General features: G+C 45.8%; 97 protein-coding genes and 3 pseudogenes (1 of these 100 running past the window's edge). 58 read left to right on the top strand and 42 right to left on the bottom strand.

Annotation, left to right across the window (positions count from 1 at the left end; all coding sequences use genetic code 11):
- Both clsB and nadA read right to left on the bottom strand, forming a co-directional pair.
- On the bottom strand, positions 1 to 336 hold the beginning of the coding sequence (clsB, locus tag K2P83_RS03815) for a cardiolipin synthase ClsB (protein WP_292926552.1). It extends 837 nt beyond the left edge of the window; 336 of the gene's 1,173 nt are visible here — the first part of the coding sequence; it begins with the start codon at positions 334 to 336; its stop codon lies beyond the left edge, outside the window.
- A gap of 124 nt (positions 337 to 460) precedes the next feature.
- Positions 461 to 1,558: a quinolinate synthase NadA gene (gene nadA, locus K2P83_RS03810; RefSeq protein WP_292926551.1), complete on the bottom strand. Its 1,098-nt coding sequence runs from the start codon at positions 1,556 to 1,558 to the stop codon at positions 461 to 463.
- A gap of 226 nt (positions 1,559 to 1,784) precedes the next feature.
- Between nadA and lptC the strand changes: the two genes are divergently transcribed.
- The 9 genes from lptC (at position 1,785) to K2P83_RS03765 (ending at position 8,519) form a co-directional block, all read left to right on the top strand.
- Positions 1,785 to 2,351 carry an LPS export ABC transporter periplasmic protein LptC gene (gene lptC / locus K2P83_RS03805; protein ID WP_292926550.1) on the top strand — a complete coding sequence of 189 codons (567 nt, stop codon included), beginning with the start codon at positions 1,785 to 1,787 and terminating at the stop codon, positions 2,349 to 2,351.
- Entirely contained in the window at positions 2,348 to 2,878 is a 531-nt protein-coding gene (gene lptA, locus K2P83_RS03800) for a lipopolysaccharide transport periplasmic protein LptA (protein ID WP_292926549.1), read from the top strand. Before lptC ends, lptA begins: the two co-directional genes overlap by 4 nt.
- A gap of 44 nt (positions 2,879 to 2,922) precedes the next feature.
- On the top strand, positions 2,923 to 3,645 hold the full coding sequence (gene lptB / locus K2P83_RS03795) for an LPS export ABC transporter ATP-binding protein (protein WP_292926548.1): 723 nt from the start codon (positions 2,923 to 2,925) through the stop codon (positions 3,643 to 3,645).
- Positions 3,646 to 3,699: 54 nt separating this feature from the next.
- The gene (locus K2P83_RS03790) at positions 3,700 to 5,145 is read left to right on the top strand and encodes an RNA polymerase factor sigma-54 (RefSeq protein WP_292926547.1); all 1,446 of its coding nucleotides are present in this window, start codon (positions 3,700 to 3,702) and stop codon (positions 5,143 to 5,145) included.
- 19 nt (positions 5,146 to 5,164) lie between these two features.
- A complete protein-coding gene (raiA, locus tag K2P83_RS03785; protein WP_292926546.1) occupies positions 5,165 to 5,494 on the top strand; it encodes a ribosome-associated translation inhibitor RaiA in 330 nt (109 codons plus the stop codon).
- A 122-nt stretch (positions 5,495 to 5,616) separates the two neighbouring features.
- Entirely contained in the window at positions 5,617 to 6,084 is a 468-nt protein-coding gene (locus K2P83_RS03780; protein WP_292926545.1) for a PTS sugar transporter subunit IIA, read from the top strand.
- A complete protein-coding gene (gene hprK / locus K2P83_RS03775; protein WP_292926544.1) occupies positions 6,071 to 7,015 on the top strand; it encodes an HPr(Ser) kinase/phosphatase in 945 nt (314 codons plus the stop codon). The genes K2P83_RS03780 and hprK overlap by 14 nt, the downstream gene beginning before the upstream one ends.
- 82 nt (positions 7,016 to 7,097) lie before the next feature.
- Positions 7,098 to 7,712: a flavin prenyltransferase UbiX gene (locus K2P83_RS03770; protein ID WP_292926543.1), complete on the top strand. Its 615-nt coding sequence runs from the start codon at positions 7,098 to 7,100 to the stop codon at positions 7,710 to 7,712.
- Positions 7,713 to 7,907: 195 nt separating this feature from the next.
- On the top strand, positions 7,908 to 8,519 hold the full coding sequence (locus K2P83_RS03765; protein WP_292926542.1) for a PEP-CTERM sorting domain-containing protein: 612 nt from the start codon (positions 7,908 to 7,910) through the stop codon (positions 8,517 to 8,519).
- 121 nt (positions 8,520 to 8,640) lie between these two features.
- On the opposite strand, the gene K2P83_RS03760 is transcribed toward K2P83_RS03765, so the two are convergent.
- The 3 genes from K2P83_RS03760 to K2P83_RS03750 form a co-directional block, all read right to left on the bottom strand.
- Positions 8,641 to 9,255: a 5-formyltetrahydrofolate cyclo-ligase gene (locus tag K2P83_RS03760; RefSeq protein WP_292926541.1), complete on the bottom strand. Its 615-nt coding sequence runs from the start codon at positions 9,253 to 9,255 to the stop codon at positions 8,641 to 8,643.
- 16 nt (positions 9,256 to 9,271) lie between these two features.
- Positions 9,272 to 10,345 (bottom strand): A/G-specific adenine glycosylase, encoded by a 1,074-nt coding sequence (gene mutY / locus K2P83_RS03755; RefSeq protein ID WP_292926540.1) that lies wholly within the window; start codon positions 10,343 to 10,345, stop codon positions 9,272 to 9,274.
- A gap of 90 nt (positions 10,346 to 10,435) precedes the next feature.
- Entirely contained in the window at positions 10,436 to 10,690 is a 255-nt protein-coding gene (locus tag K2P83_RS03750) for a Rho-binding antiterminator (protein WP_292926539.1), read from the bottom strand.
- A gap of 241 nt (positions 10,691 to 10,931) precedes the next feature.
- Between K2P83_RS03750 and K2P83_RS03745 the strand changes: the two are divergent.
- Positions 10,932 to 12,008 (top strand): annotated as a pseudogene (locus K2P83_RS03745) (IS4 family transposase); the annotation flags it as partial.
- 181 nt (positions 12,009 to 12,189) lie between these two features.
- Here K2P83_RS03745 and K2P83_RS03740 read toward each other — a convergent pair.
- The 7 genes from K2P83_RS03740 to K2P83_RS03705 form a co-directional block, all read right to left on the bottom strand.
- On the bottom strand, positions 12,190 to 12,480 hold the full coding sequence (locus K2P83_RS03740) for an Lpp/OprI family alanine-zipper lipoprotein (protein ID WP_292926538.1): 291 nt from the start codon (positions 12,478 to 12,480) through the stop codon (positions 12,190 to 12,192).
- 292 nt (positions 12,481 to 12,772) lie between these two features.
- A complete protein-coding gene (locus K2P83_RS03735) occupies positions 12,773 to 13,348 on the bottom strand; it encodes a L,D-transpeptidase (RefSeq protein WP_292926537.1) in 576 nt (191 codons plus the stop codon).
- A gap of 491 nt (positions 13,349 to 13,839) precedes the next feature.
- A complete protein-coding gene (locus K2P83_RS03725) occupies positions 13,840 to 14,283 on the bottom strand; it encodes a hypothetical protein (protein WP_292926536.1) in 444 nt (147 codons plus the stop codon).
- An 83-nt stretch (positions 14,284 to 14,366) separates the two neighbouring features.
- Positions 14,367 to 14,558 (bottom strand): hypothetical protein, encoded by a 192-nt coding sequence (locus K2P83_RS03720; RefSeq protein ID WP_292926535.1) that lies wholly within the window; start codon positions 14,556 to 14,558, stop codon positions 14,367 to 14,369.
- Between the two features lie 84 nt (positions 14,559 to 14,642).
- Positions 14,643 to 15,302, bottom strand: coding sequence for an SCO family protein (locus tag K2P83_RS03715; RefSeq protein WP_292926534.1), 660 nt, complete (start codon positions 15,300 to 15,302; stop codon positions 14,643 to 14,645).
- 30 nt (positions 15,303 to 15,332) lie between these two features.
- Positions 15,333 to 17,186 (bottom strand): multicopper oxidase domain-containing protein, encoded by a 1,854-nt coding sequence (locus tag K2P83_RS03710; RefSeq protein WP_292926533.1) that lies wholly within the window; start codon positions 17,184 to 17,186, stop codon positions 15,333 to 15,335.
- 154 nt (positions 17,187 to 17,340) lie between these two features.
- Complete coding sequence (locus tag K2P83_RS03705) at positions 17,341 to 22,362, bottom strand: peroxidase family protein (RefSeq protein WP_292926532.1); 5,022 nt, start codon at positions 22,360 to 22,362, stop codon at positions 17,341 to 17,343.
- 1,053 nt (positions 22,363 to 23,415) lie between these two features.
- On the opposite strand from K2P83_RS03705, the gene K2P83_RS03700 reads away from it, so the two are divergent.
- The 14 genes from K2P83_RS03700 to K2P83_RS03635 all read left to right on the top strand — a co-directional run bounded on the left by K2P83_RS03700 (position 23,416) and on the right by K2P83_RS03635 (position 45,879).
- Complete coding sequence (locus K2P83_RS03700; RefSeq protein WP_292926531.1) at positions 23,416 to 24,657, top strand: TraB/GumN family protein; 1,242 nt, start codon at positions 23,416 to 23,418, stop codon at positions 24,655 to 24,657.
- Between the two features lie 6 nt (positions 24,658 to 24,663).
- Positions 24,664 to 26,514: an ABC transporter ATP-binding protein gene (locus K2P83_RS03695; protein WP_292926530.1), complete on the top strand. Its 1,851-nt coding sequence runs from the start codon at positions 24,664 to 24,666 to the stop codon at positions 26,512 to 26,514.
- Between the two features lie 424 nt (positions 26,515 to 26,938).
- Positions 26,939 to 27,421, top strand: a complete 483-nt coding sequence (locus tag K2P83_RS03690; protein ID WP_292926529.1) for a YfiR family protein — start codon at positions 26,939 to 26,941, stop codon at positions 27,419 to 27,421.
- A 188-nt stretch (positions 27,422 to 27,609) separates the two neighbouring features.
- Positions 27,610 to 29,622 (top strand): TonB-dependent receptor, encoded by a 2,013-nt coding sequence (locus K2P83_RS03685; protein WP_292926528.1) that lies wholly within the window; start codon positions 27,610 to 27,612, stop codon positions 29,620 to 29,622.
- 73 nt (positions 29,623 to 29,695) lie between these two features.
- Positions 29,696 to 30,280, top strand: a complete 585-nt coding sequence (locus K2P83_RS03680) for a YfiR family protein (protein WP_292926527.1) — start codon at positions 29,696 to 29,698, stop codon at positions 30,278 to 30,280.
- 12 nt (positions 30,281 to 30,292) lie between these two features.
- Positions 30,293 to 33,061, top strand: coding sequence for a response regulator (locus tag K2P83_RS03675; RefSeq protein WP_292926526.1), 2,769 nt, complete (start codon positions 30,293 to 30,295; stop codon positions 33,059 to 33,061).
- Entirely contained in the window at positions 33,058 to 35,178 is a 2,121-nt protein-coding gene (locus tag K2P83_RS03670; protein ID WP_292926525.1) for an EAL domain-containing protein, read from the top strand. Before K2P83_RS03675 ends, K2P83_RS03670 begins: the two co-directional genes overlap by 4 nt.
- Entirely contained in the window at positions 35,165 to 37,108 is a 1,944-nt protein-coding gene (locus K2P83_RS03665; RefSeq protein ID WP_292926524.1) for a diguanylate cyclase, read from the top strand. The genes K2P83_RS03670 and K2P83_RS03665 overlap by 14 nt, the downstream gene beginning before the upstream one ends.
- 262 nt (positions 37,109 to 37,370) lie before the next feature.
- The gene (locus tag K2P83_RS03660) at positions 37,371 to 39,341 is read left to right on the top strand and encodes a TonB-dependent receptor (protein WP_292926523.1); all 1,971 of its coding nucleotides are present in this window, start codon (positions 37,371 to 37,373) and stop codon (positions 39,339 to 39,341) included.
- Positions 39,342 to 39,932, top strand: coding sequence for a YfiR family protein (locus K2P83_RS03655; protein ID WP_292926522.1), 591 nt, complete (start codon positions 39,342 to 39,344; stop codon positions 39,930 to 39,932).
- A 176-nt stretch (positions 39,933 to 40,108) separates the two neighbouring features.
- Positions 40,109 to 42,016 (top strand): TonB-dependent receptor, encoded by a 1,908-nt coding sequence (locus K2P83_RS03650; RefSeq protein ID WP_292926521.1) that lies wholly within the window; start codon positions 40,109 to 40,111, stop codon positions 42,014 to 42,016.
- On the top strand, positions 42,004 to 44,121 hold the full coding sequence (locus K2P83_RS03645) for a TonB-dependent receptor (RefSeq protein ID WP_292926520.1): 2,118 nt from the start codon (positions 42,004 to 42,006) through the stop codon (positions 44,119 to 44,121). The genes K2P83_RS03650 and K2P83_RS03645 overlap by 13 nt, the downstream gene beginning before the upstream one ends.
- Positions 44,122 to 44,178: 57 nt before the next feature.
- Positions 44,179 to 44,712, top strand: a complete 534-nt coding sequence (locus K2P83_RS03640; RefSeq protein WP_292926519.1) for a YfiR family protein — start codon at positions 44,179 to 44,181, stop codon at positions 44,710 to 44,712.
- 285 nt (positions 44,713 to 44,997) lie between these two features.
- On the top strand, positions 44,998 to 45,879 hold the full coding sequence (locus K2P83_RS03635; protein WP_292926518.1) for a hypothetical protein: 882 nt from the start codon (positions 44,998 to 45,000) through the stop codon (positions 45,877 to 45,879).
- A 50-nt stretch (positions 45,880 to 45,929) separates the two neighbouring features.
- On the opposite strand, the gene K2P83_RS03630 is transcribed toward K2P83_RS03635, so the two are convergent.
- The 5 genes from K2P83_RS03630 to K2P83_RS03610 all read right to left on the bottom strand — a co-directional run bounded on the left by K2P83_RS03630 (position 45,930) and on the right by K2P83_RS03610 (position 50,382).
- Positions 45,930 to 47,576: a tetratricopeptide repeat protein gene (locus K2P83_RS03630; RefSeq protein ID WP_292926517.1), complete on the bottom strand. Its 1,647-nt coding sequence runs from the start codon at positions 47,574 to 47,576 to the stop codon at positions 45,930 to 45,932.
- Positions 47,577 to 47,598: 22 nt separating this feature from the next.
- Entirely contained in the window at positions 47,599 to 48,324 is a 726-nt protein-coding gene (locus K2P83_RS03625) for a HAMP domain-containing sensor histidine kinase (protein WP_292926516.1), read from the bottom strand.
- 92 nt (positions 48,325 to 48,416) lie between these two features.
- Positions 48,417 to 49,196, bottom strand: a complete 780-nt coding sequence (locus tag K2P83_RS03620; protein WP_292926515.1) for a putative DNA-binding domain-containing protein — start codon at positions 49,194 to 49,196, stop codon at positions 48,417 to 48,419.
- Positions 49,174 to 50,031 carry a DUF692 domain-containing protein gene (locus K2P83_RS03615; protein WP_292926514.1) on the bottom strand — a complete coding sequence of 286 codons (858 nt, stop codon included), beginning with the start codon at positions 50,029 to 50,031 and terminating at the stop codon, positions 49,174 to 49,176. Before K2P83_RS03615 ends, K2P83_RS03620 begins: the two co-directional genes overlap by 23 nt.
- Positions 50,032 to 50,043: 12 nt before the next feature.
- The gene (locus K2P83_RS03610) at positions 50,044 to 50,382 is read right to left on the bottom strand and encodes a hypothetical protein (protein ID WP_292926513.1); all 339 of its coding nucleotides are present in this window, start codon (positions 50,380 to 50,382) and stop codon (positions 50,044 to 50,046) included.
- A 272-nt stretch (positions 50,383 to 50,654) separates the two neighbouring features.
- On the opposite strand from K2P83_RS03610, the gene K2P83_RS03605 reads away from it, so the two are divergent.
- From K2P83_RS03605 to K2P83_RS03590, 4 genes are all read left to right on the top strand, one after another.
- Positions 50,655 to 51,377: a hypothetical protein gene (locus K2P83_RS03605; protein WP_292926512.1), complete on the top strand. Its 723-nt coding sequence runs from the start codon at positions 50,655 to 50,657 to the stop codon at positions 51,375 to 51,377.
- A 145-nt stretch (positions 51,378 to 51,522) separates the two neighbouring features.
- Positions 51,523 to 53,061, top strand: coding sequence for a murein biosynthesis integral membrane protein MurJ (gene murJ, locus K2P83_RS03600; protein WP_292926511.1), 1,539 nt, complete (start codon positions 51,523 to 51,525; stop codon positions 53,059 to 53,061).
- A 138-nt stretch (positions 53,062 to 53,199) separates the two neighbouring features.
- Positions 53,200 to 53,778 carry an SRPBCC family protein gene (locus K2P83_RS03595; RefSeq protein WP_363279345.1) on the top strand — a complete coding sequence of 193 codons (579 nt, stop codon included), beginning with the start codon at positions 53,200 to 53,202 and terminating at the stop codon, positions 53,776 to 53,778.
- Between the two features lie 83 nt (positions 53,779 to 53,861).
- Entirely contained in the window at positions 53,862 to 54,896 is a 1,035-nt protein-coding gene (locus tag K2P83_RS03590; RefSeq protein ID WP_292926510.1) for a methyltransferase, read from the top strand.
- Positions 54,897 to 54,954: 58 nt separating this feature from the next.
- Here the strand turns inward: K2P83_RS03590 and K2P83_RS03585 are convergent, their stop codons facing one another.
- The 7 genes and pseudogenes from K2P83_RS03585 to K2P83_RS03555 all read right to left on the bottom strand — a co-directional run bounded on the left by K2P83_RS03585 (position 54,955) and on the right by K2P83_RS03555 (position 59,789).
- A complete protein-coding gene (locus K2P83_RS03585; protein WP_292926509.1) occupies positions 54,955 to 55,266 on the bottom strand; it encodes a hypothetical protein in 312 nt (103 codons plus the stop codon).
- A gap of 94 nt (positions 55,267 to 55,360) precedes the next feature.
- Positions 55,361 to 55,510, bottom strand: coding sequence for a hypothetical protein (locus K2P83_RS03580; RefSeq protein WP_292926573.1), 150 nt, complete (start codon positions 55,508 to 55,510; stop codon positions 55,361 to 55,363).
- Between the two features lie 64 nt (positions 55,511 to 55,574).
- Positions 55,575 to 55,745, bottom strand: a pseudogene (locus K2P83_RS03575) (ADP-ribosylglycohydrolase family protein); the annotation flags it as partial.
- Between the two features lie 115 nt (positions 55,746 to 55,860).
- A complete protein-coding gene (gene folE2 / locus K2P83_RS03570) occupies positions 55,861 to 56,667 on the bottom strand; it encodes a GTP cyclohydrolase FolE2 (protein ID WP_292926508.1) in 807 nt (268 codons plus the stop codon).
- Between the two features lie 103 nt (positions 56,668 to 56,770).
- On the bottom strand, positions 56,771 to 58,615 hold the full coding sequence (dxs, locus tag K2P83_RS03565; protein ID WP_292926507.1) for a 1-deoxy-D-xylulose-5-phosphate synthase: 1,845 nt from the start codon (positions 58,613 to 58,615) through the stop codon (positions 56,771 to 56,773).
- 36 nt (positions 58,616 to 58,651) lie between these two features.
- Positions 58,652 to 59,545, bottom strand: a complete 894-nt coding sequence (locus K2P83_RS03560; protein WP_292926506.1) for a polyprenyl synthetase family protein — start codon at positions 59,543 to 59,545, stop codon at positions 58,652 to 58,654.
- A complete protein-coding gene (locus K2P83_RS03555; protein ID WP_292926505.1) occupies positions 59,535 to 59,789 on the bottom strand; it encodes an exodeoxyribonuclease VII small subunit in 255 nt (84 codons plus the stop codon). The genes K2P83_RS03560 and K2P83_RS03555 overlap by 11 nt, the downstream gene beginning before the upstream one ends.
- A gap of 469 nt (positions 59,790 to 60,258) precedes the next feature.
- On the opposite strand from K2P83_RS03555, the gene K2P83_RS03550 reads away from it, so the two are divergent.
- The 12 genes from K2P83_RS03550 to K2P83_RS03495 all read left to right on the top strand — a co-directional run bounded on the left by K2P83_RS03550 (position 60,259) and on the right by K2P83_RS03495 (position 71,916).
- On the top strand, positions 60,259 to 60,744 hold the full coding sequence (locus K2P83_RS03550) for a hypothetical protein (RefSeq protein ID WP_292926504.1): 486 nt from the start codon (positions 60,259 to 60,261) through the stop codon (positions 60,742 to 60,744).
- A 150-nt stretch (positions 60,745 to 60,894) separates the two neighbouring features.
- Positions 60,895 to 62,046 (top strand): N-acetyltransferase, encoded by a 1,152-nt coding sequence (locus tag K2P83_RS03545; protein WP_292926503.1) that lies wholly within the window; start codon positions 60,895 to 60,897, stop codon positions 62,044 to 62,046.
- Entirely contained in the window at positions 62,043 to 62,888 is an 846-nt protein-coding gene (locus K2P83_RS03540) for a nucleotidyltransferase family protein (RefSeq protein WP_292926502.1), read from the top strand. The genes K2P83_RS03545 and K2P83_RS03540 overlap by 4 nt, the downstream gene beginning before the upstream one ends.
- A 63-nt stretch (positions 62,889 to 62,951) precedes the next feature.
- Positions 62,952 to 64,031, top strand: a complete 1,080-nt coding sequence (gene lptF, locus K2P83_RS03535; protein WP_292926501.1) for an LPS export ABC transporter permease LptF — start codon at positions 62,952 to 62,954, stop codon at positions 64,029 to 64,031.
- Positions 64,028 to 65,089 (top strand): LPS export ABC transporter permease LptG, encoded by a 1,062-nt coding sequence (gene lptG, locus K2P83_RS03530; RefSeq protein WP_292926500.1) that lies wholly within the window; start codon positions 64,028 to 64,030, stop codon positions 65,087 to 65,089. Before lptF ends, lptG begins: the two co-directional genes overlap by 4 nt.
- Before the next feature lie 68 nt (positions 65,090 to 65,157).
- Positions 65,158 to 65,370, top strand: a complete 213-nt coding sequence (locus K2P83_RS03525) for an NAD-binding protein (RefSeq protein WP_292926499.1) — start codon at positions 65,158 to 65,160, stop codon at positions 65,368 to 65,370.
- Positions 65,364 to 65,810, top strand: coding sequence for an NAD-binding protein (locus K2P83_RS03520; protein WP_292926498.1), 447 nt, complete (start codon positions 65,364 to 65,366; stop codon positions 65,808 to 65,810). Before K2P83_RS03525 ends, K2P83_RS03520 begins: the two co-directional genes overlap by 7 nt.
- Positions 65,811 to 65,812: 2 nt before the next feature.
- Complete coding sequence (locus K2P83_RS03515; protein ID WP_292926497.1) at positions 65,813 to 67,177, top strand: TrkH family potassium uptake protein; 1,365 nt, start codon at positions 65,813 to 65,815, stop codon at positions 67,175 to 67,177.
- A gap of 101 nt (positions 67,178 to 67,278) precedes the next feature.
- Positions 67,279 to 68,517: a CDP-alcohol phosphatidyltransferase family protein gene (locus K2P83_RS03510; RefSeq protein WP_292926496.1), complete on the top strand. Its 1,239-nt coding sequence runs from the start codon at positions 67,279 to 67,281 to the stop codon at positions 68,515 to 68,517.
- Between the two features lie 20 nt (positions 68,518 to 68,537).
- Positions 68,538 to 70,532 carry an acylglycerol kinase family protein gene (locus K2P83_RS03505; protein ID WP_292926495.1) on the top strand — a complete coding sequence of 665 codons (1,995 nt, stop codon included), beginning with the start codon at positions 68,538 to 68,540 and terminating at the stop codon, positions 70,530 to 70,532.
- Between the two features lie 64 nt (positions 70,533 to 70,596).
- Positions 70,597 to 71,241, top strand: coding sequence for a DUF2959 domain-containing protein (locus K2P83_RS03500; protein ID WP_292926494.1), 645 nt, complete (start codon positions 70,597 to 70,599; stop codon positions 71,239 to 71,241).
- Positions 71,242 to 71,379: 138 nt separating this feature from the next.
- The gene (locus K2P83_RS03495; RefSeq protein WP_292926493.1) at positions 71,380 to 71,916 is read left to right on the top strand and encodes a YaeQ family protein; all 537 of its coding nucleotides are present in this window, start codon (positions 71,380 to 71,382) and stop codon (positions 71,914 to 71,916) included.
- A gap of 111 nt (positions 71,917 to 72,027) precedes the next feature.
- On the opposite strand, the gene K2P83_RS03490 is transcribed toward K2P83_RS03495, so the two are convergent.
- Positions 72,028 to 72,561 (bottom strand): hypothetical protein, encoded by a 534-nt coding sequence (locus K2P83_RS03490; RefSeq protein ID WP_292926492.1) that lies wholly within the window; start codon positions 72,559 to 72,561, stop codon positions 72,028 to 72,030.
- Positions 72,562 to 72,632: 71 nt separating this feature from the next.
- Positions 72,633 to 73,016 carry a surface-adhesin E family protein gene (locus tag K2P83_RS03485; protein WP_292926491.1) on the bottom strand — a complete coding sequence of 128 codons (384 nt, stop codon included), beginning with the start codon at positions 73,014 to 73,016 and terminating at the stop codon, positions 72,633 to 72,635.
- Positions 73,017 to 73,373: 357 nt separating this feature from the next.
- Here K2P83_RS03485 and K2P83_RS03480 point away from each other — a divergent pair, with 357 nt between their 5' ends.
- The 8 genes from K2P83_RS03480 to K2P83_RS03445 all read left to right on the top strand — a co-directional run bounded on the left by K2P83_RS03480 (position 73,374) and on the right by K2P83_RS03445 (position 86,932).
- Entirely contained in the window at positions 73,374 to 74,021 is a 648-nt protein-coding gene (locus tag K2P83_RS03480) for a MotA/TolQ/ExbB proton channel family protein (RefSeq protein WP_292926490.1), read from the top strand.
- A complete protein-coding gene (locus tag K2P83_RS03475; protein WP_292926489.1) occupies positions 74,008 to 74,409 on the top strand; it encodes a biopolymer transporter ExbD in 402 nt (133 codons plus the stop codon). The genes K2P83_RS03480 and K2P83_RS03475 overlap by 14 nt, the downstream gene beginning before the upstream one ends.
- Positions 74,410 to 74,420: 11 nt before the next feature.
- The gene (locus tag K2P83_RS03470; protein WP_292926488.1) at positions 74,421 to 75,296 is read left to right on the top strand and encodes a hypothetical protein; all 876 of its coding nucleotides are present in this window, start codon (positions 74,421 to 74,423) and stop codon (positions 75,294 to 75,296) included.
- Positions 75,297 to 75,433: 137 nt separating this feature from the next.
- On the top strand, positions 75,434 to 76,714 hold the full coding sequence (locus tag K2P83_RS03465; RefSeq protein WP_292926487.1) for an HD-GYP domain-containing protein: 1,281 nt from the start codon (positions 75,434 to 75,436) through the stop codon (positions 76,712 to 76,714).
- Positions 76,715 to 76,744: 30 nt separating this feature from the next.
- A complete protein-coding gene (locus tag K2P83_RS03460; RefSeq protein ID WP_292926486.1) occupies positions 76,745 to 78,040 on the top strand; it encodes a GGDEF domain-containing phosphodiesterase in 1,296 nt (431 codons plus the stop codon).
- 237 nt (positions 78,041 to 78,277) lie between these two features.
- Positions 78,278 to 79,789 carry a threonine ammonia-lyase, biosynthetic gene (ilvA, locus tag K2P83_RS03455; RefSeq protein ID WP_292926485.1) on the top strand — a complete coding sequence of 504 codons (1,512 nt, stop codon included), beginning with the start codon at positions 78,278 to 78,280 and terminating at the stop codon, positions 79,787 to 79,789.
- Between the two features lie 272 nt (positions 79,790 to 80,061).
- Positions 80,062 to 82,170 (top strand): methyl-accepting chemotaxis protein, encoded by a 2,109-nt coding sequence (locus K2P83_RS03450; protein WP_292926484.1) that lies wholly within the window; start codon positions 80,062 to 80,064, stop codon positions 82,168 to 82,170.
- 184 nt (positions 82,171 to 82,354) lie between these two features.
- Positions 82,355 to 86,932: an Hpt domain-containing protein gene (locus tag K2P83_RS03445; protein WP_292926483.1), complete on the top strand. Its 4,578-nt coding sequence runs from the start codon at positions 82,355 to 82,357 to the stop codon at positions 86,930 to 86,932.
- Between the two features lie 351 nt (positions 86,933 to 87,283).
- Here K2P83_RS03445 and K2P83_RS03440 read toward each other — a convergent pair whose 3' ends face one another.
- The gene (locus tag K2P83_RS03440) at positions 87,284 to 88,684 is read right to left on the bottom strand and encodes a calcium-binding protein (RefSeq protein ID WP_292926482.1); all 1,401 of its coding nucleotides are present in this window, start codon (positions 88,682 to 88,684) and stop codon (positions 87,284 to 87,286) included.
- A gap of 32 nt (positions 88,685 to 88,716) precedes the next feature.
- Positions 88,717 to 91,359 (bottom strand): choice-of-anchor L domain-containing protein, encoded by a 2,643-nt coding sequence (locus K2P83_RS03435; protein WP_292926481.1) that lies wholly within the window; start codon positions 91,357 to 91,359, stop codon positions 88,717 to 88,719.
- 216 nt (positions 91,360 to 91,575) lie between these two features.
- Between K2P83_RS03435 and K2P83_RS03430 the strand changes: the two genes are divergently transcribed.
- Complete coding sequence (locus K2P83_RS03430; protein WP_292926480.1) at positions 91,576 to 91,740, top strand: PEP/pyruvate-binding domain-containing protein; 165 nt, start codon at positions 91,576 to 91,578, stop codon at positions 91,738 to 91,740.
- 181 nt (positions 91,741 to 91,921) lie between these two features.
- On the opposite strand, the gene K2P83_RS03425 is transcribed toward K2P83_RS03430, so the two are convergent.
- The 5 genes from K2P83_RS03425 to K2P83_RS03405 form a co-directional block, all read right to left on the bottom strand.
- Complete coding sequence (locus tag K2P83_RS03425; protein WP_292926479.1) at positions 91,922 to 93,142, bottom strand: class II fructose-bisphosphate aldolase; 1,221 nt, start codon at positions 93,140 to 93,142, stop codon at positions 91,922 to 91,924.
- A 38-nt stretch (positions 93,143 to 93,180) separates the two neighbouring features.
- Positions 93,181 to 93,525 (bottom strand): hypothetical protein, encoded by a 345-nt coding sequence (locus tag K2P83_RS03420; RefSeq protein WP_292926478.1) that lies wholly within the window; start codon positions 93,523 to 93,525, stop codon positions 93,181 to 93,183.
- Between the two features lie 22 nt (positions 93,526 to 93,547).
- Positions 93,548 to 94,489 (bottom strand): CbbX protein, encoded by a 942-nt coding sequence (gene cbbX, locus K2P83_RS03415; RefSeq protein WP_292926477.1) that lies wholly within the window; start codon positions 94,487 to 94,489, stop codon positions 93,548 to 93,550.
- 183 nt (positions 94,490 to 94,672) lie between these two features.
- On the bottom strand, positions 94,673 to 95,107 hold the full coding sequence (locus K2P83_RS03410) for a ribulose bisphosphate carboxylase small subunit (RefSeq protein WP_292926476.1): 435 nt from the start codon (positions 95,105 to 95,107) through the stop codon (positions 94,673 to 94,675).
- 20 nt (positions 95,108 to 95,127) lie between these two features.
- A complete protein-coding gene (locus K2P83_RS03405; RefSeq protein ID WP_305261862.1) occupies positions 95,128 to 96,588 on the bottom strand; it encodes a ribulose-bisphosphate carboxylase large subunit in 1,461 nt (486 codons plus the stop codon).
- Positions 96,589 to 96,781: 193 nt separating this feature from the next.
- Here K2P83_RS03405 and K2P83_RS03400 point away from each other — a divergent pair, with 193 nt between their 5' ends.
- The 3 genes from K2P83_RS03400 (at position 96,782) to K2P83_RS03390 (ending at position 101,015) form a co-directional block, all read left to right on the top strand.
- Positions 96,782 to 97,741, top strand: coding sequence for a LysR family transcriptional regulator (locus tag K2P83_RS03400; RefSeq protein WP_292926474.1), 960 nt, complete (start codon positions 96,782 to 96,784; stop codon positions 97,739 to 97,741).
- 62 nt (positions 97,742 to 97,803) lie between these two features.
- Complete coding sequence (gene ppsA / locus K2P83_RS03395; RefSeq protein ID WP_292926473.1) at positions 97,804 to 100,188, top strand: phosphoenolpyruvate synthase; 2,385 nt, start codon at positions 97,804 to 97,806, stop codon at positions 100,186 to 100,188.
- Positions 100,185 to 101,015: a pyruvate, water dikinase regulatory protein gene (locus K2P83_RS03390; protein WP_292926472.1), complete on the top strand. Its 831-nt coding sequence runs from the start codon at positions 100,185 to 100,187 to the stop codon at positions 101,013 to 101,015. The genes ppsA and K2P83_RS03390 overlap by 4 nt, the downstream gene beginning before the upstream one ends.
- A 103-nt stretch (positions 101,016 to 101,118) precedes the next feature.
- On the opposite strand, the gene K2P83_RS03385 is transcribed toward K2P83_RS03390, so the two are convergent.
- The 3 genes from K2P83_RS03385 to K2P83_RS03375 form a co-directional block, all read right to left on the bottom strand.
- Positions 101,119 to 102,285, bottom strand: a complete 1,167-nt coding sequence (locus tag K2P83_RS03385) for an ATP-binding protein (RefSeq protein WP_292926471.1) — start codon at positions 102,283 to 102,285, stop codon at positions 101,119 to 101,121.
- A gap of 17 nt (positions 102,286 to 102,302) precedes the next feature.
- Complete coding sequence (locus K2P83_RS03380) at positions 102,303 to 102,713, bottom strand: PAS domain S-box protein (RefSeq protein ID WP_292926470.1); 411 nt, start codon at positions 102,711 to 102,713, stop codon at positions 102,303 to 102,305.
- A gap of 288 nt (positions 102,714 to 103,001) precedes the next feature.
- Positions 103,002 to 104,348: a hypothetical protein gene (locus tag K2P83_RS03375; protein WP_292926469.1), complete on the bottom strand. Its 1,347-nt coding sequence runs from the start codon at positions 104,346 to 104,348 to the stop codon at positions 103,002 to 103,004.
- 288 nt (positions 104,349 to 104,636) lie between these two features.
- Between K2P83_RS03375 and K2P83_RS03370 the strand changes: the two genes are divergently transcribed.
- Entirely contained in the window at positions 104,637 to 105,416 is a 780-nt protein-coding gene (locus tag K2P83_RS03370; RefSeq protein WP_292926468.1) for a hypothetical protein, read from the top strand.
- Between the two features lie 133 nt (positions 105,417 to 105,549).
- Here the strand turns inward: K2P83_RS03370 and mutL are convergent, their stop codons facing one another.
- Entirely contained in the window at positions 105,550 to 107,343 is a 1,794-nt protein-coding gene (gene mutL, locus K2P83_RS03365; RefSeq protein WP_292926467.1) for a DNA mismatch repair endonuclease MutL, read from the bottom strand.
- 103 nt (positions 107,344 to 107,446) lie between these two features.
- Between mutL and K2P83_RS03360 the strand changes: the two genes are divergently transcribed.
- Genes K2P83_RS03360 through K2P83_RS03350 form a run of 3 tightly spaced genes read left to right on the top strand, consistent with a single transcriptional unit; the run spans position 107,447 to position 108,573 of the window.
- A complete protein-coding gene (locus K2P83_RS03360) occupies positions 107,447 to 107,632 on the top strand; it encodes a hypothetical protein (RefSeq protein WP_292926466.1) in 186 nt (61 codons plus the stop codon).
- Positions 107,633 to 107,665: 33 nt separating this feature from the next.
- Positions 107,666 to 108,046, top strand: coding sequence for a glycoside hydrolase family 19 protein (locus K2P83_RS03355; protein WP_292926465.1), 381 nt, complete (start codon positions 107,666 to 107,668; stop codon positions 108,044 to 108,046).
- Between the two features lie 11 nt (positions 108,047 to 108,057).
- The gene (locus K2P83_RS03350; protein WP_292926464.1) at positions 108,058 to 108,573 is read left to right on the top strand and encodes a hypothetical protein; all 516 of its coding nucleotides are present in this window, start codon (positions 108,058 to 108,060) and stop codon (positions 108,571 to 108,573) included.
- 333 nt (positions 108,574 to 108,906) lie between these two features.
- Here K2P83_RS03350 and K2P83_RS03345 read toward each other — a convergent pair whose 3' ends face one another.
- The 4 genes and pseudogenes from K2P83_RS03345 to K2P83_RS03330 form a co-directional block, all read right to left on the bottom strand.
- The gene (locus K2P83_RS03345) at positions 108,907 to 109,230 is read right to left on the bottom strand and encodes a hypothetical protein (protein ID WP_292926463.1); all 324 of its coding nucleotides are present in this window, start codon (positions 109,228 to 109,230) and stop codon (positions 108,907 to 108,909) included.
- Positions 109,227 to 110,228 carry a HipA domain-containing protein gene (locus tag K2P83_RS03340; protein WP_292926462.1) on the bottom strand — a complete coding sequence of 334 codons (1,002 nt, stop codon included), beginning with the start codon at positions 110,226 to 110,228 and terminating at the stop codon, positions 109,227 to 109,229. The genes K2P83_RS03345 and K2P83_RS03340 overlap by 4 nt, the downstream gene beginning before the upstream one ends.
- Complete coding sequence (locus tag K2P83_RS03335; protein WP_292926461.1) at positions 110,218 to 110,559, bottom strand: helix-turn-helix transcriptional regulator; 342 nt, start codon at positions 110,557 to 110,559, stop codon at positions 110,218 to 110,220. The genes K2P83_RS03340 and K2P83_RS03335 overlap by 11 nt, the downstream gene beginning before the upstream one ends.
- A gap of 100 nt (positions 110,560 to 110,659) precedes the next feature.
- A pseudogene (locus K2P83_RS03330) lies at positions 110,660 to 110,767 on the bottom strand (peptidase S24); the annotation flags it as partial.
- A 418-nt stretch (positions 110,768 to 111,185) separates the two neighbouring features.
- Between K2P83_RS03330 and K2P83_RS03325 the strand changes: the two are divergent.
- On the top strand, positions 111,186 to 112,664 hold the full coding sequence (locus tag K2P83_RS03325; protein ID WP_292926460.1) for a heme peroxidase family protein: 1,479 nt from the start codon (positions 111,186 to 111,188) through the stop codon (positions 112,662 to 112,664).
- A gap of 415 nt (positions 112,665 to 113,079) precedes the next feature.
- Here the strand turns inward: K2P83_RS03325 and sbcB are convergent, their stop codons facing one another.
- Complete coding sequence (gene sbcB / locus K2P83_RS03320; RefSeq protein ID WP_292926459.1) at positions 113,080 to 114,513, bottom strand: exodeoxyribonuclease I; 1,434 nt, start codon at positions 114,511 to 114,513, stop codon at positions 113,080 to 113,082.
- A 117-nt stretch (positions 114,514 to 114,630) separates the two neighbouring features.
- Here sbcB and K2P83_RS03315 point away from each other — a divergent pair, with 117 nt between their 5' ends.
- A complete protein-coding gene (locus K2P83_RS03315) occupies positions 114,631 to 115,020 on the top strand; it encodes a RidA family protein (protein WP_292926458.1) in 390 nt (129 codons plus the stop codon).
- Positions 115,021 to 115,343: the final 323 nt, after the last annotated feature.

Raw genomic sequence — 115,343 nt, 5'->3', positions numbered from 1 at the left:
CCGGCGTAAGCGATAACGACGTGGCATTGAAAAAATAAATTCAGGCCTGAATATCAGTACCTTCATGCCGGCCTGAAGCATGTCGTCAATTTCTTCTCGCGGAAAATCCTGCGAACCGAAGCCATCAAACAGAAGGTGAACGGATACACCGCGTTGTGCTGCACGTTTTAAAGCCGATGAGATTTTGCTGCCAATGGCATCGTATTCAAAAATATACGTTTCAATGTGTATTTCTGTTTGAGCTTTCTCTATTGCCGCTTCTAATTCCGGAAAATATTCGTCGCCATTGTGCAGCAGGGTTATGTGGTTACTATCAACAAAAGTAAGATCTCTCATTTGCGGATTAAATTTGCTGACAGTGCCACATCATGCGTCATTATGTGCTGATTAGTTCCGGGATAATCACTGGGAGCGTGTCGCTGGCGATTTGCAGGTTCTTAGGCACTGGCTATATCTGAAACTATGAAATCTTCAACATTCTATCCAACGCCAATTTTGCAAGTTTGGCTTCATCCTGAGGGACTTTGATCTGATTTACGACATTGCCATTGACCAGATTTTCCAGTGCCCAAGCCAGATGCTGTGGATCAATTCGTGCCATCGTCGAACACATACATACCATGGGTGACATGAATTGAACAATTTTTTCTTGGGATTTAAATTCTTCAGTGATCCGGCTGACCAGATTAAGCTCAGTGCCAACTAACCAGCGTGTCCCGCCTTTTGCTTCCGCAATGGTTCTAATGATGTATTCGGTCGAGCCGACATAATCGGATGCTTTGCAGACCTCAAAACTACATTCCGGGTGAGAAATGACGATACCATCGGGATATTGATTACGGAAACGAAGAATATGCTGTGGCTGAAACATTTGATGAACTGAGCAATGGCCTTTCCAGAGTAAAACTTTAGCTTTCTTAATTTGTTCAACGGTCAGTCCACCCATTGGCTCATCGAAATTCCATACTGGCATTTCATCGAGTGGAATGCCAAGTTGATGTCCACTCCAACGACCAAGATGCTGATCAGGGAAAAACAAAACCTTTTCCCTCTGATTAAAGGACCACTGCAGAACTTTCCCGGCATTGCTGGATGTGCAGACAATGCCTTCGTGCTCACCACAGAAAGCTTTAAGGTCTGCTGCAGAGTTAATGTAAGTGACCGGAGTGATTGATTCATCGGGATCCAATATTTCCGAAAGTTCACGCCATGCGCGCTCAACATTGGAAAGATTGGCCATATCTGCCATGGAACAACCAGCTGCCATATCGGGTAAAATTGCAATCTGTTCCGGACTGGAAAGAATATCCGCCACTTCAGCCATGAAATGAACCCCGCAGAAAACCAGGAAATCAGCGTCAGTTTGTGCCGCAAGGTAAGAAAGTTTTAAAGAATCACCCGTCAGATCGGCATGCCGATATACATCTGCACGCTGATAATGGTGTGCCAGAATAACAGTGCGTTTTCCCAGAATATTTTTGGCCGCAACAATGCGTTGCGCGCATGTTTCATCCTGCAACTGATCATATTTCTCAAATTTAAAGGCTTCTTGATGCATTGCGATTCTTTTTTTCCCAATGGTTTATCAAATAATGCACATTACTCTATCCTAAGATATGGATTCATGCATGACATTTAAAGATCTATTGAAAGAAAGGAGCAAGAATCGATTCGTTAAATGGAGATTAGTGTTCTGTTATAATTTAAAAAAGTGCATTCCTTAATCAATAGGGTTGGATTGATACCCAGTATTCTGGGATTAATGAAACGAGTAATATTTGTAAATGGTTAATCGCCTACATATCAGCTTTCCTTTGGCTCTACTAATCTTTTTGGCATTTTTGACATTCTGGCTGGATCGGATAACACGGCCGGCAGAACAGATTGGGGAGGATAACTTGTACGTCAATCCAGATTATATTGTAGAAGAACTCTCCGGTATTCGCATGGATCACGAGCGGGAGATTCAGCGTAAATTCACAGCTAAGAAGCTATTTCACTATCTCAACGAGGAAGTGACGCAGATGGAGCAAATAAGTTTTATTAATATCGAACCAGAAAAGCAGCTGATGCAATTGCATGCAGATAAAGCTGAAGTAAAAAACAAAGGAAGAAATATCTATTTAACAGGAAATGTGACTGTAGCCAGAGGAGCAGATGATGACAAGACTAAGATTACCTTGATGACTGATTTCTTGCATCTTATTCCGGACGAGGATTTGGTTAAGACAGATCAGGCGGTGACTATCTCAAGATTGAATACCACGATCCATTCAACCGGTCTGGAATTCAATAATCGTATTGGAGTGATACAGCTCCTATCCAAAGTAAAAGCTGTGAATATAAAATGAAACGAATTATCGCTTTAGGCTTGTGTGGTTTGTGCTTTACTCAGTCTGTCTGGGCTGAGCGGGCTGATCGTGAAAAACCTATTTATCTGGAAGCTGACCGTGCGACCGTTGAAGATGTGAGTCGCAAGGAATCTAATCGGGTCAGTGTATTTACTGGAAATGTGATCTTGACGCAGGGAACCTTGCGGATTACTGCTGACAAAGTGACTATGAAAGAAGATTTGCATGGATTCCGGTATGCAACAGCCACTGGAGATCTTGTTAGTTTTCGGCAGAAACGCGATGGCCTAAATGAGTATGTTGAAGGATGGAGTCAACGAGCTGAATACGATAGTAAAACAGATAAAATTGAATTATTCCGGCAGGCGCGATTGAAACGTGGTTCCGATGAAGTAAAGGGCGATTATATCTCCTATGATATGAAGACAGAGTTTTTCAAAGTGATTGGCAGCAAGGAGCGTGGAGATGAAACAGGTCCTGACAAACGAGTGCGGATAACTATTCAGCCTAAAAATAATTCTGAGTAACACAAATAGCAACGCCAGATTAGAAATGGATATGATTTCAGAGAATGAGTGAATTAAAAGCCAGCAATTTAAAAAAACGCTATAAGTCACGCACTGTAGTGCAGGATGTTTCTTTTTCAATCAGTAGTGGTGAGGTGATTGGATTACTCGGCCCCAATGGTGCCGGAAAAACAACTTGTTTTTATATGATCGTTGGTTTGGTGCCCCTTGATGGCGGCGGGATATATTTGGATGAGCAAGACTTAACCCAATTGCCGATTCATCAAAGGGCGAAGCTTGGACTGAGCTATTTGCCACAAGAAGCATCCATTTTTCGACGTTTGACTGTTGAGGAAAATATTCTTGCAGTATTAGAGCTACAAAATTTGGATGAAGATACGAAACAGCGGTATTTAGATGACTTATTACACGATTTGCATATCGGTCATTTGCGTAATAATTCTGCAATCAGTTTGTCGGGAGGTGAACGTCGCCGTGTTGAAATTGCTCGTGCACTGGCGTCGCAGCCACGTTTTATTTTGCTGGATGAGCCCTTTGCAGGCGTTGATCCGATCGCTGTGGTAGATATACAGAAAGTCATTTCTTTTCTGAGAGAACGGGAAATTGGCGTACTGATCACGGATCATAATGTTCGAGAGACATTAGGAATTTGTGATCGAGCTTATATCATCAGTGAGGGTCATGTGCTGGCTAAAGGTAAGCCTGAAGAGATCATAGACAATGAAAAGGTCAGAGAAGTTTATTTGGGAGAACACTTCCGATTGTAAAATCACGAATGCATTGAGATTGATTTATTTAGCAATTGCTGTTTTTCCTGGATCATGAAGCCAACACTCCAACTAAGGTTATCACAGCAACTTAGACTTACCCCCCAATTGCAGCAATCCATCCGGCTGCTGCAATTATCAACGCTTGAATTAAATCAGGAGATTGAACGGATCGTGCAGGAGAATCCGTTGTTAGAGCTGGGTGAGGAGTGGGATGCCCCTGTGGCTAAAAATTCATTCGAGTATTCAGAATCAGAAGATTCCTCGGTTTTTGATAGTGCGCCGCCAGAAGCGGCAGCATCTGAAGTTAAAAATGAGCCGGAGGAAAACTTTGAATCGGATGCTGAATGGTCGCAGGAAAATATTTTTTCTCAGGGCACTTATGAAGATGATGATCATGAGGCGCCGCAAATACCTGCCAGACCATTAAGTTTGCGTGAATATTTAAATTTCCAGATTTGCCTGAGCCAAATTTCTGAGCGTGAAAAAAGTATTATTAGCCTGTTGATTGACAGTCTGAATGAAGATGGCTATCTGTTACAGGATCTGGATGAATTGATGGAAATACTTCCTGCAGAACTGGGCATCAGTCTGGATGACTTGCAAGATGCGCTCAAGTATTTGCAATGTCTTGATCCATTGGGTGTGGGGGCGCGTAATCTACAAGAATGTCTGGTGCTGCAGTTGCAAGCATTGCCTTCTGATGGCTATCGTGACCAGGCAATAAAAGTTGTACGAGAATATTTGGAAATTCTGGCGTCGCACGATTTTGGTCAGATTAAGAGATTATTGGCGTGTGATGACCAAAGTTTACGAATTATACAGAAACTGATTGTTAATCTGAATCCTAAACCAGGTGCCCCGTTTAATTCTCAAAGCGAACGCTATATTGTGCCGGATATTACGGTCACTAAAAAAAATGGGGTCTGGGGTGCAAATCTAAATATGGCCGCAATCCCACGCCTCAATATTAATCATCTCTATGCTAACATACTGAGACAGGAGCATCATTCTTCGCGTGGGCTAGTAAGCCAATTGAATGAAGCTAAGTGGCTGATTAAGAATATACAGCAGCGCTCAAGTACTATTCTGAGAGTGGCCAGTGTAATTGTGGAGCGTCAGCAGCAATTTTTTGAACATGGAGAAATTGCTATGCGCCCGCTTGTGTTACGGGATATTGCGGAAATTTTGAATCTACATGAATCAACAGTATCACGGGTAACTACACAAAAATTTATGTATACTCCGCGAGGTATTTTTGAACTTAAATATTTTTTTGGTAGTCATGTCTCCACGGATTCAGGGGGGGCTTGTTCAGCGACGGCGATCCGTGCATTGATCAAGCAACTGATACAGGAAGAAAACCCAAAGAAACCACTCAGCGATAACAGAATTTCAACTATTCTTGAACAACAAGGTATTGTTGTTGCTCGTCGAACCATTGCGAAGTACCGGGAATCGATACAGATTCCTGCAGCAAATCTTCGTAAATCATTTTAATCAAAAGAAAAGGAAGGATATGAACCTTAAACTTACCGGCAACCATGTGGAAATTACCGATGCCATGCGTGAATATGTCATTTCAAAAGTCGGTAAAATTACACGCCATTTTGATCATGTCATTGATGTCAGTGTCATTCTGTCGGTAGAGAAACTTAAACAAAAGGCGGAAGCGAACGTTCATGTGCGTGGTAAAGATATTTTTGTTGAAACTGACAGTGAAGATATGTATGCATCAATTGATAGTCTCGTGGACAAGCTGGATCGGCAGATACTCAAACACAAGGAAAAGAATCTTGAACGCCGGAACCATGGCGCATTGAAAAATCAAGAACTTGATGAGCAATAGCAGATAATTAGGCATGTTTCTATTTCCAAGCAAGAAATGTTGTTTCTTCTGGGATACTGCATTAATTGTAATTAAGAAATTGTACGCTTCATTATCATTTGAACGAAATAATCCTATTTTCCATGAATCAAATCTCGCAATTATTACCGCTGTCCAATGTTATTGTCGATCTGGATGTCACCAGCAAGAAACGTGTTTTTGAACAGGCTGGATTATTATTTGAAAATACCAATCAGATTGCGCGCAGTCAGGTTTTTGATAGTTTGTTTGCGCGGGAAAAGCTGGGTTCAACAGGTTTAGGACAGGGTGTGGCTATTCCGCACGGCCGTATAAAGGGGTTGCGCGAAGCGGTTGCTGCCTTGGTAACAATGAAGGAGGCGATACCCTTTGATGCGCCTGACGGTCAGCCAGTCAATATTGCCTGTATTTTACTGGTTCCGGAGAAAGCTACTGACAAGCACTTGCAGATCCTCAGTGAGCTGGCACAGATGTTTAGCGATAAGCAGTTTCGTGAAGGAATTTTGCAGTGTAAAGATGCTGCGAAGATCCATAAACTCATTGTTGATTGGAAACCGAATGTCGAAGATTAGTATTGCTCAGCTATTTGAAGATAAGAAGGAAAAACTTAAACTAAACTGGATCGCGGGTCAGCGTGGCGGCGATACTGAGCTCAGTGATGAGGCTGTTGCACAGTCTGGGCAAGGCATGATTGGTCATTTGAATTTTATCCACCCGGACTGGATCCAGGTGATTAGTAGTGATGAGATTCATTATCTAAACAAGCTGGATGCTGCTTCACTTGAGAAAAAAATAAACCAGCTGACGCAAAGCAACCTGGCATGTATTATCGTGGCTGATAATGCTGAGATACCTGCGTCTATCCTTAGTATGGCCAGTATATTTGATATCCCCTTGCTGCATTCACCTTACCCTGGTTTGGAAGTTATCTGGCTAATTCGCTCTTACCTTGGAAGCGTGCTGGCTCCATCTTGTAGTTTGCATGGGGTGCTTCTGGATGTATTGGGTATGGGGGTCATGATAACTGGTGAAAGCGGTGTCGGTAAAAGCGAGTTGGCGCTAGAGCTAATAAGCCGCGGTCATGGTTTGGTGGCGGACGATGTCGTGGAATTACGACGTGTTGCTCCGGAAACATTGGAAGGTCGCTGTCCTCCAGTGCTCAGGGATTATCTTGAAGTACGGGGCCTAGGCATGTTGAATATCCGTACAATTTTTGGAGAAACCGCAGTGCGGCGTCGTAAAAATATGAAACTGATCGTTCATTTGCAGAATAGTGGAGGAGCAAATTCTGGTTTATTGGAACGACTGCCCATCAGTGATCTTAACGAAAGCATTATGAATGTTGACATCCGTAAGGTCATTATTCCTGTGGCAGCTGGCCGGAATTTGGCTGTTCTCGTAGAAGCAGCAGTACGAAATTATGTTCTGCAATTACGTGGGATTGATGGCACGAAGGAGTTTATTGAACGTCATGAGCGGGAAATGAATAACGAAGGCAGATAAACTAGTGCTAACCCAAACGATTCGTTTACTACTTTTAATAACGTTAACTTCGGAGTAATCTCCCGAATCAACATGGATTAAGATGAAAAATTCTCAGACGATTACCTTGGCATTGACCGGCGCATCTGGGATGCCTTATGGGATTCGTCTGCTTGAAATGTTGTTGCAGGAAGGAAAACAAGTTTATCTCCTGTATTCAAAAGTAGCGCAAATTGTTGCACAGCAGGAAATGAACCTGGCACTGCCTTCCAGTGCTAAGGAAGCGGAAGTTTTTTTCAACCGTCAGTATCATGTTCCGGATGGACAGTTGCGTGTATTCGGTCGTGAGGAATGGTTTGCACCAGTTGCTTCCGGCTCTAATCCGGCTGATTCGATGGTGATTTGTCCCTGTACGATGGGGACCTTGGCAGCGATTGCTGCTGGGCTGAATCAGAAATTAATCGAACGGGCAGCGGACGTCATGTTGAAGGAAAATCGGCAACTTATTCTAGTGCCAAGGGAGACACCATTTTCTTCCATTCATCTGGAAAACATGCTCAAGCTGGTGCGTAGCGGTGCCGTTATTCTACCTGCGAATCCTGGTTTTTATCATCACCCGCGGACGGTGCAGGATATGATTGATTTTGTTGTTGCTCGCATACTGGATCATCTGGGGATCATACATACCTTAATTCCACGCTGGGGAATAGGAAATTAACCGATACGCTACATTGGTGAATTTTAACTAGAATCCGGAAATTCATTCATGCAACAGATAGCGCCGTTCTGAATATGAATGTATGACAACATCAGGATAAATAGCCCATTTTTCTATGCTTATTTGTCAGATAGAATGTCTCCATGTTGATGTAATTTCTTTACATCTTATTTTAACTGAGATGGGAAATAGAAAATGACGCGAATACTAGTGGTTACACTATTGTTGATCAGCTCGCATGTATCAGCCTTATCCATACAATGGATACCTTTAGAGGCAGCAACACGTCAAGGAAATCCAGAGGCTATCAATGGGAATGCAGTTATTGAATATAGAAATGCTGGGCGAGGTGGCGTCGACTGGGATGTCTCAGGCATTGGCCCCAGAGGAGGTATGGGTGCGCGGGAATTATGGTTGTTTGATGATTCAGCAGCTGGTATACCTGGGGTGAGCGAAGCGACCACAGCATTTTCCGTAATTAGTAATAGTGTTGGTTTTATCATGGCAGGGGATCATAACGATGGCTTCGCTCAGTTTTTTGTCGATAATATCGATGTTGGTACATACGATATGTATCGAACAGGGGATAGAATTTTAGTAGTGACAGGATTGGATTCTGTAGCGCATTCATTAAGAATTGTACAACTTGGCCGGCATAATCCAAATTCAACCAAAGGCGATGTCGCGATTTTTGGTGGCGCAGCATTTAATACCCCTGCAATTCCAGAACCAGAAACATATGCGATGTTGTTGGCCGGATTGGCTCTGATAGGGTTTTTGGCACGCTACAGAAAGCAAAAAACTTAGCTGGATTTATCTCTATCTTCTAGTTAACACCACATCTTTCTGGAAGAGTTATCTTTTGTTGTAACAACTTTCGATTCTCCATGGTTTTGCCGCAGGGTGAGCGGGGGAGCTATTATACTATTTATTCATCAGCACACTGAAATGTTGGGATAAATTTGAGTTCATGATCTTCAGTCCGGAAAATACCTGTCTCTGTCACAATATAATGCATCGCAATATCATGTGCTTGAGCGTAAATATTTTCTAATCGTTGTATTTCAAAAGCTATTCCAATAGTTAAGGGATGTGGTTGGTATGTAGCTAAAGTACGATCAAAAAAACCACTGCCATAGCCCAAACGATAGCCATGTTGATCAAAGCCAACCATGGGAATAATAATCGCATTAACCCTAACAGCCTTGGCCTCTACAGGGACAGGGATACCATAAGCACCTTCTTTCATGGGTATTCCAGGCAACCATTTACGAAAACAAAGTGGTTCATCCTTACTGACTACTTCTGGTAGTGCGATCGTTGCTCCATGTCGCAGAAAATACTGGGCAATTGACCGCGGGTCGTATTCACCCCGGAACGGCCAATAAATTCCAATATTCATTTTCTGAAGTTTTGGAAAACCTTGTTTGAGAGAATCTGAAATTGCTTGGCTCCATTGCTGATGAATCGTTTCAGATAAAGTTTCCCTGGCTGCAATTAGTTGTTTGCGTTTATGTTTCCTCCATTCCAATAAATTATCCATTATTCCTAATCTGTTGTTAGAGGGTTAGAAGCATCATATTATCCAATAAGAAATTTTGTTTTAACAGTTTTCTTACAGGTGTGGGAATAGCTTGTTCAAGCGCATCGGATGGTTTAATCCAAATAAATTTATTGTGTGAATTGAGGGTACTTGAGACAACCTGTAGTAGCTGCGGATGGATACGCAATTTAAAGTGGGTGAGTTGATGGTTTAAAATTGGTAACTCAACTGGCGATTGAACTGTTATGCCTAATTGATGCTGGCAATAACTAGCGACATCTATCCCGGTTTTTATCTCAGGTGGACACCATAACTCTCCCCAGATACCGGAAGCAGGTCTTTTTTCCATAAGTAACTTCTGATTTTGCATGAGTAGTAAAAAGACCGTTTCTTTTTTTGGTAGCGATTTGCGAAGTCTGGCAGTTGGGAATTGATTTACGCGCTTTTCTTTAAATGCGACACAGTGATATTGAAGTGGACAGACTTTACAAATTGGAGTGTGGCGTATACAAACAGTAGCTCCCAGATCCATTAGAGCTTGCGTATATGTTTCAATCTGGTTCTCACGATAGGAGACAGGTAATGCTTCTTCAGCTTTTTCCCAAAGCAGGTTCATTATCCTGCTTTCTCCCGGGTAACCTGCAATTCCAAAATAACGCGTAAAGATTCGCTTAACATTGCCATCCATAATGGCTTCACGTTTGCTAAAAGCAAAAACTGCGATGGCAGCGGCGGTAGAACGTCCAATTCCCGGCAGTTTCTGAATCACTGCTCGGGTGTCAGGAAATTGCCCCTGATAATCCTGCATAATCATACGCGCCGTTTGGTGTAAATTGCGGGCGCGCGAATAATAACCAAGGCCGCTCCAGATGACCAGCACAGCATCAAGTGGTGCTTGTGCCAAACTGCTAATGGTAGGGAATTCTCGCATGAATCGCGCATAATAAGGGATGACCGTATTGACCTGTGTCTGTTGTAACATGACTTCAGATAACCAGATAGCATAGGGATCACGATTCCCTTGCCACGGAAGGTGATGACGGCCATGATCTTTATGCCAGTGGATTAACTGGGTTGCGATGGGTGACATATTTAAGCCGGAAGTAGTTCCCTGGTGTGTCTACGAATGTCTGAGTACTTGCTGTGAATGGATGCAGTACGCTGGTCTTCTTGCAAGATTTTACTGGAAAACGACTTCACTAAATTTAGCATTAGGTGTCAGAACTTCCATTTTTGCAAGCTGGATTAATTCGATATGCTGCCTCGAATCATTATCAATTACCAGATATTCCTGTTTCTCGGGAGAGCTGACAATTTCAACAGCTTTACCTTCTATGATTTGGTTGTTTTTTAAGATGAGTTTAAGCCGATAGCCGTACATGCAAGCAACCTCCACAAAGTCATGGAGCTCACACGAAATTGTATCTTGCGTCATGATTATAGATTCTTTAAGAGGTGTAAATAAGCATAATATATACGATCCAGAACTAAGATAGTAATAATGGGCATGAATTCTTTGAGGCGTTGTTTCAAAACTTAATACTGGTTATCAGCAGTGTCTAGAGATTTGAGAATTATCGCATGATAACTCATTGAACGACCATTACTAAATGACATATTATTTGTAATCAATTTCAATTTTCACCAATCTTCTGACTTTTGTCAGGAGATTGCATATGCACGAAGGGAAATTGGTGTTTGCCCAATTAATGGAGCACTTGCCTTTGCGCACGTTTCATCAGTGCGTAGCCAGATATTCTGGTCGATATCCAACGCTCAAGTTCTCGCATCTCGATCAGTTTCTGTGCATGGCTTTCGCGCAACTGACTTACCGCGAAAGTCTGCGCGACATCGAAACCTGTCTGCGCGCCCATCAAGCCAAACTCTACCACTTGGGCATACGAGGCAACATCGCCAAGAGTATGCCGGCTGATGCCAACGAGCAGCGCGACTGCCGCATCTATATGGATTTCGCGATGAGCCTGATCCAGACAGCCAGGAAGCTTTATGCCAGCGACAGCTTTGCTGTCGAGCTGGAACAAACGGTCTACGCACTCGATACCACGACCATTGACTTGTGCTTGAGCGTCTTTCCGTGGGCACGCTTCCGTTCATCCAAGGCTGCCGTTAAGATGCATACGTTGTTTGACCTGTGCGGTAATATTCCATCCTTCATCCATATCAGCGACGGCAAGATGCACGCGGTCAATGTGCTCGACATCCTGATACCCGAATCTGGCTGTTTTTATATCATGGATCAAGGCTTCAGCGATTTTGCTCGCTCGTAAACCATGCACCAAGCCAAGGCGTTTTTTGTAACACGAGCCAAATCCAATCTGCTCTTTCGCCACATCTGTTCTCGCTCAGTGGAGAAATCCATAGGACTGCGCTGTGATCAAACCATTGCCCTAACGGCTCCCAAGACCAGCAAGGATTACTCGCAGCACCTGCGACGTATCAAGCTCTACGATGCAGAGCACGACAAACATCCGGTATTTCTAACCAACGACTTCGACTTACCTGCGCTGACCATCGCTCAGCTTTACCGTTGTCGCTGGCAGGTCGAACTATTCTTTAAGTGGATCAAGCAACATCTTCGTATCCAGCGTTTCTACGGAACTACTGAGAATGCAGTCAAAACGCAGATATGGATTGCCATATCGGTTTATGTCTTGGTTGCCATCGTGAAAAAGCAGCTCAATAACGAAGCTTCGCTTTACACAATTCTACAGATTTTAAGCCTAGCTATTTTCTAGAAAACACCTATCGATCAATTGGTTAAAAATGGAGAGGTGAAAATGAATACCTCAGAGAATTATAATCAACTGAATTTATTCAACTAAATTTCCAGACACTAATGGGTATTCATAAAAAAACCCCTCAGTTGAGGGGTTTTTTTATGAATACCCTACTACATCATCACTTACATCGTCATTACTTATGCATAGCTTTCTTGAACATACGATCAATCTTTGATTCTGTATCCATTGAACGTCTGTTTGCTTCCTCTGCAATACGTACTGCATCATTTGCTTTGGCGTTAGCAGCATCTGCTGCTGCCTTAGCGGCGGCGGCATCGGCTTTAGCTGCAGCTATATCTGCGCTAATTTTATTCTGATGTTCTTCTAGTTGACCTGTGGTTGCACAACCTGTTAGTCCAATAAAAGCACCTGCTATCACTGCCAGCGTTAACATACGAACTGGATGCTGGATTTTCTCTCTCATTCCGATATCTCCTCAGTAGTTTATCTATTCAAAACGCACAATCATCCACCACTTTACTAGCCACTGATACCTGAATATCAGTAACGCACAAGGATCTTATCTGATTTTTTCTGCAAAATAAATGGATTGCATGACAAATTTACGATGGGCTCAGCAATAAAAACCAATATCAGTCTGTTAAGTGACTAATAAAAAGACATATTTCTTCCACAAATTCAATTCAAGTAATTAACAACAAACAGCTCATATAACAAACAACTCATAGCTCGATACAGCTGCGAATCATCAGCGGCTAGCGAATATTCACCAATATGCCGGGCTTGATCCATTTACCCAGCTGGTCAATCTGTTCGTTCGTTAGTGCAATACAACCATTGGTCCAGTTGTATTCATGATGAATCTCCTGATCCCCCCTCCCAATTCCATGTATGCCTATGTGACCTCCTAACGGTGTATTCTGAGGCGGCGTCTTGCCCATACTTTTTGCTTCCAATATCGAAAGCCAGGTTTCTTCATTGATCCTATTTTCATCCAGCGCACGTTTTGCTGTATCAAGATTTGGATAGTTCAGACCAAAAAAACGATAATAGCGGCTTTTCTCATTGATCCACCCCACCCTGAATCTCCCCAACGGGGTTTTGTCGTCTTTTGTCATCTTGGACCAAGTTGTGCCATAGCGTCCAATAGCTACATTCTTAAACACCGTTTGAATGGAATCACCCTGCATCACCGACAAAGTATGTGTAGATGTATCCACATCAATCCATATTCCATTATCTGCCCGAACAGAATTTGGTATCACCGACAAGCCCAGCAATCCAATCAGCAAGATCACTAAGTAAAGGATAAAAGAATTTTGTTTGATCACTTTCTAGACTATCAATAATTGAGATAGTTAATTATGTCATAATTTAAGCATTAAGAAACTTGCATAAAATGCTTATGTGCCTTGCTATTCAGCTTGTGTCAAACAATTGGCTAATGAAAATTATGCAATCGTCAATCTTGGTGGTATGCGCAAGGAAATTTCGTTGACATTAGCTGAGGAGATGCTGTCCCTGGGGATAATGCCATCGTACACGTTAGTTTCGCGCAACAGAAACTGGATCCAACGGAAGCAGAACGCACACTGGCGATGTTTGCAGAAATTCTACTCTCACCGAAAAATAGGCTCTGTAGCAATTAAGGAAACTCTGATTTCTCGCACTACTTTTCAGTGAAAGTGCAGAAACACGTCAAGTAAACGAACAGCAAAATCCTTGAAAAGTTATTGAAACGAAAACTCCGTCACGTGCAACTTAATCTGTAGGGTTTTGATCCCACTGACCATGCTGCACTACCATATCGTACATCGTTTCATTACCGCTGCCCTGCCACTGCATCCCCCTTCAATGTTTCTACCAGGTTTGGATCAAATTCAGGAGGTTTCTCGGCTGGTGGAATTACACCCGGACATTGTTTGATAATTGCCCATTGTTGTATCGCATCATACTCATTTTTTAATTGCTCATACTCAGCTTCTTGTTCTTTTGTTCCCCCCAATGCAAATAATGCCGGCCATGAAAGCGATAAATCCGCACCGAGCACCCATTTGTCTTTGGTCGGGTTTTTGTCCTCCAAATTGCCTGTTAATTGACTGACTCTGGTTTGAATTCGTTCAATCTCAGCCAATAATTCATTGCAATTATAAGTTTGAAATTGCCCTGGGGAAATATAAGGCACATGATTATTTTCTGGTGATGCCGCGCAACCCGATATTAAAATTGTAGCAGCAAAAAAAACAGTAGCCATTGATCTTTTCATAACACCAACTTCCTTCTTGGGGTCTTACACAGACACACGATGTTTACACACACCTATTTTAGTGAATTAATTGTACACCGATATTAGCACTTCCAGTCCCACATCATGAAATTGACTAAAGAAAGAGATTCCTGAGAATCATGCACGCTGATCTTTCGCGGCAACTGACCTAGCATATTGGATGCAACCTGCTGCCCCTCTGGTTTGCCGGGTTGGCCATAGACGATCCGGTATAGAATCACAACACTTTTACCATAAAAAACCACTGGAACCAAATTGCATTCCAGTGGTGTTAATCTGCAAGATTACATTTTTTGCAGCAACAAATTACACTGACTTGTCATGCGAAATAGTAGCTGCTAGGTAGGCTGTCCCTCATAAGTATGGATAGCTTTAGGATCGAGATGGTTGATGGTAGCCATGATCTGATGCGGTTCGGCCAGAGCAGGTGCCATACTCCATCGTTTCAGTGCATCGTTACCGATGCGTACCATACCGGTGTGATTTTCTTTCACTTTATCAAGATCGATTTCACGATCAAAAAAACCCAGTCGGAAGCGGAGTAATTCGATATCTTCCGGCGCGCCGGTCAGAAACTTCCAATTATCCTTGATGCCATAGCGATCGGCATACTGTTTGAGCCCTTTGGGAGTATCCTGTTCCGGCTGCAAGGTGATTGAGTACATAAAGACATCGCGTCCCGCACGTTCTCCCAGCATGTTTTGCACCTGGAGCAGATTGGCCGTCGCCAACGGACAAATGCCAGCACATTGGGCATACATCATATTGATGGCGACCACTTTGTCGCGAATCAGGTCGTCGTAAAATCTGACTGTTTCTCCCTCATGCGTATAGAGCGTTACGTTTGGAAACGGCGTGCCGCTCAATGTATCCCGATTGTCCCAATTAGCAGAGGTGCTCGGCATTCTGCCGCTAAGCCCTTGCCAAGCGGCATTCAGACCGATTAGTCCCAATGCGGCGACCCCCATGCCAGCTAAAATTTCTCTGCGTGTATTCATGATAGTTTCCTCTTTGTTCATGGTATGTTCCTATTGTGGCTCGATATCCCAACGTACCATCATGGCATGGTCTTCGTGGATCATATTATGGCAATGCATCACATATTTTCCTGGGAAATCCCGGAAACGCATGAATAGTCTGATGCGTTCGTTTGGCCCTAGCACGTAGACATCCTTACGGCCTCTCTCGTGTGCAGGCACGGCCACTTGAACACCATTCCTAAATCGTTGAAGAATATGTCCTTCTTCGAAGTGGATATGAATCGGATGAGACCAACCGCCGTTTGGATTGCTCAAATCCCATATTTCTGCGCTGCCCGCCTCAATGTGAGCCCCGGCAGATTTGACGTTGACTAACTTACCATTGATACTCCACAAGCCGCGCGTACGATTGAAGGCCCACGTTCTAACTGGCGCTTCTGCGATTTCGTCCGCTGTGGGTCTACGTATCGGGCGTAAGGCATTCGGTACGCGACTGTTATCCACCGCAGCACGATTGATAATCATCTTGAGCACGCGCTCACCGGGAGCCACAACAGCACCTGGCCCACGCGTGGTTGTTTGTACCAACCGATTGACAAGATACAGTTCCGTGTTTAGTGGATAGCGGGAGAAATCCACTACAATGTCCCCGCGCTCAGCGACACCCAATCTGACTCGGGTTTGATTGCGCAACGGCGCAGGCAAGAGATTACCGTCATTGGAAATGTAGTCGAATGTCTGCACGACACCTGCGGCGTTCACCAGATAAAACTCGTAAAAGCGGGATGGCCCTGCATTAAGCAAGCGTAGACGATATTTGCGTCTGGCGACATTCAGTAGCGGCTCGATCTTGCCATTCACCGTAATCTTGTCGCCAAATGTACCTTCCGGATCGATTTGATCGAATATTTGGATACCCGATGCGTCAAAGCGCTTGTCCTGGAAAGCCAGCGGATAGTCGTAGGGATAGCTCGGCAGCCTTAAAGCGGCCGGATTGGGGTCATTCTCGTCGCCTGAGTCGAGGGCGTCGTACAACAGGTAGAAACCTGCCAGACCACGACTCGCATTGGCGGCAGTGAAATCCAGGGTATGATCGTGGTACCACAACGTGCCCAGCGCTTCACGGCTGTCTCCGCCGACAGGATTGCCGGGGCCTTTAGGAAACTCATCAAAACCGGCATAGATATTGGGGTAGAACTGATCTTTGAATTTTCCCGGTTTGTTAAGCGTAGGGCCGGCCTTGACCGGGCTGAAATAATCGCCGGGGAAACCATCGCTCTCAGACGGTGTATGCAAATTGTGCAAATGCATACTGATCTCAGGCGTTCCGAAGCCGACATGATTTTGTGGCAATTCATTATGCAAACGCACAATGATTGGACGCCCGTAGCGCGCCACAAATGTCGGATTATAATAATCCTGGCCATTTACATTCTTGCCTACGTAGTTCCAAACCGGCTGCGCAGGATAGGCTGGATTGAATACGTGACTAACCGCTTTGACCTTTAATTCATAAAGATCTACTTGGTCGACCGGCCCCGCCAGCGGATCATTATTCAGAACCGGGCCGTAGAAAAATTCATTCCAGCGTTGGTGATCATTGCGTCCACATTCGTCGTAATCGTCATTCGCTTCTCCCTGCGGTATCCGATTCGGATCTGTAAAAAGATCCGCCTTTTGCATGAGCTCAAACGCATCCGGTAAAGTTTCTGCCCAAGGCGTGGTCGCTGGGCTAGGCCCAATCGGCGGCGGCACGACTTGCGCCTCACTTTTGCTGGAAGTTAACATTACCGGTGCCGCAATCACTGCAGCGCCCGCTGTCTTAAAGAATGTGCGTCTCGATCCGCTGGGTGGGCCATCAGCTAGGCTATCTTGGCTCACATCGCGTTCATTGTCCTTCATGATATTCTCCTCTATAAATACTTATTTCTAGATGATAATCACTGATAACATCTAGTCATCGCGTGATTGATTCTTATGGATAATCTTTCCAATGCTTACTACTGACTCCTATCACTCACAATCAAGTGGATAGAAGTCAGTATTCCTGGTCGTTTTATAAAATAATATCCGTCACGACAAGTACCGGAGCTGCCGTTAATTGGATCTCAAAGTCAGCGCCAAGGCCCGCATTCACATTGGCTTGCAATATGCCCGTCGCAGAATCGTAACGCACCTGCGCTGAGCCACTGAAAGGGCTATTGCCGATAAAGACAAAATTCTGATTGCCACCGGCACCCGTGTTAGCATCAATGGCATTCAGATTGATTTTGTCGGTTCCGCTTAAGAAATCGGTAATGGTGTCTCGAACCGCGGCAGTTGATTCGCCGGTAAGGTTGTAAGTAAACGTATCGGCGCCGTTGCCTCCCGTCAACGTATCGGCCTGGGTTCCGCCGATCAATGTATCATCCCCATCATCGCCAATCAGTGTATCCCCACCCCCCAAACCTGACAGGATGTTATTGTTACTGTTACCCGTTAGTACATTGATTTGCGAATTACCGGTGCCATTAATAGCATCCCCCCCGGTGAGGCTAAGTCTCTCCACGTTGGCAAGTAGCGTAAATGTCACCGAACTTTGCACCGTGTCGGTGCCTTGACCTGCGGCTTCGGTAATAGTATCGGTAATAGTATCTACCACATACGTGTCGTCACCCGTGCCCCCGATCAATGTATCCACACCTCCTAGACCGTTCAGCGTGTCGTTACCGCCCAGGCCAGTGAGCGTATTGTTGTTACCGTTACCTGTGATGATATTGTTGCCAGCATTACCGGTACCATTCAGTGCAGCACCCAGGAGGGTGAGATTCTCCACGTTGTTCGCCAATGTGAGTGTGATGGTACTTTCCACCTTGTCGGCGGCACCGCCACTGGCCAATTCAGTAATCGTGACCGCATTATTCACGACATAGGTATCGTTGCCGGTGCCGCCAATCAGATTATCCGCACCTCCTGCGCCATTCAGCGTGTCGTCGCCAGCAAAACCGTAAAGTGTATCGACTGCGGCTGTGCCCACTAAATTGTCGACACCGGAGGTTCCGAGAAACGCAACCCTATCCAGAAACTGCAAACGTTCGATATTACGCAGTGTATCGCTGCCATCGTCGCCCCCTGCACCGCCACCTCCGCCACCGCCACCAGGATTAGGGTTAACATGATCGACAAACACCGTGCCGTTAGGACCGCCAGCGCTACTGCCCGAAACGATATAATCGACCCAATTACCTTGATACAGGGCGACGTCACCCACACTGGCTGTGGTCTTAATTTCTCGGACGATACTGAGCTGATCCGGGGAATAGACACCATTCTGCATCGCGGTCCTCAGCACGCTGGTCATGTTTTCGTAGAATACCGGTGGATTGACCCCATTGTCGGCTTTAATCCGAATATCCAGCCAGGCATCGCCATCGAGGATATCATCGCCAGCACGTCCTTCGAAAGTATCGCTGCCACCACCGCCCAACAAAATATTACCGGCGCTGAATGCGTTAGCGCCACCCAGCAAAGCCTGTAGCCCGGTGATCTGGGCAATTCTATCGGCGGCACTGTGGCCCACTTGTCCAATGCCATTGGCTTCATCCAGTGCGTTGTTCTGCCCTGTAATGGGGTCAATCAATTCCAGCTCAAGGAAAGTCTTGTCGTCGCCACGAATGATGTCGTTGAAATTCCACCCCGATGCCGCTTCGACAAAATTATAACGATCCACAATCGGTACGAAAGGACCCGGCAAAACAAGCCTTGCCAAATCGATGTCGTTAGCACTGGTGCGGCCATCGCTAATGGTCCAATCAAACCCGCTGTCCCCATCGCTTCTGTTCTGTCCACCCAATCCGCTCATGATGTCATCACCGCCTTCACCGGTGAAATCATCAATATTATTGCCCCCGTAAAAAACATCATTGCCGCGAATGGAGTCATTCCCCAAGGGGTCGGCATTATCACCTGTAGCACCGCCGGCACCATTCTGAATCCAGTCATTACCGGCGTTCCCCAGCATGGCTAAATTGGCGTTATTGCCGAAAATGAAGTCGTTACCCGCACCCGCAAACACTTCTGAGGAATCATTACCAGTGGTCACGAAATCGCTGCCCGCGCCGGCAAGAATCAGATTGAGACCCGGACCGCCGTTGATCGTGTCATGACCGTCACCACCCTTGATGTTGTCATCGCCAAAAGAATCGCTAATGATGTCATTGCCAGCACCACCATTCAGCGAATCATTGCCAGCGCCTCCTTCCAGACGATCATTGCCGCCATCCCCCCACAGCGTATCGTCACCGTCACCGGCACGCATTCTGTCGACACCTCCGGTGCCGCCCATCACTATGTGGTCTTCACCGTTGTAACGCACCGTATGGGCACCGATTGAAGTGTCACGAATGAGCAGCGTTGTTTCATCGTAAGGCGTAGCTTGATCATCGATGATCGGACCACTCGGATTCTGAGCACTCATCTCAAAGGTATGCGTCGGTGTCGAGAAGCTGTCAAAAGGCAAATGCTTCACATCCGGCAAATTAAGCATGATCAGTTCGGAAAACGAATTCGCTTCCAGTTCGGTAAGGAAATCGAGCCCGGCTGTACGGGATAGATAGTAGAGACGATCAGCGTCTTGCAAGCTCTCCATCTGTGTTTCGAACACAAAATTAAAAGTGGAGCCTAATAATCCGCCAAACGGCGCTTGATTCTCAGCCAAACCGCCAATCCAGAAGTCGACATCGTCCAACCCGGTAATGACTTCTCCCAACGGTGTGTTCGCCCAATCGCCAGTACTGTTCATAAAATCAGCGCGGTCGGCAGATGCTCCCGGCCCGCCGTTTACCAGCAATTCTGCTGCTGCGCGCTTATCAGCCAGCGTCGTTTCGGCAAGGATACTGGGGTGTGTGCCGTAGGCAGCAACAAAATTGGTCAGCGACTCGGGATGTCTGATGTTCGCCCCAAAGTCGGCCCAGCTCTCATAAGGCTGTAATGCACTGTTTTGTCCGGTATCTTCGTAGAACATGCGGCGCGCATCATTCAATCCAGGAATGCCGGTATCACGGCCACGGACGATGTTGATCGAAGCCAGATCCAGTGGCAAGCCCACTAGATTATTGCGCAAGGCTCCCGTGACAAACTCGTCAAGCTCGTTGCCGACTTGTGCCGTCATACCGTTCACCACTGCAGCAGCAGCTTCGGTATTGTTGTTATAGGCATCAATGCCTTCACCTCGGAATGCCACCGGATTCAGAAATGCTTCAATCAAACCGATGTCATTGGCTGAGCCATCTGCATTGGTTCTGGCTACTGTTTCTGTCAGCATTGAATGACCGAAGCGATAAACCACGTGGGCAAACTCGGCCATGATGGCAGGATTGATCGAACTGTCATAGCCGATAAAGGCATCTACATTTGGCTGCACTTTGCGCACAAACTCTTCGAACACTAAGTGCTGATATTGCATTTCAGTGGCAAAGCGAGCTGCTTGGAATAAGCGTTCACCGTTCCATGAACCATCCGGCAATTTCCATTGTGTAATCAGTGCTGTATCCCCAGCGGTAATCGCATCGTCAATCATGCCTTTGACAAATTCTACAGAGCGATTGTGCTCCGCATGGAAAACCGTATGCACCGTGGTCAAGCCGATGTTTTCGTTACCCCGACCATCACCGGTAATAAAATGAGCATCCAGCAGTTCGTCGTCATATTCGCCTGAAGCCACTGGTCCAGAATTAATGATATTGTCTGCATCTGGAGTTTTCATGGCTCCATTGGAGCCCCTTGGCGCCGCGTTATGTGCTATATCATCCAAGAAGGCATGGCCAGTGCGAACGACATCAATCGGAACATCGATACCCAGTCCGCCATTCGCTGACGGATCGCCTTCGACCAGACCGCTGGCTGTCACGATTTGTGCAAAACCATTGGGGCCTGGAATAAACTTGCCATAAGTGTCGGTCGCGAGCAGCGGCAGGTTAGTCAAATCGACATCGGTCAAGTTGATACCGAGCATGCTATGCGCTTGCGCCTTGATATCCTCCCAGGTAGCCAGTCCGTCACCGGTAGCGCTGCCTTCCAGCAACTTGCCGGTTGCGACCGTTTGACCCGTTAGGCTGGTTTCATATTCACGCAGGAAGACCTGGTGCGAAGGATGCGAGGTATAGGTCTGATTCTGGTCGACAAAAGGAGTGGTTTGATTGACGTGATTGCGGTCATCATCGGAAGTGCCCATGATGTTATCTGGACCTGGGCCATTGGTCGCCCGTGTCACCGCCATGAACTGTAGATTCGGTGGCAAGTCATCGAGACCCTCATTAATAAAGGTAGCGGGATCGTCACCGAAAAAGGCTTCTGCGCCGGAACTATCATCAAGACTCTCGTCAAAACCGACTGTACCGAGATCATCACCGAAAAAGGCCTCTGCGCCGGGACTATCATCCAGGCTCTCGTCAATAAATGTCAGGGGGTCATCGCCGAGGATGCCGTCTGGCCCGGGAATCAGCGGATCATCAGCCTCCAGTGGTATGAATACCGTACCGCTCTGGCCCTTGTTCACCAGATCCAGTCCGTGGTCGAAGAACTGTCCAAACAACGTAAACCATGAGTTGTAAGGAGCAGACAGCCCCACATCGGGAGTTACATTCGGGATGAAGAAGGTGCCCTTGCCATCAACGTCAGACACTGATCCCGTGGTTGCTGCTGCAGCAGCAACTGCAGCAGGATTGTTGTCGGTCTGGTCAACGATCAGGTTACTCACTGTACGGGGTTTTGAGTCGAATACAAAACCGCTCGTCTGCAAATAGGACGTAGGATCGCCAATAGTTAGGGGACCCACATCGAATGTGGCTGGTCCGGCAGGTAGAAAATTGGGGGTCAATAAACGCGGAAAGAGCTGATCGGCTGCCCCATACAAGCTTTGTCCCGGAAATAAATTATTATATGATCCATTAACGTTCCGTAAGCCTTCCGGCAGCAAAGGACTACTAACAAGGGTCGGCAATATGTCGAATGTGCCTCCTTGCTGCGCTGCGGAATCGCCCTCGGCGATAAGAATTTGCTGAAATAGAAAATCTAGATCAGTTCTGCTGAAATTTGCCATTTTATTTTCCTCACTTAAATTATATTTCTAGAAGAGATACATCACCGTTTTAAGATATATCCATCTGAAATAAAAGTATTTATTTGCTTCCAATTTTCAATTTTTAGTTATGCACCTTCTACAGTGCATAGACTCACTACAATCAATCTATTAAATGACACTCTCTTTCACCTCTTCCGGGCTTAACGCGGAGCGCTTTATTATTCACACAGACTTTATCCTTGGGCAACGTTGTTGCCTCCTATCAATCGGATAAGATGCTACTCCGTCAGAAAATAATTACTGATACTTCTAGGGATAGGCCTATTAGCCATTGAGAAAAGAGGACAATACAATCAGTTTTAAATGAGAAGCTAATGAATCAATCAGAGAGACCCAAGGCACTTAGTCACTGGCTATTTGAAACCTAAGAAATACAAATTTATTCTCAAAGGCCCGCACACTCTAAATACCTATTTATTATTGTTCTTAATCATTCAATCCACTTTTCCTTTTTGGCAGTAACATATTATTTCTTTGACCCTTTTAAAGTAAGTGACATTTAACCTTGATTTAAAGGTCATATGTCCTAGATTTGTCCTAATTTTTATAGGAATATTCCTATTTTTACACAACCATGCCACTTACACAGTCGACTCTGAAATATCAATAATATGTTGATATTCAATCACTCTTTCTTAACTTATTCCGATTTCCATTGGATAAGTTTGATAATTTTTCAAGAACTCACTAGTCGAAGGATTAATGAACTTGAGTTTCGAAAAATAAAGCATCCAGTTCATAGAAAAAGTTACATAATCTCGGGCTGAGCGGAAAAAGTAAAAACAAAAACTTCCGTTAGAAACAATTCTTATCAACGAGATAGAAAATCCTCAAGTAATTGATTACTCAACCAGTCATTAAATATAGCTCGGCAATTTGCCTAAACACATTCATCTTTGGCAGCAGAAAGAAAATGAATTTTGCTTGAATTATCGCCAAGATAATCTCTGTTATGCAATACTTGGACTACCTTTACCCGCCAACTCCTACGACTCTTAAAAATAACAACCAATGGTTAAATTAGAAGAACAAGCTACTGAATTAGCAAGTGAGCACGCTGCACAGACTGAACCACTCAGAACTGTCCGAGTAAACAACTGCAACATCACATTGCTGGGAACCGCGCATGTTTCAAAAGCCAGTGCTGATAAAGTTCAGGAACTGATTGCCACAGGAAAGTATGATGCCGTGGCTGTTGAATTATGTCCGAGCCGTCACAAAGTTATTGTTAATCCCGATGCCATGGCTCAAATGGATTTATTCCAAGTGATCAAGAATGGCCAGGCCAGTATGGTTACTGCCAGTCTTGCGTTAGGCGCTTTTCAGCAGCGCATGGCGGAACAGTTTAATATTGAACCAGGCGCCGAAATGCGCGTGGCCATTAAAGATGCGCAAGCCGCCAAATTACCGGTTCTGCTGATAGATCGAGAAATTGGCACGACACTGAAACGAATTTATCGTAATGTTCCCTGGTGGAAGCGTTTTACTTTATTTGCCGGTCTGATAGAAAGTGTGATTAGCAAAGAAAAATTCAGTGCTGCCGAAATTGAAAAACTTAAAGAAGGCGATGTACTCGAAAGTTCTTTTGCACAGTTTGCTGAAAATGAAAAAGACTTATTCCGTCCACTGATCAGTGAGCGAGACGAATACATGTCAGCGCGCCTTATCAAAGAATGCAGTGAAAATAACTACCAGCATATCCTGGCAGTGATTGGCGCCGGACATCTGAATGGCATGGTTCAACAACTTGAGACCCAGAGCATTACCAATCCGGAGGAAAGAATTGCACAACTCGATACCATTCCGGCATCCTCTCAATGGTTTAAATTTATCCCCTGGATAATTGTTGCACTTATTCTAGCAGGCTTCGCCATCGGCTTTACCCGTAGCCCGGAAATAGGCACCGCCATGGTCGTTGACTGGATAGTGATTAACGGCGGGCTTTCCGCATTAGGCGCAGCGATTGCTTTTGCTCACCCGCTTTCTATTCTGACCGCTTTTCTGGCTGCCCCGCTAACTTCTTTAAATCCAACCATTGGCGCCGGCATGGTTGTCGCTGCCGTCGAAACCTATTTACGCAAACCGAAAGTGGGGGACTTTAATCAGCTCAGAGCAGACACGACCAGTTTGAAAGGCTGGTGGCGTAATCGGGTAACGCGAATCTTGCTGATCTTTATTCTTTCGACACTGGGTTCGGCGATTGGCACTTATGTGGCAGGATTTAGAATAATCGAACAACTCAGCAGTAGCTAAATAGATATGTTCGACTACTTCGAACGCTTGATAAACCCTTACCCTCCGGAACATCCGGTTGAGCCGCCCCAGGGGTTGTATCAATTCTGTCGCCATTATATCCGTGGCATTGAGTTTTATCTGATTTTACTGGCGCTACTAACCCCCTGCCTGGCAATCAGTGAAGCCATGTTGTATGGCGTGCTCGGACAAATGGTCGATTGGCTGGCAGAAAAAGAAACCACACATTTTCTGGAAGATGAATGGCCGACTTTACTGGCCATGTCCGTATTTGTTTTGATAGGGATTCCGCTTCTGGTGCTGCTGCATTCCTTAGTGATCCACCAGACACTCATGGGGAATTTCCCTATGCGTGTCCGGTGGTTGTCACACCGGTATTTGCTCAATCAAAGTTACGCATTCTTTCAGCACGAATTCAGTGGCCGGATTGCCACAAAAGTCATGCAAACTGCGCTATCAGTGCGTGAAACAGTCATGAAACTGCTTGATGTCATTCTTTTCGTCACCGTTTACCTCACGACAACGTTACTGCTGGTGTTCCATGCAGACCCACGCTTATGTTTGCCGTTACTGGCTTGGCTATTCCTCTACATCGGCATTCTGTCGCATATTGTCCCGCAATTAAAACGCATCTCTACCCTACAAGCCGACGCACGGTCTCTCATGACCGGGCGTATTGTCGACAGTTATTCCAACATCCTGACACTCAAGCTATTTTCTCAGAGCCAGCGGGAATCCGCTTATGCCAAAGCAGGGATGGAAGAATTCATGGCTACGGTACACCCGCAAATGCGCCTATCGACACAACTCAACGCGTGTGTTTGGATTATCAACATGCTGCTGGTATTCGTAACGGGGGGACTGGGTATTCATTTATGGTTGCAAGGTGCCATCGGCCCAGGGGCTATTGCGATTGTCATGAGCTTAGCTATCCGGCTGACCGGCATGTCACATTGGGTCATGTGGGAAGTCAACGCACTGTTTGAAAATATCGGCACGGTACAAGACGGCATCAACACACTGTCCAAACCCCAGCATGTCACCGATGTACCGGATGCGAAGGGGCTTCAAGTGCATCAGGGCGCGATTGATTTCAATCGTGTCTGTTTTTCCTATCACCCCGATCAAAACGATTCTCACCGTATCTTTAATGATCTTAATCTCCACATCGCAGCCGGCGAAAAAGTCGGCATTGTCGGTCGCTCAGGCGCAGGCAAGTCGACATTCGTAAACCTGTTACTGCGTTTCTATGATGTGCAACAAGGCAATATCACCATCGACGGACAAGCCATTCATACAGTTACTCAAGATAGCCTGCGTGCCAGCATCGCCATGGTGACACAGGATACTTCGCTATTACATCGCTCGGTGCGTGACAATATTCTGTTTGGCAAACCCGATGCCGACGATGCACAAATGATCGCAGTGGCCAAACAGGCCCAAGCGCATGAATTTATCCAGACACTCAGGGATATCAAAGGCCGGACCGGCTATGATGCCCACGTGGGCGAACGCGGCGTCACGCTTTCCGGCGGGCAGCGGCAACGCATCGCCATTGCCCGTGTGCTATTAAAGAATGCGCCCATTCTGGTATTGGATGAAGCGACATCGGCACTGGATTCCGAGGTGGAAGCCAGCATTCAACAAAGCCTGTATCAACTGATGGAAGGCAAAACGGTCATCGCCATCGCGCATCGCCTATCCACCATCGCGGCAATGGACCGGCTCATCGTATTTGACAAAGGTCATATCGTAGAACAAGGCAGCCACGCCAAACTCATCGCCAGTAATCAGCTCTACGCACAATTATGGAATCATCAGTCGGGCGGATTTCTAGGACTATTAGAGAATGAATAAACTTAATACTGAAACGGTCAGAGCTTCATAGCTTGTACCGCTATTACAGTTACCATTCCAATCTTGAATTGAGGCAAGAATTGTTTGTTGATTCTTAGCTAGTGCCAGCCCGAGAACCTCATTTATTGCTAGCAGCCCGTAGCCCTTCTCCCCGCCCCCTTTATACAACACAAGACATCCAGCCCCCCCTCTCGAGCACTTAGACTATTAACGCCCCGGGCATTTTTAGTACATTTGTCTTATTAGTTTAATGACACCTCTCTCTATTGAATCGAAAACATTTGATGCATGATGCGCCCTGCTCAAGTTATTTAATTTTCGCGCTATGACGACAACACCAAAATTATTCGCTCATCAATTTTGCAAGGTATCTTAGTCTAAAATGTCCTTCGCAAAATTATACCTGCTGCTCTTTTGTGTAATCTTGAGTTATTCGTCGCACGCACGCGCGGATGAACTGGATGAACACACGCTAAAAGCAGCCTACCTATATAACTTTGCAGTTTATACGACATGGCCCGACACGGACGCCAGTACTTTTAACCTATGCATCTATGGAAATGATCCGTTCGGCAAGAATCTCGATTCATTGATGCAAAAAAAGCGAGTCAATGATCGCACCATCACCATTCATCGAACGAACAATATTGATCGTCTCGATTTATGCCAGCTAGTTTTTATCTCCCACTCATCAATTGACAACTTAAAGGCCGTCATCATCACCCTGCAAGATAAACCTGTACTCATCGTAGCGGACAGTCCGGGCACCATCCAGCAAGGCGTTGCCCTGAATATGGAAATCAAAGATGAAAAAATCACATTTGATGCCAATTTGAAAGTAGCCAGAAAGGCCGGTCTGAATTTGAGCTCCCAGCTATTGCGCTTCGCCACTTCGGTGCTTCAGTAATACAGTAAAGCTGAAATCCGCACACTGTTTTGTAGTAAAAATCTCACATTTTAAAATCCTCTTCACTGAAAAAAAAAATTACTATCTCTAATTTGATAAATTAAGGGTAATAAAAATCTTACTTCTCGGCTTTAATCGGTGATTGGGTATGTTTAAATCTTGAAACTAAAAAATCAACCCAACTCATTGTGCCCATTCCCAGAAAACTTGTTCTCCCGATCGTCAACGCTCCCATAAAGCAAAGCTTGCTGCTCGGTTTGCTTTTGCTGCAAGTATTTCCGGTCTGTGCGGCAAAGAATTTGGAGCAGATGAGCTTAGAGGAATTGATGAATGTCAGCATTGTCGGCGCTTCCAAATATGAACAAAAACAGAACCAAGTTGCCGCAGCAGTCAGCGTCATCACCAGACAGGATATCAGAACCTATGGCTGGCGCACGCTGAATCAAGCTCTCGCCAGCCTTCCGGGAATTCATACCACGTATGATTATCAATATGAAAATTTGGGTGTACGGGGATTTGGCCTGCCCGGAGATTTCAATTCACGCGTTCTGATTACGATCAATGGCAATCGCATTAACGACGCCACTTATGACCAAGGACCTACCGGGCGTGATTTTCCACTCGATATTGATTTGATTGAGCGAATTGAGTTTATCCCCGGACCAGGCGGTGCCGTCTATGGTCAAAATGCCATGTTGGGCGTTGTCAACATCATTACGCGCAGTGGCGCAAGTGTCAATGGTGCCGAGCTATCGACCTCGTACCAGACAGCGGAATCCATGCCGCAAGAACGTGCCACCTTCGGTAAAAAATTCAGTAACGGCACTGATGCGTTACTTTCCTTTTCGGGACTTCAATCCCGCGGAACAGATCGTTTTTTTGACTATGGCGATTCCGGTATTTCAGGGGTGGCACGCCGCTTGGATGGCGAAAATGTTAAACAATTATTTGCGCAAGCCTCGCATGGCCCACTCGCATTTGACTTCATTTATGGTGATCGACGCAAAGATGATCCTACCGGTATGTTCTTTTCTGATCCACTGGTGGCCGGTCAATTTCAACGAGATCGTCGTCTCAACACACAAATCCAGTATAACGACAATTTCGCCAATAACACCCTCAACGTATTGGGCCGGTTGTTTCTTGGTCAATATCGCTATGATAATCCTTTAATCTATGGTGGTGAGAAAACGCTATCTACCGGACCCAGTGACTGGCATGGTGCTGAATTGCGCCTTCTTTCTACTGCCTTGTCCAATCATAAACTGATGGCAGGTGTTGAGTATCAAAATAATACGTCGATCAAACAGTCCTTTCAGAATTTCGACCACCCTGAAGATAATATCGCGATCAAAAGTTCTGTTGTACGCGTTGGTGCGTACGTTCAAGACGAATGGCGTATTACCGACACCTTGTCCGCAACCGTAGGGCTGCGTTATGACTACAGCGCCTGGATTGGTAGTCTTGGCAATCGATTGAGCCCGCGCGGCGCGCTGATTTGGCAAGCCACCCCAAAAACAACATTCAAAGCACTCTATGGCCGCGCCCACCGGTCACCGAATGCGTATGAACGAGACTACACCGATGGCATTTCCCAAGTTTCCAATCCAGGATTACGCAGCGAGATGGTTGATACCGCTGAACTCGTGGCAGATTATCTTCCGCTGCCGAATATGAATTTACGCGCCACCGTCTACGCATGGGATATGCACAACGTCATCGCACTCGGAATCGATCCGGTCAGCGGATTGTCGCAATATCAACAGACATCCCAAAAAGTACTGGCCAGAGGCACAGAATTATCGTTAGATAAAACTTGGGATTGGGGCGCACGATTACGCAGTAGTTTTGGTATTCAGAATGCTGAGCAACAAGACTCGCACCTCACCAATTCACCCTACCATCTGGGCAAGTTGAATATTTCCATCCCCATACCTCTGATCACCGGCTTGCGCGCCGGCTATGAATTGCAATATTACGGCAAACGAAAAACACTCGACGGTACGCATACCGATAATTATGTTCTTTCCAATCTCAATTTAGTGACCAATGTTCCACAGGCAAAAGGATTGGAGGCATCGCTGAGCCTCTACAACTTGTTTAATGAGAACTACCAACACCCGGCTGCAGATACCAACTGGCAGAACTTTTTCTGGCAGCCTGGCCGGACCGTTCGGCTCCGAATGGATTATCGCTTCTAAGTGCCTTCTGATATGACATTCTTGTATAAAAAAACAGCCGCGGCGAAACGAACTGATAACCAGATTCTAGGATATGCTTAATTGGATGCTGGAAAAGCAAGAAGAAACAGTTTTCTATGGCAGTCGCCGTATCAGGAAGCGATCATTCATCCGTTATTTTCCAATTCTGTCGCTGTGCTGGTTCTTGTTCCTGGGTTACTCGCCATTGACCCAAGCCGAGCAACCATCAGAATACCGATTAAAAGTGGCTTTCCTTTATAATTTTTCCGCTTACACGGAATGGCCCAGCTTGCCGGATCAGGTTTTGAATTTCTGCATCTATGGTGAAGATCCATTTGGCGAAAATTTACAGCATTTACAGCATAAGAAAGCCCATGAACATGAAATAGTAGTCCGGCATACAAGAAATTCTGAAGATCTTCCTAGTTGCCAGATTGTTTTTATCACCCGTTCAAGCATCGACAATCTCAGTGACGTCATTAAACAATTGGATGGGATGCCGATATTAACCATAGCCGACACCCCGGGCGCTAGTCAGCAAGGCGTTATACTCAACATGACTATGAAAGAGGGGAAAGTCACATTCGAGGCGAATGTGACTATTGCAAAAAAAAAACCGCTTAAAACTCAGCTCTCAACTACTCCGTTTCGCCACTGAGGTATATCAATAATGAAAAGTTCATCACCGGCTGCTGTGACATTACGTTCTAAATTGCAACGAATCAACTTTGCCACGCAGGGCACGGCGATGCTGCTGGTCGCAATACTCGTTATTCTAAGCAGCTTCCTCATCAGCTTTCTATCTATCGTTCAAACCAGTCAGTCAACGGCAAAATTATTGGCAGAGAATGCAGTCGCGACATTGATGTTCCAGGATACGAACACGGCACAAACGCTATTACATTCGCTCAGCAATACACGGGAAATCCAAGCTGCGGCGATTTATACCGCAGAGAAAGTAAAATTCGTTCAATATTCTGTTGAAAACATACTGCTTCCGGAAACTTTAGCTTCCCTGAAAGAAGACATGCGAACAAATATTCATTTTCTAACCCTCACGGAACCGATTCACTTCAATGAACAGCCTCTGGGCAGTCTCTACTTGGAAATATCCTTGTATCCCCTTTACTGGCAAATACTTTGGCACGTTGTCATCACAATCACTGCGGCGATTATCGCATTATTGGTTGCCAACCTTATGTTGCAACGGCTTAACCGGTCGGTACTCGATCCGCTCAACAATCTTGCCACCGTTATGGAACATGTCACAAGCAGGGCAGATTACACAACTCGAACCGAACCCAGTGCGATTGTTGAATTGAATACGTTATCGAAGGGATTCAATAACATGCTGGAAATGATTCAAGAACGTGATGAAAAGCTGGCTAATCACCTTGATCACCTTGAAGATGAAGTCGAAAAAAGAACATCAGAGCTGGTGCTTGCCAAAGAATCCGCAGAGGCGGCAAGTAAAGCCAAAAGTGAATTTTTGGCCACGATGAGTCATGAGATTCGCACACCGATGAATGGCATTCTGGGGATGACCGAGTTACTATTAGACACACAATTAGATAAAGATCAGTACCGTTTTGCAGAGACCGTTCAAAGCTCAGGTCAGCACCTCCTCGGTATCATCAATGACATTCTGGATTTCTCCAAGATTGAATCCGATCACATGGAACTGGAGACCATCGACTTCGATCTGGTCAAGCTGATAGAAGATACACTGGTCATGTTTGCACAACCCGCTGATAAGAAGGGTCTGGAATTGATCGCGCAGTTTACGCCGCCCAACACGGCCTTCATGCTACGCGGTGATTCATTCCGAATACGTCAGATCATCGCAAATCTGGTCAATAATGCCATTAAATTCACCGATCAAGGAGAAATTGTCATTCGCACAATACTGCTTGATGAAACTGGAACCCTGACTAATGTCTCCCTATGCGTTGAAGATACGGGCATCGGAATTCCTTCGGCATACCATGAAAAGATTTTTCAGAATTTTTCTCAAGCGGATGGTTCCACAACCCGTCAATATGGAGGCACCGGCCTTGGTCTGACTATCTGTAAGAAATTACTGGAATTGATGGGAGGAAGCATTCAGGTAGAAATCTCTCCGGGTCATGGCTCCAAGTTCTGGATTACTCTGCGACTGGAGAAATCCAAATTGCAACGCAACGATTTTTCCAATATGACTAAATTGCACGGTATCCGGGTTCTAGTTGTGGATGATAATCAGACTAACCGGGAGATTCTTAAACTACAATTGCAGAATTGGCAAATAGATGCAATGTGTGTAGAAGATGGGCAACAGGCTTTAGCACACATGAATCAGTCTGTTGCCGAGAATAAATTATTTCAATTGGTCATTTTGGACATGCACATGCCAAAAATGGATGGATTGCAGCTAGCAAGCAGAATTCATGCGCACCCGGATTTCAGAAAAACTCGCATGATGATGCTGACTTCAACCTATAGTAACGCGAGTCAGCTAGAAAGACAGAATACCGGTATCTTACGTTGTGTAAACAAGCCCGTCCGCCAGAAGGAACTACTGGATATTATCATTGATGTCATGGGACGCGATCTGGATAAAGAGGCCATAAATTCTCATTTAGTGGAGCAAGTTGCAGTCAGCGCGCCCACACAAAATTTTCACGGCAAAGTTTTGCTGGCTGAAGACAATCCGGTCAATCAGGAAGTAGCCAAGGCGATGTTGGCAAAGCTCGGCTTGGATACAGTCGTTGCGCATGACGGCAAACAGGCTCTGGATTTGATCCAAAACAACCAATATGATCTCGTTCTGATGGACTGCCAAATGCCTAACATGGATGGTTTCGAAGCAACCGCACGCATCCGGCAGCAGTTTGGCGCGACGCACACCATTATTGCACTGACCGCCAATGCCACAGAAGACGATCGCAAACGCTGCATAGAGGGCGGAATGAATGATTTTCTTTCAAAACCTTATACAATCGATCAGTTACGACAAAAAATCCATCCTTGGCTCAGCAAAGGAAAAAATAATGCAGTAAATGCCGCACAATCCCAACTTGTTGAACCAGAACCAGAAACTCTCGCAAAGCCTGCACTCAATCCAATATGGCTTGAGCAAATTCGCGAGCTTGACACAACCGGAGGAAATGTTTTGCTGCACAAGATCCTGCAAGCTTTTCTCGAATCTGCGCCCAATAACATGCTCCAGATTGAACAAGCTATCATAAATGGGGATGCTGACAGTCTGCGTCAGTCAGCACATGCATTGAAATCCAGTTCGGGTAATATCGGAGCTGAGAACCTATCTGCGCTACTCAAGCAATTGGAAGCGGATGGACGAACAAAGGAATTGACACACGCGGAAACACTACAAGAAAGCTTGCGGCAGCACTATCAACAAGCCCTAACCGAAATCAACCAAATACTCAATCCATCGTGACCACTGAACCTTTTAAAATCTTACTGGCTGATGATGATGCCACGGTCAGATTGCTTATGCAGGCAGCGTTAGAAAAGGCCGGCTTCATAGTTACGCTGGCCTGCAATGGAGAAGAAGCCATTCGCCTGTTTGAAGCATCGCCAACGGATATGGTCATGCTGGATGTTGAAATGCCCGGCATGAATGGTCATGAAGTTTGTTCGTACCTGCGCGCAAGAATAGGCAACGAGCTGCCCATTATCATGGTAACCGGAATGGATGACCTGCAATCCATTAATTATGCGTTTGAAGTCGGCGCAACAGATTTTATCGCCAAACCGATCAACTGGAATTTGATCAATTATCGCATTCTGTATCTAAAACGTGCCTACCTGAATCTGCTTGCACTTCAAATTGCCAACGCACGAAGCACAGCAATCTTTAGCGCAATCCCAGACGCGATGTTCATTTTGAATAATGACGGCAAAGTCGTCGATATGTGCAGCAACTCGGATGACACCCTTTGTCTAATCACCGGATCGAAGCATGCATTGAATCAAAGCTTGCCCGAAGATATTGTCAATTTGTATCTGGAGGCAGCGGGTCGAGCCCGCCGATATGGAACAGTCGAGCTCTTCGAGTATCCTTTCAAACTGAATGATGGTAACACCCGGTACTATGAAAACCGTATTGTGGTTATTGATCCTCTAGAAACACTTTGCTTGGTTCGTGATATTACAGAACGCAAGGATTCTGAGAACAAGATATTTCACCTCGCTTATTTTGATAACCTGACCGGATTACCCAACCGTCAATCCTTTATGGAGCGTTTAGAGGGAGAAATTAAACGCGCTAAGTATACCAGTAGCAAACTGGCGGTACTTTTTCTGGATTTGGATGGATTCAAAAGTATCAATGACACGATGGGGCATAATACCGGGGATGTTATTCTGCAATCGACCGCGGATCGGCTGCAAAGCAGCACGCGCCCATCTGATTTCGTATCCCGGAGCAACGCGGACCATCCAGAGATCAAACTCGCCCGCCTCGGGGGCGATGAATTTACTGTCGTCATTCCCAATCTCCATCGCGCGGAAGATGCCTTAATTCTGGCACATCGAATTCGTGAAACCATGCGCCGCCCTTTTCATCTTGAAAGTCGCGATGTCGTCCTGACTACGAGTATCGGCATTGCCTTTTATCCAAATGATGGCGAAGACGCGGAAACACTACTGAAGCATGCGGATACAGCGATGTATCATGCAAAAAATGAAGGCCGGGATAACTGTCAATTCTACAATCTCGAGCTAACACTTCACGCCGAAAAACGCATGCATTTGGAGAATAATTTACGTAACGCATTGCAGCAAAATGAATTTCATCTTGTATACCAGCCACAACTGGATGTTGCAAGCGGGTGTATCCAATCGGTAGAAGCACTGATCCGCTGGCAGCATCCGCAAAAAGGGCTCATTTCGCCTCTCGATTTTATTCCAGTAGCTGAGGAAAACGGCCTTATCATTCCAATCGGCGCGTGGGTGTTGCGGACAGCTTGTACTGAAGCTGCTCAGTGGCATAAGAATGGGCAATATTTACAAGTAGCGGTAAACCTTTCCCCTCTGCAGATAAATAACCCGGAGCTGGTCAACACAGTCCTCAATATTTTGGCTGAGACAGGCTTTCCGCCAAACAAACTTGTTCTGGAAATCACCGAAGGTGCTTTAATGGAGCACAATATTGATACCTTGACCCGACTCCATACGTTACGCGACCACGGTATCGAAATTGCTCTGGATGATTTTGGTACGGGTTACTCTTCGATGAATTATTTAAAACGCCTGCCGATTAATGACATCAAAGTGGACCAAAGCTTTATACGCGGTCTACTGAATGATAAAAACAGTCTTGCGATCGTCAAGGCAATTATCTCCTTATCCCAAAATCTTGGCTTTTCTGTAACTGCCGAAGGGATTGAAACACTCGACCAGGCTCAAATTCTGAAATATTTCGGCTGTGATACCCTGCAAGGCTATTACTTCAGTCAGCCTATCGCCATGAAAGAAATTTTTTCTCTCGCGGATAAACAGTGGACAATCCAAGCCGTCAACCCCAATGGAATCGATGATGAAAATTGCTGATATTGATCAATTAAAAATCGGCACATTATTACCCAGTCCCAAGGGGGTAGCACTTGCGCTACTGGAAGCTTGCCAGCGGGAAGATGTCACCATCAATGAAATTACCAAACTCATTCAAACCGACCCCGCACTTTCTGGCCGTTTGATTCAGCGGGCCAATGCGACGAATCAGCGCAGCCGCGCTATTTCTTCTGTATTTGAGGCAGTGCCTCATGTTGGTTTAACGGTAGTCAAACAGCTGGCAATGGGCTTCTCATTGATTGATCAATATCAAAAAGGCACTTGCAAAGGATTTGATTATCAAGAATTCTGGTCACATTCGCTACTCATGGCGATTGCCATGCAAGAGTTGGGTAAAACAACTCGCGTGTCTGCACCCGATGAATTATTCGCGTGTGGTTTGATGATGCGTATCGGTTGTTTGGCGTTAGCCACAATTTATCCGGATAAATACACGGAACTCATCGCAAAACAATCGCCCGGCATCACTCTGAATGAATTGGAACAACAATATTTGCAGACTGACCATAATGAATTAACTGCGGCGATGCTGATCAACTTTGGTGTTCCCAGAATCTTTGTAGAACCAATCTACTATCATGAAACACCGACTGAATCAGGTTTTTCCGAAGGCTCTCGCCCGTATCAAATTGTGCATCTGCTGTACTTGGCTAAACAGATAGCCGATTTTGGATTAGCCGAAGAATCTGAACGTAACCAACGTATCTCCGAACTGATACTGTTTGGCGGGAGAATCGGGTTAGACACTGAAACATTTGGCGCCTTTATAGACCAAATCATGCAGGCATGGCACGCATGGGGGAAAATACTCAAGCTGCCTGGTGTGGAACTCCTTCCCCCATTCGATAAGATGATGAATGCGACTGCGCCACGCACGGAAAATGCGACCGATGCTGCTTCGCTGCGTATCCTTTTGGTAGAAGACGATCCAACCAGCCTCATTCTTGCCAAAGAGCTGTTATCTAAAGTACTTGGCCATACTGTCTTTACTGCCAGCGACGGTCAGCAAGCTCTAGCGCTCGCGATGGACATCTTGCCGCATATTGTCGTAACGGACTGGATGATGCCGGTAATGAATGGCCTTGAATTAACCAGATCGTTACGTGCAACAGAGTGGGGGCAAAATTTATATATCATTATGCTGACTGGCATAGAAGATGAAGAGGAAGTCATTAAGGCATTTGACGCGGGTGTAGATGATTATGTAACAAAACCCATTAATATTCGTGCCTTTCGAGCCAGATTGCGAGCAGCCTGGCACTATCGAAAGTTACAGGATTCATGGGATCATGATCGCGAACAGCTCAAGCGCTTTGCCGCTGAATTAGCCGTCACAAATCGGAGACTGGAGTATTTTGCTCTGACCGATATGCTGACTGAATTGCCCAATCGGCGCTCCGGCATGGAAACACTGGCTGAAGTATGGAGCGTTGCGAACCGGTCCAACCAATCAATGGCTGTTATGCTCCTCGATATTGATCATTTCAAAGTGGTTAACGATACCCATGGCCATGCCATTGGCGACAAGGTGCTAAAACAAGTGGCCGCATCGATTCGAAAAATTGCCCGCAAAGGCGATACTTTCTGCCGTATGGGCGGAGAAGAGTTTTTGGTCGTCTGCCAGCCGGGCAACATCGAATTAAAGTCCCTTGTTCAATTTGCAGAAAGACTCCGTCAGCATATCAATACACAACAGATTGTGATTGATGAACTGCACATAAAAATCTCGATTAGTATCGGTATTGCCTTAAAAGAAGCCGGCATGCAAAGCGAAGACCAACTCGTCAATGCTGCTGACAAGGCGCTCTACGCCGCTAAAAATGCGGGTAGAAATAGAGTTTTCCTGGCGATAAATAATAAGCTTATAGCTACGCCCACAGCACCTATTAATCCCGCAGACAAGATTTAGTCAACTCCCTCTTATTTTCTGAAAAAGAATATCTGAATCCGCCCTAATCGAAGTTTTAAGGAACTTGCTTACAGATTATAATGGCGAATTCTGACAAATAAACAATACCCGTGCTAACCAAGCAAAAGCCTGATTGGCGCTCCCAGACAATGAATTACTTGCGACCTGAATGGCCAGCCCCGCAACACTGTTGAATTTAAAATCCTTAATCTTCGTTATTTTCTGCTGCTTTGCAAATCATGCCATTGCTGAAAATAAAGTGATGACTGGAAATAAATCGATTGAGAATCAGTTTCTAGATCTCAGCATCGAAGAACTGATGAAAGTTGAAGTCACGTCCGCATCAAGGCGCACACAGAAGCTCTCTGAAGTCCCTTCTGCCATTTTCGTCATCACACAAGATGATATCCGCCGCTCTGGCGCAACCAGCATCCCGGAGGCTTTACGTATGGCTCCCGGTGTTGAAGTCGCACGGATCGGCACGGATAAATGGGCAATCAGCATACGGGGTTTCAACGGACGATTCGCCGACAAGCTGCAGGTCCTGATGGATGGCCGGAGTGTTTACAATCCGCTCTTCGCCGGCGTGCAGTGGGAGCAACAAGACACCTTGATGGAAGATATCGAACGTATCGAAGTGATACGTGGCCCCAATGCAGCCGTATGGGGCGCAAATGCGGTGAATGGCATTATCAACATTATCACCAAGAGAGCTGCTGATACTCAAGGCACTTTGCTTTCAGCAGGTGGCGGCAGTTTTGAACAGGGATTTTTTGGTGCGCGCCATGGTGGAAAAATCAATGACGACACTTTCTACCGTTTTTATGCCAAGGGATTCACCAGAGATCAGATGAAAACCACCATCGGAGAAAATGCCAATGATGCTTGGCACAACGCCAGAGGGGGATTCAGACTGGATCACACGCGCGGAATTGATCTGTTTACAATTCAGGGCGATATTTTCCACAACTCGTATGGCGATAGATTGGATAAATCCCAACTCAGCGCACCCGTCATCCAAGCTGAAGCATCCAGAGGACATAATGAAGGGGGGAATATCCGCTTGCGCTGGGATCGGACTATCTCTGAGCGATCGGCAATCATGCTGCAAACTTATTATGATCGCGTCGATTATAAATTATTAACCAGCTCAATCTTTAAAGCCGAAAGTTTTGATATTGATTTTCAACATCGCTTTCCGCTTTTTGACAAGCACGATTTGACCTGGGGAGCCAATTACCGCTTATATCATAATAAAGTTTCGGATACCGAACTCATCTCATTTAGTCTGCGTCTGCAAACCAATCAACTTCTGAGCGCATTTATTCGAGATGAAATCACGTTGATACCCGAGCATTTGCGGTTTACCCTGGGCTCACGGTTTGATCACAACGACTTTACCGGCATGGAAATTCAGCCTAACGCACGCTTGATGTGGACACCCGATACCAAAAATTCGATCTGGATGTCAGCCTCACGTGCCGTACGCACACCTTCCCGGGCGGAAAATGATATCCAGTTGAATGCTCGGACACTAAGTACTGCCCCCGGATTATCAGCATTGTTACCTTTCCCGATTCTTGCACAATTAAACGGCGCATCGAATTTTAATTCTGAGAAATTATTGGCTTACGAGTTGGGATATCGCCATCAGTTTTCTCCGCAAGCATCGGTTGATATTGCGGCTTTCTATAATGATTATAGTCAATTACGCGATCTATCCGCCGGAATTCCATCTTTTCATGCCAACTTCCCGCCTCACCTGATATTACCCGTAGGACTAACCAACAAGGCCTCCGGTTATACGCAAGGGGTCGAAACATCCGTCGATTGGCGGCCCTACGAAAGATGGCGTCTGCAAGGGAACTACAGCTTTATCGACATGCATATTCACTCTGATTCGGCGCTCAAGAACCTGGATCCAACGACAGGCAGCGCCAACAAGGTGAGTCCGCAACATCAAGTCTCATTGCGCTCACACTATGATGTATCGGAAAAATTGCAATTCAATCTCTGGCTGCGCTATGTCAGTAAAGTAGATTTCTACCATATTCCAGACTACGTCACCATGGATACCCGGCTGTCATTCAAACCAGTAAAGAATCTCGAACTGTTCCTGGTTGGCCAGAATCTGTTTAGCCAAAATCACAGAGAGTTTGTATCTGATTTTCTGCCTTCAATTCCCACGACCATACCGCGTGGTGTTTATGCGGGGGCGGAATGGCGTTTCTAAATGAGATTCTTGGACATGCACTTATTTAATCGACTACTCAAGCGCTCAAATACATTCGCGAAACGAAGTTTGTATCACTTTTTATTCGCCTTGTATCTGGGGCTTTGTCTGCCGGCTTCTCATCCGGTGGCGATGGCTGACAGTATGGTTGAATACCAGGTCAAAGCAGCCTTTATTTATAACTTTATTGCTTTCACGCACTGGCCCGACAGTACCGGCCAGACGATTAATCTGTGTGTTTATGGGGAAGATTATTTCGACCAGGAAATCGACAAACTACAAAACAGATCAATTAATAATCGTCATATCAAAGTAGTGCGCATTACTAACCCTGACAAATTAAAAGCGTGCCAGGCAATCTTCTTCTCTAAATCAGTGAGCGCCCAGTTATCAAGTATTTTAAGCGATCTACAGAATGAACCCATCCTCACACTGGCTGATAGCCCAAATGCTACTGCACAGGGTATTGCAATCAATATGAGCCTAGTCAATGAGAAAATTGTTTTTGAAATTAATTTGACCAAAGCACGCGCTTCAGGACTCGATATCAGTTCAAAATTACTGCAACTCGCTGTTAAAGTTCACCAATAGAAACGGTATTATTACCTATGATCTCTTTCTATCGCCTACCAATCCTATTGAATCTGAAGTTCTTCATCTTCATTTTTGTATGCAGCCTTACAAATTTCTCGGTTGCCGGAAATAAATCTACGATTGGAAGTAAGTCAATAGATAATCAGTTTATCGATCTGAGCATTGAAGAGCTGATGAACATCAAAGTAACGACAGCATCCCGGCGCTCACAGAAACTCTCCGAAGTCCCCTCTGCCATTTTCGTAATTACACAAGACGATATTCGCCGCTCTGGCGCAACCAGCATCCCGGAAGCCTTACGTATGGCACCCGGTGTTGAAGTCGCACGGATAGGTACCGACAAATGGGCAGTCAGTATCCGGGGTTTCAACAGCCGTTTTTCCAATAAGTTGCAGGTCATGATCGATGGCCGGAGTATTTACAATCCACTTTTTTCTGGTGTGCAGTGGGAGCTGGAAGATACGCTGATGGAAGATATCGAGCGCATCGAAGTGATCCGCGGCCCCAATGCGGCCGTATGGGGCGCCAATGCAGTCAATGGCGTCATCAATATTATCACCAAGAAAGCTGCCGATACACAAGGCACCTTACTGTCAGCAGGTGGCGGTAGTTTTGAGCAGGGTTTTGTAGGTGCGCGCTACGGTGGAAAAATTAATAATGAAACTCCTTTCCGGGTTTACGCAAAAGGATTCACCAGAGATCACATGAACACAACCTCGGGAAAAAGTGCCAATGATGATTGGCACAACGCCAGGGGAGGATTCCGCTTGGATCACTCGCGCGGCATTGATCAGTTCACATGGCAAGGTGATATTTTTTACAACTCAATCGGCAATGCAGCGGGGCAACCGTTGAGTCCGGTAATAACCTTGCCGGGCACTTCAAGAGGACATAGCGAAGGCGGGAATATACGCTTCCGCTGGGATCGAACGTATTCCGAGAAATCCGCCATCATGCTGCAAACTTATTATGATCGCGTAGATTATCGTTTACTGCCAGTGACTATCTATAAAACTGAGAGTTTTGACATTGATTTCCAACATCGTTTCCCTCTGTTCGAAAAACACGACCTGACTTGGGGACTCAATTATCGCTTGTATCACAACAAGGTATCCGATGCAGAACTCATCTCATTCAATCCTCGCCAGCAAACAAACCAGCTTGCAAGTGCGTTTATCCGCGATGAGATCACTCTGATACCTGAGCATCTGCGACTGAATCTCGGTACGCGCTTGGATCACAATGACTTTAGTGGCTTGGAAATTCAACCCAATGCACGGTTGATGTGGACGCCCGATACACAGAACTCAGTTTGGGTAGCAGTCTCACGGGCCGTACGCACACCTTCCCGCTCTGAAAATGATATGTTACTGAATGTAAGAACAGTAAACGCAATTCCTGGAACATCCATCTTGCCACTCCCAATTCTGGCACAGGCAATGGGATCATCAAACTTTACTTCCGAGAAAATGTTGGCATATGAGCTGGGATACCGCCATCAGTTTTCTCCGCACGCATCGGTTGATATGGCCACTTTCTATAATGATTATAGTCAACTGCGCAGCTTCTCCCCTGGATTTCCACTTTTTCAGCCAGGTCTTCCACCGCACTTCACATTACCCATAGGATTTAATAATAATGCTTCTGGACAAACTTACGGTGCTGAAATATCGGCTGACTGGAAACCCCATGAAAAATGGCGCCTTCAGGGCAATTACAGCTATCTTCATATGCGGACGCAGACAAATGCTGCAATCGCACAGCCTGATCCAGGATCAGGTGCTGCAGACAGAGTCAATCCGCAGCATCAAGTTTCATTGCGTTCAAATTACGATTTCTCAGACAGGATACAATTTAATCTCTGGTTACGTTATGTCAGCAAGGTCGATCTCTATCACATCCCTGGTTACGTGACGCTGGATACCAAATTTGTGTATAGACCCAAAAAGAATATTGAGCTATTTCTTGTCGGGCAGAATTTGCTGAGTCAGAATCATCGCGAGTTTGTAACTGATTTTATTCCCTCGCTTCCTACACACATACCCCGTGGTGTTTACGCGGGGGCTGAGTGGCGCTTCTAGGCGAGAAAAATGAAAATATTTTTCCACTGACTAAACTGGTGTTTATTCGCTTGGTATTGGAATATAACTGGTTAAAAACTTTGATCTGGAAACTCTTGCTACTTGTTATCTTTGGTCATTTGACAAATTCCGCAGTTGCTGGAAATAAAGCTGTTGATAATCAGTTTATGAGTCTAAGTATCGAAGAGCTGATGAACATCAAAGTCACCACAGTTTCCAGAAATCCGCAGAAGCTCACCCAAGTCGCATCCGCCGTTTTTGTGATTACCCAAGATGACATTCGCCGTTCTGGCGCGACAAGTATTCCCGATGCCTTGCGAATGGCGCCTGGGGTACAAGTGGAACGTGTCGGTACAGACAAATGGGCTGTCAGTATCCGTGGTTTTAATGGAGTCTATGACAATAAACTGCAAGTACTGATGGATGGCCGTAGCGTGTATTCCCCAATATTCTCAGGTGTTCTATGGGAACAAATTGATACGCTGATGGAAGATATCGAGCGCATCGAGGTGATTCGCGGGCCTGCTGCAGTATCTTGGGGATCCAATGCAGTTAATGGTGTCATCAACATTATCACCAAGAAAGCTGCCGATACCCAAGGAACACTCCTCACAGCCGGGGGCGGTAGTTTTGAGCAGGGCTTTGTAGGCGCACGCTACGGCGGGAAAATCAATGAAGAAACGCCTTTCCGTATCTACGCCAAAGGATTTTCACGAGACCACATGCAATCATTATCCGGCGGAAATGCTAACGATCAATGGCATTCGGCCAGAGGGGGATTCCGCGTGGACCATAACCGCGGCATTGATCAATTTACCTTGCAGGGCGATATTTTCGCCAATTTTGATGGAAGCGCCCTCGATAAAAGCGGCCTCAGTCTATCGCCTACCTCAACAAGTGCGATGCGCGGACATAACGAAGGGGGGAATATACGCTTTCGCTGGGATCGAACTTTCTCTGAAAACACTTCATTCATGCTGCAGGCATACTATGACCGCAATCGATCGCAATTATTGCCAGTTGGAAAATTTGATGCCGAGAGCTTTGACGTCGATATGCAATACCGTTTTCCACTATTCGAGCGGCATAATATCACTTGGGGAGCCAATTACCGGCTCTATCACAACAAAATTTTCGACACCAGTTTAGTCACATTTTCCCCTCGTGAGCGAACGAATCATTTGATCGGCACTTTCATCCGCGATGACATCACGCTGATACCGGATCGCTTGTTGTTCTCGGTAGGCAGTCGATTCGAACATAACGATTTCACTGGAATGGAAATACAACCCAATGCACGCCTGATGTGGACGCCGAATACTGAGAATTCAGTCTGGATGGCCGTATCCCGTGCCGTGAGAACACCTTCTCGCGCTGAAATCGATAGCCTGATTAATCTCACACCACAATTTCAAGCTTTTCCTGGATTATCTGCCTTACCTTTTCCAATCGCAGCATCATTACAAGGTGGCAATCACTTCAATTCAGAAAAATTGATCGCTTACGAACTGGGATACCGGCACCAGTTCTCTTCGCAAGCTTCCATTGATGTGGCGGGTTTTGTCAATGACTACAGTCAAATGCGCGATACAAGCTTGGGTGCATTATCGCTCAGCACAGGATTACCGAGACAATTTCTATTTCCTGTTATCGCTAATAATCAAGGAGCTGCACTAACCTATGGGGTTGAAACATCGATTGATTGGAAACCGAGAGATAACTGGCGCCTGCAAGGAAGTTACAGTTTTCTCAACATAGACTTCTCCTCTAATAGTGCTTTTAGAAAAACTGACCCGACTGCAGGCGCCGCAGACAAAGCAAACCCGCAACATCAATTATCGGTTCGTTCCAACTATGATTTTTCTGAAAGATTGCAGCTCAATCTTTGGTTACGCTATACCAGTGCTATCTCGCTTTACAATGTTCCGAGCTATGTCACGATGGATGCAAAGCTGGCATACAAACCAACAAAAAATACGGAGTTGTTCGTTGTCGGTCAAAATTTGTTTAGCCAAAATCACAGAGAGTCTGTATCCGACTTTATTCCCTTAGTACCCGTGTTCATTCCACGTGGGATTTACGCAGGCGCGCAGTGGCGCTTCTAGTGAGAATACATGGGCATGCACTTATTTAATCGACTGTTCAGGCACTCAAAAAAATTCGTGAAACGAAGTTTCTATCACTTTCTATTCGCCTGGTATCTGGGTTTCTGCCTGCCGGTTTCTCACTCGGTGGCGATGGCTGACAGCATGATTGAATACCAAGTCAAAGCAGCGTTTATTTATAACTTTATTGCATTCACCCACTGGCCCGACAGTACCGGTCAGACAATTAATCTGTGTATTTATGGGGAAGATTATTTCGGCCAGGAAATCGATAAACTACAAAACAGATCGGTAAATAATCGCCACATCAAAGTCATGCGTATTGCTGACTTTGATCAATTAAAAGTGTGCCAGGTGATCTTCTTCTCTAAATCAGTTAGTGGCCAGTTATCCAGAATCTTGAATGATCTACAGAATGAACCCATCCTGACACTGGCTGATAGCCAGAATGCTGCCGCACAAGGTGTTGCAATCAATATGAGTTTAATCAATGAAAAAATAGTTTTTGAAATTAATTTGGCCAAAGTACGTGCTTCAGGGCTCGATATCAGCTCAAAATTGCTGCAACTGGCTGTCAAAGTGCATCAATAAAAATATGCCCTTCTGGATAAAACCCGATTCAGATGACATCTCAATAGTGCCAGTGGATTCTCATGCAATACGTACAGACAAATAAATCCACCAAGAAGATCCATTTTGGTGCTTTTCTATGATGTTCAGTTGCCTTGTATTCGTTGAAATACATACTTTACACCAGCTAATTCCTGATCTAGATTCAATACATAAAATGCAATAATGTCTCCATGATTTTTAAAATATATGGAACATTCCATTACTTAAACATTCAACTCATTTAATCAATCGAGGCGCTTCAATATGAAACAGCACATAAAACAGTTACTTTTATCGGCTTGCACATTCTTTCTGTTCTGCAATACGCATTCTGCTCTCGCGGATACTGCAAGTGATACCGAAACATTGCTCAACTGGGCTGAGAAGACTTACCCAACGATCTTCCCGAGCCATCAGGCCACGCAAAATATCGAGCCCTGGCTATTCCGGTATTATCCAGAGTTCGGCATTTATGCCGGTGTAAACAAAAACGATAATAGCGTTTATGTGCTGGGAGGGCCTTGGGGAGATAATCCGACAGTGATTGACACGCTTGCAAGTTTAATCAACGAAATTAATAATTCTGGTGGAAGTGGCGGCATCGCTGCTTGCGATACCGCTAATGTCTTCGCCGGTGTGACTTATAGCCAGAGCGGCAATGTCGTAACGGTCACTACAAATGGCCACTGTGTCGCCGCCCCTGACCTGATCAACACCAATCTTTGTCAAGTACCGCAACAAACGACGGCAAGCGGTATCTCCTTGCTTAGCAGCAATACGATTACTGCATCAAGCATAGCAGGTATATCAACCAGCATTCCAGGATTACCCAATCCGTTTCAAGCTATTGTTGATGCAGCAGCAAACGTTAAACACTGCACGATGAATGCACCGGCTGAGACTGCCAACTTGGTTGTCAATTCTGATCTTTGTCTCGATATTACAACAGCCATAACCGGAGCAATAGGGTCTCTACCGATTGATGGCATAGTGATAACACCCCCGGTGAATTATTTCACTAAAGGCACCTATACAAGTCAGAGCGTACCCGATTGCTTTGAGACGGATGCCACGACGATTAGTGATGTCTTGACAGGAGAAGTTTGGATTAACCAAGGTGGCGGCTTTGTTAAGGTGGGCAGTTAAGCTCGTTTGCACTGAAAGCTTTTCTTCTGGAGAAAAGCTTTCGTTATAGATCATGCTGATGCGGAGAACTCATTCAGTGAAGCCATCAAGCGGATAAAACGCGGCTCGCCGGGTGATAATTCGTTTGCAGCGAGAAGACTGCTACGCGCTTCTTGAATCAGCTCTGCCGTTGGTCCTTTTTTTTGAATATACGTAATAATTACGTAGGCTAAGTTGAGTAACACACGCATGTTTGCCGGCATTGCTGCGTAAGCATCCCGCATGGCGTTGACTGCCTCTTCATACTGCCCCTTACTGACGAGCAATACACCACGATTCATAATCAGCATGGCTTCCTGGCGTAACGTCTCAATCAATTTACTGCCTTCTTCGCCCATGCCAGCTTGATCAAATATTTCCGCGACATCTTGAAGTAAGGCAGCATTCTCTGGATTATTCTTAATCTCTCGCTGCAATAATTTGATGGCTTTGTCCTTATCGTCCGTAACCATCAGCAAGCGGGCTATTTCCAGTGATCCCTCACTGTCTGGATGAATAGCATCCTGGTCTATCAACTGGATGATCTCAGCGGCGATCTGTTTAGTCTTCTCGGCATTATCGCTTTGATGATAAATCATTCCCTCCACTGCCAACACTTTTAGGCGCATTTCATCCGTAGCGAAGTTCTTATTGAGCTGACCCAGTACTTTAATTGCTTCATCAGGTTTTTTATTGACACTACATACTTTAGCAAGGCCAAAATAGGCGTCTGCTGTTTTGAGTACGGAATCCTCCCCTAACGATACGCTCTTGCGGAAAGCCCGTTCAGCATTCTCCAGTTTGCCGATTTTCATTGCCACGGCGCCAAGATTCTTCTGTCGTAATACCGAGTTTGGCGATAACTTTACTGCACGTTCCAGTACATTGTTTGCTGCTTCGAGATCGCCCATAGCTTGCAATGTATGCGCGAGTAAATCGTGCGCTTCAAGAAATGCAGGATTTGTTTCAGCAGTTTCCTCGAGCAATATTTTAGCTGCTTCAAAATCATTTTTCTTTAACAGAATTTTAGCTACCGCCGCTTTCGCCCAGGGCAGATCGCGCTCAGCCAAAATTTTTTCCAATACGGTTTTGGCATGATCATATTCACCAGTAATCAATAACAAATCACACTTAGTCCGAAGCAGATCAGCCGCATTCGCCTTATCGGAAGTTAAACGTCGATCGCACAGATTCATGGCCTTAGAATAATCCAGCTGCTTCATCGCTTGGTGAATCTCAGCAAATGCTTTCTTTTTTCCCCAAATTTTGGCTAAGCGCAAACGCAAATTCATTTCGGTAACCGGTTTCAGCAAATAGGCATCAGGTTGATATTCTGCGGCACCTGTCACTGCTTCCGGAGATTTTTCTGCAGAGATCATGATCCACAGACAGGAAGACCCAACAAGCGACAGATGCTTGGCTTCCTCAAGTACTTGTTGTCCGTTCTTCCCGGATCCTAAATCGAGATCGCACAGCACGATGTCAAACTGAGTTTTCTTGATTAAAGAAATGGCTTCGCTTCCGCTTGCCGCCATGGATATTTTCTTCACATCAGCGCCACAGCTACGCAAGATATCGCGAAAAATGCTGCGCATTTCTTGATAATCGTCGATTATCAGCACAGTCGTGTCTGTGAAATCCATATCTGCTGTTAAAGCATTAAACTCACTAGTATTCATGATTTCAATAAATGACCATTCATTATGGAAGGCGTAACACAAAACAAGCGCCGCTGAGTGAGCCGCCATTCTCCAGCTTTAGTTCGCCTAAGCAACCTTGATTGTGATGCATACGTGCCACCATCGCCGAAAAATAGAAACCTAACCCTGTGCTACCGCCCTGAAAATCAACGCCGCGCGCGCAATCATCACTTTCCTGTAGAATTTGGCTCGAATAGCCATTCCCGTTGTCTTCAATCCGCAACACCAGTTTTCCTTCATTCTCTTCGGCGATTATATGGATACGGTCACGCGTGTAACGCATAGCATTATTTAACGCATTACCAATTACGCCACTGATTAAGTCTTCATCGAAATACCAGTAAAGTCCGTGATCAACACGAACCTCCAGATTAATCGCACGAAATCTAAGTAACTCCCTATATTGCGCGACCATCACATGCAAAAACTCATCCAGGCAAATGGATTGTAGATCAAAGGGATAAATTTTCTGACCCAGCTTATAGAGTGTCAGCAATTGAATCAGGTTGTTGTTAATACGTTTTGCTTCATGATTCATCTGCATCAATTCCGCATGCGTAGAAAGTTGGGTTGCTTCAGCTGACGCAAGCGCTTTTTCCAGACCACCAATCAACATACTCACTGAATTCTTCATATCATGTACGGAAGAAACCAGAAAGTTTGTCATGTTGTGCACAGAGGGGATACTGCCGACGCTATTTTCCTTCATGTCAGACGTCCGTGTCATTTGATTTTCCGCACAAGGTATGCGCCTTCATCATTTACCAATGGCAGTCTAACGGCATAACACCTTGAAGCTGTAACGCTATTTCTTGATCGTCAAGTTCTATCCCCAAAGATCACTTGACGCTTCCTGAGATCGTTCAATATTTCTATACCGCCCTGGATAACGATATTGGGTTGCGGGTGATTCAGTTCTGCGGCCATTTGTTGCAACAAAACTCGCCCGGATTGGTTGTTATCCTCCAGGATCAGCTGCATTAGCCGCGCAGTCACTGGATTGATCTCGATAAAATGCACATCAAAATTGGCATCGCGATAAACGATCAAGTGCGTTTGCATTTCACCGGCTTCCTTAGGCTGGAAAGCCGGACTAATCTTATGAACGGGGAAACGATAACTCAGTGACCAGGCAAGGGGAGAAATAATAGGTATCCCATCCAGCAGATCGCCCTGCGTATCTATTTTTGCTTCGTCAACTTTCTCATCTGATAAAGAAAGTGCTAACTCAACCCACTCATAATGAGCAAGCTCCAACATGAAAGGCGGGTCATCAGCACGCGGATTGCGCTCCTGTTCCAGATATTTTATAAACTCGCGCGGCATCTCCGAAAACAAAGGGGTATGCGACAGGTGGTTAGAAAAATAATCCCGGATCATGGCGTGCCAGCGTTCATCCGGTGTAATTTGACGTAATACCGGATAAGTATTGGCCATGAAATCTTCCACGTTGTTATAGAAAAGTTCGCGGTAGATTTTCATACGCCGCTTTTCGATCGCTTCAGGGCAAGGATTTTTTTCCGGGTTCCGGATATGTGCCGCAAACGCATATTGCTGCCGCACAAAATCAGGACGATCAGCCGTGTTGTAGGTGACCACTGCTTCGATCTAGCCCTTTTGACTGCAATGCACGAATGATGTCTACTTCTCCCAGCAACTCAGCGAGCGGTGGAAGATTAAAATCACGCTCCAGCAACGTGGGAAAGACGCCAAAATGTTGATAGGCCTTTTCGAGTAATTGCCAGACTGGATCAATGACATCCGCGCCGTGTGTATCCACAATCAGATCTTCTGCTTCTTGGTAATGTCCGGCAACATGAATATAACGAATGCGTTCGGCGGGCAGTTGCCGGAGAAATGTTTCGGCATCGTATCGATGGTTGATGCTGTTCACATAAATATTATTGACGTCTAATAGCAAATCACAGTCTGCTTCCTGCAACACGGCTTGAATAAAATCAATTTCTTCCATTTTCTTACCAGGTGCCGCATAGTAGGAAACATTTTCCATTGCAATGCGTTGTTCCAGGATATCCTGGACAAGCCGGATACGATCTGCGACATAATGCACCGCTTCTTCCGTAAAGGGGATTGGAAGCAAGTCGTACAGATGACCGTCGTCACTGCAATAACTCAGGTGTTCACTGTAATACCGGATGTGGTGCGCTTTCAGGAAACGCTTCAGCCGTTGTAGAAAGGCTTCATCCAATGGCGACGGTCCGCCGATTGAAAGTGATAATCCATGACAGATAAAAGGAAATTTCTCAGTCAGCTCACAAAAAATTTTTCCGTAGCGGCCCCCCACACCAATCCAGTTCTCCGGTGCAACTTCCAAGAAATCAACCGGATGCGTGGCTTGATCCGCAATCGAACTCATTAACGAGCGCCGCAGACCAAGACCAGCGCCATGAACAGGATAATGGTTACTGCTCATGGATTGTTCGAATTACTTTTTAGAACCGCATTTCCCTTCACCACATTTACCTTCTTGCTCGGCTTTCTTGCCGCCGCATTTTCCTTCCATATTTTGTTTCATTTCATTTTTACCACCACACTTCCCTTCACCGCACTTACCTTCATTCTCAGTTTTCTTGCTATCAGATTTACCTTCTTGGTCTGATTTGTTGGCACTGCTTGCATCAGCAAGCTGCATGTAACCGCCAGATAGTTCATTCATCGCAAAAGGATTTGCGCGGGTATCAGCTGAGAGATTACTGGCAGCAAGACTGGTTACAAGTGCAGTACCTAATGCGAATGAAATAGGTTTCATTGATTTTTTTGACATCTAACTTCCTCCATAAAAATTGATCAATTCGATAACACGTGATAATAACTCCAAATTCAAATGAAGTCCCTCATTTCTTGATTGCTTCGAGAATTTCTTACATCTCCGCACATCAGAATGGAAAGCTATCACTTGGTATGGATCAATCTGCGTCCTTTTCCTGGATCAGCTTCAATCTATTATCTATCTTGCTTTTTTTGCATGCTTCTCTCTGATAAACTCAGCGCTTCGATAAATACTATAAAAATAGCCTGCAAATTGAGGAGTCCTGAATGTTTGACAAACCCAACCAACTCATTTTTTATATCAATGTAACACTCATTATTTTCGGCGTTCTGGTCGCACTGTTGACTGACTACTTTGTAATCGGGTTAATATTTGCTTTCAGTGCAGCGATATTGGTCTATGATCAATACAGACAAAACAAATCCGCATTTACTATCTCAGATCTAAGAAAAATACTGACTATCCACGACACAAACGGCAATAAGGCAACGCTAATACAAACACAAATGACAACTGCCTGCCATGTTGATAATTCAGAATATTGGTTTAGAAATATACGTGGGATGGGCAGCATCAGTAACTTCAGAGTCAATGATAGCGATCCGGCTGAGCAGATAAAAGAAAATGGAAGCTATCGGGTATGCATGAAACTTCCACCTGAGTTAAAAGTGGTGAATGGTTCTGATCTGATCCTATCGTATGAATACGAAGATGCTTTTACACAAACAGAAGGTGTTCTTTCCCACGTCGTTGACAATGACACACGGCAGCTGCATCTAACTGTTGAATTACCGGCGGGACGCTCTATTTCTTCAGCTCGGTTTTTCTGCAAGCATGATGACATAGAAGAAGCGCTATTACCGCCCGTTGTTACCGGACAAACCAAAATCGAAGCCGATATTAAAAACCCAAAACTTGGTGCCGAATATTGCCTGCAATGGAACTGGTCAGAAGCTGGCTTCATGAAGAAAATAAGCCGCCTCTTCTAAGCTGAAACTACCCTTTTTATTTTGGTTGGAGTTGAAAATTATTCTGAATTGAAATTGAGAAGCGCACGGATTTTGAATCACAGCTAATCCGGGCAAAACAGCCTTCCATCTTGCCCACTAATCGCGCAAATACTTATATATCGTTTTGAATTTACTCAAAGCCCTCGCTGCCGTCAGCAGCATGACATTTATATCGCGCATTCTCGGCTTCTTGCGTGACGTCATCATTGCGCGGATTTTTGGTGCAGGAATGGTAACCGATGCTTTTTTTGTTGCTTTCCGTATCCCCAATCTGTTACGGCGACTATTTGCCGAAGGCGCATTTTCACAAGCATTTGTTCCGATTCTTGCCGAGTATAAAAACACGCGCACTCCCGTAGAAACGCAAGACTTGGTTGATCACATCACCACGCTTCTAGGCATCACACTTTTTTTCATTAGCGCCATTGGTATCTTAGCTGCACCGCTAATTATCTACGCCAGTGCGCCCGGATTTTCTGCCAATCCGGAGAAATTCAACTTAACCGTTGAACTCCTGCAGATTACGTTTCCCTACATATTTTTTATTTCCTTGGTTGCTTTGGCAGGCGGCATACTCAACACCCATGGAAAATTCAATGTTCCTGCGATTACGCCAGCGCTATTAAATTTATCATTTATCGGCTGCTCACTGTGGCTCACACCTTTACTCGATCCGCCGATTCTCGCGCTGGCTTGGGCAGTGTTTATCGGTGGTATATTACAACTCGCTTTCCAGATACCCTTTCTGCTACGGCTCAAACTATTGCCTCGCATCCGTTTCAGAAACCCGGATACCGGTGCCTGGCGTGTGATCAAATTAATGGGCCCAGCAATTTTTGGAGTATCAGTCGGCCAGATCAGTTTGTTGATCAACACCATCTTTGCCTCACTTCTTGTTACCGGCAGTGTATCCTGGCTTTATTATGCCGATCGATTAATGGAATTCCCCGCCGGTCTGCTGGGTGTGGCATTAGGCACAATTCTATTGCCATCGTTAGCCCGGCATTACAACAGCAATAGCACCGAAGAATATTCCCGCTTGCTCGACTGGGGCTTGCGACTGACAATACTACTAACCTTACCGGCGGCCCTGGCATTGGCATTATTAGCAACGCCTCTAATCACAACGCTTTTTCACCACGGCGCATTTACTGATCATGATGTATGGATGACACGCGAAGCATTAATTGCCTACAGTGTAGGGTTACTCGGATTAATTCTGGTTAAAGTGCTGGCACCTGGATTTTATGCTCGCCAGAACATCAAAACACCTGTCAAAATTGCTGTCATCACGCTGATTGCCACACAACTGATGAATCTCGCCTTCATTATTCCTTTAAAACACGCTGGACTGGCATTAGCAATCGGTCTGGGAGCTTGTCTTAACGCAGGGCTACTGTATTACAAGTTACGCAGTCATAAAATTTATCAACCACAATCCGGATGGCTTATTTTCTTTGTGAAAATACTGATCGCTTTGTCGATTATGGGTGTTGTCTTATGGTTTGCTACAGGCAGTGATGATTCTTGGTTAATCGACTCAGCCATGGCGCGTGCCGGCCGATTAAGTTGGATAGTTATTCTTGGTGCATTCAGCTATTTCGCCGCTTTATGGCTACTGGGATTCCGTATCAAAGACTTTACCAAACAACAGGCAATATAGCGCGCAGCTCATGCCCGTGCACTTTAAACGAATAAGCAGTATTTAATTGCCAATTGTTTCCTCGTCTTCCAAAAATAATTATTTCTTACTGATATAGTGCTTGAAATCGATCCTTTATTCGTTTAACGTCTAAGCTAATTGCCAGTCAATCAACTGAATTGGGAATTCACCAATCAGAAAGGATCAAGCAATATGTTTAATTTAGGTTCGATGCTCAATTTAGGCTCCACCGAGCCGGTCATAGGCAAGGCACATACTATCGTGGAATGCTCGGCTAACGAGCTTTTTCAGTATCTCGGGGAAGGCTTGTTTGAGAATTACCCCAAATGGTCGTCAGAGGTTAAAGAACTTGAACAAATCACTCCCGGCCCGATAAAGTTAGGCACTGTGGGGCGACAGGTACGTATCGACCAAGGGCGCCGAACAGAATCCAAGTTTAAAATTTCCACTTATGAGCCCGGTGTGCGCCTAACACTTGTTGGGGTGTCTGATCCTTATCGTTGCACATATGAATTACAGGCTGTCCATCCTGAACACTCAACCAAACTGACGTTTTCTTTTGAGTTGCTTGAGATTCTGGCCATCATGCGGCCATTCGAAGGATTAGTCCGCGCTGCTATTAAAGACGGCGCTGAAAGAACGGTACAAAATATCAAACGTCTGGTTGAGACTGAAAAATCGATGAAAACTTCTATTATTCATCGGGAGCCTCTTTAAATTATGCGGTATAGCAACCTAAGTATTTACACATAACTTACGACTGTGTATCTGGTAAATCAATTAAAGTTAAAGGAGGATTGATGGCACAAGATGCTTTTTCCAACATCCAGGCACCGCGAGTCGATGATCGTCCGGTATGGGATGTAGTCTTTGCGGTTTACGGTTATCCCGCATTACTGCTGGCGCATCGGTTAAAAGTTTTCCCTTTTCTGGCAGATGGCCCGCGCACATTAACCGATATTTGCAATGCACTCAATATCAAGCAACGTCCGGCAGAAGCCATCCTGACAGCAGCGACCGCATTGGGTTTTTTATCGTTGCAAAAGGGATGCTATGCGCTGACCGCAGTGTCAGAGGAATATTTATTGGAAAAGAATCCCAATTATTTCGGATTTTTCTGGGATCTGATGATCGACAACTATCAGGTATCTTCCTTTGCAAGTCTGGAAAAAGCAGTTCTTACAGATTCTCCGCAGGCTTATGGCGGCGGTGACATTTTTAAGACGCATGAAGAGCAGATCGAATTGTTGCACCGCTTTACGCGCGGAATGCATAGCACCAGTATCACATCAGCATTCGTTTGGCCAGAGATCTTGGATCTTTCTCAGCATCGACTGATGCTCGATGTCGCAGGAGGCTCTGCTGCGCATTCGATTGGTGCAGCATTAAAGCTACCCAATCTGAAAGTACTATTTCTGGATTTTCTTCCGGTATGTGAGCTCGCTCAAGAATATATTGATCAATATGGTTTGCAAGAACGTATCAAGACACACGAAACTAATATCTGGAATGATCATTGGCCTTCAGCTGATCTACATTTCTACTCAAACATTTATCACGACTGGTTACCGGAAAAGTGCCACTTCCTGACTGCAAAGAGCTTCGATAGCCTTGAATCCGGTGGACGCATCATCATCCACGAAATGCTTTATGATGATCAGAAAACAGGTCCTTTTGCCCCCGCAGCATTCAGTATGATGATGATGGGTTGGACCGAAGGCAAGCAATACTCCGGTCTGGAATTATCAACGATGTTAAAGGAAATCGGATTTGAGGAAATTCAAATCCATAAAGCTTTTGGCTACTATAGCATCGTAACCGGCCGCAAACCCTAGCTTTGTTTATTCACCCCATTCACGATTGAGTATCGGGTTAAATTACTTCTTGCTGATATTAATTGACACTGACCGCCTGCACAGCAAGATCCATAGCAAGACTCTTGAGGGTGTCGACATCTTCAAGTCCGTCAAGGAATCGCTGCGGAATGCCGGATAAACCTACTTGGGCGCCGACAAGTGTGCCGGTGAGAATGGCGCGGGGTGGATCGAGATCACTCTGGCGCGGCGGTTGTAAATCAGCAAAAGTGACGGCATGAAAGGGTAGCTTCCCGGTTTTTACCAGTTTCATAAGTTTATCCGACAATGTTTTGTCCAGCGCATGCCCTTGTATCAGCATACCTAGCACCGCTGCATAAGCAACAGTCATTGAGATTACGGTATATCGATCTGGGTAAGGCGCGTATTATTTGCCACTGCGGTAGCCAGTTCAGCAGGCTGGAACGCATAGCGAACGGCTAAGGCTAGCCGTGCCGCTCAATTGCTTCCGTGTCATCCGCATGACCGCCTGTTTGACCCCATGGCAATTTCTGCTCCACACGCCGCCACCATGTTTCCCGAATTGATTGGCTGGTGTAACCGCCCGGCCCACCCATCGATCGGTGTTCCATCAACAAACGGAAAGAGCTCCTCATCCAAGCGGCGACAAAAATCCACCTCACTATATTCACTATGTTCAACCAGGGAACGCAACATTAACGTGAGAATAATGCCTGCTTGAGAGAACTGACCTGCCTTGCGTCCGCTATGATAGCGGCCAGGTTTGGGATCGGTAGTAATCCATTCACCGAACTCACGCCGCAATTCAGCGAGATCGCAATACCAATGAGGGCCCGAGAGCCAGTGCATCGCCGATAAAAGCGCCCATGATGCCACCGGCAGCGCGCTCTTGAGTGATCGTATCCGGCATGCTGCACCTCCTCAACAGGCCGTTGACTAAGACTGCTACTCAGGAGTTACGTAATTATTGGCGGCGTTTCTTATCGTTCTCAATCAGTGCGTACGCCGAATGGTTATGAATAGATTCAAAATTCTCTGATTCGACCACATAGGCATCAATGCGCCCATCATGGTTTAGCACTTCCGCAATATCTCTCACGATGTCTTCAACGAACTTGGGATTGTCATAGGCCTTCTCAGTCACGTATTTCTCATCAGGCCGTTTCAAAAGGCCATAGAGTTCACAGGAAGCGTTACTCTCTGCAATTCTAATAACATCTTCAATCCATACAAAACTATTTGTGCGTACGGAAATCGTAACGTGGGAGCGTTGGTTATGCGCGCCATAATTCGATATCTTCTTAGAACACGGACATAAACTCGTTACCGGCACCACGACTTTCATCGTAAAGAGATATTCATTATTTTTAATCTCACCAATGAATGTCACTTCATAATCCAATAAACTTCTTACTTGCGATACCGGTGCGGATTTATTAATAAAGTAAGGAAAAGTCATCTCAATATGACCGGAGTCTGTTTCCAGTTTTTCGATCATTTCCCGTAAGATAGCCTGAAATGACTCAACAGAAATTTCCCGTTCGTGGCTATTGAGTATTTCCACAAAGCGGGACATATGCGTGCCTTTAAAATTATGCGGTAAATTCACATACATGTTAAAGATTGCCACCGTATGCTGCACCCCATCATCCTTATCGGCTACAACCACAGGATGGCGGATGGCTTTAATCCCTACCCTGTCGATTGCAATACGCCGGGTGTCAGGCGAACTCTGCACATCGGCAATGGGCAAATCTATTTGTTTATTCATATTATTTCCTCCTATTGGATTAGGAGTCTCTGGCAACAATTGAGTTCCACACTCGTAACTCCCAGTCAGGATCAACACTGTTGAAACAACAATCAGTTAAATATTAGTCAGATAGTATTGACCGCACTGATTGGATAATACCATTCTTGTCTAATCCGCAATCTGCAAGCATTTGCACAGGATCACCCTGATCGATAAAAACATCCGGCAGCCCTAGCTGTAACACTTTGACACAAATTTGCTGACTATTAAGAGATTCTGTAACAGCGCTGCCTGCCCCACCCATCACGGTATTTTCTTCAACCGTAACCAGCAAATCATGACTGGCAGCTAAAGATGCCACCAGATCATCGTCCAATGGTTTGATGAAGCGCATATTGACCGCTGTTGCATTGAGCTCTTCGGCTGCCTCAAGGCACGGTGCCAGCATACTGCCAAAAGCTAGTAAAGCGATTTTTTTCCCCTGCCGCCGGATTTCACCGCGGCCGATAGGTAATGCTTGCATTTCTTTTTGCACCTGCACGCCGCTTCCGGAACCTCTTGGATATCGTACCGCCGAGGGTGTCTCCAATTGAAAAGCAGTATACAACATCTGCCTACACTCATTTTCATCCGCAGGTGCCATAACGGTCATATTCGGAATACAACGCAAGTAGGACAAATCAAAACTACCTGCATGCGTCGGACCATCTGCCCCCACCAATCCGGCCCGGTCAATGGCGAATACAACCGGAAGATTCTGAATAGCAACATCATGGATCAACTGGTCATATGCCCGTTGTAGAAAAGTCGAATAAATCGCTACGACCGGCTTTAAGCCATCGCATGCCGCACCCGCCGCAAAGGTAACCGCATGTTGCTCAGCGATACCGACATCAAAATAACGTTCGGGATATTCCTGTGAAAAACGAACCAAACCGGATCCCTCGCGCATCGCCGGGGTAATGCCTATTAAACGGGAATCCTGCGCAGCCATATCACACAACCAGTCACCAAATATTTGTGTGTAGGCAGGCTTTCCTGCTGCTTTAGGAATAATTCCTTTTTCCGGATCAAACTTACCCACACCGTGGTACAGAATGGGGTCCTCTTCAGCCACTCTATAACCAGCACCTTTACGCGTCACCACATGGAGAAACTGCGGGCCATCAAGGAGCTTGATATTATTCAGGGTGGTAATTAAAACATCCAGATCATGCCCATCAATCGGACCGATATAATTAAATCCAAATTCTTCAAATAAGGTACCCGGTGTTACCATACCCTTGACATGCTCTTCGGCGCGTTTAGCCAATTCCAGCATGGGCGGAACAACACCCAGCACTTTTTCGCCAGCACGGCGGGCCGTAGCATAGAATCGTCCCGACATCAACTTAGCCAAATAATTGTTCAGTGCGCCGACCGGCCGTGAAATCGACATATCGTTGTCATTTAGAATAACCAGCAAATTGGCATCCATCACACCGGCATTATTCAACGCTTCAAACGCCATCCCCGCACTCATGGCGCCATCACCAATAATGGCAATTGCACGCCGATCCGTCTTATTTAATTGCGCAGCGACCGCCATGCCAAGAGCAGCACTGATTGAGGTACTCGAATGTGCGGTGCCAAATGCGTCATACTCACTTTCATCGCGGCGCGGAAATCCGGCTAACCCGTCCTGCATGCGCAATTTACTCATGCCAGTTCGCCGGCCGGTCAGAATTTTATGCGCATAGGTTTGATGCCCCACATCCCAAACAATCTGGTCATGCGGTGTATTAAAAACATAGTGCAGGGCAATGGTTAATTCAACCGTACCCAGATTGGAGGACAGATGGCCACCGGTTTTCGCGACCGATTCAATGAGAAAACCACGTAATTCCTTAGCAACCTGCGGTAATTTCTTTTGGTCCAGTTCACGTAACTGGGAGGGAAAACTAATGGTATCTAACAGTGGATACATTCAAAACCTGAAATAAAAATAATGGAGAAATAAAACTCAGAATTTACGTTTAATTATAAAATCGGTTACTTGACGCAATCGTAATGCAGCTTCACCAAAGCTATCTAAAGCCTGATAAGCGTCATGCTGCAATTTCTCCGCCAATTCACGCGCTTGGCTAATACCTAGAATACTGACATAAGTGGGCTTATTATTCTCAGCATCTTTACCGGCGGTTTTACCCAATGTGGCCGTTGTTGCCTCGGTATCCAACAAATCGTCAACCACCTGGAATGCCAGACCAACGCATTTGGCGAAGTGATCCAATTTACCCAACTGATCATTATCTAAACGGTTATTACAACGCGCCCCGAGCATCACAGCAGCACGAATCAAAGCACCGGTTTTATGGATATGCATAAATTCCAGCTCTGGCAGGCTTAATGTTTTGCCAACACTATCCAAATCAAATGCCTGCCCCCCTGCCATACCACGCGAGCCAGCAGCTACTGCCAGCTGCGCGATCATCTCTAATTGCGTCCCCGGCTCATCAGCCAGACACTTCTCCGCCAATAATTCAAAAGCCAAGGTTTGCAAACTATCGCCCGTCAGCAGCGCGGTAGCTTCATCAAACTCTATATGACAGGTAGGTTTGCCGCGTCGTAGAATATCGTCATCCATGCACGGCAGATCATCATGCACCAAAGAATAAGCATGTATGAGCTCTACCGCTGCAGCAACAACCGTCACACGCTCAACATCTGCATGCACAAGCTCTCCGGCTGCAAAAGACAATAGCGGACGCACGCGCTTTCCTCCACCCAGCACTGAATAGCGCATTGCTTTATGTAATCGCTCAGGAACGCAATCTGCAGCAGGTAACCTTGATCCTAGGAATGTTTCGATACGCGCCTGACAACTACCTGTCCAGCTCTGAAAATCAGCGCTCATCACGGTCAGATCCTGTAAAGTCTTTTAACATACCGGCTTCAAGCACGCGAACCTGCTGCTGCGCACCTTGCAGTTTATTCTGACAATATTGCAATAACTCTGCCCCGCGTTGATACGCTGAAAGAGAAGCCTCCAGTGACATTTGCCCGGCTTCCATGGCCGTCACTATTTTCTCCAATTCAGCTGATGCCGCCTCAAAACTCTCTGGCTGAGATGAAACAGCATGCTTAGATGATTTGGTCATAAATACTTAGCCAGCAAGAATACAAATATAAAAATAGATGGTTTTTTACATATAAGCAGATAAAAATAACGCAATAAGCAGTGTCAGGTCAATTCAAATTTAGTAATAACTGCCCTCCCCGCTTTCTGCGGGCTATTGATGAATAGCTGAAAAACGGCTTGGGTCACCGGACACATGTGATTATCAATCCTTTAAAAATACTTCCCGAACTTTTTCCATAACCAGTTTTTACTTTGAGCAAGACAGAATAACAATATTGATACATCGCGCGTACTATGGCAAGATACGAGCCTAGGTAGGCCTCGTCAGGATTAGGTAAACATTCGATCTGTTACAGAATAAGTCATTGAAAAATCGCCTTTTACCTGCTCAATCGTCACGACCGCTTATTTCGGCAATATCCCCGGGTAGAGGTTCTCGATACAAGAACCCATTCTGCGTTTTCTAATGTAATTAAATTGAGACAACCTTGAACGAAATCATTGATCAAATCTCCGGATATTTTGAAACCGTGCCGTTATGGCCATTTGTCTTATTTGGCTTTCTAGGGTTGGTGGCTGTATTTGTTGAAATTCTTAATCGCAAGCGCCGCGCCGATGCGATTGATAACTTCCGCTATACGATAGAAACAGAACTGGCTGACATGTATCCTCAGCATAAACGCTGGCCTAAGAATATCAACATTTACCTCTGCTCCCGGCTGCCTGGAATGCAGCAAAACTTTGAAGTTTTAAGAGTATTCCTTCCTCAGGATCGTCTGCTCAGCTACAATACAGATTGGAATAATTATTGTGATTTCTGCCGCAATATCACAGACGAGAAAATTGCCGCAGCTGAACAATCCTCGGCATCCGATCCTTCTGAAGGCACCAAACAATCTACGCATAAAGAGTCAGATCCAAAAGAAGTTTTTCATAAGCTTGTAGCGGATTTATTGAAACACACACACATTTAAAAACTTCTTCGCCCTACATGACGCAATACAGCGAATCAGTGAGTATTGGCATAGCAACAGATTCGATGCAATTGGCAGTGATTCCGGATTGTCTAGCGAACAGATTCATAATCCAGCGCATTATCATTAAACCCACATCATTCATTTGTCATGAATACACACGATAAACCGGTTGGTTCCAAAGTAACGGTGCGCCCGGTAATGTCTTATCGTGATATGGGTAGGTTTATTGATGTACCCTGGTACATCTACGCCAATGATCCGTTGTGGGTGCCGCCTTTACGCCTGGAACGGCGCTTCCATTTTTCCCGCTTTAATCCTTTTTTTAAACATGGTGAATGGCAAGCTTGGGTCGCCTATCAAAACGGTCAACCGGTTGGGCGAATCAGTGCACAGATCGATTCGCTGCACCGGGAACGCTATGGCGCAGATAGCGGCCACTTCGGTCTGTTGGAATGTATCGACGATTCAGAAGTTTTTGCAGCGCTGATACTGAATGCCGAAGCTTGGTTGGCTTCCCGGCAAGTACGCCATGTGAGTGGTCCGTTCAATCTCTCTATCAATCAGGAATGCGGAATTCTGGTCGATGGATTTGACACACCACCGGTCATCATGATGCCCCACTCACCGCGTTGGTATGGCCGTTTACTGGAAGAACAGGGTTATCTTCCCGCCAAGGATCTACTGGCTTATAAGGTCCGGGTCGATTTTGAAATACCCCGTGTCATGCAGGTTTTGATCAATCGATTTTCGTCAAGGGTAACATTGCGTACATTAAAACGTAATCATTTTGATGAAGAAATGGAAACCTTGCGGGACATTTTTAACGATGCCTGGTCTGAAAATTGGGGTTTCATTCCCTTCACACGGGAAGAATTTGCCGAGCTGGGTACCAGCCTGCGCATGTTACTGCCGGATGAATTCATCCAGATTGCCGAAGTCGATGGCAAAGCTGCGGCATTTATGGTTGGACTTCCCAATCTCAACGAAGTGTTAATCGAATTAAATGGGAGATTGTTTCCGTTTGGCTGGCTCAAAATAATCAAAAAGATCAGAAATAAAGAGATACGGACAGGCCGCATACCACTGATGGGTGTCCGCAAACAATTTCACAATACACCGCTAGGCCTGGCATTGGCTTGCCTGGTCATTGATGCGCCACGTCAAGCAGGAATTGCCCGCGGCATTGAAGAAGTTGAGATGTCATGGATACTTGAAGATAATGTTGCAATGCGCAGCATTCTCGACAGTATAGGCAGCAAGCAATACAAACGTTATCGCATTTATGGAAAAACATTGTGAACGATGAATCTTGTTCATCACCGCAACGATTCGCCGCGCTGGTTTTAGCTGCCGACCGCACCAACAAAGATCCCATCACGCAGCATACCGGTGCCGCCTGCAAGGCCTTTGCACCTGTGGATGGCATTCCAATGGTTATCCGCGTTCTGGATACGCTGGCGGCTTGCGATCTGGTCACCACAATTATCCTTTGCGGCCCTCCCGAATCTCTGCACATGCATTGCCCGGAATTAAAACAGCGCATTGCCTCCGGGCAAGTGATTTGGATACCGAATATGGATTCCCCCAGTCGTAGCGCTGAAAGTGGCCTGAGCCAAATACCCAGCGATACGCCGGTATTATTAACCACCGCTGATCATGCCTTGCTAACACCCGATATGGTACAAAGTTTTCTGCGTGATTCCTTAGTAACCCAGTGTGATGCCACGGTTGGTTTGGTCAGACAACAAGATATCGCCGCCGCATTTCCCGGTTCCAAACGCACTGTTATCCGCTTACGCGACGGTGGATTTTGCGGCTGCAATCTGTTTACTTTTAACCCGCAAGGACGAGCATTAATCAGATTCTGGCGGCAAGCCGAAGATTTGCGCAAACGCCCCTGGCGATTAATCGCACAAGTACTTGGATTCAAAATGGTATTGGCGTATTTGTTTGGATTTCTCACGTTGCAACAAGGATTGCAAGCCGTATCCGAAAAATCCGGGGTAATAATACAGGGCATCCTGCTTGACGATCCACGAGCCGGTGTCGATGTCGATAAAGTCGGAGATTTAGTGCTAGCCGAATCCATACTCAAGAAAAAGCCATACTCTTTTTCCAGTAACACGCAATCTATTGAGTGATCTGCCACCTGCACTCGTTAATACTACTTGCCATACCATCAATTATGTTAATCACACCGATTTATGAAATTAATTGAACGGTATATCGCACGCGAGATATTACTGCCCTTCACGGTAGTCATTCTTATTCTGGTCGGTTTATTTGCCAGCTTCAGTAGCGCACGGCTTTTGGCAGGAGCTGTCACTGAAACTTTAGGAATCGCCGCCCTGCTGAAACTGGTTTTTTTAAAAACGCTGATTGCACTGGAAGTATTAATCCCCATCGCGCTCTATATTTCGGTCATCATAGGTCTCGGCAGACTTAATAAAGATCAAGAGTTGAATGTCATTCGTTCTGCCGGTGTCAGCGGGACACGCATTGTTCTCACCGTACTGACAGTGGCGATACCGGTTGGTATTGTCAGCGGCATGCTCTCATCCTATGTTCGTCCTTGGGCCTATGCGGAAAGTTACATTCTGGACGCACAGGCAGAAGCCGAATTAAATACAAACCGGTTTCAAGCCGGGCGTTTTCATGGTAGTGAACGAACCGGCAGAATCGTCTATGTACGCAACAAGAATGACGCCGACAAGCAAATGCAGTATATTTTTCACTATATCAAGAAGCCGGACGGCAGCGAAATTGTCATTGCCAAGCAAGCTCGCCAGATTCAACCGTCAGAACCGGAACAAAGACCGCACATCCAGTTATCCGAAGGTATGATTTATCAATTAACCAGTACGGCCAGCATTGATGATGTCATCCAGTTCAAAAACATGACTTATTTTATTGATAGTGACTATGCTCTGAATTACCGGCGCAAGGCAGCCGCAACAAGAACACTGTGGGAATCCGATCAACCACGTGATATTGCCGAATTGCAATGGCGAATTTCCCGTCCGCTCGCTACGATTGTGTTGGCTTTAATTGCAGTAACATTCATTCGTAGCACGCCGCGCCACGATAAAACCGATCGAACGTATCTTATTGCCGCACTCGTCTTCGCCGCCTATTATAACTTTACTGGACTGGCCAAAACCTGGGTTGAGCAAGGTGTCGTTGGCAGCATACCGGGGGTTTGGTGGCTCTATCTACTCATGCTAGCAGCATTGGGTATCCATGCACTGATATCAAGACAAAGACCATTTTCACGCCCACGATGATGATTTATCGCTATATCGCTTACCAAGTGCTGATCGGCTTCATGATTGCCGCTTCGATTCTGCTTCCATTATTCAGCTTCTTTGATTTATTAGATCAACTGGATAATGTAGGCAGAGGCACTTATCGCATCCAAGATGCTTTTCTCTACACAGCGATGCTCTTGCCACGCAGATTTATTCAGATCGCACCTTTTGTTGCTTTATTAGGCACAGTCGTTGCACTTGGAAAACTGGCCGTGGATTCGGAATTAATTGCTATGCGCGTTGCCGGACTGTCACCGCTTCGTATCAGTCTTGCACCATTAAGCGTCGGTATTGCACTACTGCTGAGCGTCGCGATTTTAGAGCAATTTGTAGCACCCCAGCTGCAACAAAAAGCGATTACCTATCGGGCGATCGCGCTGGAGCAAAGTGCTGAATTAGGTAAAAACCTGGGTATCTGGACGCGCAACGAGCAGAATATCCTGCGCATCGGTCATATGTTGCATGCCAAAAGAGTAGCGGATATTGAAATCCTGCAACTGGATCAAGAAGGTTTCTTACTCGCACATACCTTGTCGCAATATGCGGATATTATCGATGATGATATTTGGGAATTAAGTAATGTCGTTGTCAGAACATTTAAAGATGATCAAATTTTAGCAACCCGCCTCAATACATTAAACTGGTCCTCTTTTCTGAATCCGGAAGATATTCTAACGCTCACCAAACCACCCGAAAGCCTGTCACCACTTGAATTGGTGCGACATGTAGAATTTCTACGCAGCACGGGGCAGGATGCGGATTCCTATGCATTGGCGTTATGGCGGAAAGTTGGCAGTGCACTGATGACAGTAGCCATGCTGCTATTATCCATTCCATTTGTATTTGGATCGATCCGTACCGGTTTGAGCAACAAACTGGTATTTGCTGCGCTGATCGGCATTGCTGTTTACTTGTTGGACCAAATTATTGCCAATGCCGGCCTGATATTGCGCCTAAACCCTGCATTCATCGCACTTGTCCCTGGATTACTTATGATTATTCTGGCCAATATATGGTTACACAAAACCTCTTAATCCAAACTCTCTATTAAAAAGCAGCGCATGAAAATACGATCTTCCAGTTGAACAAATACGAGGAACAAATGGGACAATTTGCAGTAATAGGGCTTGGCCGGTTTGGTTCGGCAGCATCACTGGAATTGATACGCCTTGGTCATTCAGTAATAGGCGTAGATGTTAATGCAAAAATTGTAAACCAAATGGCGGATCAACTCACCCTTGCCGCAATCGCCGATGCAACCGATGAACATGCGCTTAAGGATTTGAATACACGACCTGTAATGCTGCTTTGGTAGCGATTGGTGACAACCTGGAAGCCAGCATATTGTGTGTATTGCTGCTCAAAAACATGGACATCAAAGAAATCTGGGTCAAGGCTACTTCAAAACCGCATCACACCATCCTTTCCAGGATTGGCGTTGCGCGGATCATCCATCCTGAAGAAGAAATGGGTATAAAGGTGGCACAATCACTCAACTATCCGATGGTCAATCAGTACATGACGATTGGTCATAATCTATATGTGGTTGAAATTAAAATAACTGAGAAATGCCAGGGTATCTCGATTGAAGCATTATTGAAAGAAGCTCAGGACACCATAGATCCTTTATTGGTGCGGCGAAAAAGAACCATTCTCAAGCCTGTCGAGCTAAGCTTTGTTTTGGAAACGGGTGATTCTTTAATACTCGCGGGTTCATTAAACGCGCTTAAAACAATTGCACCCAGGTTACTGTAATTATGAAATTATGGGATCCCCATGTTTTACCCTACAAAGTGGTCACGGCAAAAAAGAATACACTGAATATCAATCCACCAACGGTATTATTTCTGGGGTTTATTTTACTCATTACACTGGGTTCTTTGCTATTAAAGCTGCCGTTTGCTACGCATGCGGAAACCAGTTGGTTGCAATCTATATTTACTGCAACGTCAGCGGTAACGGTCACGGGACTGGCTGTTCTCGATACCGGTACTCATTTTACACTGTTTGGTCAGATCGTCATCGCACTACTGATCCAGACAGGAGGACTGAGCTTTATGACGTTTGCGATTGTCGCGGTATTAAGTTTGGGTGCAAGATTAGGAATCGGCCAGCAGATGATTGCGCAAGAAGCCTTTAATCAAACCAGTTTAGAAAAAGTCACTCATACAGCAAAGTACGTACTGATATATTCTTTGTTCATTGAATTGATTGGATTTATATTACTGACGATCACCTGGCTAAATGAGCTAGGTTTCGGTAAAGCTGCCTATCATGCATTTTTCTATACGATTTCCGCATTTAACAATGCCGGATTTGCTTTAAATAGTAGTAGTCTTGTACCCTACTTTAACAATTTGCCAGTCAATTTAATCATCACGGCACTTTTTATTATTGGCGGTATTGGCTTTTTAGTATTGATTGATATCAGCACACACAAAAGATGGCACAAGTTAAGCGTTAATACCAAAATTGTATTACTGAGTACGCTTATTATTAATTTTTGCGCATTTGTACTGATATGGATTCTTGAAGCCCACAATCCGGCAACATTAGGTCAGTTATCTGTTGCTGATCAAGCGATAACTGCTTGGTTTCAGGCAGTAACGCCACGGACGGCGGGTTTTAACACCTTAGCCATCGAAGAACTTACGGATGCCACAACCGTTTTGATGATTTTGCTGATGTATATCGGCGGAGGCTCGTTAAGTACAGCCAGTGGTATCAAAATTGGTACTTTTGTAATTTTAATCATGGCAACTTATGCCTTTCTACGTCGAAGAGATGATGTGGTGGTACTGAAACGTACCATACCGCAATCTCAGGTAATGAAAGCATTGGCACTCACCATTGTATCTATTATCATGATATTTATAGGAATATTTGTTTTATCCATCATTGAAAAGGCACCACTGATTAATATCGTTTTCGAAGTGGTATCTGCGCTCAGTACGGTTGGTTTATCCAGAGGATTAACGAGCCAATTGAGTATGGGAGGGGAAATTGTCATTATATTTTTGATGGTAGTCGGTCGTGTCGGACCACTCACTTTCGCTTATTTTCTAGCTACTCCCAAGAAAAAATATATTAAATACGCCAATGCTGAAATACAAGTAGGTTAATTTTCTTGACTCCGCGTGATTTATAATCTACTTATGACTAAGCAGCATGCAGCTGAAAGATATCTATAGGCATAAACCTAATAACTATTACACTACAACACATGTCGACTTCAACCTATATTTATATCTTCGGTGAAAGTGAAACCAAAATTTGGGGATTAACGGGCCGAGAGCGTTTGCAACGCATGTTACAAACACACGAGCACATCAAGCTGGTTGATGATGCTGAAAAAATTCCTGCAAGCGCGACCGCTTTATTTTTGAATTCTAATTTTCTATTTGACGCCCGGGTGTTGACCGCACTGCTCGGGCTGAACAAGAAAATCGCCTTATACAACGACGAAGGCTGCCCTGCGGCGATACGTACCGATGGTAGTCAAGCACCGCAAATACTCAGGAATCTTAACAATAATAAAAGCCAGAATTATAAGTTCGTGTTGCTGATCATTCCGCGCATTGGTCTACAGGATCTGAAAATAGATTTTCAACAAAATCTGAAAAAGAAAGACCCGCCTTACATTTTGCCTGTCAGCGAAGCCAATCGTCCGTTACTGGAAAAGGAGCTGTTTTCCGGATCGTATAAAGGCGTGACCGATCTGGTCACTAAATGGCTGTGGCCGCTGCCGGCATTCTGGGTGACGCATTATTGCGTGCGTCAGGGCTGGCAACCGAATCATGTCACCTATCTCAGCATCGTGCTCGCCATTCTGACCGGATTAGCATTCTGGGGCGGATTTTTTGGCATTGGATTGCTCATGGGATGGTTCATGACCTTTCTCGACACCGTGGACGGAAAGCTGGCGCGTGTCACCGTAACTTCCAGCCGCCTGGGGGATGTACTGGATCATGGCTTGGATATTATTCATCCACCACTGTGGTATCTGGCGTGGGGAGCCGGTTTGGCAAGTACGCTTACACCTATTAGCGGTTTGGAAATCATGATGTGGCTCATGTTTTTAGGGTATGTGGGCGGGCGCTTATGCGAAGGCGCATTCCAGTATTGGCTGGCATCTTTCGATATGTTCATCTGGCAAAAATTGGACTCATTTAACCGGCTGATTACTGCCCGGCGCAATCCGAATCTGATTCTACTCACGTACGGGTGGTTAACTAATCAACCGGATGTCGGATTGCTGTTAGTCGTCGTCTGGCATGTGATCTCAACGGCGATACTGATATGGCGCTTGATGATCGGCTGGCAAACCAAGCAGAAAGAGGGAACACTGAAATCCTGGTTGCAGGATATCGATCCAGCGCGTGACCGGGAAATATGGGCGGTCAAAATATTTACACGCGCGCCGATCACTCTGAGAAAACCCTATCCCGTATCATCCCATTAAGTCGCACTTAGCATCGCCCAATGACATCACAAGCACGGATTGATCGCTTAAAAACCGGAGCAGCCAAAATCGGCTGCCTGATCAATCCAATGGGCGGTCAGACGCGTAAACGTCAACCGGCTATCCGGCAAGCATTGACTGAAATACCCGGCATCATGGTTTGCGAAGCCACAGATGCGATCACATTCAAAAGCGCCATTGACCAGTTGCTCCGGGCAAACATCGATTTACTGGTGATTGTCGCCGGCGACGGCACGACGCATGCGATTCTCGGCCATCTGTTTAAATTATTAGCACCCGAAAAATGGCCGGTGCTGATGGTCATACCAGGCGGCACCACCAATATGACGCCACTGGATCTGGGCATACACGGCAAACCGGAACAAGCATTACACCGCTTGCGGGATTATCTGTTAAAGCCATCAGCGCCTAAGCTGGTGCAGCGGCCGGTGCTACGAATCGAGCAAATTGGAATAACTCCGATTTACGGCATGTTCTTCGCAGTTGGGCTGGTGGCGCGCGGCGTGAAATTTTCGCGCAGCCCGGTCAAACAACTGGGAATCACCGGCAGCATTTTTACGTTTCTGATCATGCTGCGATCACTCATTGGCATCATTATCGATATGCTACTTGGCCGCCAGCAAAGCGAGTGGGCGCCTGTCAATATGACAATGACGGAAGCAAATGGACGAATCCATCACGGCACTTATCTGTTTGCACTGGTCAGCGCATTGGATTCTTTGTTACTCAGCATCCGCCCGTATTGGGGCAAAGAACCGGCACCGCTTCATGTCACTTGGGTCAATCAACAACCTAAGCGTCTGTGGCGTTCGGTATGGCCATTACTGTCAGGCGGCGGCCAAGTGTTACAAGAAACCGACGGCTACTATAGCCATAATACCCATTCTTTGACCTTGCAAATGGATGATGAATATATTGTGGACGGTGAATTGTATCGATCTCTTCACTCCCATGAACCGTTGCGAATTTCCGCGACGGATCCCGTAACATTTTTTGTACCAGAGGACACTACGACTTCCATGACCAGATCCAAAGCCACATCCGCTGCGCAACTACCTGTTCGATTGATTAACGAAGTGGCGTGGGAAAGCAAAAAAGCGGTATCGCCAGATCTCGTCCCTTTGGTGGATGCACTCATCATGCGCTTCGGCGCATCACTGGATGCGGTGATTCTGTATGGCTCCTGCCTGCATTCCGCCATCAGCCTGGATGAAGGCATCGTTGATTTGTATGTCATCGTCGATAGTTACCACAAGGCTTATCCTGAGCGTTATTTGGCCAATTTAAACGCCTGGCTGGCACCCAATGTTTTTTATCTGGAAATACCGCATCAAGGAAGTACGTTACGCGCCAAATACGCCGTCATTTCTACCAGTGATTTTGCACGTGGCGCGCAATTCTGGTTTCACCCGTATATCTGGGCGCGCTTTGCGCAACCCTCGCGGTTGCTCTACTGCCGTGACGATTCCGTTCGGGAGCGCATTTATGCGGCACTCGCTCATTCCGTCGTCACCTTTCTAAAATCCGGCGTACCGGCACTTGAGGCAGGCATACTTGATGTCGAAGAAATCTGGACCCGTTGCCTGACGCTCACCTACGCTGCCGAATTACGCGCAGAGCGAGAAACACGTGCACGCCACCTGGCACAGACCAATCTGAATGCACTGATCCGCCTGACGGAAGTAGCAGCGCCCATGCTGACAGGAGTATTGGAAAAACAAGAAAATGGAAAATATCGCTGTCTGACCACTCCGGAGACACAGCGGCAAGCGCTCTGGCTCTGGCGGCTGCGCCGTTGGCAAGGACGCATTCTGTCGATCCTGCGATTATCCAAAGCCACGCTTACTTTCAATAATAGCGTCGAGTACGCTGCCTGGAAAATAGAACGGCACACGGGTGTCAGCGTGGAAATTACCCCGATGCTGCGCCGTCACCCCATCCTGTGGGGTTTAAAAGTAGCCTGGCGGTTGATGCGACGGGGTGTATTGCGCTAAATCCAATGGCTTCATAAGAGATAACAAAGATCAACAACCTACAAACTTTTTAATGGAGACAAACATGAACTATCTGTATCGGTTACTCATTCTTTCCGTATTTTTTATGCTAATGGGTTGTTCCACGATGTATCTCGAGGCTCTAGAGAAAGTTGGCATTCCGAAGCGCGATGTGATGGTATCCCGGGTTGAAAAAGCGCGCGACACACAAGAAGAAACCAAAGAACAATTCAAATCGGCATTGGAACAATTTACTGCCGCCACCAATTTTGATGGCGGTGATCTGGAAGCCACTTATAAAAGGCTGAATGACGCTTATGAAGCCAGTGTCGCTAAAGCCGAAGAAGTCAGAAGCCGCATCACCGATATTGAAAGCGTCTCTGAAGCTTTATTTACTGAATGGAAACAGGAAATCACGCAATACAGCAGCGCCGCGATGAAGCAAAACAGCCAGAAGAAACTCAACACCACGCAAACGCATTATCGCCAGTTAATCAAGTCGATGAAACAGGCAGAAGCCAAGATTGAACCGATCCTCACCGTGTTTAACGATCAGGTCATGTTCCTCAAACACAACCTCAATGCACGCGCCATTGCTTCACTCAAAGGAGAATTGAGCACAATTAAGTCAGATGTATCCGCACTGGTTGTTTCCATGGAGCAATCGATTAATGAAGCGAATGCGTTTATCAGCACGATGGAAAAATAAACACTCTCAAAAAACCTCGGAATAACTGTCATTTCGAGCGAAGCGAGAAATCTATGGCTTTGATCGCCAAATATTCCTCACAGCATTCGGAATGACAAACGGGTTTATTCAATAGCTCCTTACGATAGAGGCACGTCTGTGGCACTCAAACCCACCATCTACAAATTTAAAATTGCACTGACCGACCTCAATCGTAATTATTACGATACGCTCAACTTGACCATTGCTCAGCATCCCTCCGAGACGCTCGAGCGCATGATGGTGCGCATGCTGGCGTTTTGTATCAATGCACAAGAATTTCTAGTGCTCAGCAAAGGATTGAGTACCGTAGAAGAACCTGACCTATGGGCACATACCCCGGATGGCCGGATTGCGTTATGGATCGATGTCGGAGAACCCGCCCCGGAGCGAATCAAGAAAGCCACCCGGATCGCTCAAACCGTCAAAGTATATAGCTTTAACTCCAAATCGAATGTCTGGTGGATGCAAGAAAAAGCAAAATTCAACGAACTGACCGCAGCCATTTTCCAGTTTCAATGGCCAAACATTCAGGCACTGGCAAAACTAGTACAACGCACGATGGATATCTCTGTCACGATTACTGAGGAATCGGCTTATGTGGCGGCGGAATCTGGGGAATGTGAGGTGGGTTGGGTGGCGTTAAAAGTAACTTGATCCACTTTTACCCATGCAGATATTAACTCTGAGCTCGATTCGATTTCTTGAAATTTATTTTTCTACAGCTTTAATATGAATTCAGCGAACAACAAAAAGAAAGTCATGGGTCTATTCAATTTTTCCCTCCCATTGACCAGTGCTTGAATCACGCTTCATGATTGCACTGGTTGGATAATCCCGACCAACCGTACGAAAGATTGACAACACTTGCTGAATCTCGATGAAATAAAGCTTTTCATGACGTGTACGGTCTGAGCATATGTAGAACCCAAGCAATTGAGATTGTTCTCCTTCGACGGGAACAAAGATGTAACTATGAATGAATTGGTTACATAGGAACTGAACATCTCGCGTTTCTTTATTAATCTTGTTGAGATTAAACAACTCGTCAATCCGGTGAGCATTGAAGTAGTCAACTCTCCCAACACAAGAAAACCACTTCAACTCGAAAATCATCGTTTTGGTTTTATCTGAAACCTTGAAGGTATCGAGAAGCTTTCGAACCGCATAGAACCCAAAGAAAAGTTCCTTTTCAACTCTCACCAGAGAGCACTCTGCCGATCCTTCGGTAATCCGCAACTTCTCGAGCCAAGTAGCAGCACGAAGCAGAGGTATTTTCCAGTACTCAGACTCGTGAATCACCCTCTGATTCCTTAATAAAATAGGGCAAACCGGAAATTAAAAACTGAATCCAATTATACGTTTGAACTCGTTCAATCAATACAAATCGTCTCTGCAATATGCCGGAAAATTGAGTTGGCCGAAAAACCAAACCAATCCCGGGATTCATCATGATGCGCGCCAATTACCATGCCTGTAGCTTCTTTATCCGGATACAACAGCATCGTGATTGAGCGGGCTTTGTGATAGGCGCAGTCAAATTCATATAATGTTTTAACCGCACGATGCCCGCCTTTTTGCTTTTCCTCGTAGCTGGACAACACCCAGATTTTTCGGAACTGGCCGTTCTTTTGCAGGGTCTCCGGGTCAAAGTAATGCGCTTCGCCGGGTTTGGCTGCAGCATCCGCTTTAATCCACTTGGCTTGCACAATTGTAACAACCATCAGCAGAAACAGTACCATTAAACATTTTTTCATAATTAATCGCTATAATTGGCTTGTCCAGTCTGCTTTTCTTTCCCCGGAATTTCCAAACAATGGGTAATCCGTATAGGCTTCGTGCCTTTCTGCAACAAAGTCACAAAAGTAAATCATTTTGCCATTAAAGTGTTCCAACTGCTGGTGTTTTCAACTATTCTTAGCATCCATCCGGCCTAGTGATGTTAGGTTCTGTATCGCAATTTCTCGACGGAATGACACGATGACGTGCTCGTTACAAATGTAATGATAGTTGGAATGAAAATATTTCTTATTAGAAATTTCTTGTATTCAATAAATTTCTAATAAGTACTGGCAATCTAAAGCTTTATGAATAGCCTTAATCTGGAGTTAACTATGGAAGAACTAAATCAAGCCTGGGTCATGTTAAAGCTTGGTGGAATTATTATCATTCCACTGTCTTTACTGGCGGTCATCGCTCTGGCAATTATGCTTGAAAAAGCATTTGTTTATTGGCGTTACGCGCGCCTTTCCAGCGATTTGCTGAACCTTGTCGAAACGTATGGTTTCAAATGGAACGATCTGGAAAAAATCCTTTCCGGATTGGATCAGCGTCATTATTACAAGCGTTTCTTTGAAGTGGTGATTTCCAACCGGCATAAACCGGCATGGTGGACTGAATCGCGCGCTGCCGATGAAGCGCAAATCATTGAAGAATCTTTGTCGCGTCGGCTCTGGGCTTTGGAAACCATCGTCACAGCCGCACCGCTGCTTGGATTGGTGGGAACCGTGGTCGGTATGATGCGCGCTTTCCAGGTGATTGGCAGCGAAGGCATTGTTAACCCCGCGGCGGTCACAGGCGGTGTTGCAGAGGCGCTGATTGCCACCGTAGTGGGCCTGGCGATTGCGCTGGTAGCCTTGTTTGGATTCAATTATTTTTCCCGTTTGCAATCACTGACATTGGATGAAATGGAACGCCTGGGTACGCGGCTGATCGATAACATCCGCCTGGATCAACAGGATAATAACCATGAAGCTCCGTAAATCCCGCGTAATTCATAAAGGTAAGATAGAAATCATCCCGATGATCGACGTGATGTTTTTCTTGCTGGCGACATTCATGCTGGCTTCTTTATCGATGCAGAAACTGGATTCATTGCAGGTTGATTTGCCAGAAGGCCAAGCTGAGAAGCTCAGTGCGGAAAAGCCTGTTACCCTGACGCTAACCAAAGACAGTAAAATTTTTATCAATCAGACGGCTGTTACGCTAGAAACGCTGGCCACAACACTCAAGCCGTTACTCTCAGACTCAAAACAGAAGCTGATTGTGTCCGCGGATAGTGAGGCGCCTCAAGGCATTGTCGTGCAAGCCATGCTCCGCGCCCGGTCTGCCGGTGCCCAGCATTTTCTGATTGCGGTCAAACATAAATAGCATAGAAAAGAATGGTAAGTTCCAGATCGAGAGAAATTCGCCTGTGGTGGCCATTGCCGCTGGCTGCGCTCGTCTGGCTGTTGCTTATCTGGGGCTTGGGATTTTTCTTGTCCATTCCCGAGGTGGAAATTGAAACGCCACCCCCGATTGCTGCGAGCTTTATTGATTTAAACGAAACAGAGGATGCCAAGAACTCGCTGCCTGCTTCTTCGCAATCTACCCCAACGCCAACGCAAGAGAAACCTAAAGCCGTCGAGGAAGTAAAACCGGCACCGAAATTACCGCCGCTTCCGGCTCCGAGTCCCCCATCGCGATCACAGCCCAAGCCAAAAGCGGTCGAAAAGCCCAGTAAGCCCACGCCCACCCAGCCTACCAAAGACAAGGTAATCACTAGAACGCCTCCAAAGCCTGCCCCCGATGCGGCTACGGATTTATCCGATTATATTAATCAAGCCAAAGCGCGCCGCCGCGCGGAAGGTCTTTTTGATAATGATGATATGGCAGCAAACACTGCCACGCCGCAACCCACTGCCGATGAAATCCGTATGGCCAATGTCAGACGCAATCTCCAGAATCCCGGCACCAGTGGCATATTTCAAATTCTTAGAATAGGTCCGCGCACAGCTGAATTTTCATTCCGCGCCTGGACAACGGGTCAAAGCAATCCCCGGCTGCAAACGATCCAAGTCGAAGCCGGACCGGATGGCAATGTTGAACTCGCCATGGTCCGCCGGATGATCCAATTAATTCGTGAACATTACAAAGAAGATTTCAACTGGGAATCGCACCGTCTGCACCGTGTCGTCGTATTATCCGCACGCGAGAAAGATTCAGCGGGGCTGGAAGATTTCCTGATGCGCGAGTTTTTTATTAATCCGGTACGTTAGCAAGATTCTATTCAAGAAATCCGCTAAATACGTCGTTACTTCCTCAAAGCAGAAAACGCTTTCATTATTCTATCCTTCAACTAAATCGAAGTTTATTTGATAAAACTTCCTCTCATTCTTTAGCGAATACTTCTGCTATGGCAAGTAATACCACAATCGAAGTTCCTGTAGACGATCTTCAAGTAGGCATGTATGTCAGTGATCTTGATCGTCCCTGGCTTGAAACGTCCTACTCTATTCAAGGTATCCTCATTCAATCCCAGAACGATATTGACATTTTAAAACGCTATTGCACGCTCGTTTATGTGGATGTAGATAGAAGCGAACCTTTCGTGGCTCAGCGACATACACCTTATGCAAAGATCCCTGTTTCAACGGATATTGCGAATAAACACAAACAACTGCAACCCAATGAAACTGAATCCCTCGGCGCACTACTCCAGCGTGCAATACCCTATACTGATATCCACGCTGCGGAACAAGAAATACCTGCTGCCACGAAGGCATATAGCGTCGCATTCACTTTATTCAGCGATATCAGTATCAACATCGAACGTAACACCAAATTTGATATTCAAGCAGCGCACGAAGTGGTTGATACTTTATGCGAAAGCATTATCCGTAACCCAGATGCGGCACTTCTGCTTGCACAACTCAAAACTACCGGGAAAGAACTCTACGATAGTGCAATTAAGACTTCAGTTCACTTGCTAGCCTTCGGCCGTCACCTTGGTCTCCCACGCAAAGAATTATCGATACTTGGATTAGGTGGATTATTGATGGATATCGGTAAACAACGACTGCCGAAAGAAATCCAAACTAAAAAGAGTTTTCTTCTCAAACCTAATGAACGCAAGCTAATGAAGCAACATATATCTTATGGAGAAGAAATCATTACCCAGCTAAGTAATACGCCGGAAGAAGTCATTAAAATTGTGCTCCAACATCACGAGCGTGAAAATGGGAATGGGTATCCCCATGGCTTGCACGCCAATCAATTACACCCCTATGGCCGAATGGCAGCAATTGTAGACTGTTACGAAGAACTTATTTGGGGTCAGCCTGGAATGCCAGGCATGAGGCCATTTCATGCAATCAAAGAACTTAGAGATAACGCACAAAACGGACTTAGCTATCTACTGGTAGAACAATTTGCGCATTGCGTCGGCATGTTCCCGGTGGGTAGTCTTGTTGAACTCAACACGGGCGAAATTGCGATTGTACTCACACATAACCGCACGCAAAGACTTCTTCCTCGTATCATGATCATATGTGATGCCAAGAAGAAGCCTTACGATGCTCCCCTGACAGTAGATCTCAGAACTGCAGGACCAAGCCCAAGAGGTATCCAGTATACTATTGCCAACGACCTGCCACAGGGAGCTTATGGGATTGATGCTAAGCAATATTATTTATAAATTACCGAGACTTGCCGCCAAAATTTCTCTATGACTGTGCTTTCTTATCAAGATTTCCTGCACACAGCTTCCAGAAAGCTATGTGATCCGAATAACCTTGGTCGGCATAATGCGCTGCTGCTAGTGAATTTTGAACGGCTAGCCGAGCTTGATGGCGTACTGGGCTTCAATGCAGTCGATGCGATTGTGCGGCAAGTCTCGGGCCAGGTCAAAGATGCATTGAATGCAGAGAGCCTAGTTGGAATAACTGGGCGCTATCAAATTTGCTGCCTACTGGTTGAATTGCTTTCAGATGCACATGCTATTTTGGCTGCACATAAGATTCTGAGAATCTTGATACCTCCTGTTGTTTTAGGTAAGCGAAACATAACCTTGGCACCACGTATCGGGGTAGCCCTGAGTAATAAAAGCGGCCCCGCATTAGATCAACTACTGAGTGATGCAAGCTTGGCAATACATCAAGCGAAGTTGGAACAAGAATCCATCAAGCTTTTTGCCGCGGAAACGAAAGATCCATTTCTTTCCCAAATTGATCTCTGGTCAGATTTGGGTAATGCCATCGAGGCAGGCGAGTTGCATTTGTGCTATCAGCCGCAAATCAATCTCGCTAGTGGAAAAATTGAATCTACGGAAGCCTTACTTCGTTGGCATCACCCAGATCATGGTCCAATCCGAACTGACAAGTTAATACAGGTTGCGGAAGGGACAGCGCTCATGCCTAAGCTCACACTGTGGGTATTTCATACGGCATTAAGAGAATGTTCCGAATACCGTAGGTCCGGATTAAATGCTGGGATTTCGATCAATTTTTCTGCCGATGATTTGCGTGACCCGGAATTGACAGAGCTTGTCGCACAAGGGCTATCACTTTGGGGTGTCTCGCCAGGCAATGTAACGATTGAACTCACCGAGACAGCCATCATGGAAAATAATTCAGGCACTCTGGATACTTTGCACAAGCTAAAGGACATGGGCTTAAAACTCGCGATGGATGATTTTGGAACGGGCTATTCCTCAATGGCACGTATGCTAGATCTTCCTTTGGATGAAGTTAAAATCGACATGATATTTGTCAAACATATGACAACAAAGTCTACGCATGACCGGATCGTCGATTCCATGATTAGCCTTGCGCATCGGCTGAATCTATCGGTAGTTGCTGAAGGTGTAGAGGATATTGCCACTTATGACCGTCTGTGTACTCTTGGCTGTGATGTGATCCAAGGTTACCTTATTGGAAAACCTATGCCACTGCCGGAGCTTATCAAGACCGTCAGCAACCGATCCCTAAGTTTTTTAGAAACCACATCGCAGAAATCAAAATAAAATTCAGCATCCGCACAGTATTACCTGATCAGTCAAGACCGAGAATTTGGCATTCATTCGCATCAGCCGATAATACGGCATACATGACTTTTGGATCAAGCACGAGAAAATTTGAACCGGTTATTCTCTAAAATTAGAACTTTCCCATAACGGCAAACTTATGCTTTCCCTGATCGTGATAAAATCTCTGTTACAGTTCCAGACTAAAAGTTAACCTGGATTTACCCACCTTCCGTTATGAAAAACAATTACCTAGAAAGAATACTGACCGCGCAGGTTTATGATGTGGCGATCGAGAGTCCGCTGGAGCTTGCTGCCAATTTATCCGGGCGCATCCATAATCAGGTGTTACTAAAACGGGAAGATTTGCAGCAGGTCTTTTCTTTCAAGTTGCGTGGTGCGTATAACAAAATGATCAAGTTATCGCCTGCGGTGCGCAGCCGCGGCGTGATTGCGGCCTCTGCCGGAAATCATGCGCAAGGCGTGGCATTGGCTGCCAAGCGGTTGAGCTGTAGCGCTACCATCGTGATGCCGGTGACGACACCGCAAATCAAGGTAAACGCGGTGATGGGGCATGGGGCCACGGTGGCCTTGCATGGCGATTCCTATAACGATGCTTACGAGCACGCAATAAAATTGGCAATAGTAGAGCAAGCCACCTTTGTTCACCCCTACGATGACCCGGACGTAATTGCCGGACAGGGAACGGTTGGCATGGAAATCTTGCGGCAGCATACCGGGAATATTCACGCTATTTTTGTGCCGATTGGCGGCGGCGGATTGATTTCCGGCATAGCGGCTTATGTGAAACGATTGTATCCGAAAATCAAAATCATCGGCGTCGAGCCGGTCGATTCGGATGCGATGTACCGTTCATTGCAAAGCGGCCGCCGGGTCAGATTGGCGCAAGTTGGTTTGTTTGCGGACGGCGTGGCGGTCCGGCATGTGGGCAAGGAAACCTTCCGTTTATGCCGCGAACTGGTCGACGAAGTGATTCTGGTCGATACCGACGCCATTTGCGCGGCAGTCAAGGATGTATTTGAAGATACGCGCACGATATTGGAGCCTTCCGGCGCGCTTTCCGTTGCGGGCATCAAAGCGTACGTCGCGCGTGAAAAGATCTTGCATAAAACGCTGGTTGCGATTGCATCCGGTGCCAATATGAATTTTGACAGGCTGCGGCATATCTCAGAACGCGCGGAAATCGGTGAACGGCGTGAGGCTGTGTTGACCGTGACGATTCCGGAAAAACCCGGCAGTTTCAAGAAATTTTGTAATTTATTGGGTGCCAAAAGCATCACTGAATTTAACTACCGTTATGCCGATCCGAAAGTGGCGCATGTTTTTGTCGGCGTATCGGTGCGCAATCAGGAAGAAACCCAGAAACTGATCAGCGAATTAAAACAAAGCGGTTTGGCCACCGAAGACATGAGCAATAACGAAATGGCCAAGCTGCATATTCGTCATTTGGTCGGCGGACACGCGCATGATGTTAAAAACGAGATTCTTTATCGCTTTGAATTTCCAGACCGTCCCGGTGCGCTAATGAATTTTCTGAATAACCTGAGCCATAACTGGAATATCAGCCTATTTCACTACCGTAATCATGGTGCCGATTATGGCCGCGTGCTGATCGGAATTCAAGTTCCTCCGGAAGAAAGATCTGACTTCAAAGCATTCCTGAATCAATTGGGTTATCACTATTGGGACGAGACCAAGAATCCCGCCTATAAATTATTTCTTGGATAATTAATTCGAAGCATCTCAGCTCCTGAGAAATTGCGCTTGTCATTCCAAACAGATGGAATAATACTAAGAAATCAATAATATAGATTTCTCACCTCGCTCGAATTGACAGCTATTCATAGACTCTATAAAAGACCTTGTTTTACAGGTCTTATCCTGTTTTTGACCCCACACTTCAGCGGTTAAGCTATCACCCGACAACAATCGTGTCTGGTGTCGTCTGTCATCAAAAAACTGAATATCCAGACAAGCCCGTATCAATGCTGGAGAAAATAATGGAAAATAATTTATCTAAATTTGACTTAACAACCAGAATGGTTGCCATAGGAAAGAAACTTCCGGTTATTACCTTACCGGCAAAGAAAAGTATTTCTAAGAGTACTTCCATTTTAAGCACTAGCTGGATAATGGGCGGCATCCTGATGCTTTTTACTGTGCTGCTGTTGATAACACTGGCTATCAGCGTCAATCAAGCCAGGCATCATACGATTCAACCGGAATTGGTTGCGCAATTGGAGATACAGCATTTACGTTTGTCAAACGCCGCACGGCAGGTGCACATGGGCAATGCGAATGCATTTGCCGAGTTACAGGGCAGTCAATATCTGTTAAACCAATATATTGCATTGCTATCTCAGGGTGGGATCTATGATCATAACAAGATCGTTCCAGCCGCAGATCAATCGCTCGCATCAATCCTGAATGCCTATCAGCAACACTGGCAGATTGAGGCTAAAAAGATTGTTCTGATTTTGAACCATAAAGAATCTTCGATTAAGCTAAACAGCAGCATCAAAACAATCCAGATTACGCAGAATCAATTGGCCAGACGCATCGAAGAATTAATCGGACGCATGGCAGAAATCGGCAATCTGTCTCAGGAAATACGCACGATGGAATCCATAAGAATGCATGCGCGTACCGTAGCAAAAAATATTAGCACGATTCTTTCCAGTGAATTCTCGATGACAGAAATCACTGCGCAGCTTGCTCAGGATCACGCACAAATCTCAGCAATGATCCAAATCTTAAGTCAAGGGCAGAATGGACTTGGGGCAGCCTCTAACAAGGATGAGATCATTCAGGATCTTTTGTCTCATGCCTATTCGCTGTTGAGAAGATTTGATGATCACTTGCGGGTGATTCAACAAGAAATACCGGTAGCTTTTACTGTGCAGTTGGCTATGGATGAGGTTGCGAACAACAGTGCGGCCATGTTGGATATGACGCGCGCACTGGAGGGTGAGATCCAAGAGAAGAATAGGCATACTGTATCTTTATTCAATGCGCTGATTTATACATTTGGCGCAGGCGTAGTGCTTGCGCTCATATTTTTTTTCCAGTCAGTACGCCGGAATGCCCATTATCAAGATTTAGCAAGCAGAAATGAAGTTGAGAAGGCGCAAAAAGCAATAGTGACCCTTTTGGATGATATGAAAAGAATCGCCGATGGTGACCTGACCGTTCGCACGGATATCACGAACCATATGACCGGTGCCATCGCCGATGCCATCAATTGCACAATTGAAGAATTGCACACACTGGTGGAGCAGGTCAATCAGGCAAGCGCACTGGTTGTTAAATCGTCTAATCAGGCGCAATATGTTTCGTCGGGGTTATTAACAGCGGCACAACGGCAAACGGCAAAAATTGAACAAACCACCCTGGCAGTGATCGGTATGACGGAATCCATCAGTAAGATATCCGATATGGCAACAGAATCCGCAAAAGTCGCCAAACAATCGTTGTCCACTGCGGAAAAAGGCACATCGGCGGTGCGTGAATCCATTGCCGGAATGAATGAAATCCGCGCATATATTCAGGATACCTCCAAACGCATCAAACGCCTGGGAGAAAGTTCACAGGAAATCGGTGAAATTGTTGCACTGATCACCGATATCACCGATCAGACGAATGTTTTGGCGTTAAATGCAGCGCTGCAGGCAACAGCCGCTGGTGAAGCCGGACATGGTTTTACCGTGATTGCGCAAGAAGTGCAGCGTTTGGCTGAACGCTCAGCAGAAGCCAGCAAGCAAATCTGTGAATTGATTGTTACAATTCAAGGCGACACACAAGATGCTATCGCAGCGATGGAAAGAAGCACACTTGGCGTGGCAAAAGGCGCCAAGCGCTCTGATGCAGCCGGGCGGGCGCTGGAAGAAATAGAAGAAGTTTCAAAGCAACTGGCTCAACTGGTTACCAATATTTTTGATGTCACGAATACCCAAACACGAGCAGCGCATAAGGTAGTTGCCAATATGGAAGAGATTCTTCATATTACCCGGCAGAATACGGAAGGGACATTGAAAACCACGGGGTCAATCAAACAGATTACTGGTTTTGCATCTGAGCTGAAAGCATCGGTATCCAATTTCAAGGTGTAATGGGCACCTCTAAAAATTCAAAGTCCTAACCAGCATGAATCACAAACAAAAAATGGTTACGCAGTGCAAGTACGCTATGCAAGGAAGCTTTTTTGAGAGCAACAAAGTGTTATGACAAAACTTGGATATATAGAGATGCCCTAATGTTGATTAAGATTTCAATTGGGAATAGATGGTATTAAAAATGAGCGCACAACCCAAACTTAATATTGCCTCGATTATCGGAATCAAGGACGGAATCTATCAAGTATTCGCTTTGATTGACCAGAATCTGGATGTTTATAGCAAGCATCCTGGCAATGACAAGCTAATCAGAGATTGCATGAATTATATCCATCAATTGGACGGCTTGCTGGAGATGCTGAATCTGACGAGCATCACCATCGTCACTGAAAAGATGGAGCAATTGGTTGCAGCGCTCATCAGCAAGAAGATTGAACCCAGTCCGCCGATTTTCGATGCGCTGAAACAATCCACCCAGGCATTGCTTTATTACCTGAATGAGCTGATTGACGGTGTGGAAGAAAATCCGCTACGTCTGTTTCCAGCGTATCGTGGGTTGATGCAAGTGTATGGTTTTGAAAATGCGCCCGAGAGCGACTTATTTTTCCCGCGGTTAACGGCTAACCCGGCATTAAAGGCGGAATCAACGCATATTGATGCTTTAACGGCTAAATCCTTAGCCAAACAATTGGGCGCCGAGTATCAGGCCGGACTGCTTACGTGGTTGCGTGATCCATCGAATAAAGACGGTTTGCAGAAAATGGCCGCGGCAGTCAATCAGCTTGAAGAATTTCCGGGAACTATTGAAGGGCGCGCATTCTGGTGGGCAGCCGCGGGTTTTCTCGAGGATTTATTGTATCTGGAAAGCAATCAAATCGATCTTCCGGTGCGCCGCCTGTGCGGGAAGATTGAACAAACCATACGTCATCTTGCCGCTGGAACCCTGGGCAACACTGCACCGTTGATGCGTGAATTGCTGTACCACATTGCCCACAGCGAATCAGCCAGTCAGCGCATCAGCGATATCAAGAACAGTTATACCTGGCCTGGTCTGACGTCAGACCAGGATACGCTGACTTTTGAACAGTCGGAAGCCTTGCGTCCCATTTTGGATAGGCTACGAAATACGCTGATGCAGGCGAATGATATCTGGCGTGAATTTTGTGCGGGGCACCAGGAAAGTCTGGCCTCGTTACTTGAATACATTGATTGGCTCAATCATCAAGCGCAGCAAACCGAATGCGCGCCGTTAGTGAAATTAATCGATGCCATTGATAGCACCGTTACATATTTACATGATCAGCCTCAGGATGCCAGTGAAGAGCTGGCGATGGAAATGGCGACCGCTTTGTTACTGGTTGAAAGTATTATCGATGACTTTAACAAGCTGCCCCCGGATATCTCTCAGCAGATCGATGTGATTGCCGCTCGTCTGCGTGGCATTACTGAGGGTGATGTCAATGTCAGCGAGTTGCCGCATGCTCCGGCGTTTACTGTGTTAGAAAGTACATCACAGGAAAAAGAATTACTGGCGCAGGTTGCACAGGAAATTCTGACCAATCTGGGGCAAATCGAGACCATTCTGGATAAATTCTTTTTTGAACCCGCCAAACGTGCAGAATTGTCCGTGCTGCCTGGTTTATTCAAACAAATCTTCGGCGCGTTGGTCATGCTGGATTTGGAACGTGCGCACACTTTGCTGCATCATTGCCTGAACCTGGTCGAGAAACTGTTAAAGCCGGGCCATGAAATTGTTGAGACAGAACAGATCTTGCTGGTGGATGGATTAAGCAGTCTGGGTTTCTTTATTGAAGCGCTCAGAAGCGGGCAACCCGAGAGTCAGCAGATTGTCGAAGAAGCGATTGAGCTTTTTCAGATTGCAACAATTCCCGCCAGCGCACCGTTACCGCCGCAAACGACTGTGCCAAAACCTGCAGTCGCGGCAAAGCCAGATATAGCAGCCGTTAAAGCGGCAAGCCCCAGCGCCGGTGTCGATCCGGAATTGCTCGCTATTTTCCTGGAAGAAGCGGAGGAAGTTCTGGCAAGTATTGCTACTGAACTGCAGAAGTGCCGGATCAATGCTACCGGTCGTGAGTCTCTAACTGCTTTACAGCGTGGATTTCATACACTCAAAGGCAGTGGCCGCATGGTCAAGCTGGAGAAGATGAGTGAAGTGGCCTGGCGCTTGGAACAAGTGCTGAGTCATTGGCTCACTGAAAAAAGATCGGTTTCCGATCCATTAATAAGCTTAATCACGCGCACGCATCAGGCCTATGGCGAGTGGTGCAGGAATCTGCGTGAACAGGGCGCAACAGAGGTTGATGCCAGTGAATTGTTGCTTTTAGCAAAAGCGCTATTAACCAGTGAAAAAGCAATCGAAACACAGGGGATGGATTCAGCAACAACGGCTAGCAGTCTTGTTGACATAGACGCCTCGTTTGAAGCCGAAGCGGAAGAACCAGCCGTATTCCCGGATTCCTCACCCAGCGAAACAAAAACTAAGCCTGTACAGCCTGTGCCGTTTGCAGCCGAAGCAGTTGATCAGATCAATCTTGAGCTGCTTCCGGTGTTTCTGGAAGAAACGCAAGACATCATTCCGCAAATGGGCGGTAAATTGCGCGCCTGGCGCATGCTGCCGCAAGACGAAGATATTCATCATGCACTACTGCGATTGTTGCATACCTTGAAAGGCAGTGCCCGCATGACGGGAGCGTTGCAGCTTGGTGAATTGATCCATGCAATGGAAAGTCATGTGGAAGCAGCTTTTCATGAACGCAACATTTCCGACCCCGCGCTGGACCAGCTCGAAAGTGAATTTGATGCTATCAGCGTTAAAATTGAACAGCTTCAACGCATTGAGGTACTGCCACTTCCAGTCAATCAGGGCGCTACGGAGAGGATTGAGTCAGTCGATGTGGTGCCCGAGAAATCCGAGCTGCTTCAGGCAAAAACCATTTTGCGTATTAACTCCGAGTTGATTGATCGCCTGATTAATGATTCCGGCGAAGCCAGCATGCTGCGTTTCAAAATTGAAGCGCAGCTCAACAATTTTAAACAATCACTGCAGGATCTGACTGAAAGCACGCACCGCTTGCACGACCAGTTGCGCGAAGTGGAGATTCAGGCGGAAACACAAATGCAATCGCATCTTGCGCAGCGGCATGAAAGCGAGCCTGCGTTTGATCCGCTCGAATTTGATCGATTCTCCCGCTTCCAGGAACTGACGCGGCTGATGGCCGAAAGTGTCGATGATATTATCACCGTGCAAAAAAGCTTACGGGCAACACAAACGGTCGCGGAAGAAGCCGTCACGCAGCAATCCGTAATTAACCGCCAGCTCCAGCAATCTTTGCTGCAAATTCGCACGATACCTTTTGGTAATTATGCTGAACGTTATTATCGTATCGCGCGGCAAGTAGCTGACCATGTGAATAAAAAAGCCAATCTTGAAATACAAGGTGCAGAAATTGAAATTGATCGCAGTGTATTAGAGAAAATTAATCCCCCTCTCGAACATTTGCTGCGTAATGCGATAGCTCACGGCATCGAAGAGCCAGTGCTAAGACAGCAAGCAGGAAAGCCTGAAATAGGGAAAGTCGCTATCCACCTGCGTCAGGAAGGCAACGAAGTGATCATCACGCTGAGTGACGATGGTCGTGGTCTGAATTTGCCGCGCATCCGTGAGGAAGCGCAACGGCTTGGCTTGATCCAGGAAAATGAGATCTTGGATGATGACAAGGCGATGTCACTGATCTTCATCCAAGGCTTATCAACAACTGATTCCATCACCGGAATTTCCGGTCGCGGAATTGGTCTGGATATCGTCAAAAATGAAATTTCGATGCTCGGTGGCCGAATCAGTGTTCAGTCTGTTCCGGATCAGGGAACAACGTTCACAATTTATTTACCGCTTATGTTGTCCGTTGCACAAACATTCATGGTCCGCACCGGTAAACAAATCTATGCGATTCCTGCTTTTATTGTCGAACATAACCGGGAATTCGATCCCGATACGCTGAAAACAATCTATCAGGATCGACAGATCGAGTTTAATGGAAAGAAATACTTGTTCTCCCATTTGTCGCATTTGCTGGGTCAGACAGATCATATTCCGGAAATCACCAAACATAGCCAAGTGTTATTCCTGCACAGCGGGACACAATATCTTGCCGTGCATGTCGATGAGCTAATCGGTAACACCGAAGTAGTGGTCAAGAATATCGGTTCACAGCTTGCGCATGCGCCCGGTGTTGAAGGCGCTACGATTACCGGAGATGGTGAAGTCATTCTGATCCTGAATCCAGTGAAACTGATACAACGCACCGATGTTCAGAAAGCGCTCAATACTCCGCTGCCAGAACTCACGGCAATCACGCAAAAGAGAACCAACGCAGCACCTACGATTATGGTGGTGGATGATTCATTGACGGTGCGCAAGGTAACCTGCCGCTTGTTGGAACGTGAAGGTTGTGAGGTGTTGATTGCCAAGAATGGCAAGGAAGCAATTGAAATTCTTCAGGACAGTATTCCGGATGTCATGCTGATCGATTTGGAAATGCCTAAAATGAATGGTTTTGAATTGATTGAATGGGTACGTGCGAACCCGGAAACGGCACATATCCCGATGATTATTATCTCCTCAAGAACCGCGGAAAAACACCGGAAAATCGCCAAGGATCTGGGGGTGAATATATTTCTTGGTAAGCCTTATAAAGAGGATGAATTGCTCAATCATTTGTCTGAATTGATAAGAAAATAAGCAGTAGAAATAATAGAGAAAAATATTGCACAATTTCATCGTCTCCTAACACGTTAGCGCGTCAAGCTCTGATTATTGAACAACACTATGGCCTCCCGATGGATATTGAATATATGCTGGATTGTCATTCCGAACGCAGTGAGGAATCTTTGAAAATTAACAGTATAGATTTCTCGCTATGCTCGAAATGACAGTTATTCAGAGGCTCTTCAACAGACCGTTGAAACGTATTCGAGGCAGCCGATACAAGGCAAAAACAGGCGGAAAAGCGCAGTTTATGTGTGATAAATGAGCATTTTGAGCCTGTTTTTAACACCGTAGTGGCAACGCAGATAGTTTTTCAACGGCCTGCTAGATCACTACAAACTCTGCATTGGTCATGGCTAATCCACCCGTCAGTGTTGCAATCTGTACTGCAGCGCCCAAACCACTACCATCTGCGTCGTATAGCAATGCACCGGTCGTATTGTTGTAGATAATAAAATCATCAGCATCCAATGCGCTCAAACCGACTTTAAATTGCCCGGCTGCTAAAGTACCTGTGGCTGTTAGTACTGTAAATACAGCATTTTCTAGCTTGATAGTATCATTCGCCACGTTATAGTCAGTAATCGAGTCAACATGACCGGTTGTTGTAAACCTGAATGAATCGTTACCGGCCCCGCCAGTGAGCACATTATTGCCTAGCCCGCCATCGAGCGTATCATTTCCCACTCCGCCATCTAGCTGATTGGCGGCGGTATTGCCAATGATGACGTTGGCCAGATCATTGCCCGTGCCGTTGATGGCGGTTGCGCCAGTCAGCGTGAGATTTTCCACATTGGCCGATATCGTATAAGTTACACTGCTATTGACTTTGTCAGTACCCTCACTCAGATTTTCCGTGATGCCATCACCGGCATTGTCGACCGTATACGTATCATTACCCAATCCACCGACTAGGCCATCTGCACCAGCACCGCCATTGAGTGTGTCATTACCGGCGCCACCATTAAGTACATTGATTGCAGCATTTCCAGTGAGACTGTTCGTCAGATCATTGCCAGTGCCATTGATGGCCAGTGCACCCGTCAGCGTGAGATTCTCCACATTGGCTGATAGCGTATAAGTAACGTTGCTATTGATTTTATCAGTGCCTTCACTCAGATTTTCCGTAATACCATCACCGGCATTGTCGACCGTATAAATATCATCACCCAATCCACCGATTAGGCTATCTGCGCCAGCACCGCCATTGAGCGTATCGTTACCAGCTCCGCCAGTGAGTACATTGATTGCAGTATTTCCAGTGAGACTGTTAGCCAGATTATTGCCAGTGCCATTGATGGCCAATGCGCCTGTCAGCGTGAGATTCTCCACATTGACTGATAGCGTGTAAGTTACGCTGCTGTTGATTTTGTCAGTGCCCTCATTGAGGTACTCGATAACGACATCTCCTGCATGGTTAACCGTGAAAGTATCATTACCCAATCCACCAATCATGGTATCCGCACCGCCAGCACCATTGAGTGAATCGTTACCAGCTCCTCCATCCAAAACGTTATTTTTTCCATTGCCTGACAAACTGTCGTTGTAATCACTGTCCATCAGATTGTCGATGTTAGTCAAAGTATCTAATCCTGCGCCAATGGTGTTTTGCTGCGTGGCGATCGCCAAGGAGACTGTAATAGGTGCAGTGGTATAAGCGTAAGTCACGGTATCGTTGGATACTGTGCCAGCCAGAATATCGTTTACTGCTGTGCCAACCAGCAATTGACCTGCGTTAAATGCGGCAGTTGCTACCGTTAGCCGTGCGCTGACACTGGATCCATGCGAGAGTCAGTCGCCGTTATATTTAACGCATAAGTGCCACGATTGCCCAAATCTGGCGTGCCTGTCAGCAGGCCGGTGGTTTCGCCAATCTGTAGCCAAGCAGGCAGAGGATTGCCATCAGCGAGTGTGGCGCTGAAGCTCAGGAAATCGAGTAGATCAATATCATTAAACGAGGTACTTGCATCGTAACTCAGAAGTGAATTGTACTGAACTGCCTGATTAACCAGGGGAGCTATGAGAGTTGGGGCGTGATTAACGGATGAAGGTTCCACAATGAACATTTGGTATGCAGAGACACTTCCTCCTTGGCCGTCAATTACCTGATAGGTTAGTTCCACCGGTCCATTAAATCCTGGATTTGGAGTGATGGTAAATGTTAACCCATCGGTAGTGTTGACGATTCCATTGTCCGCTGTCAGGGTGCTGCTGTCGATTGCTAGTGTGCCGCCATCTGAATCGCTAAAGCCCTGCAGCAAATCGTTTGCGCTAATGGAGTAATTGGTGTTTTCCAAGCCATTGATTAGATTAGCGGTTGCACTTCCGCTCGGCGCTTGATTGATATGGATACTCAAATCACCAATGGTCGTGGAGTTAATACCATCTTGAACGCTAAGCAAATCCTGCCATTCTGTTTCAATGACACTAAGACCAGTCGCTCCAATAGGCCCGCCGCCAGACATGACATCATCAACAGCATCCGACATACTCTTATTACGATCGAAAATTTCTCTGAGGGGCTGTGGATAGTTATTTTTATTGGTAATTCCAGTAATATCAATACCAAGAATATCTGCGAGATCATTGGCATTAGCTAAATCTAGCGTTTGATTGTTTGCTGCCGCATCGAGAATAGCCAGTGTCAATTTCATACCGCTGTCATCATCAGAAAGTGAAGTTAGAATGGCGACTTGTACCGCAATTTTTTCTACTAAGACTGCTGTTGGCTCTGATGGATTATTCGATAAAATCGGCCAGGTATCGTAAGTTTGTAAATTAATCTGACTGGGAAGCCCTAAGACAGTTTTAATATTAAGCGCGGCTATATTCGGTGATATGCCCAGATCAATGGCATCTTGTACCAATGTCGTCAAAGGATTATTGACACTGGCACCCAATGGGCCAGTCAATTGCATCAGGGTAACGACCAAATCTCCATTGCCTGCTTCCAATATGTTTTTCTGTGCGCTGACCAAAGACTCGAAGTTCGAACCATTGTCGGTATAAGTCGCTTTGACTTGAATATCTTTTCCAACATCAGCGGCCGAGATGGTGTAGGTATTGCTGTTGGTTCCAATGTCGCTCCAACTGTTACCGTAGTTACTAGAGATCTGCCATTGGTAGTTAATTGCCCCGAATATACCATTAGCGTCGCTTACAGTTGCGGTTAGCGTATTTCCTTTTGAACCAACGCCATCGATGAATATCAATCCTGGTGAATTAGTTGGCGCTGGACCTGGGCCGGAAACGGGTGTTAATCCGGTGGTATCTAGAACGAATAGCCCATCACTAAATTTGGCAAATTCAAAATTTACGAGCGTGTCTGTACCATCAGATCCGGTGCCGGTATTGGTGTCCGTCATCGTGAAGTTATCGCTGCCCGGGTTATATGCGACGGCATAACTGGAGCTGGCTCCAGAGTAAACAGCCGTATCACTGATGCCATCGCCGCCATCTAGGTTGTCGTCACCACTATCCCCCTTGATTTCGTCATTGCCGCTTCCACCAAAAACGGTGTCAATACCACTTCCTGCAACCACAATGTCATCTCCGGCACCTGCATAACAAGTATCATCTCCACCTTTCAGATCAAAATATTCATCCTTTGATGATCCTGTTATGTTGTCATCATTTTCTGTGCCCGTGATGGGAGGTGTAATCACAACACCGGAACCTGGAATATTTCCCGCTGAAAAATTGGCTAGAAAAACGCCGCTATCATAAATGTGGTCTCCAGTATCAGCGATACCGATCTTAATATGATTAGTTGAACCGCCAGGAATGATCGGTGCAATGATTTTCAGTAAATGGCTGACACCGTCGTATTCGATGGGCAACACATTACCTGCATTATCCTGAAAGTATCCGGCAGCTAGATTGGCGCTTACTACGCTCAAAGGATGCATCGGATCATGATTGAATAGCGCATAATTTACACCGTTAACCATGACGATTGCTGAGTCGACGAATTGATCGACCCACTCTGGAAACTCATCGGAGCCGAATACCAAATCAAAGCTTACTGAGGTAGCGGTAGGATCTGTGACGGTAAAATCAAATGAAAGCGTAGTGGCATCGTAAGATTGGGTTTGAAAAACTGTATTGACTACGGCATCGATATCATTATCACCGTTATAGAAACCGGTAATGCCACCATTATCTTTACCATCCCACCCCACTGTATTAGAAGTTCCGGGTGCGTATCCAGATGTAAGGAGTAATCCCGCACCGATACCCAGTTGTGTGAGTGAGCCATCGTAAAAATTTACTGCAGTTTGTCCTGAAGGTTTTAAAGCAATAGAGGCGGAATTAATAACGATGCCAGAGTTTGACGCCAATAGAGCATTGGTCAAAGTCGTTTTATCCGAACCTGTATAGGTTATGAAAGGTGCGGGCATACTATTTTCCTTTTTTATAAGGTTAATATTAAAAATTATACTTATTTTATATATGGTATATATTGATATATATCAATATATACCAAGTTATATTTTTAGTTAATAGAGCAACGAGTTATATAATTCGTTCGCTGTCTGATCGTATGTAAATCCTAAATTGATAAAATCCAAGACTATAATGGTAGAGACCATTTATTAGTTGATAGGAGTTTCCCAATGACACAATATATCGCCTGGTTTGATCAATTGACGATGCACGATGTAGGCTTGTTTGGTGGTAAGAATGCCTCGTTGGGAGAGATGATCAGCCATCTTTCACAGGCTGGTGTGAACGTGCCGGCAGGTTTTGCAACCACGACAGAGGCTTATCTGGATTTTTAGTTGTCAATGGCGTGGGCGACCTTTGTTCAGGGAACCATCAGCCCAGATGAATTCTATGTTTACAGGTTCGGACTGAAACCAGGCCTCTGGCCTTCTATCCTGGTGTTACATCCTTGCATTTAATTTAGGACATGCTGCAATTGCTGCTTATAGCTCTGACGCTATGGAGTTGAAGGATAGATTATGCACTTACAGATTCCTTCAATTGATGGTTTGTACTGGATAGTGTTGAGACAAAAGTAGTATTGATCTTTTTAGAATCAGTCGAGTGGGATATTTGACTGTAGAAAGCAATATAGTTCGGATGAGATTGGTAACTGTTGATAACATCTGCGTGTGCCAGTTGGATTCGCCAACAAAGGCGATATTGCCCCGGTTCTGATAATGCCCAGCCCGAGAAAACTTGGCGCACACCCGGAATTGTCATTAAAGCTTTACGTGCCTGTTCAGTCAGCGTATCAAATTGCTGTAGATAGCGGCTCTCAATATTACAAATAATGATTTGTTCTACAGACTGCCAAGGGCGGCACTGAATCAAAACTTCCGCTGCGCGGCCTGCTGATCCCCAGAGATGCATATACAATTTGATTTGTTCTTGGAGGCTTTCTTTAACACCGTGCAATGATTCAATATAGCCCTTTTTGTTACTTTTTTGGCTATTGGAACGAATGACTGCGGCAGCGATATCGGAAAGTTCCGTGTAACAGTTAATTTTAGCAACGCCATTTAAAATCAGCTTATGGTATTGCTCCTCAACTAATCCACTTCCGCCATGCAGCACCAGTGGAATGCCAAGTTCGTCGTTAATGCGTTTCAGACGTTTGAAGTCTAATTTAGTGCTGCGATTGGGCTGGCGGCCATGGATAGTGCCAACGGAAACAGCAAGGAAATCAATTTTGGTACGCTCAGCATACACTTTAGCTTCTTCTGAAGAGGTATAGACGACTTCTCCCAAGTTATTGATGGCATTTTCTCCCTCCACCCCACCTACAAAACCAAGTATTCCTTCAACTGCTGTGCCGCAGGCATGAGCGACTTCTGTAACACGGCTGGTTTGAGTGATATTGACGGGGAATGTTTCTGAAGAAACATCCAGCATGACACTGTTGCAACCAAGATTAATCGCTCGAACGATGGATTCATGTTTCTTTGCATGATCAAAGTGGATAGCAACCGGCACTTTGGCGTGATGCGCAGCTCGTTCGGCAGCCGGCATGATCAGGCTAAAATCTTTTTGATGGAAGAGCGGCTCAGAAAGATTGAGAATGACTGGTGAACGACAAAACTCGGCTGTCGTGATAATAGCTTCCAAGAAGTCCAGGCTTACCAGTCCAAAACCACCGATTGCGTAGTTATTTTGATAAGCATGATTCAACATATCGCGCATATCTACAAGTGGCATTTTTATCCTCTGTAATTTAGGGGTGTAAAAAAATTAGCTCAATGCATGATTTTTTCAAGTGCCTGATCCAAATCATCCAGAGCTGATCCCATGATAAGACCTGCATAGCTATGGTATAGCCACAATTCACAAGAAACGGGTAGGTGTAAACCACGTCGTCCACGAATCTGAAACTCGCGCCATGCCAAAATGGGCTGATCGTCTTTATTACTATCTACGCATAGCCACATGGCCTTGTCTAGAATGACTTCTAATCCGCGATGCTGCTGTAATGTCACTCGCAAAGGATAGCCTAGTCGCAGCAGCGCTAGTCGCCCGCGGTTATAACAAGCCGCTTCGATCGTTTTAGGGAAAATTCGCCAAGGGAGAGTCAGCGTTTCCATCGCTATCGATATATTGTAATTTTTATTTTTTGTTTTTTGTTTTGGATTCACTATCCAAGGTACTTTCAAGAAAAACACGACTCGCTAGAATATCTTCCGCTTCTAATGTAATGAGATCCGTTTTGGATAATGATCTGTTTGTTCCGGAAAATAGTCGATTTGCCTGCCGCAGCCGAGCACGATCAAGCGCGTTACGAACTGAGCGCGCATTGGCAAAATGCTCTGACTTCATACGCAGGCGGATATATTTCCCGAACGCCTTTTCTCCGGCTGCACTGAAGCAGTAATTCTGACTTTCTAACATTAACTTAGCAATCGCGACTAACTCATCTGCACCATAATCCGGAAAGTCGATGTGGTGCGCTATGCGCGAGCGCATGCCGGGATTACTATGGAAGAATTTGTCCATGCGATCTTTGTAGCCCGCCAAAATAACAACCAAGTCATCGCGATTATTTTCCATCGTTTGCAGCAAAATTTCTATTGATTCTGCACCATAGTCACGTTCGTTCTCTGGTTTATAAAGATAATAAGCCTCATCAATGAAAAGAACGCCTCCCATCGCTTTCTTTATCACCTCTTTTGTTTTTGGTGCGGTATGTCCAATATATTGACCGACCAAGTCGTCTCGGGTCACTGAAACCAGGTGCCCCTCACGCACATAACCAAGGCGATGTAAGATTTCTGCCATGCGCAGGGCTACTGTTGTTTTCCCAGTACCGGGATTTCCAGTAAAACACATATGTAAACTGGGTGCTTCTGCAGATAATCCCATTTGTTTGCGAACACGATCGACCAGCAACAATGCAGCCGTCTCGCGAATACGAGTCTTCACAGGAATTAAGCCAATCAACTCACTATCTAGTTTATCCAGTACTTCTTGGATATTAGACTCCCGGAACTCTGCATCCAAATCAATCACGATATCTTTGGGCGAAGTTAAGTTTTTAGATTGCTTAGGCATGTTTGATTACTCATTGAGGTCTCATGGGATAGATACTGTGGCATACATATCAATTATGTACATTTAATCTTTAGTGGCTACTATGGAATACTTAATCGATTAAATTTTTTAATGCCATCACGCTTACACTACTCACTATTTCTCTCCCTCCTTTACGGAGAGAGAGAAATCTTACACTAACTGTTAGTAACGCTCAGCTTCCGGTTTGTCGGTTGCATAAGAGTGAATGGTATAACTAATGCTCCGTCCAGCTCCTTCTTGACGAACCAAACCAAAACCTGGTTCTTTCTTAGGCCGATTGACAATATAAGACATGGTCGGACTTTCCACTCCACGTGTTGAATTAAATGCAGTCACGCGGATATAGTGGTTTGGGAAAGTCTTACGGCAACTATTGATTTCCAGCAAGATTCCTGCCGGATCTTTCAAATCAAACATAGGATTGCCAAACATTTCCCAGTACGTGTTACGTGGATGCGGGTCATCCGTATATTCGATTCCGATTGCCCAGCCATTCTTTAACGCATACTTGAGCTGAGCTGAGATTTGCTTGTCGGTCAATGGGGGCAGGAAAGAAAATTGCCCCTGTGTGAGAACATTACCTGGATTGGTCATCATGATTGTTTCTCCTAAAATGGTTAAACGCTTGCAGTTGTGGAGGGCACAAAGTCAGCGGTATCAGTAGAATCGTAGTTAAAGGTGATATCTTTCCACGTATCCAACGCTTGTTTGAGCGGCGTACACCACTTGGCAGCATCTGCAAGAATTTGCGGACCTTCTTTGACGTAATCCCGGCCTTCATTACGCGCCAAAATCATCGCTTCGAGTGCGACACGGTTTGCTACTGCGCCGGCCTGAATGCCTTGAGGATGGCCGATCGTACCGCCACCGAACTGCAATATCACATCTTCGCCGAGATAATCAATCAACTGATGCATCTGGCCTGCATGAATACCACCTGAAGCGACAGGCATGACTTTATTAAGCGACGCCCAATCTTGATCGAAGAACAGACCGTGTTCTAGATTCTTTTCAGTATTTGTGTCACGCAAGGTATCGTAAAAGCCTCTGATCATCAGCGGATCGCCTTCAAGCTTCCCAACAACCGTACCTGCATGAATATGATCGACACCCGCCATACGCATCCACTTACAAATCACACGGAAATTCATACCGTGATTTTTCTGGCGTGAATAGGTCGAATTTCCCGCACGATGCAGATGCAATATCATGTCGTTCCTACGTGCCCACTTTGCCATCGACTGAATTGCGGTGTAGCCGATCACCAGATCGATCATGATAATGACTGAACCCAGAGATTTTGCAAACTCCGCTCTTTCATACATGTCTTCCATCGTGCCGGCCGTCACATTCAAATAATGACCTTTGACTTCACCGGTTGCCGCAGAAGCTTTATTGACTGCTTCCATGCAATATAGGAAACGATCACGCCAATGCATAAAAGGCTGTGAGTTAATATTCTCATCATCTTTCATGAAATCCAGGCCGCCTTTTAGGCCTTCGTATACAACGCGTCCGTAGTTACGTCCGGAAAGACCCAGTTTTGGCTTGGTCGTTGCACCCAATAACGGACGACCAAATTTATCTAAACGTTCACGTTCTACCACGATACCTGTTGCAGGACCTTGGAAAGTTTTCAGGTAAGCAACGGGAATACGCATGTCTTCCAGACGCAGTGCCTTGACTGCTTTGAAGCCAAAGACGTTACCGATAATGGAAGCGGTTAAGTTGGCGATTGAGCCTTCTTCGAATAAATCGATATCATAGGCGATATATGCAAAGTATTGCGCTTCGTTTTTAGTACCTGGGCCTGTGTTTGGAACCAGCTCAGACTTATATGCTTTAGCACGATAAAGTTCACATGCAGTCAGCCGGTCAGTCCATACCACGGTCCATGTTGCCGTAGAAGATTCGCCTGCGACCGCTGCTGCCGCTTCTTCATGATCCACTCCCGGTTGAGGCGTGATGCGAAACATCGCAACAACGTCTGTATCTTTGGGTACATAACCAGGTTCCCAGTAGCCCATTTTTTTGTATGGAAGGACACCGGCTTTGTAACGTTCTTTACCTTCTTTCATGGTTTCTGAAGCCATAATTTTTCTCCGAGTTATTGAAAAACCCACGCTATAAACTTTAGTTAGGAAATAGACATCGGCGGGTGAAAATATAGTAGTTTTTTTAAACTATAAATAACAATCAAATGTTTCTATTGTTGCGATAGACCTTTATCTATGATAGATTTTTTATTGGCGGGTAAAAAAGGGGAGATTCATGCGTCACAGCACGTTGCGGCAACTTGAAGTTTTTGAAGCGATTGCTCGACTGAAAAGCTTTACTCGCGCAGCTGAAGAGTTATTCTTGACACAGCCGACGGTATCGATGCAAATCAAAAAACTGACGGATGAGATTGGATTACCTTTGTTTGAACAAATCGGTAAAAAAATCTATCTGACCGATGCAGGAAAAGAGTTGTATCAAACTTGTTTAGGTATTTTTGAACATTTTTCCCGTTTTGAAATGATCGCATCGGATATGAAAGGCTTGAAATCAGGAAAATTGCGGCTTGCGGTGGTCACTACCGCGAAATATTTTACGCCACGTTTATTGGGCATGTTTTGCCAGAAATACCCAGGCATAGAAGTTGCACTAATAGTGACGAATCGCGAGCGGGTTCTGGAAAGATTAAGCGGTAATCAAGACGATCTATATATCTTGGGTCAGGTTCCGGATGCTGTTGATGCCGTAGCGGAAGTATTTCTGGACAATCCACTGGTTGTGCTGGCATCCGCCGATCATCCATTATCTTGCGAAAAAAAGATCAGCATCAAGCGTATCTGCGATGAGCCTTTTATCATGCGTGAGCCGGGCTCTGGAACAAGAATAGCGACAGAACGTTTTTTTTTAGCGCATGATCATAAATTGAAAGTCCGCATGGAACTGGGCAGCAACGAAGCGATTAAGCAGGCTATTGTCGGCAGATTGGGTATCGCCGTCTTGTCTCGGCATACCCTGGCACTTGATGCGCCAATGGGGCAGCTTGCGATACTTGATGTTGAAGGATTTCCAATTGAACGGCATTGGTACTTTGCGTATCCATCCGGCAAGCAATTGTCGATTGTAGCGCAGACGTTCTTGGAGTATTTGCGGCAGGCATCCGATTACCTAAGTGATTTATCATGCCGCCATGCAATTTCCGGGCATTGCCCGTTATTAAAAGACGGCCAGCTTTAAGTTTGTTGCGCAACCGCCCACAAAAAGTTACTTGTTAATTATTCGCCGATAGGAGTTACTCAATGACGCAATATATTACCTGGTTTGATCAATTGACGATGCACGATGTAGGCTTGGTTGGCGGGAAGAATGCCTCGCTGGGAGAGATGATCAGCCACCTTTCACAGGCTGGTGTAAACGTGCCGGCAGGTTTTGCGACCACGACAGAGGCTTATCGGGAGTTTCTGGTTGCCAATGGACTGGTTGATCGTATCAATCATGTATTGAATGGATTGGATGTCGACGATATCAATGCATTGACCACCGCCGGTAAAACAATTCGCGGTTGGGTGCTCGATGCCACGCTACCGGATACTATTTTGCAGGCGGTGTCAGAAGCCTACAATAAACTGGTAGCCAGCAGTGATAATGACGCGGTTTCCTTTGCGGTGCGCTCATCAGCAACGGCTGAGGATTTGGCCGATGCTTCATTTGCCGGTCAGCAGGAAACGTTATTGAATGTTCACGGGCTGGAGCAGATTCTTGCAGCGATCAAAGTGGTGTTCGCTTCACTGTATAACGACCGCGCTATTGCTTATCGCGTTCATCAACATTTTCCGCACGATAAGGTGTATCTGTCCGCCGGGATTCAGAAAATGGTGCGAAGCGATCTGGGCGCCAGTGGCGTGATGTTCACGCTGGATACCGAATCGGGTTTCCGCGAAGCGATTTTTATCACCGCTGCATATGGGTTAGGCGAAACCATTGTGCAAGGTACCGTTAATCCGGATGAATTCTATGTGTACAAGCGCGGATTGACTGCCGGGCGTCCGGCAATTCTTTCGAGGCGTTTAGGCACTAAAGCCATTGAAATGATTTATGGCGATAAAAAAATCGCCAACGATGCGCTCACGCTTACGCGTGATGTAGAAATGGATCGCCGCACTCGCTTTTCGTTATCGGATAGCCAGGTGGAAGCATTGGCGCGTCAAGCGCTGATTATTGAACAGCACTATGGCCGCCCAATGGATATTGAATGGGCACTGGATGGACTGGATGGCCAGTTGTACATCGTACAGGCTCGTCCGGAAACTGTGGAAAGCCGTGCTAACCAAGTCATAGAACGATTTAAACTCAGTGACAAGGGAGAAGTACTCGCAGAAGGCCGGGCGATCGGACATAAAATTGGTCAGGGGACAGCCCGCCTGATTAGGGGTATTGAGCAGATGCACGAAGTTCAGTCCGGCGATGTGTTGGTTACCGAAATGACCGACCCGGACTGGGAGCCAATTATGAAGCGGGCTTCTGCGATAGTCACCAATCGCGGCGGCCGCACTTGTCATGCGGCCATTATTGCACGGGAAATGGGGATCCCTGCCGTGGTCGGTTGTGGCGATGCAACAGTACATATCGCGGAGGGTGCGCAAGTCACGGTCTCTTGTGCTGAAGGCGATACCGGTTATGTGTTTGCAGGGCTGCTGCCATTCGAGCATACCACGGCGGATACCGGCCAGTTGCCTGACTTGCCGGTAAAAATCATGATGAATATTGGCAATCCGTCGCATGCCTTCACATTTTCCCGCATCCCCAATCAAGGCGTCGGTTTGGCGCGGCTGGAATTCATCATTAACAACATGATTGGCATCCATCCCAAAGCGCTTTTGGAGTTTGACCAGTTACCCGATGCACTGAAAGCTGAAATTAGCAGCCGAATCGCGGGTTATGAAAATCCCGTTCGCTTTTATGTGGAAAGATTGGTCGAAGGCATTGCCACATTAGCCGCCGCTTTCTATCCGCATCCTGTGATTGTGCGCACATCCGATTTTAAGTCCAATGAGTATGCGAATCTGATTGCAGGCAGCCGCTACGAACCCCAGGAAGAAAACCCGATGATCGGTTTCCGGGGCGCATCGCGCTATCTTGCAGCGGCTTTTCGGGATTGTTTTGAGCTCGAGTGCAGTGCTTTACGCAAAGTGCGCGACGACATGGGACTCACCAATGTTGAAATCATGATCCCATTCTGCCGTACCCTTGAGGAAGCGGAACAAGTGGTCGCATTACTGGCATCGCAAGGGCTGGTGCGCGGTCAGAATGGCTTACGCTTGATCATGATGTGCGAAATTCCTTCCAACGCGCTACTTGCGGAAGAATTTCTGCAGTACTTCGATGGCTTTTCCATTGGCTCCAATGATATGACCCAACTCACGCTCGGTATTGATCGCGATTCCAGTTTGGTTTCCCATGTGTTCGATGAGCGCAATCCAGCCGTCAAGAAATTATTGAAAATGGCCATTGATGCTTGCCACAAGCAAGGGAAATATATTGGTATCTGCGGACAGGGACCTTCGGATTACCCGGATTTCGCTGCTTGGCTTTATGAGCAGAGAATTAGCAGCTTATCGCTCAACCCGGATTCCGTCACGGAAACGTGGCTTAATTTGGCGAAAATGAACGATAAGCCCTCATGACCAAGCAAAAACGCACGGTTTTCTATTTATCCGATCGCACCGGCATCACCGCGGAAACACTGGGGCACAGTTTGTTGACGCAGTTTGACGGTATCGAATGGGAGACGATCAACGTACCTTTTCTCGACGATATCGAGAATGCCCAAATGGTGTTAGCACAGATTAATCACGCTGCCGAGTGCGACGGACATCGGCCTTTGGTGTTCAGTACTTTGTTGAAACCGGAAATTCTGGAAGTCATCAAACATGCGAACTGTCGCATATTCGATTTTTTTGAAACCTTTATCCGTTCCATTGAAGAAGAATTAGACCAGCCATTTGCCCGTATGGCTGGGCGCTCTCATGGCCTACAACATCATTTGTCGTATTTCAAACGGATTGCCGCCATCAATTACGTATTGGCGCATGATGACGGCGTTAATCCCAAGAATTTTGCAGAAGCGGACATTATTCTGATCGGTGTCTCACGTTCCGGTAAAACGCCCACCTGCCTTTATTTGGGGCTGCAATACGGCATCGCCGCGGCGAATTATCCGCTGACGGAAGAAGATATGTCCTCACAACAGTTGCCGAAGGTATTGGAAAATGTTAGAAGCAAATTATTTGGTTTGACGCTGACCCCCGCACAACTGCATTTTATCCGGCAGGAACGCCGCCCGAATAGCCAATACGCTTCTTTAGCGCAATGTCAGCGGGAAATTCAATGGCAGGAATCGCTATTCCATCTATTCAATATTCCCTTTCTGGATACGACACGCATTTCGATTGAAGAAATCAGCGCGACCATACTGAATCGTTGCGGATTGAAGCGGCAGTTGTATGGTTGATTCCGGTTAGATGGACGCCTTTTGGAAGTATTGGGGAATATGAAGCGTTTGTATTCCGATATGATGTGGTAAGAAGGGGCAGAATAACAAGAATAGAAAAGCGTTAAACCTTAAGGTATTTCATTAGAATCGTATTGAACGCACCGAGATCTACTGGCTTGGTAATAAAATCATTCATACCCGATTCGAGGCACGCATTTCTATCATCCTGATACGCATTTGCAGTAACAGCAATGATTGGGACCAGCACGCCATGGGCTCTTAATATTCGAGTAGCCTGCATACCATCCATTTCGGGCATTTGCATGTCCATCAGGATAAGATCAAATTTATTTCTGATTGCTAAGTCAAAGGCTTCTTTGCCATTGGCAGCTTTGGTTACATTTAACTCAAATTTGTATAAAATTTGCTCCAATACTAATTGGTTTACTGGATTGTCTTCCGCCACCAATACATGATAGCGCTGACCAAACGTTTGCAAAGTTGTGATAGTTCGAGAGGCTGGATTTTCCTTTCGATTAACTGGCTTAAGCGGGATGGTTAATCTGAAGGTGGATCCTTTTCCTGCTTCTGACTCAACTTCGATGCATCCTCCCATCATATCAATAATGCTTTTAGAAATGGCCAGACCTAAACCGGTGCCTCCAAACTTTCTGGTAATTGAACCATCGGCTTGATAAAACGGTTTAAAGAGATTTTTGACTACTTCCTCATTCATTCCGATACCGTTGTCTTTAACGACAACAAATAGCACTTGATCTTGATATTGGGCGTAAATGTCAACGATTCCATTTTCCGAGAATTTGATCGCATTGGAGATAATGTTACTAATTACCTGCTTTAACCGGATCTCATCGCCTTCTACGTATTGCTCTTCGTCAATTTGACGGAAATTACAGTGAAGCGTGACGCATTTTTCCTTTGCAGAGCTTAGCAAAATTGCATAGCAATCCTTAAAGACTCTTCTCAGGGAGATTTGCATTTTTTCAATTTGAAATTTACCGGCCTGAATCTTTGAGAAATCGAGCAACTCGTTGACGATATTTAATAGATGTTTTCCAGATAAATGAATATCATGCGCATAATCTTTGATTTTTTCTGGACTGGACTCCATCTCCGCCTCAATTAGCTTTGATAGTCCCATCACGGCATTCAGTGGCGTGCGAAGCTCATGGCTGACATTGGCTAAAAACTCATCTTTCATTTTTTGAGCCTGCTGCCACTCCTTTAAGTGAGTGATATCCTCAAAAACACCCACATAACCGATCAAGTGATCACGAGCATCTCTCAGCGCGCTAATCGATAGAAATGAGGTAAAGGTTGATTTATCCTTGCGAATATAAGTCCATTCCCTGGTTTCAACTTCTCTTTTTTCTCGGGATTTTTGACAAAAACATCAAAACCAGGCTCTACGCCCAATTCTATGGCTCGGGCTATGACTTCATCATGCGCATGGATAATTGCTGGCGTCGCCTTTCCGATAATCTCTTCTGCTTGGTAGCCCAACATTTTCTCGGCGGCGGGATTAAAGATAAGAATAATCCCATTTAAATCTGTTTCGATAACACCGTAGCGCGTTGTTTCAATAATGGCTTCAATTGCCCGGGTACGAATGGAGTCTCGATGACTGCTGCGGCTGTGCAGATACGCAATGTATCCGATACAGGCGAGAGAGAATGCGGCTAAAATAACTGTCATAAGTAACAGCAATGGGTGGAAGCCGGGTTGCTAATAAGCATAAAATTTTCAATAAGAATTATGGTAAATCAGTGGCTCGATTTATCCTAATGAGTGAATCGCCGATCAAGAAGATCTTTATTTTTTAAATTTTAAAGTAATCTTTGGCAATCAACAGCATAGATCTCTCGCTATGCTCGAAATAACAATTATTCAGAGGCCTCTATCGATACGCAGATTTCATTCTTCCAGCCGCATGATGCAGTGAGTGTTTAGCCAAATTTTGTGTGTAAAGCTGAAGCGCTTGTATTACTTTTGCACCGGATCTTCCGCCGTAATCATCACATTCTTTTTAACAATCGCCTGAGCGCGGTCAATTTTTACCGTATCTTTTTTTAGATTTTCTACCGCTTTTTCGTTTACTTGAGTTGTAAATTTAATACTGATGCTATGCTCGCCAACCGGCACATTGCCCAGCAAATAAAATCCCTTTTCATCCGTGAACGAGTGAATTTGCGGTGATTCAGATAAAAATACTTCGATTTTCTCAAGGGATTGCTGGTTGTCTTTTTCACTAAACGCCACGACCCCTGCAACCGCGCCGTACTGTGGTGCAACATTGTTTACTGGAGTGATTTTAGTTGCAACTGATCGCACCATGAGTAGGATCGCCTCTGATGCGAATCCGGCTGTAAATGCCAAAGCGACTGAATTGGTCACATTACTTGGCTCAATTAGATAATAAGCAAGAACCGCAAGAAAAGGTGCCGAGATAAATTGCACCATTTGAAATATCAAGTGCTCACGAAACTCATACTGTGTTAATTTGGGTTGCTTCTCTGTGGCTACGTGCTCTGACCCCGCCTGTTTTTGGAGTTCTGGTAATCGCCTAGTCAAGCTAATACTTCCGCCCATTAGCGCAAGAATAATAAAATACAATGGGACAAGTAATCCATCGCTTACTTGACAAGTAACCGCTTTACCATATCCATCATTTTCAATTTTTACACAATTATTTATGTATCCACCTATGTTTAAAACCCATGCACCGGCTAATTTGGTGCCTGGAATTGGTGTTTCTGCAACCGCTTCTTGTTTGGGTTGCGGTTCGACGCAAAGTAAATTCTTGGCTTTGGGATCCAAGGTACAACCAACAAATACAGCAATCGGTCGCTCACGAAGTGTTTTTAGGTATTGTTTTTCATCAGGTATGGTGGTTGGATTCTGTTTGTCAGGCTCGGTTTGATGAGATTGTGTAGTAGAACTGAAAAGAGGATTAATGAATGGATAGAAGGTCAGTAAAAGTGACATCAACATAAAGCTGTATGCAAATATCATCCACTTATTTCGTTGTCGAGATCTTTTGTCTTCTATTTTTCTTCTTTCGTCTAGATTTGATCCTTCAGCTGGTAGGGATTCAATCGGAGCGGTATAGATTTGTATGAAAAGTAAGCACATAAAGATAACGGCTGGGAGTATCGGAATATCACCTTCGCCATTTCCTGCTTTTAAAAAAAATATGTATACAGCACACAGTACGTTAAAAATATGCGCAGCAACCCATACCCAGTTAGCTTTTGCCCATTCTCGAATCGATGTCCAACTATCAGATGAAATCAGACCCTCAGAATTTGTATCTTGATTATTTGTACTCATCGTATTTACCCTTTTTCACTTTTTGATATTAAGAAAAAGAAATTTTAGCGGTTGCTGGACAATTGACTTTCTTGTATTCGCAGTAGATTAACGTTAATGCTGATATATCACAATGGGTAATGGATTCTCAGAGTTATAAGCGTAACCGATTTATTTCTCGTGGATGATTTGCGGAATAAGTTTCCCTATCCACAGAATGTCGTGAACGCTATAATTTTCAACAGATTATTGTGAGATTTATCGTACTCATTTCGAATAGCAATTCATCTATTAAAAAAAGAAAAAATTATGAGCTACACCTACACCCCCATCATAGTTGCTATCAGTTTGTTTCTCGGCATGTTCTTGTTCCAGGAAATTGGCCGCCGCATAGGCATTCGCCAGATAACGAAGAATCCAGAAGAAGCGGGTGCGACAAGTAGTGGAACGATGGAAGCTGCCATTTTTGCGCTATTTGGCTTGCTGATTGCTTTTACCTTTTCCGGCGCAGCATCACGGTTCGACGAACGCCGGCATCTTATTTCCGAGGAGACCAATGCAATCGGTACTGCCTACCTTAGGCTAGACTTAGTTGCGCCTGATGCACAATCGGAATTACAAGAATTATTCCGTCAATATTTGGATTCCCGGCTAGAAGTTTATAAAAAGTTTCCTGACGTGGATGCTGCACAACAAGAGTGGGCCAAAGGCGTGGTACTGCAGAATGCGATTTGGACTCAGGCGGTAACAGCTTGCCGTATGCAGGCTAATCCGTCTACTTGTGTTGTGCTCCTTCCCGCACTGAATGAGATGATTGATATCACCACGACGCGGAAGATGGCTATGATGATGCATCCGCCAACGATCATCTTTGTGTTACTGTTTATATTCGGATTCGGTTGTTCGCTCATAGGCGGCTATGGCATGGCCAGGAGTAAGCCGCATCGATGGATTCATTCTGTCGTATTTGCTGCAATGACAGCCATCACAGTGTATGTCATCCTCGACATAGAATATCCGCGGTTTGGCATCATCCGGGTGGATGCAGCAGATCAAGTATTGATCGAACTGCGCGAGAGCATGCAGTGAGGGGTTTAAAATATCTATTTTAGGAATCTCTGATTAAGTTGATTACACTCATGGTTCGACAAGCTCACCACGAACGTAATCAATATATTACCGTTGATCCTGAGCCTGTCGAAGGACTTAATCAGAGATTCCTTTACTTTCCTCGCATAAACAATTTATCCAAATCAGCCAAGCTGGTTTCAAACCAGGTGGGTCTGCCGTGGTTGCATTGGCCGGCGCGTTCGGTAATTTCCATTTCGCGCAACAAGGCGTTCATTTCTTCGATGGTTAGCTTGCGGTTGGCGCGGATTGCACCGTGGCAGGCCATGGTGGCGAGTATTTCATTGCGTTTGGCGGTTAAAATCTGACTGGCGCCGTATTCACGGATTTCGCGCAAGATATCGTGTGTGAGTTGCGCAATGTCGGCGTGTTGCAGTGTGGCCGGGACTGCGCGGACTGCCAGTGTGGTGGGTGATAGGATCGCGATTTCAAATCCCAATTGATCCAGCGTTGGCTGATTTTCTTCCACGACAGCGACTTCCAGGCCATCGGCGTAAAAAGTGACCGGAATCAGCAGCGGCTGCATCGGTATTTCATGATGATCAAGCGCTTGCTTGAGTTTCTCATACATAATCCGCTCATGTGCGGCGTGCATGTCCACAACCACCAGGCCGCGCGTATTTTGTGCCAGAATATAAACGCCGTGCAGTTGTCCCAGCGCAAAGCCGAGTGGATGGCTATCCTGTTCTTCTTGCACTACGGCGGATTGGTCCGATTTCTCTACGGGTGTGACAGGCGCAGTGTTTGTCGGTGCCGGCTGGTATGAATTAGTCTCCGTGCCAAATAACGTGCGATAAAAGCTTGCCGGTTGCGACACGGCATTGGGCTGTGTAGGGGCTGCTCTGGGGTAAGCAGGGAATGACTGCGTTGCTTGCATTGATTCGCCAGTTTCCATTCCTTTGTTGGGCGAAGCCAGTGCTTTGTTGATTGCATGAAAAATGAATTGATGCAGCGCGCGTGATTCACGGAAACGGACTTCTGTCTTCGTCGGATGCACATTCACATCAACGCTTTCCGGGTCGATGTCCAGAAACAGAACAAAAGCCGGGTGTTTGTCCAAATGCAATACGTCTCGATAGGCTTCGCGTAAGGCGTGCGAAATCAGCTTGTCGCTGACAAAACGGTTATTCACGAAGAAAAATTGTGCATCCCGTGATGAACGTGCATAAGCTGGTAGGGCCACCATGCCGTGCAGATAAATATCTGTAGACCGCTCATCGACAAACGCAGCGGTTTGGCCGAATTCTTCGCCCAATACCGATTGGATTCTTTGCGCTGAACTGGCCGCGCGTAACTGGCGGCGCACTTTGCCATTATGTTGTAATACAAATTCGATACCGGCCTGGGATAGCGCGATACGTTTGAATACCTCGTCGCAGTGCGCAAGCTCGGTGGCTTCCGATTTTAGGAATTTGCGCCGTGCGGGGATATTGAAATATAAATCGTTCACATCCAGAGTTGTTCCGCTTGTCAGCGAAGAAGGCTCTGGCTGCGAGACCGATTTGCCATCGACCTGTATCTGCCAGGCATGGTTTTGCCCGGCTTGGCGGCTGGCTAATGTCAGTCTCGACACGGCGGCGATACTCGCCAATGCTTCGCCGCGAAAACCCAGGCTGGTGATTTTGTGTAAATCTTCCAGTGTACTGATTTTGCTGGTGCTATGGCGCGTCAAGGCCAGCAGCAATTCCTCTTTGGCGATACCTGTTCCGTCATCCATGACGCGAATCTGCTTGACGCCGCCTTGCAGGAGCTGCACGGTAATCTTCTTTGCACCTGCATCGACACTATTTTCCAGAATCTCCTTGAGCGCCGAAGCAGGGCGTTCGACCACTTCACCGGCGGCGATCTGGTTAATCAATAACTCGGGAAGCGGTTTAATCGTGGACATAGAAAACTGTAGTTTTAGAGATTGCTATTATATTATTGGGGTCTGTGCTTCAATTGTACTTGGGTAGGTTATTTAACTCTATTAAATCATTGGAGGTGCCACGATGTTATCAATAGATGGATTGAAAACTCATATTCCGGATACCGTGCTTGATCAAATCCCTGATTGTACCGAGAAGTTCGCTATCAATACGCCACTACGCCTGGCGCACTTTCTTGCGCAATGTGCTCATGAAAGTATGGATTTTAAAGCGCGCGAGGAGAATTTAAACTATTCTGCCGACGGATAAAAAAAGATCTTTCCAAAATATTTTCCTGATAATTTGGCAGATAGTTATGCACGCCAGCCGGAGAAAATTGCATCACGGGTTTATGGCGGTAGAATGGGCAATGGTGACGAAGCCAGCAAAGAAGGCTATAAATACCGGGGAAGAGGTTATATTCAACTGACTGGAAAAGACAATTACAGCAAGTTTGCTCAAACCGTCAGCGATGACATTTTGAATAATCCCGATTTGGTAGCTTCAAAATATCCACTCCTGTCAGCTGCCTGGTTCTGGAATACTCGTTTACTTAATCAATTGGCCGATGAAGGATCAAGCGACGACGTGGTGACAAAAATAACTAAAAAAGTGAACGGTGGTGTCATCGGTTTGGATGACCGTATCAAGCATTTTAAAAATTATTTTCCGCTGCTGGCTTGAAGCGGGCTGCTGTGAGGCTAAGTGCGGTTACCTGCCTAGGCGGTCTGTTCGCGCTGACCGCCTTACCTGTTTGGGCAGCGGAATCGCTTTGTAATACGCAGGAGCAAATTATTTTTTCTTGCTCGCTGGGTAAAAAAATGGTTTCAGTGTGTGCTTCCAATGATTTTTCAGCTAACAGCGGCTATCTGCAGTATCGATTCGGGCAAAAAGATGCGCTCGAACTGGCATTTCCGAATTTGACCGAATCAGCTCCGGCTTCTCAATCCGTTCAAGCGCGAACCCTGATGTTTGCAGGTGGTGGTGGCGGTTATCTGCGCTTTATCAACGGGCAACACCATTACATTGTGTATACCGCGATCGGTAAGGGTTGGGGCGCAAAAGACGGCGTTGCCGTTGAGAAGAACAACCAATTGATTGCCAATCTGGAATGCCAGGATATTCCGGTTTCAAAGTTAAGCGAAACATTTTTCACGCATGCCGGTTTATTGGCTGATCAGAATGAATTCCAGATTCCCGGTCTTGACTGATTGTAGCAGCTCAAGGCCTAGTCGGAGAAGTCGATACTTTGAGAATGGAATTTGAGCTCAGAGACCATGGCTGTTCCACCTTCCTCGGCTTCCGTGCGTATCAGTTGGGCGCCTTTTGCATGAAAGGCAAAAATGCTTCTAATTGCCAGAATTTTTATTGTGCCTTTAAGAAAAATCAGATGCTTTTTTGATCGTTTAACAGCATATTTACCTAAAAATCCGATTTGCTTATGAACTTTAGCAAAAAAGAGCGTTTATTTTTCCTATGCGAAGACACGCTCGAAGGAGACGTAGAAGTTGTTGACGTCGATCAAAGCGATTGAACGCAAGGATTCAACCATTTCTGTTTAGACATGCGCCTGCAATCTGCTGAAGATGGGAGGCTTCATCTGGCAGCCCATAAAAAGCATAGGGATTTAGGAGCTGCCTACCCATGAATAGCTCTTTATCGACCGCGTTGACATTGGCTTCACTACAAACTTCATTCCAGCGATCAGCAATCACCTTGATCTGATACTCGACAATGCTGATCGCATCCTGCAACGACAGCATGAATTGATTGCACGCCTTCAAGCATAACTCGATCCGACTGAATTTATCTTGTCCGTAAATGCTCATCGACTGTGTTGCCTCGTCTCCAACGCGTGACTGGGTCAAATATCATAGGCAGGCGTCAATTCAAGCTGACTGCCATCCCAAAAGGCCGCGTGGTTCCTGGCATGGTCGTCCGTATTGCCAACCAGAATATTGAATGTCATGCGGCTGTAGAGCTCACGCAATGTCTCCTTTGGTTTTATGAAGTGAAGCCTAATTGCTTGCGCCAAGTCTTCATAGCTTGCGTAGTGCGGCGTCATCTCATCAAGCCCCAGAATTGTCAGTGCAGAAACCATGGCACGTCGGGTCCAGCCTTTCTCGGTACGCGTTCTGTCAAAGCGCTCAATCAAGATGACATCCTTGCCTGCCACATTCTTGAGCTCAACATGAGCAACATCCAGTCCGGCCAACTGGGTAAGCCTCATTGCAATGAACTCAGCCTTGACTACGCTGTAAAGATCATTGGTTGAAGAGAACTTTGCTACGTACTTGTGCGCATCACCCTCAATAATGGCCTTTGGACGAGCGCCGCCAATACTGCTGCCATGCTGAATGGCTTGCCTTAACTCAATTGGCAATTCGATGCCTTGCTCGATCATCTCCGCAGATGTCATGAGTTGCTCTAAGGTTGCGTTGCCAGCCACTCTTGGCACACATTTGACGGGAGATATCTGAAAATCCAGTGCGCCGATACGATCAGAGCCGGATTCGAGCATGAAAGTCAGTTCGCTTAGCTCAACTGCGGCAGCGTCCTCCCCTTTTTTGCCGGTTATCTTGTTGATGATCACTCGTCTCCCCCAAGCATCAGGAGCACCATCTCGCAGGCAGCCTGCCAGGTTATCTGCAGGTGCGATGATGCCTTCACGCAAAGGCAGTTCTGGGGTGTAAATGGAAATGGCGTTCTTCCTTTTCAGGTAGCTTTGGCCGTAGTTGAAGTCCAGGCTGACATTTGAGCCATCGATTGATTGCGAAAGCAGTCCTGCAACCACTGGCTCCACCTCGCCAGGCAGCCAAATCCAGACATAGGCTTCCTTTGGGCTGCTGGTCGTCTTAGAAGTCATCTTTGATCACCTTGACTGGTTTCCTAGCGTACTTTGGCATGAGCGCCAACCGATCATCGATCTGATTGATCTTTTTACTTATTCCCGACTCATCAAGATCGAAGAGTTTAAGGCCAACAATAAAAGCGACTTCAAACACCAAGCCCACCTCTACCGTCAAGTCGCCATTCTCAATCTTCTGTAGAGTGGTGCGTGATATGGCTGCACGATCAGCCAGATTCTGGGCGGTGATTTTCTTGTCAAGACGTGCTTGTCTGATCAGTCGGCCCATTAGTTGCATTGCATGCATGCCGTATGAAGAATAAAGCCTTTTAGCTTGAGGATTTGCCACTACACACACCATAAATGATTGCTAAAATGGCCATATTATTCTTATATGATCATTATAGCAATCAAATTATCAATATCGCCCACGCCGCAAACAGGGGGTGTCAATTGAATCTTCTAAAAGATCCAGTCACCACACCCCATATCTCGAACCGCATGCCTTCCTTGATCTCGATCGACCTATATTCAGGATTGGCTGGCAGCAGCACCGGCTTGCACCCAAAGATCATGGTTGTGCCGCCTTCCTCGGCTTCCGTGCGTATCAGTTGGGCGCCTCTCGCATGAAAGGTAAAAATGCTTCTAATTGACAGAATTTTTATTGTGCCTTTAAGCAAAATCAGATGCTTTTTTGATCGTTTAACAGCATATCTACCCAGAAATCCGATCTGCTTATATTAAACTTTAGCAAAAAAGTGTGTTTGTTTTTCCTATACGCCGACGAATGTGATAAATCACACATTTTTATAATCGAACAGAACCTATCATATATCCGTTTTTTGGAGAAATGAATTTTTCCAAAACACGGGCTTGCTTTATTCAGTCATAATCAGCTTGGCTCTGTTCAGCCTGTAAGTTGTCATAGCTGATTCAATAATTAGCACTTTTTTTTAAAAAGAAAAGGAGAATAAAATGTTACATGGCAATGTTTACCGTTCAGATAGTACGCCACCCACCTCCAGATTTTACGAGCAAGGAAAATTTGGACGCATGTTCCCCAATCTGCCGCCTTTTTCATTAGCTTCACCGAGTTTACGTGAAGCACTGATGAAAATAGGCGAACGTAATGGCATCATGGATGCGCAAGATGATGTGGATAGAGATCCATTAGAACTCATTCTTAATCCTGCACTGCGGGTTAATAACCCTGACAATCCCGATATGACTGCTGGAATGACTTTCTTGGGGCAATTTCTTGATCATGACATGACCCTCGATATCACTTCCAGTCTAGAACAACAAGTCGATCCAGAAATGATTCAGAATTTCAGGGTACCGACGTTTGCATTGGATAGTATCTACGGTACTGGTCCATCTGGCTCACCTTATTTATTTGATCAATCGGTCGATCATGGAATGACTACATTGTTGCTTGAACCCATCACTGGTTCGGAAAGCAAAAGCCGTGATGGGTCTTTGAAATATGATCTACCGCGAAATAGTCAGAACACACCGCTGATTGGTGATCCTCGCAATGACGAAAATTTAGTTTTGTCCCAGATGCAAGTTGCGTTTATCAAATTTCACAATAACTGGGTAACCAAACTTAAAGCAGAGGGGCTAACCAATCCGGTTGAAATTTTTCTGGAAGCACAGCGCCTGACACGATGGCATTATCAATGGATCATTTTGCATGAATTCTTGCCCAAAACAGTTGGCCAGTCTCTGGTAGACGATATTCTGCAAAATGGCCGTAAATTTTACCACTGGAACAATGCCCCTTTTATTCCAGTCGAGTTTTCCGTCGCAGCATATCGTTTTGGACATTCACAAGTCCGACCCAGTTATCGAGTCAATTTTGGTACGAACGACTCCAATCAAATTTTTGCATTGTTTTTCAATGATAACTTAACAAACCCAGTTACCATCGATATGCGCGGTGGTTCTAGAGCACCAGAACGGTTCATCGATTGGCAAACGTTTTTTGATTTCGGTGACGGAAGAGTTCGCAATAACAAGCGTATTGATACAAAAATCTCAACGGTTATGTTTGATCTTCCTGGAATGCCGGAAAATCAGCCCCAATCGCTTGCCCAACTTAATCTGCTGCGCCATCTAACATTTAAAGTCCCGTCTGGTCAACGTGTCGCTGCTGCTATGGGTATTCCTGCGTTACTTGAGAGTGATCTCGCTGATCTTAAGCCATTTAATCTTCATAATCGTACACCACTATGGTTCTATGTATTACGCGAAGCAGATGTCAAAGCGGATGCGAAACGACTGGGGCCAGTAGGTGGTCGTATCGTGGGCGAAGTTATGATCGGGCTTTTACAAGGCGACAATACCTCTTATTTCACTCAAGACCCTGATTGGACACCTAATTTAGGCTCAAACGGTAATTTCACGATGGTGGATTTACTTAAATTTGCAGAGGTTGTAACCACACTTTAATAGGTCGTTGAAAAACGTTTTCGAAGAAGTCAATGCAAGGCAAAAACAGATGAAAAGCGCAGTTTAAATCTAATAAATGAGCATTTTTTGTCTGTTTTTAACACTGCAGCAGCAACGTAGATAGTTTTACAACAACCTTGATAAAGCACCCCGCCGCAAGCAACGGGGAATTAAGCCCGTAGAGATTAAGCATTCAAGAACTTAAGTTGGATTGATAATTCAACCGGTACAATCAGGCTTTTCTGGTCAATTTTCGACCGGCATCAACAGGAATAGGTAGCGTTCCTAACAAATGCGCTATATCTTTCTCATTGAAGGATGCAATAAATTATATCCCTGTGTAGAAAATCTATTTTTTATTGGCACCTATTCTTATTTTTCGGCTAGCAGGCTTACGTCTGCTAACAAGTTTTTTTCATGAATACTGCAAGTCTTTGCCCCACGCCTCTAGTTCATTCAATATCCGTCCAGCATTCTCATCCGCTTTAAGCGTTTCACGCAATAACGCAATCTGCGCCGCAAATTCGGCAAAAGTAATGCTCCCGCCGCCATCGCCTTGTATCAGGCGTTGCAGACGCATTTGTTCCCAATGCTCCATTTCTGCTGGCGCCAATGTTTCCGGCCAGTTGCGGGCGCGATAGCGGAACAGCAGTTCAGGAAGCCGCTGATCATGAAAATCAAACTGCATTTTTGCCAGTTGTTTCGGTGAAGCGCGCCGTATCTGCGCCAACGATGCAGCATCCGCATTGTCCAGAAAACCGTCATACAGTGCCACATCGACATCGCCTGAAGGTTCGAACGCACGGCTGGTGTACGCAGTGGCCACACGCTGAAAAAAATCCGGTTGTGCGCACAGTTTCTGCCAATGCCGGTGACATGCATCCAAATCGAGCGCGATGCGCTCAGCGGCCTCATTATCCAGCGTATTCCTGGGCGCCAGCGCCGGGCATTTGTTAATCTTTACCGATTTGACCGGCAGGCGTTCCATACCTTCGGGCAATTCGTCGTTGCGGGTGAACAGCAATTGACTCAGCTCATCAGCATCCAGCGGCAGAAACAGCTCCGGATCTTGGCGCAAGTCATAAACCAGCACGCTGTTGTTGTTCCCCGGTTCGGTGATCAATGGCATTACCAGCGACGTGCAGCCGGTTTGGGCCGGGTACATGCGCGTTGTGTGCAAGACCGGATTGTGGGTAGCTAAATCAAGCTGAGCTGCGGCCTTGCGTTTATCGCGCAGTTGAAAAAGCCAATCGTAGAGGCGCGGTTGTTGCGTGCGTAGCAATCGCGCCAAAGCAATGGTGGCACGCACATCGGACAAGGCATCATGCGCGGATTCATGCAGAATACCGTTGGCCGCCATCAGATCCCCCAGACGGAAACTGGGTTGTCCTTCTTCGTGTTGCGGCCAAGCAATGCCACCTGGACGCAAGGCGTAAGTCATACGCACCAGATCAATGATGTCCCAACGCGAATTACCTTGCTGCCATTCGCGTGCATACGGGTCGTAGAAATTGCGATACAGCGTAAAACGTGTGACTTCATCGTCGAAACGCAGCGAGTTGTAGCCGACACCGCAGGTATTTGGCTGCGCAAACTCGCCATGAATGCGCGCAATAAATTCCGGTTCAGGTAAGCCTTTCTCATCGGCTAGCTGCGGTGTAATTCCGGTGAGCAAACAGGCTTCCGGATGCGGCAGGAAATCGCGAGCCGGTTTACAATAAATAACCAGCGGCTCGCCAATTTCGTTCAGCGCTTCATCGGTGCGCACCCCGGCAAATTGCGCAGGGCGGTCTCGCCGCGGATCGGCGCCAAAGGTTTCATAATCATGCCAGTACAGTGTGAGTGCCATTGTTGTTTACAGATTTGGAAGTGCCGGTTAAAAACTTGCTTTGCAACTGACTCGTTGCGCAATTATAGTGGTATCTTACGCAAAATTTTTTAAATCAAATAAGAAGGATAAAACAGTATGGCACGTAAACTCATTAGCTCGGGCTCCACATTTGAACATGAAATCGGTTATTCGCGCGCAGTGGTTGAGGGTGATTGGATTCTGGTCTCCGGCACGACAGGCTTTGATTACAGCAAAATGACGATTTCGGATGATTTATTGGAACAAGCGGAGCAGTGTTTTAAAAACATCGAGGCTGCGCTACAGCAAGCCGGCGCAAGCATGAAAGATGTGGTGCGCGTCACGTATGTGTTCCCTAAAGCTGAGGATTTTGAGAAATGCTGGCCGGTTATGCGCAAGTATCTGGGAGAGGTTCGGCCATCGGCCATGATGCTGGCCGCGGGATTATCCGATCCACGCATGAAAATTGAAATTCAGGTGACGGCTTATCGCAGTACCGAAACTTAAACTGACGGGATAGATAATTCTTTTGATTAAAACGAGGAAAAACCTTGCTGTACTTCAAGGCTTAGGCAAATAAGAAAGGAGCTCACTTTCTCATTAAAATAACTACAATATACTGAGAAAATCTGTGCCATTCGGGCAGTTTCACAATATTTCCCTACTCTGCTCTTCGTCGTATTCTGGAATTATACACTCTGGTGGATAGGCTTAAATCCGCTTTAACTAAACAAGAATTTTGCGAAGAACACTTTGTGCAATTGCCAGAAACATCCCAGGAGGGGGGTTAACAGGCCGTTGAAAAACTATCTGCGTTGCCGCTGCGGTGT

The sequence above is a fragment of the Nitrosomonas sp. genome (assembly GCF_019752415.1).
Classification (GTDB): Bacteria; Pseudomonadota; Gammaproteobacteria; order Burkholderiales; family Nitrosomonadaceae; genus Nitrosomonas.
The sequence above is the reverse complement of the archived record's forward strand: the minus strand, read 5'-3'. Positions and strand labels throughout refer to the sequence as shown.

Coding starts and splice junctions, on each gene's coding strand:
- nadA (WP_292926551.1), bottom strand. CDS start 1,558: ATGCATCAAGAAGCCTTTAAATTTGAGAAATATGATCAGTTGCAGGAT.
- lptC (WP_292926550.1), top strand. CDS start 1,785: ATGGTTAATCGCCTACATATCAGCTTTCCTTTGGCTCTACTAATCTTT.
- lptA (WP_292926549.1), top strand. CDS start 2,348: ATGAAACGAATTATCGCTTTAGGCTTGTGTGGTTTGTGCTTTACTCAG.
- lptB (WP_292926548.1), top strand. CDS start 2,923: ATGAGTGAATTAAAAGCCAGCAATTTAAAAAAACGCTATAAGTCACGC.
- K2P83_RS03790 (WP_292926547.1), top strand. CDS start 3,700: ATGAAGCCAACACTCCAACTAAGGTTATCACAGCAACTTAGACTTACC.
- raiA (WP_292926546.1), top strand. CDS start 5,165: ATGAACCTTAAACTTACCGGCAACCATGTGGAAATTACCGATGCCATG.
- K2P83_RS03780 (WP_292926545.1), top strand. CDS start 5,617: ATGAATCAAATCTCGCAATTATTACCGCTGTCCAATGTTATTGTCGAT.
- hprK (WP_292926544.1), top strand. CDS start 6,071: ATGTCGAAGATTAGTATTGCTCAGCTATTTGAAGATAAGAAGGAAAAA.
- K2P83_RS03770 (WP_292926543.1), top strand. CDS start 7,098: ATGAAAAATTCTCAGACGATTACCTTGGCATTGACCGGCGCATCTGGG.
- K2P83_RS03765 (WP_292926542.1), top strand. CDS start 7,908: ATGACGCGAATACTAGTGGTTACACTATTGTTGATCAGCTCGCATGTA.
- K2P83_RS03760 (WP_292926541.1), bottom strand. CDS start 9,255: ATGGATAATTTATTGGAATGGAGGAAACATAAACGCAAACAACTAATT.
- mutY (WP_292926540.1), bottom strand. CDS start 10,345: ATGTCACCCATCGCAACCCAGTTAATCCACTGGCATAAAGATCATGGC.
- K2P83_RS03750 (WP_292926539.1), bottom strand. CDS start 10,690: ATGACGCAAGATACAATTTCGTGTGAGCTCCATGACTTTGTGGAGGTT.
- K2P83_RS03740 (WP_292926538.1), bottom strand. CDS start 12,480: ATGAGAGAGAAAATCCAGCATCCAGTTCGTATGTTAACGCTGGCAGTG.
- K2P83_RS03725 (WP_292926536.1), bottom strand. CDS start 14,283: ATGAAAAGATCAATGGCTACTGTTTTTTTTGCTGCTACAATTTTAATA.
- K2P83_RS03715 (WP_292926534.1), bottom strand. CDS start 15,302: ATGAATACACGCAGAGAAATTTTAGCTGGCATGGGGGTCGCCGCATTG.
- K2P83_RS03710 (WP_292926533.1), bottom strand. CDS start 17,186: ATGAAGGACAATGAACGCGATGTGAGCCAAGATAGCCTAGCTGATGGC.
- K2P83_RS03705 (WP_292926532.1), bottom strand. CDS start 22,362: ATGGCAAATTTCAGCAGAACTGATCTAGATTTTCTATTTCAGCAAATT.
- K2P83_RS03700 (WP_292926531.1), top strand. CDS start 23,416: ATGGTTAAATTAGAAGAACAAGCTACTGAATTAGCAAGTGAGCACGCT.
- K2P83_RS03695 (WP_292926530.1), top strand. CDS start 24,664: ATGTTCGACTACTTCGAACGCTTGATAAACCCTTACCCTCCGGAACAT.
- K2P83_RS03680 (WP_292926527.1), top strand. CDS start 29,696: ATGCTTAATTGGATGCTGGAAAAGCAAGAAGAAACAGTTTTCTATGGC.
- K2P83_RS03675 (WP_292926526.1), top strand. CDS start 30,293: ATGAAAAGTTCATCACCGGCTGCTGTGACATTACGTTCTAAATTGCAA.
- K2P83_RS03665 (WP_292926524.1), top strand. CDS start 35,165: ATGAAAATTGCTGATATTGATCAATTAAAAATCGGCACATTATTACCC.
- K2P83_RS03660 (WP_292926523.1), top strand. CDS start 37,371: ATGACTGGAAATAAATCGATTGAGAATCAGTTTCTAGATCTCAGCATC.
- K2P83_RS03655 (WP_292926522.1), top strand. CDS start 39,342: ATGAGATTCTTGGACATGCACTTATTTAATCGACTACTCAAGCGCTCA.
- K2P83_RS03650 (WP_292926521.1), top strand. CDS start 40,109: ATGAACATCAAAGTAACGACAGCATCCCGGCGCTCACAGAAACTCTCC.
- K2P83_RS03635 (WP_292926518.1), top strand. CDS start 44,998: ATGAAACAGCACATAAAACAGTTACTTTTATCGGCTTGCACATTCTTT.
- K2P83_RS03630 (WP_292926517.1), bottom strand. CDS start 47,576: ATGAATACTAGTGAGTTTAATGCTTTAACAGCAGATATGGATTTCACA.
- K2P83_RS03625 (WP_292926516.1), bottom strand. CDS start 48,324: ATGACACGGACGTCTGACATGAAGGAAAATAGCGTCGGCAGTATCCCC.
- K2P83_RS03615 (WP_292926514.1), bottom strand. CDS start 50,031: ATGAGCAGTAACCATTATCCTGTTCATGGCGCTGGTCTTGGTCTGCGG.
- K2P83_RS03610 (WP_292926513.1), bottom strand. CDS start 50,382: ATGTCAAAAAAATCAATGAAACCTATTTCATTCGCATTAGGTACTGCA.
- K2P83_RS03605 (WP_292926512.1), top strand. CDS start 50,655: ATGTTTGACAAACCCAACCAACTCATTTTTTATATCAATGTAACACTC.
- K2P83_RS03590 (WP_292926510.1), top strand. CDS start 53,862: ATGGCACAAGATGCTTTTTCCAACATCCAGGCACCGCGAGTCGATGAT.
- K2P83_RS03585 (WP_292926509.1), bottom strand. CDS start 55,266: ATGACTGTTGCTTATGCAGCGGTGCTAGGTATGCTGATACAAGGGCAT.
- folE2 (WP_292926508.1), bottom strand. CDS start 56,667: ATGAATAAACAAATAGATTTGCCCATTGCCGATGTGCAGAGTTCGCCT.
- dxs (WP_292926507.1), bottom strand. CDS start 58,615: ATGTATCCACTGTTAGATACCATTAGTTTTCCCTCCCAGTTACGTGAA.
- K2P83_RS03560 (WP_292926506.1), bottom strand. CDS start 59,545: ATGAGCGCTGATTTTCAGAGCTGGACAGGTAGTTGTCAGGCGCGTATC.
- K2P83_RS03555 (WP_292926505.1), bottom strand. CDS start 59,789: ATGACCAAATCATCTAAGCATGCTGTTTCATCTCAGCCAGAGAGTTTT.
- K2P83_RS03545 (WP_292926503.1), top strand. CDS start 60,895: ATGAATACACACGATAAACCGGTTGGTTCCAAAGTAACGGTGCGCCCG.
- lptF (WP_292926501.1), top strand. CDS start 62,952: ATGAAATTAATTGAACGGTATATCGCACGCGAGATATTACTGCCCTTC.
- lptG (WP_292926500.1), top strand. CDS start 64,028: ATGATGATTTATCGCTATATCGCTTACCAAGTGCTGATCGGCTTCATG.
- K2P83_RS03525 (WP_292926499.1), top strand. CDS start 65,158: ATGGGACAATTTGCAGTAATAGGGCTTGGCCGGTTTGGTTCGGCAGCA.
- K2P83_RS03515 (WP_292926497.1), top strand. CDS start 65,813: ATGAAATTATGGGATCCCCATGTTTTACCCTACAAAGTGGTCACGGCA.
- K2P83_RS03510 (WP_292926496.1), top strand. CDS start 67,279: ATGTCGACTTCAACCTATATTTATATCTTCGGTGAAAGTGAAACCAAA.
- K2P83_RS03505 (WP_292926495.1), top strand. CDS start 68,538: ATGACATCACAAGCACGGATTGATCGCTTAAAAACCGGAGCAGCCAAA.
- K2P83_RS03500 (WP_292926494.1), top strand. CDS start 70,597: ATGAACTATCTGTATCGGTTACTCATTCTTTCCGTATTTTTTATGCTA.
- K2P83_RS03485 (WP_292926491.1), bottom strand. CDS start 73,016: ATGAAAAAATGTTTAATGGTACTGTTTCTGCTGATGGTTGTTACAATT.
- K2P83_RS03480 (WP_292926490.1), top strand. CDS start 73,374: ATGGAAGAACTAAATCAAGCCTGGGTCATGTTAAAGCTTGGTGGAATT.
- K2P83_RS03475 (WP_292926489.1), top strand. CDS start 74,008: ATGAAGCTCCGTAAATCCCGCGTAATTCATAAAGGTAAGATAGAAATC.
- K2P83_RS03470 (WP_292926488.1), top strand. CDS start 74,421: ATGGTAAGTTCCAGATCGAGAGAAATTCGCCTGTGGTGGCCATTGCCG.
- K2P83_RS03465 (WP_292926487.1), top strand. CDS start 75,434: ATGGCAAGTAATACCACAATCGAAGTTCCTGTAGACGATCTTCAAGTA.
- K2P83_RS03460 (WP_292926486.1), top strand. CDS start 76,745: ATGACTGTGCTTTCTTATCAAGATTTCCTGCACACAGCTTCCAGAAAG.
- ilvA (WP_292926485.1), top strand. CDS start 78,278: ATGAAAAACAATTACCTAGAAAGAATACTGACCGCGCAGGTTTATGAT.
- K2P83_RS03450 (WP_292926484.1), top strand. CDS start 80,062: ATGGAAAATAATTTATCTAAATTTGACTTAACAACCAGAATGGTTGCC.
- K2P83_RS03445 (WP_292926483.1), top strand. CDS start 82,355: ATGAGCGCACAACCCAAACTTAATATTGCCTCGATTATCGGAATCAAG.
- K2P83_RS03435 (WP_292926481.1), bottom strand. CDS start 91,359: ATGCCCGCACCTTTCATAACCTATACAGGTTCGGATAAAACGACTTTG.
- K2P83_RS03430 (WP_292926480.1), top strand. CDS start 91,576: ATGACACAATATATCGCCTGGTTTGATCAATTGACGATGCACGATGTA.
- K2P83_RS03425 (WP_292926479.1), bottom strand. CDS start 93,142: ATGCCACTTGTAGATATGCGCGATATGTTGAATCATGCTTATCAAAAT.
- K2P83_RS03420 (WP_292926478.1), bottom strand. CDS start 93,525: ATGGAAACGCTGACTCTCCCTTGGCGAATTTTCCCTAAAACGATCGAA.
- cbbX (WP_292926477.1), bottom strand. CDS start 94,489: ATGCCTAAGCAATCTAAAAACTTAACTTCGCCCAAAGATATCGTGATT.
- K2P83_RS03410 (WP_292926476.1), bottom strand. CDS start 95,107: ATGATGACCAATCCAGGTAATGTTCTCACACAGGGGCAATTTTCTTTC.
- K2P83_RS03405 (WP_305261862.1), bottom strand. CDS start 96,588: ATGAAAGAAGGTAAAGAACGTTACAAAGCCGGTGTCCTTCCATACAAA.
- K2P83_RS03400 (WP_292926474.1), top strand. CDS start 96,782: ATGCGTCACAGCACGTTGCGGCAACTTGAAGTTTTTGAAGCGATTGCT.
- ppsA (WP_292926473.1), top strand. CDS start 97,804: ATGACGCAATATATTACCTGGTTTGATCAATTGACGATGCACGATGTA.
- K2P83_RS03390 (WP_292926472.1), top strand. CDS start 100,185: ATGACCAAGCAAAAACGCACGGTTTTCTATTTATCCGATCGCACCGGC.
- K2P83_RS03380 (WP_292926470.1), bottom strand. CDS start 102,713: ATGACAGTTATTTTAGCCGCATTCTCTCTCGCCTGTATCGGATACATT.
- K2P83_RS03375 (WP_292926469.1), bottom strand. CDS start 104,348: ATGAGTACAAATAATCAAGATACAAATTCTGAGGGTCTGATTTCATCT.
- K2P83_RS03370 (WP_292926468.1), top strand. CDS start 104,637: ATGAGCTACACCTACACCCCCATCATAGTTGCTATCAGTTTGTTTCTC.
- mutL (WP_292926467.1), bottom strand. CDS start 107,343: ATGTCCACGATTAAACCGCTTCCCGAGTTATTGATTAACCAGATCGCC.
- K2P83_RS03360 (WP_292926466.1), top strand. CDS start 107,447: ATGTTATCAATAGATGGATTGAAAACTCATATTCCGGATACCGTGCTT.
- K2P83_RS03340 (WP_292926462.1), bottom strand. CDS start 110,228: ATGACTTCTAAGACGACCAGCAGCCCAAAGGAAGCCTATGTCTGGATT.
- K2P83_RS03325 (WP_292926460.1), top strand. CDS start 111,186: ATGTTACATGGCAATGTTTACCGTTCAGATAGTACGCCACCCACCTCC.
- sbcB (WP_292926459.1), bottom strand. CDS start 114,513: ATGGCACTCACACTGTACTGGCATGATTATGAAACCTTTGGCGCCGAT.
- K2P83_RS03315 (WP_292926458.1), top strand. CDS start 114,631: ATGGCACGTAAACTCATTAGCTCGGGCTCCACATTTGAACATGAAATC.